Source organism: Streptomyces sp. L500 (assembly GCF_054551825.1).
In genome coordinates, this window is the sequence record NZ_JBTOLC010000007.1 from 1 (window position 1) to 113920 (window position 113920).

The following is a 113920-nucleotide window of genomic DNA, read 5'->3' on the forward strand; positions in this document are numbered from 1 at the left end:
CCTGCGGGGTGTTCCCCGCGGCGACATGGAAAACAATACCAAACATTCGAGGTGCTCGATCACCGCCTCCCGGGCCCCCCGTCCGGTGATCGTTGCGGCTGTATGTCGGCGGTATTGCGGCCTTGGGCCGGGGGAACGGGAGGGGGAGGATGGCCGTCGACCCAGAACCACGAGGAGGCAGCGTGAGCGAGTCGAAGCCGGCCGGGACCGGCAACGCCAGGAGCGGCGAGGAGGAGGTCGTCGACCTCTGCCGCGATCTGATCCGGATCGACACCAGCAACTACGGCGACCACTCGGGGCCCGGTGAGCGGCTCGCCGCCGAGTACGTGGCCGCGAAGCTGGCCGAGGTGGGGCTGGAGCCGCGGATCATCGAGTCGCACAAGGGCCGGGCCTCGACGGTGGCGCGGATCGAGGGCGAGGACCCGTCCCGGCCGGCGCTCCTCATCCACGGCCACACCGACGTCGTGCCCGCCAACGCGGCGGACTGGACTTACGACCCCTTCGCGGGCGAGATCGCGGACGGCTGCCTGTGGGGCCGCGGCGCGGTCGACATGAAGGACATGGACGCGATGACGCTGGCGGTCGTCCGCGACCGGCTGCGGTCGGGCCGCAAGCCGCCCCGCGACATCGTGCTGGCCTTCCTCGCCGACGAGGAGGCGGGCGGCACCTACGGCGCCCGGTACCTCGTCGACAAGCACCCCGAGCTCTTCGAGGGCGTGACCGAGGCGATCGGCGAGGTCGGCGGCTTCTCCTTCACGGTCAACGAGAACCTGCGGCTCTATCTGGTCGAGACCGCCCAGAAGGGCATGCACTGGATGCGGCTCACCGTGGACGGCACGGCCGGCCACGGCTCCATGACCAACAAGGACAACGCGATCACCGAGCTCTGCGAGGCGGTCGCCCGGCTGGGACGGCACGAGTTCCCGGTGCGGGTCACCAAGACCGTCCGGTCCTTCCTCGACGAGCTGTCGGACGCCCTCGGCACCCCGCTGGACCCGGAGGACATGGAGGCGACGCTCACCAAGCTCGGCGGCATCGCCAAGATGATCGGCACCACCCTGCGCAACACCGCCGCCCCGACGATGCTCGGCGCCGGCTACAAGGTCAACGTCATCCCCGGTCAGGCCGTCGCGCACGTGGACGGAAGGTTCCTGCCGGGTCACGAGCAGGAGTTCCTCGCGGACCTCGACCGGATCCTCGGGCCGCGGGTGAAGCGGGAGGACGTCCACGCGGACAAGGCGCTGGAGACCAGCTTCGACGGCCGGCTCGTCGACGCGATGCAGTCGGCGCTGAAGGCCGAGGACCCCATCGCGCGCGCCGTGCCCTACATGCTCTCCGGCGGCACCGACGCGAAGTCCTTCGACGACCTCGGCATCCGCTGCTTCGGCTTCGCGCCGCTCAAGCTGCCGCCGGAGCTGGACTTCGCCGGGATGTTCCACGGCGTGGACGAGCGGGTGCCCGTCGACGGCCTGAAATTCGGTGTGCGCGTGCTCGACCGCTTCCTGGACCAGTGCTGAGCCCGTCGGTTGCCGAATCCACGTCAAACCGCGCGTATTCGGCGCATCCGTCGCCGGAAAGAGTGAACGCAGGGACGGTTACGTAGCCCCATTCCCTCCTCGTCGTTACAGGTGTGCGGTCCGCGGCTGGGACCGCATTGCCAACTAGGAGGAATCAATGCTCAAGAAGGTCGTCGCCGCCGCGGCTGCCACTGGTGGTCTCGTCCTCGCGGGTGCCGGTATGGCCGCCGCCAGCGACGGAGCCCAGGGTGCGGCTGTGAACAGCCCCGGCGTCATCTCGGGCAACGTCGTCCAGGTGCCCGTCGAGGTGCCGGTCAACGTGTGCGGTAACACGATCAACGTCGTCGGGCTGCTCAACCCTGCCACGGGCAACGTCTGCGTCAACAAGTGACGTTCTGTCCGGTCCCGTAAGGGATTGAACCAGGGTGGCTCCGGGGTACGTGGCACGTACTCCGGAGCCGTTGGGCTTTCGACTGGGTCATTCCGGGCGCGGGAAGACGAATGTTCCGCGCATTCGGCATGGCAAAAGCAGAGGGGCAAGACGAAAAATGCGACAGGTCACCAAGAAGGGCCTGCTCTCCGTAGCGGCGGCGAGCGGAGTGCTCGCCGTGACCGGCGGCTACGCGATGGCGGACTCGGGTGCCAACGGCGCTTCGGCGCACTCCCCGGGCGTCGCGTCCGGGAACACCGTCCAGGTTCCGGTGCACGTGCCGGTGAACGCCTGCGGTAACACCGTGAACGTGATCGGGCTGCTCAACCCGGCCACGGGCAACCGGTGTTTCAACGGCGGCGGCGGGCACGCCCACAAGGGCAACGGGCACGGCGGCAGCGGTCACGGCACTGGTCACGGCAGCGGTCACGGCGGCGCGCTCGCGCAGGGCCTGAGCGAGGACTCGCCCGGTGTGGCGTCCGGCAACACCGTGCAGGCACCGGTCAGCATCCCGGTCAACGCCTGCGGCAACAGCGTCGACGTCGTGGGCATCGGCAACCCGGCCACGGGCAACACCTGTGTCAACGACGGCCACGGCGACTCCGGCCACGACTGGACGCCGCCGCGCGGCGACCACCCGGGCCACCCCGGGCACCCCGGCAAGCCGGGTCACCCCGGTGAGCACAACCCCGGTGGGCACCACAACCCGCCCACCGAGCACAAGCCGGGCCACCAGCCGCCGGCCGGTGAGCACCACAACGGCCCCGGCACCCACGCTCAGCCCCCGGCCGGGCACCACACCCAGCCGGCCATGGAGGTGAAGGACGCGCACCGCGCTCCCGCCGTCCTCGCCGAGCACCGTCCGGCCACGGTCGCCCAGAAGGCCGCCGAGCTCGCGCACACCGGCGCGGGCCAGCTCGGCGCGGCCGGCGCGGCCAGCGCCGGCCTGCTGGTCGGCGGCGCGATGCTCTACCGCCGCTCGCGCGGCGCCCAGGGCTGACCCCGTCACACCGACGGAAACGGAAGGGAGCGGGCCCCGCGATCGCGGGACCCGCTCCCTTCGCTTTCCCTCCCCGCCGTCACCACGTGGCGCGGAGCTGACGGATGATCCTGCGCCGCAACCGCACCTTGCGGCTGCCGTCCGGATAGAGGCGTAGTCGGTCCAACTCCCAGTGTCCGTACTCGGCATGGTCGGTCAGCAAGCGTGTGGCCGCCTTCCGGGAGACCCCCCGGGGCACATACACATCGCAGAATTCGTATTCCGGCATCGCATCTATTGTGCGGGAACGGGCCCGGTGCGGATAGCGTCTGCACTATGTCTGATGCTGCGCAGCCGACCGCTGCCGAGGTACGGGCCGCCGCCGACGCGGTCAAAGCCGCTCTGGACCGCCACCTCGAGGCCGTCGAACGCCGATCGGGGGAGGACGACCCGGCCGTCTACGCCGCGTTCAACGAGCTGGCCGCGACAGCCGAGGCCTATGACGAGCTCCTCTACGACGCCTACGACGAGGTCACTCCCTTCGAGATCCCCGGCGACGACGCGCTGCCCGCCTACGCCGGGCCGGAGGAGCCCAGCGCGCTGAGCGTGCTGATCCGCAGGGACTACGCGGTGGCCGAGCCCCAGCGGCTGCTCGCCCAGGCACAGCGCGTCGCCGACCTCGACCCGGACGTGGACGCGGACCTGCGCGCGGGAACGTCCGGCGGAGGCAAGGGATCCGCCGGAAGCAGCGTGCACACGGCGCTCGGGGTGATCTTCGAGGAGTACGAGGCCGACGAGATCGCCTCCCGGCACAAGGAGTTCGGCCTGGTTGAGGGCGACTCCACGCTGTGGGTGGCTGCGGCGGAGGAGCTCCCCGACCCGGGGGAGTGGCTGTCGGCCCCCTTCGACCAGCCGGACCCGCAGACGGTCGTCTGCCGCTTCGACGTGAGTGCCGTCTTCGACGAGGACGGCGATGACGGTGATGACGGCGATGACGGTGACGAGGACGGGGGCCTCGACGAGGACGACATCGACGACGACCTGGAGGTGGAGGGCGCGGACGCCGGGACGCCGGAGGACGGCGAGGGCGCGGGCGCCGGGCGGGCACCGGGACGCTGACGCGCCGCGGGCCCCGGGAGAACCGGGGCCCGCGGTCATCCATCCATCCGTCCGGTCAGTCGGTCGGTCAGCCCTCGGCCGGCCGTGTCTGCGCCTCCAGCAGCGGCCTGAGCCGGGTGCTCCGCTCCTTCGCCGGTACCTCGGCGACCGCGCGGGGCAGGGCCTGCTCCACGCCCTGCACGACCGACAGATGCCGCTCGCCGCGGCTGAACGCCGTGTAGACCCAGGACCGGGTGAGCGTCGGCGCGGCGTCGCCGGGCAGGACGACGACGGCCGCCGGCCAGCGCGTACCGGCCGCCTGATGGGCGGTCACGGCCCAGCCGTGGCGCACCTCGTCGCCGACGCGCTCGCGCGGTACGACGACGGGAGTGCCCCCGCAGTCCAGCCGCAGGCCCTCGGCGTCCGCCGACACCACCGTGCCAGGGACCATCCGGCCGGGCGCGGGCACGTAGGCGACGCGGTCGCCCGGGTCGAAGCCGCCGAAGCGGCCGGGGCCCGGGTTGAGCCGCTCCTTGAGGGCCGCGTTGAGCGCGCGGGTCCCGGCGGGGCCGCCGTGGCCCGGGGTGATCACCTGGGCGGCGCCGGGCTCGACGCCGAACGCGCGGGGCACGGAGTCGGCGACGAGCTGGACCGTGCGGTGCACGGCCTCGGCGGGCTCCCGCACCGGGACGATCACGACCTCCTTGCCGGGGGCGGCCACCTGGTTGAGCTCGCCGACGCCGATCCCGGAGACGAGCTCGCCGATCGGGCCCGGGTCCGGGGTGCGCGAGACGACCGCCGGGCAGGCGCGGGCGGCCAGCACGTCCGCGAAGACGCGGCCCGGCCCGGCGGACCACAGCACGCCCGGATCGCCGCTGAGCACCAGCCGGGTGCCGTCCGCGAGCGACTCGACCAGTAGCGCGGCGGTCTCCACGTCCAGTTGGGGGGCGTCCAGGACGGCCAGCACGTCGAGCGCCAGGGCGCCGTCCGCGTCCCGCCCCGGGCCCTCCTGGCCCGACAGCAGGCCGGCCACGGTGACGGCGTCGGCCACGCCGAGCTCCGTCAGCCGGCGCCTGCCGTCCTCGGTGTGGGCGGCGGCCCACGCCCGCAGGCCCATTCCGGCGGCGGCCGTGACCAGGGCGGCGGGCTCGGCGCGGGCGGCCTCGCCGCCGCTGTGCGTCACGAGGCCGGCGGCCGCGACCGCACGGATCAGCTCGGCGGCCGAGGGGGAGGGGGCGGCCTCCGCGGCGGCGGCCCAGTCGGGGGCGGGCTCGGGCGTGGCGTTGACGAGCCGTGCGAGGCCGTCGGCGAGGCTCTCCTCGGCCATGGCGTACCGGTCGAGCCCGAGCAGCAGCCGCACCGGCTCCCCGGCGTCCTCCTCGTCCTCCCGCTCGTCCTCCGGGCCTTCCCGGAACACCAGCACGGTGCCTTCGGCGAGGACGTCGCGCAGCGCGGCCTCCGCGTCGGGGACGGAGCGCCGGGAGAGTTCGGCGAGCACGGCCGAGGACTCGAGCACGGTGTGCCCGGCGAGGGCGGCGCGCTCCAGGAACCGGGCCACCAGGGCCCGTGCCCGGCGCTCGTCGCCCGGCCCGCACGCGTCGCCCAGCAGGGCCCGCGCGAACCCGTCGGCCTGCTCCGGCTGAACGGCCGGTACGGCCAGGAGCCGCCACGGATCCTCGCGGAGCTCCTCGGCGGCGTGCTCGCCGAGCGCCTCGGCGACCTGGCCGGCGAGCGCCTCGGGCGCCCCTCCGGCGGCGAGCACCTCGGTGAGCCCGGCGCTGGGCGCGACGGGCGCCGCCGCCCGCACGGGCCGCGCCACGGCGCCGGGCCCGGCCACGGCCGGCCCGGCAGCGGCCGGAGCCGGCGCGGGGCGCCGGGCGGCGGGCTTCGGCTTCGGCTCGTTGAAGAACGACGCCGCGTCCCGCTCCCCGCTCTCCACGGCCCGCACCGCCGCGGCCAACGCCTCGGCGACAGCGGACCGCGCCTTCCCGGCGGGAGCGCCATCCCCACCCGGGGCGCCGGCCGCCCCGGCCTCCGACGCGTCCCGCTCCGAGCCGCGCGGCTCGGAGCCGGCGGTCGTGGCGTCGCCGGCCACACCCGGCCCGGCCCGCTCCCCGCCGGGCTGCCCGGCGCCGTCGCGCGCGGACGCACCCGCCGCCGAACCCTCGGCGGGCTCCCCGCCTGCGGCCCCGGCACCCGCGCCCGCCGCTGCCTCCGCACCCTGCGGCTCGCCGTTTGCGGACCCGGCGGCGTCGACCGCGACGGCCGACGGAGCTTCCGCCGGGCCCGGCCCGGCGGAATCCGGTGTGCCCGCCGTAGGCGCTCCGTGCTCCCCCCGAAGGGGCTCCGGCTCGGCCTCGCCGGTGGGGCGATCGGTACTCACAGCGTGCTCCAGTCCTGGTCCGGGTAGCGGTGCACGGGCGCCGACACGTCATCGAGCGCACGGCAGATCTCGTCCGGAAGCGTAAGGGTCTCCACTGACAACGCCGCTCCGAGCTGCTGCGCCGTGCGCGCGCCGAGGAGCGGGGCGACGACGCCGGGGCGGTCGCGGACCCACGCCAGGGCCACGTGGAGGGGCGTCGTGGCGAGCCCGTCCGCCGCCGTGCGCACCGCGTCGACGATCCGCCGCGCCGCGTCGTCCAGGTACGGGGCGACGAAGGCGGCGAGGTACTCGGAGGCGCCGCGCGAGTCGGCGGGGGTGGCGTGGCGGTACTTGCCCGTCAGCACGCCCCGGCCGAGCGGGGAGGACGGCAGGATGCCGACGCCCAGGTCGAGCGCGGCGGGCAGCACCTCCCGTTCGATGCCGCGCTGCAGGAGCGAGTACTCCATCTGCGCGCACGCCAGCCGCGTCCGTGCCCCCGGCGCGGCGAGCTGCCAGGTCGCGGCCCGCGCGAGCTGCCAGCCGCTGAAGCCGACGACCCCCGCGTAGCGGGCCCGTCCGCTGCTGACCGCGAGGTCGACGGCCTGGAGCGTCTCCTCGATCGGGGTCGTCGTGTCGAAGGCGTGGATCTGCCAGATGTCGACGTAGTCCGTGCCGAGCCGGTCCAGCGAGGCGTCGAGCGCCGCGAGGAGGTGGCCGCGCGAGCAGTCGACGCGCCGCGCCGGGTCCAGGACGCTGCCCGCCTTGGTAGCGATGACCAGGTCGCGGCGCGGCACGAGATCGTCCATGAGCCGCCCGAGCAGATACTCCGCGCCCCCGTCCGCGTAGACGTCGGCGGTGTCGACGAGCGTGCCGCCCGCGCCCCAGAAGGTCTTGAGCTGCTCGGCCGCGTCGCGCTCCCCCGTGTCCCGGCCCCAGGTGAGGGTGCCCAGCCCGAGGCGGGACACCCGTAGGCCCGTACGGCCGAGATGCCTTTGTTCCATGGTCGCTGAGAGTACTGGCCGGGCACCGGGCCGACGTCATCCCGCCACGGGCTCCGCCCGGGCGACCGGTGACGCGGCCCGGGTCCGCGCGCTAGAGTCCCGGCAACGACGACGTTACTGATGAGTAAGGGGCGTGGACATGGGCCGGATGAAGCTCGGGATCAACCTCGGCTACTGGGGGGCCGGGATGGACGCCGACAACCTCGCGGTCGCCCGCGAGGCCGACCGGCTGGGCTACGCGGTCTGCTGGGCCGCCGAGGCCTACGGCTCGGACGCGCCCACCGTGCTGTCCTGGGTCGCGGCGCAGACCGAGCGCATCGACGTCGGCTCGGCGATCTTCCAGATCCCGGCCCGTACGCCCACGATGACGGCGATGACCGCCGCCACCCTCGACTCCCTCTCCGGCGGCCGCTTCCGCCTCGGCCTCGGCGTCTCCGGCCCGCAGGTCTCCGAGGGCTGGTACGGCGTGAAGTTCGACAAGCCGCTGGCCCGCACCCGCGAGTACGTCGAGATCATCCGCAAGGCCATGGCCCGTGAGCGCGTCTCCCACGAGGGCGAGCACTGGACGCTGCCGCTGCCCGGCGGCCCGGGCAAGCCCATCAAGCTCACCGTCCACCCCGTGCGCGAGCACATCCCGCTGTACATCGCCGCGATCGGCCCGAAGAACCTGGAGCAGACCGGCGAGATCGCCGACGGCGCCCTGGTGATCTTCTTCGCCCCCGAGCACGCCGAGGAGACCACCCTCGGCGCCCTGCGCGCGGGCCGCGAGAAGGCGGGCAAGACCCTCGAAGGCTTCGACCTCGTCCCGACCGTGCCCATGGCCGTCGGCGAGGACGTCGACGGCCTCGCCGACCTCTTCCGCCCCTACACCGCCCTCTACGTGGGCGGCATGGGCAGCGCCAAGCAGAACTTCTACAACAAGCTGGCGCGCCGCATGGGCTACGAGAAGGAGGCCGCCGAGATCCAGGAGAAGTACCTCTCCGGCGACAAGGCGGGCGCCGCCGCGGCCGTCCCCCGGCAGCTGATCGACTCCACCACCCTGCTGGGCCCCGTGGAGCGCATCGCCGACCGGATGCAGGCCTACGCGGACGCCGGGGTCACCACCCTGTCGCTCGCCCCGGCCGGCTTCACCCTCGACGAGCGGATCACCGCCCTGCGCACCGGCGTCGAGGCCCTGGAGCGGGCCGGGCTCGCCTGACGGCCGGAAGGAAGTCCGCGGCCGTGGTGGGGGCTCGGGGGTCGTCTTCCCCGCCACGGCCGACACCGAACACAACGCCCGGGCGCCCGCAGGGTTACGCGCCGGGGCGATTCGGAATCTTTAACCGCCGTCCTTCGTTCGGCCGAGCCGTCACGGTCCCCTGATTGCCGCCTCCCGGGCACCGCACTTGACTGGGGTGCCTACGGAGGTGAAGCCGATGCTCACGGCCCGGAGTCTGTTCCAGGAGATCCTCGACAACGACGAGGCGTACCGGCTCTTCTGCTCGATCGCCGCCGGCGGCGAGGCGCAGGGCGGCTGGGAGAACGGCCGTATCGCCGCCCTGGTGCCCGAGAGCCTGCGCCACCTCGCACCGAAGATCGCCCGGCACGGCGCGGACGAGGACAAGCACGGCCGGATCTTCAACGGCCTGCTGCGCCGCCGCGGCCTGGAACCCTGCACCGTGCCGGCCGACACCGACTACACGATGCTCCTCGAACGCCGAGGCATCGGGCTCCCGCACGCCAAGCTCCGCGCCGACGAGCCGCTGAGCGAGCGGGACATCATCGTCTACCTCGCCCACAGCCGGGTCACCGAGCAGCGCGCGGCCGACCAGATGGAGATGCTCACCCGGCACTTCGCCGACCACCCCGAGATCGGCGCCGCCGTCCGCGTCATCCGCGCCGACGAGACCAACCACCTCGCCTACTGCCACGAGGAACTGCTGCGCCTGGCCGCCGACGGCCACGGCCGCCTCATCCAGGACCTCCTCCGGCGCAGCGCCCTCGCCGAGATCGCCGTCCACCGCGACGTCGGCCTCGCCGTCATGACGCGCATGGGCCGCATCCTGCGCTGGCCGGCGGCCAAGTCGGCGGCGCTCACGGCGGGCATCCACGCCCTGTACGCGTACGAGCGCCTGGGCGGCCGGCGCCGGATGGTCACCCTGCGGATGCCGGAGCGCCGCGACGCCCTGGGCGGCCCGGCCACGGCGGCCCCGGAGCCGGTCTGAGCCACCCGTACACCGTCGGGGCGTGGGTCACAGCCACCCGCGCCGTTTGAACAGCCGGTACAGCCAGGCGACCAGCCCCGCCATCAGGGCCACCACCACCGGATAGCCCCACGGCTGCCGCAGCTCCGGCATATGGGTGAAGTTCATCCCGTAGACCCCGGCGATCATCGTCGGTACGGCCGCCATCGCCGCCCACGCCGAGATCTTGCGCATGTCGTCGTTCTGCTGGACCCCCATCTGCGCGAGATGCGCGGAAAGAATGTCCGAAAGCAGCCGGTCCAGGCCCTCCACCGACTCGTTCGCCCGCGCCAGATGGTCGCTCACGTCACGGAAGAACGGCCAGGACTTCTCGTCCACGAACGGCAGTTCCGTCCCCGACAGCCGCGCCATCGGCTCGACGAGCGGCAGCATCGCCCGGCGGAACTCCACGACCTGGCGCTTGAAGGAGTAGATCCGCGACGCCGTGTGCCGCACGTCCTCGCCCAGCGGCGCGAACACCTCGGCCTCCAGCTCGTCCAGATCCGCGTGGAGGAGGATCGCCACGTCCGTGTAGTGGTCCACGACCGCGTCGCACACCGCGTACAGCACCGCCGTCGGCCCGTGGCGCAGCATCCCCGGATCCCGCTCCAGCCGTCTGCGCACGTCCCCCAGCGGGCTGCCCTCGCCGTGCCGGACGGTCACCACGAAGCAGTTCCCGATGAAGACCATCACCTCGTCCGTGGTCACCGTGTCCCGCGCGTCGTCGTAGACCACGGGCTTGAGGACCAGGAACAGCGAGTCGTCGTAGACCTCCAGTTTCGGCCGCTGGTGGGCGTTGAGCGCGTCCTCCACGGCCAGCGGATGCAGCCCGAACTCGCTCGTGACCAGGCCGAACTCCTTCTCGGTGGGCTCGTACAGCCCGATCCAGACGAACGACTCGCCCTCCGCCCGGGCCGCCTCCAGGGCGTCCGCCAGCTCGGCCGGGCGCTCGGCGCGCTCCCCGTGCCGGTAGATGGCGCAATCCACGATCACGCAAGCCATTCTGCCGCTCATCCGTCCGCCGTACACCCGTCGCGGCCCGGACGGTGGTCGTAGGCTGACGGTCATGCCCACGCTGATCCTCGTCCGGCACGGCCGGTCGACCGCCAACACCGGGGGAGTGCTCGCCGGGCGGACCCCCGGAGTGGCCCTGGACGAACGCGGCACGGTCCAGGCCGCCGCCCTCCCGGCCCGGCTCGCGGACGTCCCGCTCGCCGCCGCCGTCACCAGCCCGCTGCTGCGCTGCCGCGAGACGCTCGCCCCCCTGCTCGCCACCCGCCCCGGGCTGCCGCTCCACACCGACGAGCGGATCACCGAGTGCCACTACGGCGACTGGTCCGGCCGCAAACTCACCGAGCTGACCGGCGAACCGCTGTGGGAGGTCGTCCAGCGCCACCCCTCCGCCGCCGCCTTCCCCGGCGGCGAGTCCCTGCGCGCCGTGCAGACCCGCGCCGTGGACGCCGTCCAGGGGTGGAACGAGCGCGTCGAGCGCGAGCACGGCGACGACGCCGCCTATCTGATGTGCACCCACGGCGATGTGATCAAGGCCATCGTCGCCGACGCCCTGGGCCTCCACCTCGACCAGTTCCAGCGGATCACCGCCGACCCCTGCTCCGTCACCGCCATCCGCTACACCCGGCTGCGCCCCTATCTGCTGCGCCTGGGCGACACCGGAGACCTCGCGGCACTCGCCCCACGGCCGGCCGCCCCGGGCGGCGAGGGCGCGGACGCGGCGGTCGGGGGTGGTGCGGGAGCACCGTGATCGTCGCGAGCAGTAGGGTGGGGACGCGGGAACCCCGGGGCCGCCGCCCCGTGCCCGCGACCGGAACGCAAACCCGCAAGTGACCTCCGAACCCCATGGAGCAGGACGTTGTCCCGTCAGGTGTTCCTCTATGACCCACCGGACCGCTTCGTCGCCGGTACGGTCGGGCTGCCGGGCCGCCGCACCTTCTTCCTCCAGGCCAGCGCGGCCGGCCGCGTCACCAGCGTGGCGCTGGAGAAGGCCCAGGTGGAAGCCCTCGCCGAGCGCATCGACGAGCTGCTGGACGAGGTCGTCCGGCGCACCGGCGGCAACGCCCCGGTGCCCGCGGTTGCCCCCGTCGAGCTCGCCGACACCGCCCCGCTGGAGACCCCCGTCGAGGAGGAGTTCCGCGTCGGCACCATGGCCCTGGCCTGGGACGGCGACGGCGAACGCATGGTGGTGGAGGCCCAGGCCCTCGTCGAGCTGGAGGCCGGCACCGACGAGGACCTCGCCGAGGCCGAGGAGCGGCTGCTGCAGGACGAGCTGAACGGCCCGCCCATGCTCCGCGTCCGGCTGACCGGCACCATGGCCCGCGCCTTCGCCAAGCGCGCGCTCGAAGTCGTCAACGCGGGCCGGCCGCCCTGCCCGCTGTGCAGCCTGCCGCTCGACCCGGAGGGACACGTATGCCCGCGCCAGAACGGATACCGCCGGGGAGCGTGACCCCGCACGAGCTCCTGGCCAAGGGCGAGCTGACGGTCCGGGGCCGGGTCCGCGAGGCGTCCAACGCGGTCCTGTACTGCACGGTCGAGTACGAGGGCGTCAGCGCCGCCTGCGTCTACAAGCCCGTCGCGGGGGAGCGGCCCCTGTGGGACTTCCCCGACGGCACCCTCGCCCAGCGCGAGGTCGCCGCGTACGAGCTCTCCGAGGCCATGGGCTGGGGCCTGGTCCCGCCCACCGTGCTGCGCGACGGCCCCTACGGCGAGGGCATGTGCCAGCTGTGGATAGAGGCGTCGGCCGACGAGGAGGCCCTCCTCGCCCTCGTGGAGGGCGAGGAACCCGGCCCCGGCTGGAAGGCCGTGGGCTTCGCGGAGGTGGGCGAGGACCGCACCGCGCTGCTCGTCCACGCCGACGACGAACGGCTGCGGCGGCTGGCCGTCCTCGACGCGGTGATCAACAACGGTGACCGCAAGGGCGGCCACCTGCTGCCCGCCCCCGGCGGCCGGCTCTACGCCATCGACCACGGCGTGACGTTCAACGCGGACGACAAACTCCGCACGCTGCTGTGGGGATGGGCGGGAGAACCCCTGCCGGAGGAGGCGCTGGAAGCGCTGCGCCGGCTGTCGGCCGACCTGGAGGAGGGCCGGCCGCTGGCCGGGCGGCTTGCGGAACTGATCACTCCGGCGGAGATCGAGGCGCTGCGGGGCCGGGTGGCGGACCTGCTGCGGACGCGGCGCCACCGCGAACCGAGCGGGCAGTGGCCGGCGATTCCCTGGCCGCCGGTGTGATCCTCGGTGTGATCTTTACGGGCCGGCGCATGGGAATACACATGTGGGAAGCGGCGCGCAAGAACGGGACTTCGGCCAACTGCGGGATCCGGGTTCGTATCCGGAACCCTCGTCCGGTTACGCTCAGGACATGCATGCCTGGCCCGCTTCTGAGGTTCCCGCCCTGCCCGGCAGTGGCCGCGACCTCCGGATCCACGACACCGCGACCGGTGAGCGGCTGACTCTCGCCCCCGGTCCCGTCGCCCGTATCTACGTGTGCGGCATCACGCCGTACGACGCCACCCACATGGGGCACGCGGCGACCTACAACGCGTTCGACCTCGTGCAGCGCGTGTGGCTCGACACCAAGCGGCAGGTGCACTACGTCCAGAACGTCACCGACGTGGACGACCCGCTGCTGGAGCGGGCCGTGCGCGACGGCGAGGACTGGACCGCGCTCGCCGAGCGCGAGACCGCCCTCTTCCGCGAGGACATGACCGCCCTGCGGATGCTCCCGCCGCGCCACTACGTGGGCGCCGTCGAGTCGATACCCAAGATCGTCCCGCTGGTGGAGCGGCTGCGCGACTCCGGTGCCGCCTACGAGCTCGAGGGCGACATCTACTTCTCCGTCGCCTCCGACCCCGCCTTCGGTGGCGTCTCCCACCTCGACGCCGAGGCGATGCGCCTGCTGTCCGCCGAGCGCGGCGGCGACCCGGACCGCCCGGGCAAGAAGAACCCGCTCGACCCGATGCTGTGGATGGCCGCCCGCCCGGGCGAGCCCAGCTGGGACGGCGCCTCGCTCGGCCCCGGACGGCCCGGCTGGCACATCGAGTGCGTCGCCATCGCCCTGGAGCACCTGGGCATGGGCTTCGACGTCCAGGGCGGCGGCTCCGACCTGATCTTCCCGCACCACGAGATGGGCGCCTCGCACGCCCAGGCCCTCACCGGCGAGAACCCCTTCGCCAAGGCGTACGTCCACGCCGGCATGGTGGCCCTCGACGGCGCGAAGATGTCGAAGTCCAAGGGCAACCTGGTCTTCGTCTCCGCGCTCCGCCGCGAAGGCGTCGACCCGGCCGCCATCCGCCTCACGCTGCTCGCCCACCACTACCGCGCCGACTGGGAGTGGACGGGCGACGTCCTGACCGAGGCCCTGGAGCGCCTGGACCGCTGGCGCGCCGCCGTCTCGCGCCCGGACGGCCCGTCCGCCGACGCGCTGGTGGACGAGATCCGCGAGGCCCTCGCGGACGACCTCGACTCCCCGGCCGCCCTGGCCGCCGTCGACCGCTGGGCCGCCGCCCAGGCCGCCGACGGGGGTACGGACGAGGGGGCGCCGGGCCTGGTGTCCCGCGCGGTCGACGCGCTGCTGGGCGTGGCGCTCTGACCGGCTGAGTCCGACCGTCCTTCAGGGGCGCTCCGCGGTGACGCGGGGCGCCCCTTCGTCGTCTCGTCGTCCATAAGTCCATGTGCGCGATGCGCGAGTCCATGGTGACGCCCGTGACGGGTGCGTTAAGCACGCGGGCATGAGGCATCGATTACGTCTGAACCGAACACGTCTGAACCGGACACGTCTGAGAACGGCGGTGGCGGGCGCGCTCCTGGGCCTGGCGGCGGCGATGGCAGGCCCGGTGGAGTCCGTACACGCCGCGTCCTCCGCGGTCGAACGGACCGTCGGGAACGTCACGGGCTTCTCGACCGCCGGCCCCGTCTTCCACTTCCGCGCGGGCGAGGCGGCGGCGCGGGTGAGCTTCGTGGCGGCCGACACCTTCCGCATCGAGCTGGCGCCCGACGGCGCCTTCACCGACCCGGCGGGCAAGGACATCGTCCAGCGGCAGGGCCCGCCCCCGGCGACCAGCTGGCGGGACCGGGGCGACCGCTACGAGCTGAGCACGTCGGCGGTCACCCTGCGCGCGTACAAAAAACCCCTGCGCTTCGCCCTCCACCGCGCCGACGGCAGCCGCCTGTGGTCCGAGGCCAAGGGCATCTCCTGGACGGCCGACACCACCACCCAGAGCCTCGCCCGCGGTGCCGACGAGCAGTTCTACGGCGCCGGAATGCAGAACGGGCGCGGCAGCACCTCGCACCGGGGAAAGACCGTCGAGGTGGGTGTCGACTACAACTGGAACGACGGGGGGCACCCGAACTCCGTCCCGTTCTACCTCTCCTCGGCGGGCTACGGCGTCTACCGCAACACCTACGCCCCCGGGACGTACTCCTTCACCGACCCGGTGACCACGAGCGAGAAGGAACGCCGCTTCGACGCGTACTACTTCGCGGGGAATTCACCGAAGGCCGTCATCGGCGGATACACCAGGCTCACCGGCCGCCCCTTCCTGCCGCCGCTGTACGGCCTGGAGATCGGCGACTCGGACTGCTACCTGCACAACAAGAACCGGGGCGAGCGGCGCACGCTGGACGCCCTGAAAGTCGCCGACGGATACGTCGACCACGACATGCCGCTCGGCTGGATGCTCGTCAACGACGGCTACGGCTGCGGCTACGAGAACCTGCCCGAGGTCGACAAGGGGCTCGGCGACCGCCGGATGAAAATGGGCCTGTGGACCGAGGACGGCCTCGGAAAACTCGCCGACCAGGTGAAGGCCGGCCAGCGCGTCGCCAAACTCGACGTCGCCTGGGTCGGCGACGGCTACAAATTCGCCCTCGACGGCTGCAAGGACGCCTACAAGGGCATCGAGGACAACAGCGACGCCCGCGGCTTCACCTGGGCCCCCGAGAGCTGGTCCGGCGCCCAGCGCTGCGGAGTGCAGTGGTCCGGCGACCAGAAGGGCTCCTGGGACTACATCCGCTGGCAGATCCCGACCTACGCGGGCGCCACGATGTCGGGACTCGCCTATACGACGGGCGACGTGGACGGCATCTTCGGCGGCAGCCCCAAGACGTACGTCCGCGACCTCCAGTGGAAGGCGTTCCTGCCCGCCGTGATGACGATGGACGGCTGGGCGCCGAGCGACAAACAGCCCTGGCGGTACGGCGATCCGTACACCTCCATCAACCGCAAATACCTGAAACTGAAGGAATCCCTGCTTCCGTACATGTACTCCTACGCGGCGGAGGCGACCCGCACGGGCGTCGGCCCGGTGCGCCCGCTGGCGCTGGAATACCCGGACGACCCGAAGGCGGCTTCGGACGCGGCGACATACGAATTCCTGACGGGGGAGTACTTCCTGGTGGCTCCCGTCTACGAGGACGCGGACGTCCGGAACGGCATCTACCTCCCCAAGGGAAAGTGGACCGACTACTGGACGGGCCGCGTCTACGAGGGCCCGACGACTGTCGACGGCTACCGCGCCCCACTGGACACCCTCCCCCTTTTCGTGAAGGCGGGCGCGAACATCCCGATGTGGCTCGGAATCCGTTCGCACGAGGACCGGACGGCGGATTCCCCTGTGAGCTGGGACGTCTACCCACAGGGCACGTCGTCCTTCACTTTGTACGAGGACGACGGCGTGACCCGAGCCCACCGCGCGGGCGCTTACGCGGAACAGAAACTGACGGTCCGCGAGGAGGGTGACATCACCTTGTCCCTGGACGCGTCGCGGGGTGATTTCCGCGGCAAACAGACGTCCCGCCCGTACGACTTCACGGTCCACACGGGCACGTCGCCGCGTGCCGCTTCGCTGGACGGCCGGGAACTCCCGCGCCTGGAGTCGAAGGCGGCCTTCGAGGCGGCGGAGGCGGGCTGGTGGTACGACGCCGGCGACCGGGGCGGCGTGGCGCGGGTGAAGACGGGGACGCGACCGACGGATCGTCCCTTGACGGTGACGCTGCGGGGGTGAGGCCCGCTGTTCAACCGCCCATCGGGTACTCGTCCGTCCGCGTCCAGCGGCTGGCCGGGCCGATGTCCACCTCGTGGGCGAGGGCGCGGCCCTCGGCGTCGTACACCAGGTGCCGCGCCTCGGCCACGGCGGCGGGGGTGCCGAGCCGGAGGAGCTCCCGATCCTCCCCAGGGGCGAGACGGGGCGTCCACCAGCCGCGGCCTGTACGGGCGTGCCGCCCGGCCGCAAGCTCCACGTACAGGGTGGTGCCCTCCCGGACGCGGCGGTGCCGCAGCAGGCCGGGCGCGTCGGCGGCGCGTCGGCGGTGAACCACGACCACGACGTGGCGATGGTTATGTCCTGGTCGTACGTCACCCGGTGGCGCCGCGCCACGGGGTCGCCCGCCGTGACCCCGAGCGCGGTCGCCACCTCCCCGGGGGCGGTCAGCACCTGGGCGCCGACGTTCTCGCCCTCGCGCGGATGACGGGAAGGGCCATCGGTGATTTCCGCTGTCGGACGGTCGTAGCGGAGGCTGGGCAGGTGGGGTGCGACGACGCGCCGGGTATGGCGCTATGCCTTGCGAACGAGCCGGTGGCGGGCGGCGTCGATCGCGGCGACGAGGCGTTCGGCGGAGGTGAGAACCGGCCGGTGGCCCTGTCCTGCCGTTTCCTGCGGCAGCACCCAGGCCCGGCCGCCCACACACCTGGTGGGCGGCGGCGCGAGGATGGCCCAGTCGGTGGGGTAGACGACGACGCCGTCCATTCCGGCGAACCGATAGCTCGTACCGAGCGGGAGCAGCCACCGCATGGCGCGTTCCGTGTCGCTCATGAGGTAGGGGCCGATGGGGTCGGCGTCTCCTTTGAGTTCGGACACTGCCGCCGTGCCCAGGGTGAAGTTCAGCCGGACCGCGTCCCACCGCCGCCCGGTGAGGAGCGGGGAGGTGCCGCCCATCGCCCACAGTCTGAGGGTGGTCTCGGGGTGGGTGGCGGCCTGGGCGAGCCAGGGAGCCATGACTGCTTCGAGCCGTTGCCCTGCGTCTGCGGCGCGGGTGTCTTCGGTGTGTGGTGGTGTGGAAGGCGAGTTCATGGCATCAGCACATCGCAGAGCTTGGGCATAGACGAGGTCGAACCTGCGGCCGCTTTGGCGGACATTTCGCAGGACATTCGGCGACCTTCGAGGTAACCGTCACGCTACGTTGAGCCGTACAGGGTGCGAGGGGAGGTCAGCCGTGTCGGGTCAACCAGGCAATCCACGGTTCGTGCAGGCGCGGATCGCGCACGGGATCTACACCCAGGAGGAGTTCGTCGAAGCATTCGAGAAGGCGGCCAGGGAGCTGGGGCTCAACTTGACGGTTTCGATCCGGCAAGTGCGTCGATGGGAGTCCAAGCAGCCGGGGTGGCCGCACCCCGCCACGCGAACAGTCCTCTGTGCGCTTCTCTGTCGGCCGGTCGAACAGCTGGGTTTCAGCCGGAGGACGCGACGGGAGCTGGACACGGCGGCAAGCGGCTCGGCCCAGGGTGGTCCTGTGAAGAGGCGTGATTTCGTGACGTACTCACTCGCCGCAGCCAGCTCCGTCGTCGTTCCGGAATTTCCGGAAGGGCTCCTTGCTCCACCTGCCGCCGACCCGCTGGACCGACTGAGGGACGTCCTTGCGGGAACTGTGGTTCGCGATGCGGAGCCAATCACTCTCGCAGCGCTTGATCGGGATACGGCCGTGGCGAAAGGGCACGTTCAAGGCTGCCGCTACGCGCAACTGGCGACGAGCTTGCCCAGGCTGATCCTTGAGGTGGAGCAGCGGCGGGCTTCAGCCGGTGAGCAGTATCGCGTTGATTGTGTCGCCACCAATGCCTATCACGTCGCGGCTTCTCTCTTCCTCAAGCACGGCGACGCCCCGTCGGCCTGGGTTGCCGCCGACCGCGCTATGGCAGCGGTGCGACGAACGGAGCAGCCAAAGGCCATTGCCTCTGCCTCGCGCATCCTGACGCATGCGGTGGCTGCTGTCGGGCATAGAGCACAGGGCATCGGAGTGGCGATCCGAGGAGCGGATCGGATTGCCGGTTCCGTCGCCCGATCACGGCCTGACACAGTAGCTGTGTTCGGGGCTCTCCTTCTGCGCGGGGCATGGGCCGCAGCCGCGGCAGGTGAGAGGCATGCAGCCGCGGCTCTGCTGGACGACGCCGAGCGTGCGGCCGGAATGCTGGGCGATTCCAATAGACAGTGGACTGCATTCGGCCCGAGCAACGTGCTTCTGCACAGGGTTTCCATCGCCCTCACCCTCGGTGATGCCGGTAAGGCGCTGACCCAGGCTCGGAAGGTGAGCGTCGAATCGCTGACGGTGGCGGAACGACGTGCTGTCTTCTGGACGGATGTCGCCAGAGCCCTTCACGCGTGCGGCAGGGGTGAGAAGGCTACTGCGGCATTGCTTGCGGCGGAGAGGGAGGCGCCACAAGAGGTGAGGTCTCGCACGGTGGTACGAGAGCTGATCGGAGACTTGCTGCTTCGTGACCGGGCCGGACGTGAGCCTCATCTGCGGTCCCTGGCGGCCAGGGCTCGGGTGGTCGTGTGAGCCGCCTGGTCCTGTACGTCGTCGTCTGTGCCGCAGGCCCCGCCCGGGACGCCGTTCGTCTGGTGACGGCCGCGACGGATCGCGGCTGGGACGTCTGCGTGATCGCGACGCGGGCCGCCGCGGACGGTGGCTTCATCGACCGCCCGGCCCTGGAGGCCGCGTCGGGCCGTCCGGTCCGTAGCGACTGGCGCCGCGCGGGCGAGGCGAAGCGCAACCCGCCGGCGGACGCGGTCGTCGTGGCGCCGATGACCATGAACACCGTCAACAAATGGGCGGCGGGTATAGCGGACACCTACGCCCTCGGCCTTGTCGCGGAAGCGGTCGGCCTGGGACTGCCCGTGATCGCTCTGCCCTTCTGGTCTTCCGCCCTCGATTCCCACCCGGCGACGCGCCGATCGATCGAGATTCTGCGTGGCTCAGGCGTGCGGGTCCTCTACGGCGACGGGGAGTGGACACCACACACACCCGGCACGGGGGAGACGCGGATCGCGTCGTACCCGTGGCACCGGGCCCTGGGCGAGGTGTCGAGGGCGCCAGCCCCGGGGGGCGGTCCTCGGCCGGAAGCCGGGTGACGGCGCAGACCCTCTTCGTCAATGGAGGGCGGGTCGGGACGGCCGGCTGAAGAATGTGCGAGCCACCTCTTGCTCGGCCGAGCAAGCACGCGCTACGTTTTGCTCATGGAAGCAAGAAGTGGTGCGGGCAAGCAGGGCGGCGGGGGTTCGGCCCGGACGTTCACCGAGGCGGCCCGGCGGGCTCAGATCGTGGGGGCCGCCATCGAGGTCATCGCCGAAGTGGGGTACGCCAAGGCGACGTTCACCCGGATCGCCAAGCAGGCGGGGCTGAGCAGCACGGGGATGATCTCGTACCACTTCGCCGGCAAGGACGACCTCATGCGGGAGGTCGTCGCCGAGGTGTTCCGGGTGGCGGACGGGTACATGATCCCGAGGATCGAGGCGCAGACGACGGCCTCCGGGCGGCTCCGCGCCTTCATCGAGTCGAACATCGAGCTCCTCGGCGAGTTCCCGAAGCATCTGCCCGCCGTGGTCGAGGTGCTGGGGAACATCCGCAGCGACGACTCCTCGATGCGGGAGTTCTGCGCCGCGATGGACTCGCTCGTGGACACGCACACGCACTTGATCCGCGAGGCCCAGAAGGCCGGCGAATTCGGGGAGTTCGACCCGCGCGTGATGGCCCTCGCGATCCGCGGGGCCATCGACGGTGTGGTGACGCGCGCCGCCAAGGTCCCGGACTTCGACCCCGTCGCCTGCGGACGGGAGCTGGCCGATCTGTTCGATCGCGCCACCAGGAAAGACGCCAGGAAAGACGCCAGGAAATACACCGGGAAAGACAACAGGTAAGGAAAAACGGGGGGAATGATGGGAACAGAAGCAGTAGCACAGACAGGCCAGGAGACGGCCCCGGCGCGGACACAGGCGCAGAAGACCGCCGCCCTCCGCAAGCTCCTCGTCCTCCAGCTCGTCTTCGAGCTCGCCCTGCCGCTCGGCGGCTACTACGGGCTGCGCGCCGCCGGCGTGAGCCAGTGGGCGGCGCTGACGATCGGCAGCCTCCTGGCCCTGCCGTGGCTCGTCCACGGGATGGTCAAGCGCCGCCGGGTGGAGGTCATGGCCGTCTTCACGCTGACCCTGATGATCCTCGGGGCGCTGATGTCGATGGTGACCGGCGATCCGCGCACGCTGCTCGTCCGGGACAGCTGGATCGCCGCCCTCGCCGGGTTCTGGGTGCTCGGCACGCTCCTGACCCGGCGCCCGTTCATGATGACGATGGCCCAGGCGATCGTCGTGGCGAAGATCGGCGAGACCGGCTGGCGCGAGTGGGAGGCCCGCTGGGAGACGGAGGCCCCGTTCCGCCGGGCCATCCGGGTGCTCACCGCCGTCTGGGGCACCGTGCTCACCCTGGACGCGGGGGTCCGTGTCGGGCTGGCGCTCACCGCGCCGGTCGACCTGGTGCCGACGCTGAGCACCGTCCAGTGGCTGGTCGTCCTGGCCGGGCTGCTCTTCTTCCACAACCGGTACATCACCCGGCACGGGCTGAAGGCCTAGGGGGAATCGTGGCAATCATGGACACGGACGTCATCGTCGTCGGCGCCGGGCCCACCGGCCTGACCGTCGCCAACGAACTGGGCCTCGCCGGCGTCCGCGCCGTCGTCCTGGAACGGCTGCCCGAGCGCACCGGCCAGTCCAAGGCGCTCAACCTCCAGCCCCGCACCGCCGAGATGCTGGACATGCGCGGCTGGCTCGACCCCGTCCTCGACAGGGCCGTCACCACCCTCCCCGGCGGCCACTTCGCCGGCATGCCCCTGGACTACACGGCGCTCGGCACCGCCTTCCCGTACCAGGTGGGCATTCCACAGGCCCGGGTCGAGGAGTTCCTGGAGGCGCGCCTCGCCACGTACGGCATCCCCGTACTGCGCGGCCACGAGCTCGCCGGGTTCACCCAGGACGCCGACGGCGTCACCGCGACCGTCACCGGACCGGACGGGACCGAGCGGCGGCTGCGCGCCGCGTATCTCGTCGGCGCGGACGGCGGCCGCAGCCGGGTCCGCAAGGAGCTCGGCGTGGGCTTCCCCGGCCGGGACGGCCGCTACTCCCTCGTCGTCGCCGACGTGCTGCTTGCCGAGGACAGCGCGCTGCCCACCGACTGGCGGCTGCCCGATCCCGACGAGCGCTTCGGCGACGACGTGTTCCTGATGCCGCTCGGCGACGGCGTCCACCGTTTCCTCTTCACGGGCCCCGAGCAGCAGAAGCACGACAAGGACGACCCCGTCACCGACAGCGAGGTCCGGGCGGCGCTGGCGACCGCCAAGCGCTTCCGGCCCCAACTCCTGGAAGTGCGCTGGGCGTCGCGGTTCACCGACGCCGCCCGGCAGGCCGAGCGGTACGTCACCGGCCGGGTCGCGCTCGCCGGCGACGCCGCGCACGTCCACCTCCCGGCGGGCGGCCAGGGCATGAACCTGGGCGTGCAGGACGCCTTCAACCTCGGCTGGAAGCTCGCCGCCGCCGTCCGCGGACGGGGCCGGACGCCCAAAGGGCTCCTGGACACCTACCACTCCGAACGGCACCCCGTCGGCGCGGACGTCCTGGCCAACACCCGCGCCCAGGGCGTCATGATGTGGCCGGACGACGACGTGCGCGCCCTGCGCGGCATCCTCGGCGGCGTCCTGGCGATGCCCGAGGCGAACCGGCGGATCGCCGGCATGATCTCCGGCATCGACATCCGCTACGACATGCCGGGCGCCCCCGGCCACCCGCTGCTGGGCGCCCGGCTGCCCGTCCGGCTGGCGGCGGGACGAGGCGCCCTGCTCGGCCCCGACGCCGGGGCGGCGCGGGCCTGGGCCGGGCGCGTCGACACGGGGCCCGCGCCCGAGGGCGTCGACGGCGCCGAGACGGTGCTCGTCCGGCCCGACGGGTACGTGTGCTGGGCCGGGCGGGCGGGCGACGACGCGTCGCTCCGCGCGGCGCTGGAGCGGTGGTTCGGGCCGGGGGACTGAGCCCCCCGCCCTGCCCGTGCCTACTTCAGGAACGCCACCTCCGGGTACGCCGCCGACGGCCGCTCCAGCAGCGGGCTCGGCACCCCGCGCAGGTGCCGGTCGAAGAACGCGCTCACGTACGCCCGCGTGAGGGCCGTCGCCCGGTCGGCCTTCAACGTGCCGAAGGCCACGGGCACGTCCTTCGGGTCGACGGTCGACGGCAGGCCGAACCGCTCCACCAGCCACGGGCCGTCGGTGAAGGTGAGGTGGCCGCCCTCGGCGACGTCGAGCCAGCGCTTCCAGCCGGTCAGGTGCCGCCAGGTCTTCTCCCAGTCGGGCCGGTTCTCCTTGTCGCCGGCCCGTTGGGCGCCCAGGAGCAGGACCGGGCGGTTCAGGTCCGTGGACGGCTCGGTGAAGAAGTTGCCGTCCATGTTCACCGCGGCCTTCACCCGCCGGTCGGTGCGCGCGGCCTCCACGGCGCTCGCCCCGCCGATCGAGTGCCCGGCCACGCCGATGCGGTCGCGGTCGACGCGCAGGCCGCTGCCCGGGGCCGTCAGGCGGTCGAGGACGAAGGAGATGTCCTTGGCACGGTTGGGGATGATGGAGCCCGGGTCGGGCTTCGCGCACAGCAGGCAGTTCTCCATCCGGCCGCCGGGGAACTCCACCGGGGCCTCGTAGGTGTGGTCGACCGCGGCGACCGCGTACCCGCGCGAGGCCAGATCCTCGCCCAGCGCGGTGAGCGTGAGGCGGCTCATGCCGAAACCGGGGGACAGCACGACGAGGGGACGCGCCTTCGGGGCGGCCGGCGCGTTGAGGGTCGCGTGGGTCCGTACGCCGGCGGCGGCCTCGCTCCCGAGGAACTTCTTCGCCAACTCCTTCGACATGTAGGGGGCCTTGGGCCCGGCCGAGGGAAGCGCCGGGTACCACAGCGTCACCATGAGCTCGCGGTGGCCCGCCTCCGGTTTCCACGGGTCGGGGCGCGAAGTGTCGACCAGGTGCAGCGACTTCGTGCCGATCGGCGCCCGCGTCGCCGGTGCGGGCACCTCAGCGGGGGAGGCGGTGGCGGGCCGGGGTGCCGCGACGGCGGCGGACGGTATCTGCGGGGCGGCGAAGGCGGTCAGCAGCGCGGCCGCCAGGAGCGACCTGCGTGTTGTGATCATCGACATGATCGTCACGCTAGGCCGCGCGGTCGCTCCCGGCGTCCTCCTCAGGTCCCAGATGGCTCCCCGTCAGGGGGAGCACCCGTTACTACCGCGCGTTGAAGTACTTCGCCTCCGGGTGGTGGATCACGATCGCGTCCGTCGACTGCTCCGGGTGCAGCTGGAACTCCTCCGACAGGTGCACCCCGATCCGCTCCGGCTCCAGCAGGGCCGCGATCTTCGCGCGGTCCTCCAGATTGGGGCACGCCCCGTAGCCCAGGGAGAAGCGGGCGCCCCGGTACTTCAGGGCGAACATGTCCTCCACGTCGTCCGGGTCCTCGCCCCCGAAGCCCAGCTCCGCCCGCACGCGCGCGTGCCAGTACTCAGCCAGGGCCTCCGCCAGCTGCACCGACAGGCCGTGGAGCTCCAGGTAGTCGCGGTAGGAGTCCGACGCGAAGAGCTTCGCCGTCGCCTCGCCGATCCGCGAGCCGACCGTGACGACCTGGAGGCCGACCACGTCCCGCTCGCCGCTCTCCTCCGGGCGGAAGAAGTCCGCCAGGCACAGCCGCCGGCCGCGGCGCTGGCGCGGGAAGGTGAAGCGGGTGCGCTCGGTGCCGTCCTCGTGGAGGAGGATGAGGTCGTCGCCCTTGCTCACGCACGGGAAGTAGCCGTGGACGACGGCCGCCTCCAGCAGGTTCTCCGTGTGGAGCTTGTCCAGCCAGCCGCGCAGCCGGGGGCGGCCCTCCGTCTCGACGAGCTCCTCGTACGTCGGGCCGCCCGTGCGGGCCTGCTTCAGGCCCCACTGGCCCTTGAAGAGCGCGCCCTCGTCCAGCCAGGACGCGTAGTCCTTCAGCGGGATGCCCTTGACGACGCGCGTGCCCCAGAACGGCGGCTCGGGGACGCGGTTGTCCACCGCCACGTCCGAGCGGACGGCGCCCTCGGGCTCGTCCACCTCCAGGACGGCGACGTCCCGCCTGGCCACGCGCCGCTGCTTGAGCTCCGGCAGCGTCGCGCCCGGCACTCCGCGCTTGACGGCGATGAGCGCGTCCATCAGCCGCAGGCCCTCGAAGGCGTCCCGGGCGTAGCGGACCTCGCCCTCGTAGATCTCGTGGAGGTCCTGTTCGACGTAGGCGCGCGTCAGGGCCGCGCCGCCGAGGATCACCGGGTAGGTGGCCGCCAGCTTGCGCTGGTTGAGCTCCTCCAGGTTCTCCTTCATGATCACGGTGGACTTCACCAGCAGGCCGGACATGCCGATGACGTCGGCGCGGTGCTCCTCGGCGGCCTCGACGATGGCCGAGACCGGCTGCTTGATGCCGAGGTTGACGACGTTGTAGCCGTTGTTGGACAGGATGATGTCGACGAGGTTCTTGCCGATGTCGTGGACGTCGCCGCGGACCGTGGCCAGGACGATCGTGCCCTTGCCCTCGGCGTCGGACTTCTCCATGTGCGGTTCGAGGTAGGCGACGGCGTTCTTCATCACCTCGGCCGACTGGAGCACGAACGGCAGCTGCATCTGGCCGGAGCCGAAGAGCTCGCCGACGACCTTCATGCCGGCCAGCAGCGTCTCGTTGACGATGTCGAGGGCGGGACGGGCTTCGAGGGCCTCGTCGAGGTCGGCCTCCAGGCCGTTCTTCTCGCCGTCGATGATGCGGCGCTGGAGCCGCTCCTCCAGCGGGAGGGCGGCCAGCTCCTCGGCCTTGCCGGCCTTGAGGGACTTGGCGGTGGCGCCCTCGAAGAGCGCCATCAGCTTCTGCAGCGGGTCGTAGCCCTCGGCGCGGCGGTCGTAGATCAGGTCGAGGGCGGTGGTGACCTGCTCCTCGTCGAAGCGGGCGATCGGCAGGATCTTGCTCGCGTGGACGATCGCCGAGTCCAGGCCCGCCTTCACGCACTCGTCCAGGAAGACGGAGTTGAGCAGGATGCGGGCGGCCGGGTTGAGGCCGAAGGAGATGTTCGACAGGCCCAGGGTGGTCTGGACGGCCGGGTGGCGGCGCTTGAGCTCGCGGATCGCCTCGATGGTGGCGATGCCGTCCTTGCGGGACTCCTCCTGGCCGGTGCAGATGGTGAAGGTCAGGCAGTCGATGAGGATGTCGTCCTCGAGGATGCCCCAGGTGCCGGTCAGGTCGGCGATGAGCCGCTCGGCGATCTCCACCTTCTTCTCCGGGGTGCGGGCCTGGCCCTCCTCGTCGATGGTGAGCGCGATGAGCGCTGCTCCGTGTTCCCGTGCGAGCCGGGTGACCTGGGCGAAGCGGGACTCGGGGCCGTCGCCGTCCTCGTAGTTGACGGAGTTGATCACCGCGCGGCCGCCGAGCTTCTCCAGGCCCGCCCGGATGACGGCGACCTCGGTGGAGTCCAGCACGACCGGCAGGGTGGAGGCGGTGGCGAAGCGGCCGGCCAGCTCCTCCATGTCGGCGACGCCGTCGCGGCCGACGTAGTCCACGCACAGGTCGAGCATGTGGGCGCCCTCGCGGATCTGCTCGCGGGCCATCTCCACGCAGTCGTCCCAGCGGCCGTCCAGCATGGCCTCGCGGAACTTCTTCGAGCCGTTGGCGTTGGTGCGCTCGCCGATGGCCAGGTACGAGGTGTCCTGGCGGAACGGGACCGTCTGGTAGAGGGACGCGGCGCCGGGCTCGGGGCGCGGGGCCCGCTCGGGCGGGGTGACGCCGCGGACCCGGTCGACGACCTGGCGCAGGTGCTCGGGGGTCGTCCCGCAGCAGCCGCCGACCAGGGACAGGCCGTAGTCGCGGACGAAGTTCTCCTGGGCGTCGGCCAGGCCCTCGGGGCCGAGCGGGAAGTGGGCGCCGTCCTTGGTGAGGACCGGCAGGCCCGCGTTCGGCATGCACAGCAGGGGAATGCGGGAGTGGCGGGTGAGGTAGCGGAGGTGCTCGCTCATCTCGGCGGGGCCGGTCGAGCAGTTCAGGCCGATCATGTCGATGCCGAGCGGCTCCAGGGCGGTCAGCGCGGCGCCGATCTCGGAGCCGAGCAGCATGGTGCCGGTCGTCTCGAAGGCCATCGAGACCAGCAGCGGCACCTCGACGCCGGTGGCCTCCATGGCCCGGCGGGCGCCCAGGACGGACGACTTGGTCTGCAGGAGGTCCTGGGTGGTCTCGACGATCAGCGCGTCGGCGCCCCCGGCGAGCAGGCCCTCCGCGTTGGCCTGGAAGCCGTCGCGGAGCGTGGTGTAGCCGATGTGGCCGAGGGTGGGCAGCTTGGTGCCGGGGCCGATGGAGCCGAGGACCCAGCGCTGCCGGCCGTCCGCGGCCGTGAACCCGTCCGCCACCTCGCGGGCGATGCGGGCGCCCGCCTCGGACAGCTCGTACACACGGTCCGCGACGTCGTACTCGGCCATGGCCGTGTGGTTGGCGCCGAACGTGTTCGTCTCGACGCAGTCGACGCCCACGGAGAAATACGCCTCGTGGACGGAGCGGACGATGTCCGGACGGGTGATGTTCAGGATCTCGTTGCAGCCTTCGAGCTGCTGGAAGTCCTCGAGGGTGGGGTCCTGCGCCTGGAGCATCGTGCCCATCGCCCCGTCGGCCACCACCACTCGGGCGGCGAGCGCCTCGCGCAGTTGCGCGATTCGGGCGGAACGGACGGTCGATGGCGTAAGCGAGGCCATGGATGTGCTCCCGGGTGTGCGACGGCTGTCGGCTTTGCGCCCCCGCTGAAGGGGGCGCACGCCGCAAGCGTAGCTGTCAGGAGGCCCGTAGGCCGAGGGGCGTCCACGGTCTGGACCATTCCCTGGATGGCCGGCCCGATCCGGGCCTGCGGCTGGATTCGGTCGTACGTACGCTCTCGGCGATCATGGTCTGGCCTGCTGTCGGGTATCCCCTGGTCGGCATCGGCCGATAGTGTTCAGCATTGCCGAACGGATACAAACGGATACAGCCGGGCGGCGCGGGTGTGTGAGGAGGGTGCTCGATGGCACGGACCATCCAGTCACTGGAACGGGCGGCGGCGATGCTGCGGCTGCTCGCGGGTGGTGAGCGGCGGCTCGGTCTGTCCGACGTCGCTTCCGCGCTGGGTCTGGCGAAGGGCACCGCCCACGGCATCCTGCGCACCCTCCAGCAGGAGGGCTTCGTCGAGCAGGACCCCGCCTCGGGGCGCTACCAGCTCGGCGCCGAGCTGCTGCGGCTGGGCAACAGTTACCTGGACGTCCACGAACTGCGGGCGCGCGCCCTGGTCTGGGCGGACGACCTGGCCCGCTCCAGCGGCGAGAGCGTCTATCTCGGCGTCCTCCACCAGCAGGGCGTCCTGATCATCCACCATGTCTTCCGGCCCGACGACAGCCGCCAGGTGCTGGAGGTCGGCGCGATGCAGCCGCTGCACAGCACGGCGCTGGGCAAGGTGCTGTGCGCCTACGACCCGGTGGCCCACGCCGAGGTCGCCGACGCCGAGCGCGAGGCGTTCACGCCGCGGACGGTGACGGCCATGCCCGACCTGGAGGGCGTGCTGGACCTGACCCGGGCCCGCGGCTGGGCGTCGGACGTCGAGGAGACCTGGGCGGGCGTGGCCTCGCTCGCGGCCCCCATCCACGACCGGCGCCGGATGCCGGTCGGCGCGGTGGGCGTCACGGGCGCCGTCGAGCGCGTCTGCGAGGGCGGCGAGCTCCAGGCCCGGCTGGTCGCGGCGGTCCGCGACTGCGCCCGCGCCGTCTCGCGCGACCTGGGCGCCGGCCGCTTCTGAAGATCGCTTTCCCCATAGGGGGCCGCACTCGTGTTCGCGGCCCTCGGGAAAACGGTCCGTCCGGTTCGCGAAAACGCTTCGGAAGGGCTTCTTCGAGGCCACCGAGACCGGGTCGTTACCGGTCGGTATCCGAACGTAAATTTACGGCCAGTTGGCCGAGAGTTTCCGGTCACAGAGGCCTTGACGTGCCCTTAACCGTGCAGAAAACTGCCGTGCATCGGTCGGCATTGTCGAACACCTACCGACAATATTCGCTATGGTGTGCAGTGCCACGGGACCGATCGCCGCCCTCACGGAGGGCTCGGACCGCCGGAAACCCGCGGTTCGTCTTCCCCTGGACGAAGGACAAAGGAGTCGCGGGTGTCCAGCTCCGACATCTTCACCGGTGAGTTCATCGGTACCGCAGTTCTGATTCTGCTCGGCGGCGGCGTGTGCGCCGCCGTCACCCTGAAGCGTTCCAAGGCCCGGAACGCCGGCTGGCTGGCCATCACGTTCGGCTGGGGCTTCGCCGTCCTGGCCGGCGCGTACATCGGCTCGAAGTCCGGCGCGCACCTCAACCCGGCCGTCACCCTCGGCCTCGCCTTCGACGGCGCGGTCTCGTGGAGCGACGTGCCGCTCTACATCGGCTCCCAGCTGCTGGGCGCGATGACCGGCGCGACGCTGGTGTGGCTGGCCTACTACGGTCAGTTCCAGGCCCACCTCACCGACCCGGAGATCGTCACCTCCCTCAACCCCAGTGAGGGCATGGTCGACCAGACCGCCGAGCCGGAGGCCGGCCCGGTCCTGGGCATCTTCTCCACCGGTCCCGAGGTCCGCAACGCGGTACAGAACCTGGTCACCGAGATCATCGCCACGACGGTGCTGGTGCTCTTCATCCTCACCATGGGCCTGACCAAGGGCCTGGCCGTCAGCGGCACGGGCACCCTGATGGTCGCCCTGCTCGTCGTCGGCATCGGTCTCTCGCTCGGCGGCCCGACCGGCTACGCCATCAACCCCGCCCGCGACCTCGGCCCGCGCATCGTGCACGCGCTGCTCCCGCTGCCCAACAAGGGCGGTTCGGACTGGGGCTACGCGTGGGTCCCGGTGGTCGGCCCGATCATCGGCGCCGCCCTCGCCGCAGGCATCCACAAGATCGCGTTCTGAGCAGCACCCGCCGAGACCCTTCCGACTTCAGGAGCACACCCCACATGACCGAGACCACCGGCACCCACGCCCAGGGCCCGTTCATCGCCGCGATCGACCAGGGCACCACCTCGTCCCGCTGTATCGTCTTCGACCGCGACGGACGCATCGTCTCCGTCGACCAGAAGGAGCACGAGCAGATCTTCCCCAAGCCGGGCTGGGTCGAGCACGACGCCAAGGAGATCTGGACCAACGTCCAGGAGGTCGTCGCCGGCGCCGTCGAGAAGGCGGGCATCACCGCCGCCGACGTCAAGGCCATCGGCATCACCAACCAGCGTGAGACCACGCTGATGTGGGACAAGAACACCGGCGAGCCGGTTTACAACGCCATCGTCTGGCAGGACACCCGCACCGACGCCCTCTGCAAGGAGCTCGGCCGCAACGTCGGCCAGGACCGCTTCCGCCGCGAGACGGGCCTCCCGCTGGCCTCCTACTTCTCCGGCCCCAAGGTCCGCTGGCTGCTGGACAACGTCGAGGGCCTGCGCGAGCGCGCCGAGGCCGGCGACATCCTCTTCGGCACCATGGACTCCTGGGTCATCTGGAACCTCACCGGCGGTGCCGAGGGCGGCGTCCACGTCACGGACGTCACCAACGCCTCCCGCACCATGCTGATGAACCTCCGCTCCCTGGAGTGGGACGAGCGCATCCTCTCCTCCATGGAGATCCCGGCCGCCGTGCTCCCGGAGATCCGCTCCTCCGCCGAGGTCTACGGCACCGCCAAGGGCGGCGCCCTCGCCGGCGTCCCCGTCGCCTCCGCCCTCGGCGACCAGCAGGCGGCCCTCTTCGGCCAGACCTGCTTCGACCAGGGCGAGGCCAAGTCCACCTACGGCACCGGCACCTTCATGCTGATGAACACCGGTGACGAGCCCGTCCAGTCCTACAACGGCCTGCTGACCACCGTCGGCTACCGCATCGGGAACGAGAAGCCCGTCTACGCCCTCGAGGGCTCCATCGCCGTCACCGGCTCCCTCGTGCAGTGGATGCGCGACCAGATGGGCCTCATCAAGAGCGCCGCCGAGATCGAGACGCTCGCCAGCTCCGTCGAGGACAACGGCGGCGCCTACTTCGTGCCGGCCTTCTCCGGCCTGTTCGCCCCCTACTGGCGCTCCGACGCGCGCGGTGTGATCGCGGGCCTGACCCGCTACGTCACCAAGGCGCACATCGCCCGCGCCGTGCTCGAGGCCACCGCCTGGCAGACCCGCGAGATCACCGACGCCATGACCAAGGACTCCGGCGTCGAGCTCACCGCGCTCAAGGTCGACGGCGGCATGACCTCCAACAACTTGCTGATGCAGACCCTCTCGGACTTCCTGGACGCCCCCGTGGTGCGCCCCATGGTCGCCGAGACCACCTGCCTCGGCGCGGCCTACGCCGCCGGCCTCGCCGTCGGCTTCTGGCCGGACACCGACGCACTGCGCGCCAACTGGCGCCGGGCCGCCGAGTGGACCCCCCGCATGGACGCGGACACGCGTGACCGCGAGTACAAGAGCTGGCTCAAGGCCGTCGAGCGGACCATGGGCTGGATCGAGGACGAGGAGTAATCATGACAACCCCGCAGAGCGTTCCGACCCTGGGAACGCACCCGGCTGCCGGTGCCAACCCGGGCCGCGCCGAGACCCGGGAGAGACTGTCCAAGGCGACGTACGACCTCCTGGTGATCGGTGGCGGCATCCTGGGCACCTCGGTGGCCTGGCACGCCGCGCAGTCCGGACTGCGGGTCGCGATGGTGGACGCCGGTGACTTCGCCGGCGCCACCTCCTCCGCGTCCTCCAAGCTCGTCCACGGCGGTCTGCGCTACCTCCAGACCGGCGCGGTCAAGCTCGTCGCGGAGAACCACCACGAGCGCCGGGTGCTGGCCAAGGACGTGGCCCCGCACCTGGTCAACCCGCTCACCTTCTACCTGCCCGTCTACAAGGGCGGCCCGGTGGGCGCGGCCAAGCTCGGCGCCGGTGTGTTCGCCTACTCGGCGCTGTCCGCCTTCGGCGACGGCGTCGGCAAGGTCATCACCCCGGCCAAGGCCAAGGCCGACAACCCCGGCCTGCGCACGGACAACCTCAAGGCCGTGGCGGTCTACTACGACCACCAGATGAACGACTCCCGCGTCGCCGTCATGACGGTCCGCGCGGCCGTCGAGTCCGGCGCGGTCGTCCTCAACCACGCCGAGGTCACCGGCCTGCGCTTCACCCACGGCAAGGTGACCGGCGCGGAGCTCAAGGACCGTGTCGACGGCACGGAGTTCGGCATCGACGCGCGCGTCGTCCTCAACGCCACCGGCCCGTGGGTGGACCACCTGCGCAAGCTGGAAGACAAGGGCGCCGCGCCGTCGATCCGCCTCTCCAAGGGCGCGCACATCGTGATGAAGCGCAAGTCGCCGTGGAAGGCCGCCATGGCCACCCCGATCGACAAGTACCGCATCACCTTCGCCCTCCCGTGGGAGGACCAGCTCCTCCTGGGCACCACCGACACCCAGTACGAGGGCGACCCGGCGGACGTCCGCGCCACCGAGGAGGACATCCAGCAGATCCTCGACGAGGCCGCGTTCTCCATCCAGGACGCCGACCTCGACCGCGACCTGATGACGTACGCCTTCGCCGGCCTGCGCGTGCTGCCCGGCGGCCCGGGCGACGTCGCCCAGGCCAAGCGCGAGACGGTCGTCTCCGAGGGCAAGGGCGGCATGCTCTCCGTCGCGGGCGGCAAGTGGACGACCTACCGCCACATCGGCCGTACGGTCATGAAGAAGCTCGCCCAGGTGCCCGGCAGCCCGCTGACCGAGGACATGGAGCCCATCTCCAGCCTGGTCCGCCGCACCCCGCTGCCCGGTGTCGCCAACCCCAACGCGGTCGCCCACCGCCTGCTCGTGGACCGCGAGCCCGGCAGCCGCATGGACCCGCTGACCGCCCGTCACCTCGCCACCCACTACGGCTCGCTGTCCTTCGACATCGCCCGCCTGGTCAACGAGAACCCCGAGCTCGGCGAGCGGATCCACGAGGACGGCCCGGAGATCTGGGCCCAGGTCGTCTACGCCCGCGACCACGAGTGGGCCGAGACGGTCGACGACGTGCTGCGCCGCCGCACCACCCTGACCATCCGCGGCCTCGACAACGAGGACGTCCGCGCCAAGGTCAAGGACATCCTGGGCGACAAGCGCTGACGCGAACGCCGGACGAACGGGGAGCGGTGCCCGGCACCGCTCCCCGTTCCCGTGTGCCCGCACATATGCGCGGAAACGGGCAACCACGGCCCGCCCCGGTACGTCCCCTGAAGGGAAGAGGGGGACGGACACCATGAACGCGACAGCACCGGAACGGGCCGCGCCGGCCACCGGGAAGACCACCGCGCGCCGCGGCCCACGCTGGCGCCGCGTCACCCTCCGGGTGGCGCTGGGGCTGGTCCTGCTCGTCCTCGTACCGGTCGTCACGGCCGGCAGCGCGCTGCGCGCCTCCTACGCCGGGGCGCCCGCCGACGACGCCGTCACCCGGGGCAAGGACGCCCTCTGGCTCGGCCACGCCTGGCTCGACGGCCGCAAGAACGACGCCGACCTCGCCCGGCTCCGCCGCAAGCTCGCCGGCACCGGCATCCACGACCTCTACGTCCACGCCGGACCGCTGGAGCACGACGGCACCCTGCCCGCCTCGGCGTACCGCGACGCCGGCTGGCTGCTCGCGGCCGTCCACCGGGAACTGCCCGGCGTCCGGGTCCAGGCGTGGCTGGGGGACAAGCTGGTCCGCCGGGGCGAGGGCGGCGGCCTGTGGCTGGGCTCGCCGGCCGCCCGCGACGCCGTCGTCGCCAGCGCCCGGCAGGTGATGAAGGCCGGATTCCAGGGCGTCCACCTGGACGTCGAACCCGTGCGCACCGGCGACCGCGACTTCCTCACCCTGCTGGACTCCCTGCGCCCGGCGGTGCGTTCGGAAGGCGGACCGCTGTCCGTCGCCGCCCAGCAGATCGACCCGCTGCCCTCCATGCACTCCGCGTCGGGCGCGCTGGGCAGCCCCAAGTGGTGGACACAGAGCTATTTCGGCGACGTCGCCCGCCGCGTCGACCAGATAGCCGTCATGTCCTACGACACCGCGCTGCCTTGGGAGAACCTCTACGGCGGCTACGTCGCCCAGCAGACCAGGCTCGCCCTCCAGGCCACCCCGGCCGGCACGGACCTGCTGATGGGCGTGCCCTTCTACCACACGGACAACCTGGGCCATCAGAGCCGGGCCGAGACCGCCGCGGCCGCCGTGCGCGGCACCCGGCTGGGGCTCGGCCGCGAGGACCGCCACCGGCGGAACTTCGGGCTGGCCCTGTACGTGGACTTCGCGGCCACCGACGCCGACTGGCACGCCTACCGGGCCGGATGGGGAGCACGTGGCTGAAAGTCCCTCCCCCTCGGGGGCTGCGAAGGGGGGCCGCCGAAGTCGTAGGCTTGGGGCACACGCAAGACGAACGCAACTGCACGGAACGGCAACCGGCGGTGGCACGGGCGGTGCCCGTGGACCCCGGTCGGAAGGAGGCGCTGGGTGATCGAGCTTGAGGGGGTTCCCGAGCTGATCGACCCGGTCATGATCTGTGCCTTCGAGGGCTGGAACGACGCCGGGGACGCCGCCTCCAGCGCCGTGGCGCACCTCGACCGGGAGTGGAAGGGCGAGGTCTTCGCCGCCCTCGACGCCGAGGACTACTACGACTTCCAGGTCAACCGGCCCACGATCTGGCTGGACGGAGGCATCCGTAAGATCACCTGGCCGACCACCCGGCTGTCCGTGGTGCGCGCCTCCGGTGGCGCCCCGCGCGACCTCGTGCTGGTGCGCGGCATCGAACCCAGCATGCGCTGGCGGTCCTTCTGCAACGAGATCCTGGGCTTCGCCCACGAGCTGGGCGTGGAGATGGTGGTGATCCTGGGCTCGCTGCTCGGCGACACCCCCCACACCCGGCCGGTGCCGGTCAGCGGCGTCACCTCCGACCCGGACCTGGCCCGCACCCTCGATCTGGAGGAGTCCCGCTACGAGGGCCCGACCGGGATCGTCGGCGTCCTCCAGGAGGCGTGCACCCACGCGGGCGTCCCGGCGGTCAGCCTCTGGGCGGCCGTGCCGCACTACGTCTCCCAGCCGCCCAACCCCAAGGCCACCCTGGCGCTCCTCAACCGCCTGGAGGACCTGATCGACCTGCGCGTCCCGCAGGGCGAGCTGCCGGAGGACGCCCGCGCCTGGCAGCTGGGCGTCGACCAGCTGGCGGCCGAGGACAGCGAGGTCGCCGAGTACGTCCAGTCCCTGGAGGAGGCGCGGGACACCGCCGACCTGCCGGAGGCCTCCGGAGAGGCCATCGCCCGGGAGTTCGAGCGCTATCTGCGCCGCCGCGACGGCCAGCCGGGGCCCGGCCAGCCGGGCGGGGTCGCGGCCGAGCCGGGCCTCACCGAGGGCGGCCGGGACGCCTCCTACCTCCGGGACACGGCCAGCGGCCGGACCCGGCCGCCGCGCCCGCCCGCCAAGGACGAGGAGGGCGATTCCGCCGGGGCCCCCGAGGAGGGCGCCGACGGTACGGAGGGCGACGGCTGAGACGCCCGTCCCCGGCGGGGCGCGCCACCGGCTCCCGGGCCCGTGGGGCCCGGCCGACGGAGGAATTCGCGGGTTATCGACGCGACGCGCCGCAATGATCCGCCGTACACTTGTCTGCCCGGTGAAGGCCGGTTCGCCACCCGAGGAAGGGTGGGGGGCCGGCCTTCTCGTCCCCCCAGGAGGTGTGCGGATGACCAGCAGTCTTCCCGCGGTCGACACGCGCTCGGCATCGGCCCTGCAGGCGGTCCTGCTCGACATGGACGGCACGCTGGTCGACACCGAGGGCTTCTGGTGGGAGGTGGAGACGGCGGTCTTCGCCGAGCTCGGCCACCAGCTGCTCGAGGAGTGGCGCGAGGTGGTCGTCGGCGGCCCGATGGCGCGCAGCGCCGCCTTCCTGATCAAGGCGACGGGCGCGCGGATCGCCCTCGCCGAGCTCAGCGCGCTGCTGAACACGCGCTTCGCCCAGATGATCGGCCAGGGCGTGCCGCTGATGCCGGGCGCCCGGCGGCTGCTCGCCGAGCTGGCCGCCCACGGGGTGCCGACGGCCCTGGTCTCGGCCTCCCACCGGGAGATCATCGACCGGGTGCTCCACAGCCTGGGCCCGCAGCACTTCACCCTGACCGTCGCCGGCGACGAGCTGGCGCGCACCAAGCCCCACCCGGACCCGTATCTGCTGGCCGCCGCGCGGCTGGGGGCGGACCCGGTGCGCTGCGCGGTCGTGGAGGACACCATGACGGGCGTGACCGCCGCCGAGGCGGCGGGCTGCCGGGTGGTGGCGGTGCCCTCGGTGGCGCCGATCCCGGCCGCCGCGGGCCGTACGGTCGTGGGCTCGCTGGAAGAAGTCGATCTCTCTTTTCTGCGCGGATTGATCAAGCTCTGAAACTCTGGGCGCTTGAACGATTGTTTTCCGTGACGAATGCGCTGGCTGAATTCCCCCGGCCGCCGAAGTCGTCACGGAAGTGACGTTGGTCACCGGATCGGGAGCCTCCGGGGGCTTCCCCGTGCCCTCGGAAGCGCTTTCGGACGGGCTGAAGCGCACCCTTGTGTCCGGATAGATCATCCTGTGCCGGAATCGTTCCGGCGTCCGGATATCGGACATCCGTCTTTCGTTATCGCGGTGTGATATCGCCTCGAGTTCACCCTGTTCCGGCGGCACCGGCCATGCGCACTAATCTCTTCGCGAGAACTTCACGGCTGCCCGTATGACCGCCCTTCCGGTATCGGTAGGGTCCGGGCAACCGAACGCACCACAGGGAGAACCCCAGACAATGAACCGCAAGACGTTGGTCCTGCCGACCGTGGCGGGCCTGCTGGCACCCGTGCTCGTCGCCTGTGGCGGAAGCGCGGGATCCGGCGGCGGCAAGGCCATCGTCATCGGCACCACCGACCGGTTCGAGCAGACCACCGACGCGCCCGCGCCCTTCGACCCGGCCGCCGCGTACGACGTCGGCGTCTGGAACGTCCTCCACAGCGGTTTCCAGACGCTGCTGCGCCTGCCGCGCTCGGGCACCGGGCCGGTCGCCGACGCGGCCGAGAGGTGCTCCTTCGGCGACCGCAACAGCGAGCAGTTCCGCTGCACGCTGCGCAAGGGCCTGAAGTTCACCAACGGGCACGCGCTCACCGCCGAGGACGTCAAGTTCTCCATCGACCGCGCCCGGCGGATCAACTTCGAGAACGGCCCGGTCTCCCTGCTGAGCAACATCGACAAGGTCGAGACCCCCAGCGAGCTCGAGGTCGTCTTCCACCTCAAGACGCCGGACGCCACCTTCCCGCAGAAGATCGCCACCCCGGCCGCCGCCATCGTCGACAGCGAGTCCTACGCCAAGGACAAGCTGGACGACGGCTTCAAGGTGGTCGGCTCCGGCCCGTACGCCATCGACACCGAGGTCAAGGACGACCGCGTCACCAAGGTCACCTTCACCCGGAACAACGACTACCAGGGCCCGCTGAAGCTGCAGAACGACAAGGTCGAGATGCGCTTCTTCGACGACTCCACGTCGATGGAGAAGGCCCTGAAGGCCGGCGACATCGACGTGATCAACCGTGCCCTGCTGCCCGAGCAGATCGACCGCCTGCGCACCGCCAGCGGCCAGGGCGTCCGGCTGCACGAGTCGCCCGGCGCCGAGACCAGCTTCCTGGCCTTCAACACCGAGGACTCCACGGTCAAGAACAAGGCCGTCCGCCAGGCCGTGGCCCAGCTCGTCGACCGTCAGGCGCTGACCCGCGACGACTACCACCGGACGAACGAGCCGCTGTACTCGATCGTGCCCACCGGCGTCGCCGGCCACCAGAACTCCTTCTCCAACAAGTACGGCGAGCCCAGCGTGGAGAAGGCCAAGGCCATCCTGCGCGGCGCCAACGTCACCTCGTCGGTGCCGCTCGTCCTCACCTACGCCACGGACCACTACGGCGAGGCCACCGAGAAGTCCTTCAAGTCGCTCCAGAAGCAGCTCAACGACAGTGGTCTGTTCGACGTCAAGCTCCAGGGCGTGAAGTGGGCGGACTTCCGCCCCGAGGCCGCCAAGGGCAAGTACGCCGTCTACGGCATCGGCTGGTTCCCCGACTTCCCGGACCCGGACAACTTCGTCGACCCGTTCGTCGGCAAGGACAACTTCCTCGGGTCGCCCTACAAGAACTCGAAGATCATCAACGAGCTGATCCCGCAGTCCCGGCTGTCCTCGCAGCGCGACGCCGCGGCCCGGTTCTTCCAGCAGGCCCAGGACATCGTCGCCGACGACGTCCCGGTGCTCCCGCTGTGGCAGGGCAAGCAGTACGTCGCGGCCCGGGACAAGATCACCGGCGCGGAGTGGGCCCTCAACGCGGCGGCCGAACTCCAGCCGTGGGAGCTCGGGCGCGGCGTGTAACGCCCCCCCACCGGCCGGTCACCCCGGATCACCGACAGCTCCATCGCACCACCTGTTTCACCAGTTCCACCTGCTTCATCTGCTCCACAGAACGCGTTACAGCTCAAGACATCCCGTCAGCGAACCAAGAACTGTGAGGAATGCGCACGTGAGGAAACGTGACCAGTGGCTCGCCGCCCCGCTTGGCGCGGGGCTTGCCGCCGCCCTGCTGAGCGGGTGCGGTTCGGACGACGGCACGGCGGCCGGCACCGGTGAGTCGGTGGTCATGGGGATGTCGGACGAGGTGCAAGCCACCGACCCGGCCTCCGGTTACGACCCCGGTTCCTGGCTGCTCTTCAACAACGTCTTCCAGTCGCTGATGAGCTTCCCCAAGGGCGGCACCACGCCCGTGCCGGACGCCGCCAAGAGCTGCAAGTTCAAGGACGAGAACAGCACCGTCTACCAGTGCGAGCTCCAGGACGGCCTGAAGTTCAGCAACGGTGACGACCTCACCTCCGAGGACGTCGCCTTCTCCTTCCGCCGCACCCTGAAGATCAACGACAAGGACGGTCCGGCGTCCACGATGCTCTCCACCATCGGGAGCATCAAGACGCCGGACAAGTCCACCGTCGTCTTCCAGCTCAAGCGCCCGGACGCCACCTTCCCGCTGAAGATAGCCTCCGGCGCCGGGTCGATCGTCGACCACAAGGAGTACCCGGCGGACAAGCTCCGCACCGACGGCAAGGCCATGGGCTCCGGCGTCTACAAGCTGGACTCCTACGACAAGTCCAAGGCCGTCTTCAAGGTCAACGGCTCCTACAAGGGCCCCGCCGTCGTCCAGAACAGCGGCATGACCCTCAAGCTCTTCCACGGCGACCAGGACGCCCTGAAGTCCGCCGTCCAGAAGGGCGACGTCGACCTCGCCTACCGTGGTCTCGCCATCAAGGACATCGCCGACCTCGAGGCCACGTCCAACGAGAAGGGCGCGGTCAAGGTCGTCGAGGGCAACAGCGCCGAGGTCCAGCACCTGGTCTTCAACACCAAGGACCCGGTGGTCGGCAAGGTCGGCGTGCGCAAGGCCATCGCCTACCTCATCGACCGCAGCACCCTCGTCCGCGACGTCTACAAGCGCACCGCCGAGCCGCTGTACTCGGTCGTGCCCAGCGGCATCACCGCCCACAAGACGCCGTTCTTCGACGTCTACGGCGACCGCCCGCAGCCCGAGAAGGCCAAGGCGGCCCTCGCCTCCGCGAACGTCAGCGGCAAGGTGAAGCTCACCCTGTGGGCCACCCCGGTCCGTTACGGCCCGGGCACCGTGGCCGAGTTCAAGGCGATCGCCGACCAGCTGAACGCCAGCGGCCTGTTCGAGGCCGACGTCCAGAGCGTGCCGATCGATCAGTACGAGAAGGACATCGCGGCCGGCAAGTACGGCGTCTACGTCAAGGGCTGGGTCCCCGACTACCCGGACCCCGACAACTTCACCGCGCCGTTCTTCGGCGACGACAACGTCCTCGCCAACAACTACCAGTCGAAGGACATCGCGGGCATCCTCCCCGCCACCGCCGCCCAGGGCAGCCGCGCGGCGACCGTCAGCGACTTCGCCAAGCTCCAGAACGCCGTGGCCCAGGACGTGCCCGTCATCCCGCTGTGGCAGGGCAAGCAGTACGCCGTCGCCAACGAGCGGATCTCGGGTCTCCAGTGGACCCTCGACGCCTCGACCGTCTTCCGTTTCTGGGAGATCAGCAAGGGCGGCAAGGGCTGACCCGTCCTCACGTCGAAGGGAAGCGCCCCGGCGCACGATCGGATCGTGCGCCGGGGCGCTCTTCGTTCTGGCGTGAGGCTTACTGGGCGCCGGGACGCACCAGACCGCTCTCGTACGCGTAGACCGCGGCCTGCACCCGGTCACGCAGGCCCAGCTTCGTCAGCACATGACCCACATGCGTCTTGACCGTCGTCTCGCTGACGAACAGATCCGCGGCGATCTCCGCGTTGGACAGCCCCCGGGCCACCAGCTTCAGCACCTCGACCTCACGGTCCGTCAGCGTGTGGAGGGTGTCCGGCAGCGGCTCCTCACCCGACGGCAGGTGCCCCGCGTACTTGTCCAGCAGCCGGCGCGTGATGCTCGGGGCCAGCATGGCCTCGCCACCCGCCACCACCCGGATCGCCTGGACCAGCTCATGGGCCGGCGCGTCCTTCAGCAGGAAGCCGCTCGCCCCCGCGCGCAGCGCCTCCACCACGTACTCGTCCAGATCGAACGTGGTCAGCACCAGCACCTTCGCCGGGCCGTTCCGCTCCGGGCCGGTGATCTGCCGGGTGGCCTCCACCCCGTCCATGCGGGGCATCCGGATGTCCATCAGCACCACATCGGGCTGCAGCGCCCGCACCTGCTCGAGCGCCTGCAGACCGTCCCCGGCCTCCCCGACGACCGCCAGGTCCTGCTCGGCCTCCAGGATCATGCGGAAGCCGGTGCGCAGCAGCGGCTGGTCGTCGACCAATAGGACGCGGATCGCCACAGGAACTCTCCTTCGTTAGACCTCGTCCATTCTGCCCTGCGAGCCCTCCCCGGAGGCAGCCGGACCGTCGCCCGCCGCGCGCGGGGCCGGGACGACCGGCAGCGGGTACGGCGGGGGAGTGCCACCGAACTCCGGGCACACCGCCTGGTGGTCGCACCAGCCGCACAGCTTGGTGGGCCGCGGCCGCCAGTCGCCCGTCTCCGTGGCCAGCGAGATCGCCTCCCACAGAGCGCGCAGCTTCCGCTCCACCGCCAGCAGCTCCGCCTCGACCGGGTCGTACGTCAGCACGTCCCCGCTGCCCAGGTAGACCAGCTGGAGCCGGCGCGGGATCCGCCCGCGCAGCCGCCAGATCACCAGCGCGTAGAACATCATCTGGAACAGCGGCGTCTCCCGGAACCGCGGCGCCGGGGCCTTGCCCGTCTTGTAGTCCACGATCCGCACATCACCGGCCGGCGTCACGTCCACCCGGTCCACGATGCCGCGCAGCGTCAGGCCCGACGGGCCCGCGTCCGTCAGCACCGTCTCCACGAACAGCTCGCGCTCGGCCGGCTCCAGCCGCGTCGGGTCCTCCAGCGTGAACCAGCACTCGACCAGCCGCTCCGCGTCCGCCAGCCACGTGCCCAGCCGTTCCTCGTCGTGCGAGCCGTCCTCCCGGACGAACAGCTCCGCCAGCTCCGGCTTCGCCGCCAGCAACCGCTCCCACTCGCCCGGCACCAGCCCCCGGGCCCGGGGAACCGTGCGCTCGGCCGCCGGGGCGTCGAAGAGCCGCTCCAGCACCGCGTGCACCACCGTGCCCCGCGTGGCCGCGGCGCTGGGCTTCTCCGGCAGCCGGTCGATCACCCGGAAGCGGTAGAGCAGCGGGCACTGCATGAAATCGGCCGCACGGGACGGCGACAGCGAGGCCGGCCGGGCGGCGCCGGCCCGCCCGGCGGAGTTCTCGGAGGCGGTATCCATGACACAGACCCTACGGCCCGTAACCGACAGTCGGCCGCATACCATCGACGGTAGGGCCCGTCACCCTGCATGATCGGGAGAACACACCGGCCCCGGACCAGGGCCGGACAGGACGAGGGGACACCGTGGACGACAGCGGGCAGGGCCGATCCGGCGCGGGGGGCGCCGGCCACCAGGCCGGGCCCGAGGACCGCGGGCCGCGCCGACCGCCGGAGACGGGCGGCGGGATCCTCATGGGCCGGCCCTTCGGGGTGCCCGTCTACGTCGCCCCCAGCTGGTTCCTCGTCGCCGGCCTGATCACCTGGGTCTTCGGCGGCCAGCTCGACCGGGTCCTCCCCGAGCTCGGCGGCGTCCGCTACCTCGTCGCCCTCTTCTTCGCCGTCGCCTTCTACGCCTCCGTGCTCGTCCACGAGCTGGCCCACACGGTCGCCGCCCTGCGCTTCAAGCTCCCCGTGCGCCGCATCCAGCTCCAGTTCTTCGGCGGCGTCTCCGAGATCGAGAAGGAGAGCGAGACCCCCGGCCGGGAATTCGTCCTCGCCTTCGTCGGCCCCCTGCTCTCCCTGATCCTCGCCGGCGTCTTCTACCTCGCCATGCTCGCCGTCGAACCCGGCACCGTCCCCGGCGTCCTGCTCGCCGGGCTGATGATCTCCAACCTCCTGGTCGCGGCCTTCAACCTCCTCCCCGGCCTGCCCCTCGACGGCGGCCGGATGCTCCGCGCCGTCGTCTGGAAGATCAGCGGCAAGCCCATGACGGGCACCGTCGCCGCCGCCTGGGTCGGCCGCGCCCTCGCCGTCGCCGTCCTCGTCGGCCTGCCCCTGCTCACCCACGGCGGCGACACCGAGGACCTCGGCGGCGTCGACACCCTCACCGACGCCCTGCTCGCCGCCATCCTCGCCGCGATCATCTGGACCGGCGCCGGCAACAGCCTGCGCATGGCCCGCCTGCGCGAACACCTCCCCGAGCTGCGCGCCCGCGCCCTCACCCGGCGCGCCGTGCCCGTCGAGGCCGCCACCCCGCTCTCCGAGGCCCTGCGCCGCGCCAACGAGGCGGGAGCCCGTGCCCTCGTCGTCGTCGACGGGCAGGGCACCCCCAGGGCGCTCGTCCGCGAGGCCGCCATCGGCGGCGTCCCCGAACACCGCCGCCCCTGGGTCGCCACCGGCTCGCTCGCCCAGGACCTCACCGACGGCATGCGGGTCTCCGCCGACCTCTCCGGCGAGGAGCTCCTGGAAGTGCTGCGCGCCACACCGGCGTCCGAGTACCTGGTGACCGAGGAGACCGGCGAGGTCTACGGCGTGCTCTCGGCCGCCGACGTCGAGCGCGCCTTCGTCGCGGCCATGGCCCGCCCGACGGGCTGACCGCCGCCGGGGCGGACCCCGGACCGTGGTGCCGGGCCCCTTCCGGGCCCGGTACGCTGGTCACATGTCCGAACCGACCGGTGCCGCCCGCCGTCGCGGGCCCTTCCAGGTCGGGGACCAGGTCCAGCTCACCGACCCCAAGGGTCGCCACTACACGTTCACGCTCGAAGCCGGGAAGAATTTCCACACCCACAAGGGTTCCTTCCCCCACGACGAGCTGATCGGCGCTCCCGAGGGCAGTGTTGTCCGCACCACGGGGAACGTCGCGTACCTCGCGCTGCGTCCCCTGCTCCCCGACTACGTCCTGTCCATGCCCCGCGGTGCCGCCGTGGTCTACCCCAAGGACGCGGGGCAGATCCTGGCCTTCGCCGACATCTTCGCCGGCGCGCGCGTCGTCGAGGCGGGAGTGGGCTCCGGCTCGCTCAGCGCCTTCCTGCTGCGCGCCATCGGCGACCAGGGCATGCTGCACTCCTACGAGCGCCGTGAGGACTTCGCGGAGATCGCGAAGGCGAACGTCGAGCGCTACTTCGGCGGCCCGCACCCCGCCTGGCAACTGACCGTCGGCGACCTCCAGGACAACCTGTCCGACACGGACGTCGACCGCGTGATCCTCGACATGCTCGCCCCCTGGGAGTGCCTGGAGGCCGTCTCCAAGGCGCTCGTCCCCGGCGGCATCCTCTGCTGCTACGTGGCGACCACCACCCAGCTGGCGCGGACCGTGGAGTCCATCCGCGAGATCGGCTGCTTCGCCGAGCCCCAGCCCTGGGAGTCGATGATCCGCAACTGGCACGTGGAGGGCCTCGCGGTCCGCCCCGACCACCGGATGATCGGCCACACCGGCTTCCTCGTCACCGCCCGCCGCCTCGCCGACGGCGTGGAGCCCCCGATGCGCCGCCGCCGCCCCGCCAAGGGCGCCTACGGCGAGGACTACGAGGGCCCCAACAAGGGCTGACCCGCCCGGAACAAGGGCTGACCCGCCCGTACGAACCACCAGTGCGCCGCCGCCGTGCTCCGCTCCCCGCGGAACTCGGCGGCGGCGCACGTGCGTTGGGTGACGCTCAGGGCCCCGCCCGCCGTTCACCGGCTTAACGGCCGTGTGGCACGATGCGGACGATCCCGGTCCCCGCAGTCCTCGCAGGAGTCAGCGCGTGCAGCCCCCGGCAGGTCCCGACCGTTCCGACGCCTCCGCCCCCCTCCCGCACACCCGGTCCCGCCCGGCGCACTGGCTGGCCACCGCCGCCGCGCTGGCCGCGGTGATCCTGGGCGCCGCCCTGACCGGCCCCGGTGACGCCACGGCCGGCGCCACCGCGCCCGCGAAGGCCCCGGCGGGCCCGCCGGCCGCCGCCCCGGACCCGGGCGCCGCGCGCTATCCCGTCGACTGCGGCCCCACCCGCCCCGAGGTGGTCCGGCGCGCCACCGCCGACCTGGACGGGGACGGGCGGCCCGAGACGGCCGTCGAGGTGCGCTGCGGCTCCGGCGGGGGCACCCGGCCCAGCGGCGTGTACGTCCTCGCGGCCCCGGCCGCCCCGGGCGCGGCGCCCCGGGTCGTGGCGACCCTGGTGGACCCCAAGGAGGGGATGAGCATCACCGGCCTGGACGCGACCGGCCGGACGGTTTCGGCCACTCTCCTCGGCTATTCCGGCAGCGGCGTGCCCCGCTGCTGCCCGGACCTGCGCAGGGCGGTCAAGTGGCACTGGAGGGACGGCCAGTTCGTCCTGACGGCACAGCCTGTTGCGGAGAGTGCCTGAACCGTCACATGAGGTGACGATGCGTTATTCGGCGTCCGGGCCGAAGACCTCGACCTTGTCGGAGACGCGGCGCACGTGGATGCAGTCGCCGGGGCACTCGTTCGCCGAGTCCCGGACGTCGTTCAGCAGCGTCAGCGGCACGGGGGTGGTGGCACCCTTGTCCTGGAGAAGCTCGTCGTCGGCGCTCTTCACATAGGCGAGACCGTCGATGTCGAGCTCGAAGACCTCGGGGGCGTACTGGGCGCAGATGCCGTCGCCGGTGCAGAGGTCCTGGTCGATCCAGACTTCGAGCTCTTCTTCCTGCGCGGTCATCTCGCCTGCCGTTTCCTGCGTTCGTGAATCAATTGGAGCCAGCCCTGACGGGTGTTGACCGAGTCGACGATACAACCGCCCGCTTTCCGATGTTGATGGGTGGGTATCCCCCTCACGTGAGGACGTGCGCAAGGGTGAAGATCGGACACACTCCGACCGGGTTTGTGATCTAGGGGTTTCAACCTGCACCGGCCCAGGTAGGGTCAGGAAGCGTCCAGCTCCCCTTGGAGGAGGTGAGGACCGTGGCAGCCCACGACGACGACATGAACCGCGGCATCCGGCCGGGACGAGGGTCTGACGACCCCGCGGGCCAGGTTGCCTATCTCGAGCAGGAGATCGCCGTCCTGCGACGCAAGCTCGCCGACTCTCCGCGTCACACGAGGATTCTCGAGGAGCGGATCGTCGAGCTCCAGACGAACCTGGCCGGCGTCTCCGCGCAGAACGAACGGCTCGCGAACACCCTCCGTGAGGCCCGCGACCAGATCGTGGCCCTCAAGGAGGAGGTCGACCGCCTGGCCCAGCCCCCCGCCGGCTTCGGCGTCTTCCTCGCGGCCAACGAGGACGGCACGGCCGACATCTTCACCGGAGGCCGCAAACTCCGGGTGAACGCGTCCCCGAGCGTCGACGTCGAGGACCTCCGGCCCGGCCAGGAGGTCATGCTCAACGAGGCGCTCAACATCGTCGAAGCCATGGCCTTCGAGCGCCACGGCGACATCGTCACCCTCAAGGAGATCCTCGAGGACGGCGAACGCGCCCTGGTCATCGGGCACACCGACGAGGAGCGGGTGGTGCGGCTCGCCGAGCCCCTGCTGGACACCACCATCCGCCCCGGCGACGCCCTCCTGCTGGAGACCCGCTCTGGCTACGTCTACGAGGTCATCCCCAAGAGCGAGGTCGAGGAACTCGTCCTCGAAGAGGTCCCGGACATCGACTACACGAAGATCGGCGGCCTGGGCAACCAGATCGAGCTGATCCGCGACGCCGTCGAGCTCCCCTACCTCTACCCCGACCTCTTCAAGGAGCACGAACTGCGCCCGCCCAAGGGCGTCCTGCTCTACGGCCCTCCCGGCTGCGGCAAGACCCTCATCGCCAAGGCCGTCGCCAACTCCCTTGCCAAGAAGGTCGCCGAGGTCACCGGAAAGCCCGCCGGGAAGAGCTTCTTCCTCAACATCAAGGGCCCCGAGCTGCTCAACAAGTACGTCGGCGAGACCGAGCGGCACATCCGGCTGATCTTCCAGCGCGCCCGGGAGAAGGCCGGCGAGGGCACCCCCGTGATCGTCTTCTTCGACGAGATGGACTCCCTCTTCCGCACCCGCGGCTCCGGCGTCAGCTCGGACGTCGAGAACACCATCGTCCCCCAGCTGCTCTCCGAGATCGACGGCGTCGAGGGCCTGGAGAACGTCATCGTCATCGGCGCCTCCAACCGCGAGGACATGATCGACCCCGCGATCCTGCGCCCCGGCCGCCTCGATGTGAAGATCAAGATCGAGCGCCCGGACGCGGAGGCCGCCAAGGACATCTTCTCGAAGTACCTGACCGAGACCCTCCCGCTGCACGCCGACGACCTCGCCGAGCACGGCGGGGACGCCAGGGTCACCGTCGAGGGCATGATCCAGTCGGTCGTCGAGCAGATGTACGCCGAATCCGAGGAGAACCGCTTCCTGGAGGTCACCTACGCCAACGGTGACAAGGAAGTCCTCTACTTCAAGGACTTCAACTCCGGAGCGATGATCCAGAACATCGTGGACCGGGCCAAGAAGATGGCCATCAAGGCCTTCCTGGACCACAACCAGAAGGGCCTGCGCGTCTCCCACCTGCTCGCCGCCTGCGTCGACGAGTTCAAGGAGAACGAGGACCTGCCCAACACCACCAACCCGGACGACTGGGCCCGGATCTCCGGAAAGAAGGGCGAGCGGATCGTCTTCATCCGCACCCTCGTCACCGGAAAGCAGGGCGCGGACACCGGCCGCTCCATCGACACCGTGGCCAATACCGGCCAGTATCTGTAACACCGCCGTCCGGCTGCGGATGTCCCTGTTGCTGTGCCTTCCCCGCCCCCTCGAGGGCGGGGAAGGAGCAGGGCGTCCGCAGCCGGACGCGTTTTGCACCATGCGTTGCACCACTCGTGGGACGCGGACATGCCGCCGTCCGCGCGGGGCACCAACCCCAGCAATGACTGTAATGATCTCCCCAGCGCCGCAAAGCCGTTCTAGGCTCTTCGGTGGTACCACCGCGAAGCGCAGTGGGGGATCGGGGACCGTACACGGACCGGAAGCGCAGCGGTACTTGAGCGCCGACCCCACCCGGGGGCGCCGCCGGGCAAGGAGGGCCGCATGACCGTACGGCGAGTAATGGGCATCGAGACGGAGTACGGGATCTCCGTCCCCGGTCACCCGAACGCCAATGCCATGCTCACCTCGTCCCAGATCGTCAACGCCTACGCGGCCGCGATGCACCGGGCACGCCGTGCCCGCTGGGACTTCGAGGAGGAGAACCCGCTGAGGGACGCCCGTGGCTTCGACCTCGCCCGCGAGGCCGCGGACGCCAGCCAGCTCACGGACGAGGACATCGGCCTGGCCAATGTCATCCTCACCAATGGCGCTCGGCTCTACGTCGACCACGCCCACCCGGAATACAGCTCACCGGAGATCACCAACCCCCGGGACGCCGTCCTGTGGGACAAGGCGGGCGAGCGCATCATGGCGGAGGCGGCCGAACGCGCCGCCCAGCTGCCCGGCGCCCAGCCCATCCACCTCTACAAGAACAACACCGACAACAAGGGCGCCTCCTACGGCACCCATGAGAACTACCTGATGAAGCGGGAGACCCCCTTCTCGGACATCGTCCGCCACCTGACCCCGTTCTTCGTCTCCCGCCAGGTCGTCACCGGCGCCGGCCGCGTCGGCATCGGCCAGGACGGCCACGAGCACGGCTTCCAGATCAGCCAGCGCGCGGACTATTTCGAGGTCGAGGTCGGCCTGGAGACCACCCTCAAACGGCCCATCATCAATACCCGCGACGAGCCCCACGCCGACGCCGAGAAGTACCGCCGGCTCCATGTGATCATCGGCGACGCCAATCTCTCCGAGATCTCCACCTACCTCAAGCTCGGCACCACCGCCCTGGTGCTCTCCATGATCGAGGACGGCTTCATCGCCGCCGACCTCGCCGTGGACCAGCCCGTCCGCACCCTCCACCGGATCAGCCACGACCCCTCGCTGCGCCGGCTCGTCACGCTCCGCAGCGGCCGCACCCTCACAGCGGTGCAGCTCCAGATGGAGTACTTCGAGCTGGCCCGCAAATACGTCGAGGACCGCTTCGGCGTGGACGCCGACGAGCAGACCAAGGACGTCCTCTCCCGCTGGGAGGACGTCCTCGGCCGGCTGGAGCGGGACCCGATGAGCCTGGCCGGGGAGCTGGACTGGGTGGCCAAGCTGGAGCTGCTGGAGGGCTACCGCCGCCGCGACGGCCTCGACTGGTCCGCGGCCCGGCTGCAGCTCGTGGACCTCCAGTACGCGGACGTCCGCGCCGACAAGGGCCTCTACAACCGTCTCGTGGCCCGCGGCAAGGTGCGCAGGCTCCTGGACGAGGCCGACGTCGCCCGCGCCCGTACCGCCCCGCCCGAGGACACCCGGGCCTACTTCCGGGGCCGCTGCCTGGAGCAGTACGCGGACGACGTCGCCGCCGCCTCCTGGGACTCCGTGATCTTCGACCTGCCGGGCCGCGACTCCCTCCAGCGCGTCCCCACCCTGGAGCCGCTGCGGGGCACCCGCAACCACGTCAAGGAGCTCCTGGACCGCTGTCGCACGGCCGAGGACCTGGTCCGGGTGCTGTCGGGCGGCTGAGCGGGGCCCCTGCGGGGTCTTAAGGGCCGGGTGAAACGGGAATCATCCCGGTGGCTCCGGGACGTTGTAGCAAGTGCAGGGCCGATCCCCGACCCTGCTTGTAGGGTCGGATCTTGAACGTCTCGTGTACGTGTACGTCGAAACCGAGCGGGGTGAGGGGTATGGCGACCAAGGACACCGGCGGCGGACAGCAGAAGGCCACGCGTGCGACGGAGGAGGTCGAGGAGCAGGCGCAGGACGCGCAGGTCTCCGAGGACCTCAAGGAGCGCCAGGAGAAGCTGTCGGACGACGTGGACTCCGTGCTGGACGAAATCGATGATGTGCTCGAAGAGAACGCCGAGGACTTCGTACGTTCGTTCGTGCAAAAGGGCGGGCAGTAGGGCCGGTGATCCGTCCCGTGCCCGCCGGGGCACGGGACGGAGGGCTGGAAGGCCCGGGGGTATGGTCCGTGCAGTATTTCAAGATCTCTTCGAAGGATTCGTGTGGAAGCCAACTTTTCTGGCACAGGGCGTCTGCCGGCTCCCTTCCTGACGCCGGGCTCGTCGTCCTTCATGGACTTCCTGGCGCAGCACCAGCCCGAGATGCTGCCGCGCAACCGGCAGCTGCCGACGCAGGGCGTCATCGAGGCGCCGCACGGCACGACGATCGTCGCCGCGTCGTTCCCCGGGGGAGTGGTGCTGGCCGGTGACCGGCGGGCCACGATGGGCAATGTCATCGCGCAGCGGGACATCGAGAAGGTCTTCCCGGCCGACGAGTACTCGGCCGTGGGCATCGCCGGCACGGCCGGGCTGGCGGTGGAGATGGTCAAGCTGTTCCAGCTGGAGCTGGAGCACTTCGAGAAGGTCGAAGGCGTCTCGCTCTCCCTGGAGGGCAAGGCGAACCGCCTGTCGACGATGATCCGCAGCAACCTCGGCATGGCCATGCAGGGCCTGGCCGTGGTGCCGCTCTTCGCCGGCTGGGACGTGGACCGGCAGAAGGGCCGCATCTTCTCCTACGACGTCACCGGCGGGCGCTCCGAGGAGCACGGCTACGCGGCCACGGGCTCCGGCTCGCTGTTCGCGCGCGGTGCGCTGAAGAAGCTGTTCCGTGACGACCTCACGGAGGGGCAGGCGGCCACGCTCGTCGTCCAGGCGCTCTACGACGCCGCCGACGACGACTCGGCGACCGGCGGTCCCGACCTCGCGCGCCGTATCTACCCGATCGTCATCGTCATCACCGACGAGGGCTTCCGGAGGCTCACCGAGGCGGAGAGCTCGGAGATCGTCCGGGCCATCCACGAGCGCCGGCTCGAGGAGCCGGACGGCCCGCGCGCCGCTCTGCTGTGACGCTCCGAGCGATCCTCTGAGCTCTTGATGTCCTCGTCACCCACAGAAAGGGACGGATAGCGGTGTCGACGCCGTTCTATGTCTCACCCCAGCAGGCCATGGCCGACCGCGCCGAGTACGCCCGCAAGGGCATCGCGCGCGGCCGCAGCGTCGTGGTCCTCCAGTACAACGATGGCGTTGTCTTCGTCGCCGAGAACCCGTCCCGCGCGCTGCACAAGGTCAGCGAGATCTACGACCGGATCGCGTTCGCGGCGGTCGGCAAGTACAACGAGTTCGAGAACCTGCGCATCGGCGGCGTCCGCTACGCCGACCTGCGTGGTTACACATACGACCGTGACGACGTCACCGCTCGCGGCCTGGCGAACGTCTACGCGCAGACACTGGGCACGATCTTCTCGAGCGCGGGCGAGAAGCCCTACGAGGTGGAGCTGATCGTCGCCGAGGTGGGGGCCGCCCCCGAGGACGACCAGATCTACCGGCTGCCGCACGACGGCTCGATCGTCGACGAGCACGGCTCGGTGGCGGTCGGCGGCAACGCGGACCAGATCAGCAGCTATCTCGACCAGCGGCACCGGGACGGGATGACGCTGTCCGAGGCGCTCAAGCTCGCCGTCGAGTCGCTCGCGCGCGACACGAACGGGAGCGAGCGGACGCTGACGGCCGAGCAGCTCGAGGTCGCGGTGCTGGACCGGAAGCGGCCGCAGCAGCGGAAGTTCAAGCGGTTGCTGGGGCGGCAGCTCCAGAGGCTGCTGGACGAGGGGTCGGGCTCGGCCGAGTCCTCGGAGGGCTCGGAGGGCTCGGAGGAGGAGTAGACCCCGGTTGTCCTCGAACGCCGGACGGGCTGCGTGGCAGCCCGTCCGGCGTTTGAGGACCGGGGGCAGGGGAGGAGCCCCGATTACGGGAAGGGGCGGGTCGGGGGAGGGGCCACGCCGGACGACGCGCGCGGCACCAGCTCCACCGGCAGCGCCGCCGACGCCGGTGCCCCGCCGTCCAGGACGGCCACGAGCGCCCGCATGCCCGCTTCCCCCACCGCCTCCGCCGGCAGCCGCACCGTCGTGAGCTCCGGCTCCAGGGCGCTCGCGAGCGGCAGGTCGTCGAAGCCGGTCACCGAGACGTCGTCCGGCACGCGGAGCCCCAGTCGTCGCGCCGCCTTGCAGGCGCCCGCCGCGAGGACGTCGCCGTCGCAGATCAGGGCGGTCGGCCGGGCGTCCGGCCCGCCCGGTGCGGTCAGGGCGCGTGCGGCGGCCAGGCGGCCGGAGGCCACGTCGAGGGCGGCGGGCTCGGTCCGCAGCACCGTCCCGGCCGTGCCCCGGAGGGCCTCGGCGAGGGCCCGGGCCCGGACGCGGAAGGTCCAGGAGTCGATGTCGGCCGCGATGTGCGCGAAGCGCCGGTGGCCGAGGGCCAGGAGATGCTCCGTCACCTGCCGCATGCCGTCGGCGATGTCGAGGTTGACGGTGGCCGGGGCGTCGGTCCGGTCGGGTTCGCTGTCGAGCATCACCAGCGGGAGGCCGCCCTCGCGGAGGTCGGCCAGGGCCTCGGCCGCGATCGAGGAGGCGATCACGCCGTCCAGCGTCGCGCGCGCGGAGGCGAAGGGGTCGCGGGCGGGCCCGGTGCCCTCCGGGGAGGGGTAGAGGACCACGCCCATGTCGTGCTCGGCGGCGGCGCGGGCCGCGCCGGTGTAGACGCGGGCGAAGAATTCGTTGGTGAGGGCCGGGACGACCAGCAGCGCCGTCCGCGCGCGGCCGAGCCGCAGACTGCGCGCGGTGAGGTTGGGCCGGTAGCCCAGCTCGCGGGCGGCGGCGCGCACCGCCCCGGCGGTCCGCTCGGAGACCCTTCCACGCCATTTCTCGCCCATGACCAGCGAGACCGTCGCCTGCGAGACCCCCGCCGCCCGGGCCACGTCCCGGCTGGTGGCCCGGGCGGCCGCCGCGTGCCGTCCCCGGACGGTCGGCCACCGTTCGCCCCCGCCGCCCCCGCGCTCCTCGCGTTCCCCGCTCTGGACCTCCGTCACCGCTGCCGCGCCCCTCTCCGCTGCCGCTGTCACCACGCGGGTTGGACCCGCGAGCTCCGATCATGGTACGTATGACTCTTCTAGTTATACGTAAAACCGGGATCGCTCGGTCAAAAACGATCGGTCAAGGACGAGAGGCGGACAATGGCGGCGGCGGGCGGCGGTTACGTCGACATGCTCAAGACACGGCACGCGGCGCGACTGCTGACCGGCACCCTGGTGGGCCGGCTGCCCAACGCCACGGCCGCGCTGGCGATCGTCCTCTTCGTCCGCGCCGAGGGCGGCAGCTACACCCTCGCCGGCGCGCTCTCCGCGGTCTACGGCGTGGCCAACGCGGTCGGTCAGCCGCTGCTCGGCCGGGCCGTCGACCTCTACGGCCAGCCCCGTGTCATCCTGCCCGCGGCCCTGATGACCGCGCTGGGCATGGCGGCCTTCACGGTCGTCGGCCTGGACCCGGTGCCCCTGTCCTACGCGGCCATGATCGTGGCCGGCTTCTTCGCGCCCCCGCTCGAGGGCGGGCTGAGGGCCCTGTGGCCGTCGGTCCTGAAGAACGAGGACGACCTCCACGCCGCGTACTCCCTGGACGCGATAGCGCAGGAGCTGATCTACGTGGTCGGCCCGCTGATCGTCACCCGGATCGTCGCCATCTGGTCCGAGGCCGCCGCGCTGAACGCCCTCCACCTGATGGGCGTCATCGGCGCCCTCGCGGTCGTGACCTCGCCGCCCTCCCGCACGTGGCGCAGCGAGCCCCGTGAGGCCCACTGGCTGGGGGCGCTCCGCTCCCGGGGGCTGCTGGTGCTGCTGGGCACCTTCTTCTGCATAGGTTCCGCGCTCGGCTCCATAGCCGTCGCCGCGGTCTCCTATGGAGACGCGCACGGTGGCGGCAACGTGGCCGGCTGGCTGCTGTCGGCCCTGGGCGTCGGCGCTCTGATCGGTGGTTCCATCCATGGCGCCCGGCAGTGGCCCGGCACTCCGGAGCAGCGCCTGCGGGTGCTCGTCGGCGGCCTGGCGCTGTTCTACGTGCCGCTGCTGCTGGTGCCGGGTGCGGTGGCGATGACGGTTCTCGCCGGGGTGGCGGGCCTGTTCCTCGCGCCCTGTCTGGCCACCGCCTTCGTGGTCGTGGACCGGCACGCGCCGCGGGGCACGGTGACCGAGGCGTTCTCCTGGCTGGTGACGTCCTTCGGCGTCGGCGCGGCGATCGGTACGGCCTTCGTGGGGCCGGCGGTCCAGTCCGGCGGCGCCGGTGCGGGTTTCCTCGTCGCGGTGGGCAGCGGGGTCGCGGCCCTGCTGGTGATCGTCGCCTTCCGGGCGTCCCTGCGGGCCCCCGAGAAGGCGTCCACCGTCGTGGCCCGGTCGGAAAATGATCGGAACGGTGCGGTCGAACCCGGTTTCAGCGCAGGGCATCAGGCGTAATGTTCAGGCATGGACCGCCGCATTTTCGGGCTGGAGAACGAGTACGGCGTCACGTGCACCTTCAGAGGACAGCGCCGGCTGTCCCCTGACGAAGTGGCGCGGTACCTCTTCCGCCGTGTCGTTTCCTGGGGCCGCAGCAGCAATGTCTTCCTGCGCAATGGCGCCCGTCTCTACCTGGATGTGGGATCGCACCCGGAGTACGCCACTCCGGAGTGCGACAGCGTGACCGAGCTGGTCACCCACGACAAGGCGGGCGAGCGCATCCTCGAGGGTCTGCTGGTCGACGCCGAGCGCCGCCTGCACGAGGAGGGGATCGCGGGCGACGTCTATCTCTTCAAGAACAACACCGACTCCGCCGGGAACTCCTACGGCTGCCACGAGAACTATCTCGTCGCGCGGCACGGGGAGTTCTCGCGTCTCGCGGACATCCTCATTCCCTTCCTCGTGACGCGGCAGCTGATCTGCGGCGCGGGAAAGGTGCTCCAGACCCCGCGTGGCGCGGTGTACTGCGTCAGCCAGCGGGCCGAGCACATCTGGGAGGGCGTCAGCTCCGCCACCACGCGCTCGCGCCCGATCATCAACACGCGGGACGAGCCGCACGCCGACGCCGAGCGCTACCGCAGGCTCCACGTCATCGTCGGCGACTCCAACATGTCCGAGACGACCATGCTGCTGAAGGTCGGTGCCACCGACCTCGTCCTGCGCATGATCGAGGCCGGTACGGTCATGCGCGACCTCACCCTGGAGAATCCCATCCGGGCCATCCGCGAGGTCAGCCACGACATCACCGGCAGACGCAAGGTGCGCCTGGCCAGCGGCCGGGAGGCCTCCGCCCTGGAGGTCCAGCAGGAGTACTACGAGAAGGCCGTGGACTTCTGCGAGCGCCGCGGCATCCGGACGGGCACGGTCGAGCGGGTCCTGGAGCTGTGGGGCCGTTCGCTTGAGGCCATCCGGGACGAGAATCTGGACCTGATCTCCACCGAGATCGACTGGGTGATGAAGTACCAGCTCATCGAGCGGTACCGGGCCAAGAACAACATCACCATGTCCCACCCGAGGATCGCGCAGATAGATCTGGCCTATCACGACATCCACCGCCGCCGGGGGCTGTACTACCTGTTGGAGAAGCGCGGTCAGGCGGCCCGGGTGTGCAATGACATCAAGATTTTCGAGGGGAAGTCGGTGCCCCCGCAGACGACCCGGGCCCGGCTGCGCGGTGATTTCATCCGTCGCGCCCAGGAACAGCGCCGGGATTTCACCGTCGACTGGGTCCATCTGAAGCTCAACGACCAGGCGCAGCGAACGGTGTTGTGCAAGGACCCCTTCAGGTCGGTGGACGACCGGGTGGAGAAGCTGATCGCGGGAATGTGAGCGCGATTCGGGGGTGTGAGGGGCACGGATGTGCGCCGGGTCCGCCGGGCCCGGCGCACATCCGTGTCGGACGGGGTTGATCGGCGGGAGACAGGCCGTAGAGTGGCGCACACTGCCCAGCGACCCCTACAGCCCGAGTTGGACTTCATGAACCACACGAAGAACGCGCGTCGCCTCGCCGCGGCGTTGGCCGTGCCCGTCCTGCTGCTGACCGCCGCGGCGTGCGGGTCCGAGGACGGCAAGTCTTCCGACGCCAAGGTGACGGTGAAGGGGAAGTTCGGGGAGAAGCCCGAGATCTCCGTGCCGAAGGACGCCAAGCCGGCGGACAAGCTGGTCGTCAAGACCCTGACCGAGGGCTCGGGTGACAAGGCGGAGAAGGGTTCGTTCGTCCGTCTGGACTTCGCCGGGCAGACGATGAAGGACAACAAGCCGCTCGGCGGCACCTGGACGCCGCAGGAGGGTGCCACGCCGGGCGCCCCGCGCCGGCAGCTGGTGCAGCAGCTGGGCCAGCCCAGCCAGGAGATGCCCGCGAAGGTCCTCGACGCGGTGATCGGTCAGAAGGCCGGTTCGCGGGTGGAGGTCGAGGGCACCGCCAAGGCGCTCATCGGCGACCAGCTGAACCCGCAGGCGGGCGTCAAGCCGGAGGACGGCCTGGTGTGGGTGATCGACGTGGTCGGTGCCCAGAAGGTCGACGCCAAGAGTGAGGCCAAGGGCGATCAGGCCAAGCCCGAGGAGGGCATGCCGGAGGTCAAGTACGTCTCCCAGAAGGCCGCCGAGATCACCATTCCCAAGGACACCAAGGCGCCCACCGATCTCAAGGAGCAGGTGCTGATCAAGGGCACCGGTCCGGAGATCAAGGCCGGGGACGGCCTGATCGCCCAGTACACGGGTGTGAAGTGGGAGGACGGCAAGAAGTTCGACTCCTCCTGGGACCACGCGGGTGCCACGGCCTTCCAGATCGGTACCGGCTCGGTCGTCCAGGGCTGGGACAAGGGCCTGGTCGGCAAGCACGTGGGGGACAGGGTCGAGCTGGTGATCCCGCCGAAGCTGGGCTACGAGGGCCAGGCGCAGAGCGGCCTGGACAAGAACACCCTGGTCTTCGTCGTCGACATCGTGGGCAAGGTCTGACCCCGGCCGGGGGTCTGCCAGAATTGCACGGTTGTCCACAGCATCTTTCGTAGGAGAACTTTCGTGAACATCGAGAAGCCCGAGATCGACTTCCCCGAGGGTCAGCCGCCGGCCGACCTGGAGATCGTCGACATCTGGGAGGGCGACGGCGCCGAGGCCAAGGCCGGCGACTTCGTGAAGGTCCACTACGTGGGCGTGGCCTTCTCCACGGGCGAGGAGTTCGACGCCAGCTGGAACCGCGGCAGCGCGCTGGAGTTCAAGCTCGGTGCCGGCCAGGTCATCCAGGGCTGGGACAAGGGCATCCAGGGCATGAAGGTCGGCGGCCGTCGCCGGCTGACCATCCCGGCGCACCTCGCCTACGGCGAGCGTGGCGCCGGTGGCGGTGTGATCGCCCCGGGCGAGACGCTGATCTTCGTTTGCGACCTGATGGGCGTCTGAGACTCAAGCGAACGAAGGCCGAGGGCCCGTGCCGCCTGGCACGGGCCCTCGGCTTTTGTCGTTCGACCCCTGAGCGGTACGGTCAACGGTTGAGAGCACAAGTAGAGAGGGCGTCGATGGCGATTGCCAAGGCCGAGCGGCTGATGAGTCTGGCGCTGTGCCTGCTGGGCACACGTCGGCCGCTGACCAAGGGGGAGTTGCGGGGTTCGATCGAGGCGTACATCGAGGCTTCGGCTTCGAGCGGTGCCTCCGATGGCGGCGAATCCCCGAAGGACGACGCCTTCAACCGGATGTTCGAGCGGGACAAGGAAGACCTCCGCGAGCTCGGCCTGATCATCGAGACCGTCGAGGGCGTCGACGGCGAGACCGGCTATCTCGCCCGCCGCGACAGCAACCGTCTCCCTCCGATCACCCTCGACGTCGAGGAGGCCGCTGCCCTGGGGCTGGCGGCCAAGGTCTGGCAGCAGGCCCGGCTCGCCGGTGCCGCCAGCGGCGCCCTGCAGAAGCTGCGCGCCGCCGGGATGCCGCTGGCGGAGGACCCGTACGAGGGGCAGAGCGCCCTGGAGACGCGGATCCCCGTGCACGAGGCGGCCTTCGAGCCGCTGATGCTCGCGGCCCGCGACCGCCGCGTCGTCGTCTTCGACTACCGCAAGGCCAACGCCGCCCACCCCGAGCAGCGCAAGGTCGAGCCCTGGGCGCTGGAGTGCTGGCGTGGCCACTGGTACCTGGCGGGCTGGGACCGCGAGCGGGACGCCGAGCGGGTCTTCCGGCTCTCCCGGATCACCGGGAAGGTCCGCTCCCGGGCGCTGGCGTTCACCGCGCCCGTGCCCGACCACGTCACGGTGCGTACGACGGTGGAGAGCTGGGCGGGCGAGACGGCCACCGGTACGGCCCGGATCAAGGTGCGCGCCGGCCACGGCTATCCGCTGCGCTCCCGGGCGGTGGCCTCCCGTGACCTGGGCGACGGCTGGGACGAGCTGGAGATCCCCTACGGTCACGGCCTGGACGCCTGGCTGGTGGAGTTCGGCGCCGACGTCCTGGTACTGGAACCCGCCGAGCTGCGGGCCGATGTGATCGAGCGGCTGCGTGCCGTGGCCAAGGGCTGAGAGGAACGGGACCGACTTCTGATGGCCGGAAACGCCATTGACCAGACCCGGCGGATGCTGTCGCTGGTCACCTACCTGCGGGAGCGCCCGGGCGCCCGGGTCGCCGATGTGGCCCGCGCCTTCGGTATCACCGAGGACGAGCTGATCGGCGACCTGGACGTGCTGCCCATGTGCGGCACCAGCTTCCGGGGCGGTGACCTGCTGGACATCGACACCGACGGCGACCGCATCTGGTGGCACAACCCCGACGCCTCGGGCACGTCCGCCGGCGAGCCGCTGCGGCTGGCCGCCGACGAGGCCACCGCCCTGCTGGTCGCCGCGCGCGCCGTGGCGACCCTGCCGGGGCTGCGCGAGAGCGACCGGCAGGCGCTGGTCCGCGCCACCGCGAAGATCGAGGGCGCCGCCGGCGAGGCCGCGGGCGCCAGCTCCCGGCTCTCCGTGACCTTCGAATCCGAGGGCGGGGTCTTCGCCGAGATCGACCGGGCCATCTCCGAGCGCCGCCGGGTCTGGCTGCGCTACTACTCGCCCGCGCGCGACGAGCTGACCGAGCGCGAGGTCGACCCCATCCGGCTGTTCGCCGTGGGCCACACCTATATGGAGGCGTGGTGCCGGCTCTCCGAGGCCCGGCGCACCTTCCGGCTCGACCGGGTGGCCGAGATCCGGCTGCTGGACGAGGCATCCGACCCGCCGCCGGTGGAGCTGCGGGACCTGTCCGAGGGGCTGGTCCAGCCCGCCGCCGAGGACCCCGAGGTCGTCGTCGAGGTGGGCCCGGGCGGCCGCTGGGTCGCCGAGTACTACCCCCACGACAGCGCCGAGGAGCTGCCCGAGGGCGGCCTGCGGATCACCCTGCGCACCCCCGACCCCGCCTCGCTGCGGAGGCTGGCCCTGCGGCTGGGCCGGGACGGGCGGATCGTCTCGCCCGAGGCGCTGGCCGACAGCGCCCGGGAGGCAGCCCGCGAGACGCTCGCGGCGTACGGAGAGTGAGGGAGGGGCCGACGGTGGCAGGAGAACCACGACCGGGAGTGGCCGGGGCGGTGACCGGGGCGGGGGTCGCGGTCGCCGCCGTCTTCAAGGCCGCGTGCCCCGACTGCCGGGCCAGCTTCGAGCTGGCCGCCGGGGCGCTGCGGCTGGCGATCGGCGCCAGCGACCGCACCACGTTCTACTCCTTCACCTGCCCCGACTGCGGCTCCGCGGTCCGCAAGCCGGCGGGGGAGCGGATCGTGGAGCTGCTCACCGGTGGCGGGGTCCGCACCCTGCGGCTCCACATCACCGCTTAGGGCGTCACCCGCGCAAGGCGTCATCGCCTGGGGCGTCAAGCAGTCCTTTTCGGCCATTTCCCGTTCTTTCGTACTTCCCTCGTTAGGCTTCGCCCCATGTTCTGGCCCATGCTCGCCATCGCCCTCGGATTCTGCGGTCTCTCCGTGCTCACGGTCCTCGCCGCGCGGGTGTTCGTGGAGACCAGGAGGCTGGCCCGGCAGGTGGCGGAGGCGTCGCGGCGCGTCACCCGGGCGGCCGAGGACCTGGAACGGGCCGCCGCGCCGCTCGCCGCGCAGAGCGCGCGGACGCTGCGGAACGACTGAGACGCGGCCCTCCTCCCGGTAACGGGGCGGGCGGTAGTCTGGTCCGGGCGGCCCTGCGGACGAGGCGGAGGGCCGCGAGGGACCGGACGTATGCCCGGGGATTGCCGAGCGTTTACCCGTGCGCGTTACGATCGCTGCCGTACGGCTGATGGACATATGTCCGATCGGTCGGCCGGTCCCACCAATATCCCGCTTCGGTGAGAAGGTAAACGCATATGTTCGGTCGGCTCGGAGCGCCTGAGCTCATTCTTCTGCTTGTCGTCATCGTCCTGCTGTTCGGTGCGAAGAAGCTTCCGGACATGGCCCGTTCCCTCGGCAAGTCCGCCCGCATCCTCAAGAGCGAGGCCAAGGCGATGAAGGCGGAGAGCACCGACACCGCCGCCGCCCCCGCCGACCCGCCCGCCGCCGAGCAGGCGCCCCGCACGATCAAGGCCGCCCCCGGCGATGTGACCTCCCGCCCGGTCGCCGAGCCGACCGACCGCAGCACCCAGCAGCGCTGACCCAGGACAGACTGAGACGGCCGCCGTCGGCGACCGTCTGCCACACGAGATAGGGACGTGGGTTGCTCAAGTCTGCCCGCAAGAAGGAGAAGGACCCCGAGGGGCGGATGCCGCTCGCGGAGCACCTGCGCGAGCTGCGCAACCGGCTGGCGAAGGCCGTGCTGGCCATCGTCGTGGTAGCGATCATCGCCGCGTTCTACAACAAGCAGATCATGGAGTTCCTCTCCACTCCCGTCCCCAAGTGCGAGGGACGCGATCTGGCCCAGAGCCACGGCGGCAACTGCGCGGTCCTGACGTTCAACACCCTGTCCTCGCCGTTCACGACGGTCGTCAAGGTGTGCCTCCTCGCGGGCGTCACCGTCTCCTCGCCGGTCTGGCTCTACCAGCTGTGGGCGTTCCTCGCCCCCGGCCTCCACCGGCACGAGAAGAAGTACACGGTCGCCTTCGTCGCGACGGCCGCCCCGCTCTTCCTCGCGGGTGCCTACCTGGCCTACCTGATCATGCCCACCAGCATGCGGGTCCTGCTCAGCGTCACCCCGGAGACCGCGGCCAACACCCTCGGTCTCAACGACATCCTCGACTTCACCGTCCGGATGATCCTCGTCTTCGGCCTCGCCTTCGAGCTGCCGCTGATCCTGGTGATGGCGAACCTGGTCGGCCTCGTCTCCGGCCGGACCATGGCCGGCTGGTGGCGCGGCGTCGTCATGGGCACCTTCGTGTTCGGCGCGGTGGCCACCCCGAGCACCGACCCGTTCGGCATGTGCGTCCTGGCCGTGCCGATCAGCATCCTGTACTTCGCCGCCGTCGGCTTCGCGATCCTCAACGACAAGCGCCGCGACCGCCGCAACCCCGACCGGCAGCTCGACGACGACGAGGCGTCCCCGCTCGACCTCGAACCGCAGCCCATCGGCGACTCCAGGCCCATGCCGAGCCTGCCCGAGCAGGACCGGCACCAGCGCGGCTACGACGACGTGACGTGATCCCGCACGGATGAACCCGGGAACGGGGCGGCCGCTCACCGAGCGGCCGCCCCGCCGCGTTCCCGCCCTCCGGCCCCCGGGCTCGATAAAGATCAGGTGACTGTCGTAGCTCCCCGGTAGGCTCGTAGACAAGATGACCGAGGACATGTCCCCTGCTGAGCGCTACGCCCTGGCACGGCAGCGCGCCGCCGAGCAGGCCACCGCGCTCGCCCCCTTCCGCGAGATGTACGAATTCGAGCTGGACCCCTTCCAGATAGCCGCCTGCAAGGCCCTGGAGGCCGGCAAGGGAGTGCTGGTCGCGGCGCCGACCGGCTCCGGCAAGACCATCGTGGGCGAATTCGCCGTCCACCTGGCCCTCACCCAGGGCCGCAAGTGCTTCTACACCACGCCCATCAAGGCGCTCTCCAACCAGAAGTACACCGACCTCGTCCGGCGCTACGGCGCCGACAAGGTGGGCCTGCTCACCGGCGACAACAGCGTCAACGCCGAGGCACCCGTGGTCGTGATGACCACCGAGGTCCTGCGCAACATGCTCTACGCCGGCTCGCAGGAACTGATCGGCCTCGGCTACGTGGTCATGGACGAGGTCCACTACCTCTCCGACCGCTTCCGCGGCGCCGTCTGGGAAGAGGTGATCATCCACCTCCCCGAATCGGTGACCCTGGTCTCCCTGTCGGCCACCGTCTCCAACGCCGAGGAGTTCGGCGACTGGCTCGACACCGTCCGCGGCGACACCCAGGTGATCGTCTCCGAGGAGCGCCCCGTCCCGCTCTGGCAGCACGTGCTCGCCGGCCGCCGGATGTACGACCTCTTCGAGGAGGAGACCGACCACGGCGGCCGCGGCGCCGCCCGCCGCGAGGTCAACCCCGACCTGCTGCGCATGGCCCGCATGGAGAACAGCCGCGTCTACAACCCGCGCGAGCGCCGCCGCGGCAAGATGATCCGCGAGGCCGACCGCGAGCGCGAGCGCCGCCAGCGCAGCCGCATCTGGACCCCCGGCCGCCCCGAGGTCATCGAGCGGCTCGACGCCGAGGGCCTGCTGCCCGCCATCACCTTCATCTTCAGCCGCGCCGGCTGCGAGGCCGCCGTCCAGCAGTGCCTCTACGCCGGCCTGCGGCTCAACGACGACGAGGCACGCGCCCGGGTCCGCGCCATCGTCGAGGAGCGCACCGCCGCCATCCCCGACGAGGACCTCCACGTCCTCGGCTACTTCGACTGGCTCGAAGGTCTCGAACGCGGCATCGCCGCCCACCACGCGGGCATGCTGCCGACCTTCAAGGAGGTCGTCGAGGAGCTCTTCGTCAAGGGCCTCGTCAAGGCCGTCTTCGCCACCGAGACCCTGGCCCTCGGCATCAACATGCCCGCCCGCTCGGTCGTGCTCGAGAAGCTCGTGAAGTGGAACGGCGAGCAGCACGCCGACATCACCCCCGGCGAGTACACCCAGCTCACCGGCCGCGCCGGCCGCCGCGGCATCGACGTCGAGGGCCACGCCGTCGTCCTGTGGCAGCGCGGCATGGATCCCGCCGCCCTCGCCGGTCTGGCCGGCACCCGCACCTACCCGCTGCGCTCCAGCTTCAAGCCGTCGTACAACATGGCGGTCAACCTGGTCTCGCAGTTCGGCCGGCACCGCTCCCGCGAGCTGCTGGAGACCTCCTTCGCCCAGTTCCAGGCGGACAAGTCCGTCGTCGGCATCTCCCGCCAGGTCCAGAAGAACGAGGAGGGCCTCGCCGGCTACCGCGAGGCCATCGACTGCCACCTCGGCGACTTCGAGGAGTACGCGCGGCTGCGCCGCGAGCTGAAGGACCGCGAGACCGAGCTGGCCAAGCAGGGCGCGAACCAGCGCCGGGCCGCCGCCGCGGCCGCCCTGGAGCGGCTCAAGCCCGGCGATGTCATCCACGTCCCCACCGGCAAGTTCGCCGGCCTGGCCCTGGTCCTCGACCCGGGCCTGCCGCCCGGCCGCTCCGACCGCCACCGCGGCTTCGACCACCAGGACGGCCCGCGCCCGCTCGTCCTCACCGCCGAGCGGCAGGTCAAGCGGCTCGCCGCGATCGACTTCCCCGTGCCGGTCGAGCCCATGGAGCGGATGCGCATCCCCCGCTCCTTCAACCCGCGCAGCCCCCAGTCCCGCCGCGACCTCGCCTCCGCGCTGCGCACCAAGGCCGGGCACATGGTCCCCGACCGCCACCGCAAGGACCGCGCCCCCGCCGCCGACGACCGCGAGATCGCCCGCCTGCGCGCCGCCATCCGCTCCCACCCCTGCCACGGCTGCGCCGACCGCGAGGACCACGCCCGCTGGGCCGAGCGCTACCACCGCCTGCTGCGCGACACCCGCCAGCTGGAACGCCGCATCGAGGGCCGGACGAACACCATCGCCCGCACCTTCGACCGCATCTGCGCCCTCCTGACCGACCTCGACTACCTCCACGGCGACGAGGTCACCGAGGACGGCCGCCGCCTCGCCCGCCTCTACGGCGAGCTCGACCTGCTCGCCTCCGAGTGCCTCCGCGAAGGCGTCTGGGACGGCCTCAAGCCCGCCGAGCTGGCCGCCTGCGCCTCCGCCCTGGTCTACGAGGCCCGCGTCGCGGACGACGCCGCCCCGCCGAAGCTGCCCGCCGGCCCCGCGAAGGACGCCCTCGGCGAGATGATCCGCATCTGGGGCCGCCTCGACGCCCTGGAGGAACAGCACAAGATCAACCAGGCGGAGGGCGTCGGCCAGCGCGAGCCCGACCTCGGCTTCGCCTGGCCCGCCTACCGCTGGGCCTCCGGCCACGGCCTGGACGAGGTGCTGCGCGAGATCGAGATGCCCGCGGGCGACTTCGTCCGCTGGACGAAGCAGCTCATCGACGTCCTCGGCCAGATCGCGGCGGCGGCCCCGGCCGGCAGCCCGGTCACCCGCAACGCCCGCAAGGCGGTCGAGGGGCTGCTGCGGGGAGTCGTGGCGTACTCGTCGGTGGGGTGAGACCACCCGCCGGGATCGGCTAGGGCTGATCCCGGCGGTGAAGCCGACACGAGGTGTCGCTCAGCGGCACAGGGCCGTGTCCACGAGCCCCTCCAAGCGCTTGGTGACCGCCGCGTCGGTCGGGATGGCGGTCACCGTGATGTCGGCGGCGCGGCCGTCGTCGGTGACTCCGCCCCGGGTCTCGTAGCCGTTGATGTCACCGCCGTGGCCCCAGTAGACGCCGCCGCACGACAGCGGCCTGCTCATGAGCCCCAGGCCGTAGCCGGCGCCCGTATCCCCGATGGGGACGGTGGTGCGCATCTCGGCGAGCTGGGCCGCCGGGAGGAGACGGCCGGCCAGGAGCGCGGTGAAGAAGCGGTTGAGGTCGGAGTTGGTGGAGATCATGGCGCCCGCAGCCCAGGCCACGGAAGGGTCGATCTCCGTGGAGTCGCGCAGCGGCGCGGTCGCCGAAGCCCGGTGGTAGCCCTTGGGGTGGGGCTCCCGGATGGTCCTGTCGCCGGGGGCGGGGAAGTAGGTGTGGCGCAGTCCGAGGCGCTGGACGACGCGCTGGTCGATCTCCGCGGCGAGGGTGCGGCCGGTGACCTTCTGGACGATCAGGCCGGCCACCACATAGTTCGTGCTGCTGTAGTTCCAGCCCTCCCCGGGGGCGAAGTCGGCCTTGTGACGGAAGGCGACGTCCAGGAGCTCGCGGGGCTCGAAGTACCGGTGCCGGATGGTGTCGTCGTCGACGTCCCCCTCGTATTCCGGGAGCCCGCTGGTGTGCTGGAGGAGCTGGCGGACGGTGATGTGGCGACCGTCGATGCCCTTTCCTCGGACGAGGCCCGGCAGATAGGTGTCGACCTTGGCGTCGAGGCCGATCCTCCCCTCGGCGACCAGTTGCAGCACGACCACCGCCGTGAACGTCTTGGTGTTGCTGCCGATCCGCACCTGACCGTCGGCCGGTACCTTCGCGCCGGTGGCCAGGTCGCCGACGCCTGCCGTATAGGTACGGGTGCGGCCGTCACGGCCCTTGACGCTCGCCAGCGCGGCGGGCGGGCCGTCGCCGCGCACCAGCGCGTTCAGGCCCTGCTGGATGGTGTCCGGCCGGGTGGCGGCGGATGCCGTGGGCGGTGCCACGACGATCGTCGTCATGACACCGGCCGCCACCGCGACCGCCGCTGCCACCACTCCGCGACGGCCGCTCCGCCGCCCGGAAGTACGGAAACCTCGCCATGCCTGCTCGCGCACGGGCCAACTCCTGGGAATCGTTGGGAAACCAGCGGTAAGTGCTGGGCCCAACCATTCCGGAACCGGCCGTCCCGGACGATCCCGCTACCCGCCCGGCTCCGGGTGGGGTTAACCCCCGATCCCCTGGCCCCTTAACGCGGCGTGTCCTCCGGCCCCGGCTCCCGCCCCTGCCCGCCCTCGTCGCGGCGGTTGTGCTTCCGCTTCCGGGTCAGGAGGTAGGTCGCGGTCGACGCCAGGACCGCGGCCAGGGTCGCCGTGCCGGCGATGACGGCGGCCAGTTCGCCGAGGGAGACGCCCTCGGTGCCCTCGTCGTCCTCGTCCGGCGCCGTCTCGCTCGTCCTGTCGACGATCTCGTCGTAGCCCCTCGGGCCGTCGCAGAACTCCCGGTTGCCCGGGTCCATTTCGGGGACGACGGTCAGTTCGACGGACTCCGCCGGTTCCTCCTCGCCGCCGTCCTTGAGGTCGACGGGGTAGGTGCCGGGGGCGATGTCACAAGGAACCATGCCCGCGACCCTGGTGTACAACTGACCGTTCTTACCCTCCCGGAAGCGTTTCTCCTTGAGGGTCAGCTTCTTGACGAAGGCGGGCGACTCGACGGTGAGGTGGCCGTCGTGGGCGTCCAGCGTCGTCCGGCCGGTCGTGACCGTGAAGACCACCTCACGGCCGCGCTGGGTGGGCCCGGCGGTGGATATGGACGACTCGGAATCCGAGGAGTTCGCGGAGTTCGAGGAATCCGGGTTGTCCAGGGGTCGCGCGGAACCCGGCGCGGCGGCCGTCAGGACGAGGGCCGCCGCGGCGAGGGGCGTCAGCGACGCCAGGGCTGTCCGGGCACGTTTCATGCGGGGAGGATATCCGTGACGTCCCGTCAGGGGAGGGCTCAGGCGGCGGCCCCGGTCGCCGGGCCGCCCTCCTGCTCGGCCTCGACCTGCTGGTTCCACTCGCGCTTCGACGCCTGCCAGCCGTCCTCGTCGTGGCCCCGGCGCCAGTAGCCGGAGATCGACAGCCGCTCGCGCGGCACCTCGCGCTCGACGCGCAGATGGCGGCGCAGCTCCTTGACGAAGCCCGCCTCGCCGTGGACGAAGACCTGGGCGTCCCCCGCCGGGAAGGCGAGCGAGCGCACGGCCTCGACCAGGGCCGCGCCGACCGGGGCGCCGTCGCGCGTCAGCCAGGTGACCTCGACGCCGTCCGGCAGCTCCAGCTTCTGCTTGTCGTCCTCGCCCGGGACCTCGACGAACGCGTGGACCACGGCCCCCTCCGGCATCCGCTCCAGGGAGGCGGCGATGGCGGGCAGCGCGCTCTCGTCGCCGACCAGCAGATGCCAGTCGGCGGCGGGGTCCGGGGCGTAGGCGCCGCCGGGGCCGAGCATCCGGATCTCCGCGCCCGGCTGCGCCGTCGCGGCCCAGGGGCCGGCCAGGCCCTCGTCCCCGTGCACCACGAAGTCGATCGCCAGCTCCCGGGCGGCCCGGTCGAAGGAGCGCACGGTGTACGTACGGGTCCGGGGCCACGCCTCGCGCGGCAGGTCGCGGCGGATGACCTCCATGTCGAAGGGCTCGGGGTAGGCCACGCCCTCGACGGGGAAGAGCAGCTTCACGTAATGGTCCGTGCACTCCCCGGCGCCGAACTCCGCGAGGTCCTCGCCGCCCAGGACCACGCGCACCATGTGCGGCGTCAGCCGCTCCGTGCGCAGCACGTGCGCGCGGGTGAGCCGGGGCGCTTTGCGTACGGGACGGTCTGCCATGGCTGTCTCCCCTGATCACCGGATCCTGTCACCGGATCCTGGCACTGGATCGTAAAGTTAGGTCTGCCTAACCTAACAGCTCATCGGGGCAGAGCGCTCAGCAGCCGCTGCAGCGAGCCGCCCAGCCCCCAGCGCTCCGCCAGCGCCTCCAGCACCTCGGGGTCCCGGGGCTCGCTGGGCAGCGCTGCCTCGAAGGGGGCCAGCGGCACGTCCGCGGCCACCCGGACCACCTTCGGCGCCACCGCCAGATACGCCCCCGCCTCGGCCAGCCGCTTCCGCTGCGCCGGGCTGATCTTCGCCGCGGGATCCTCCACCGCCGCCAGGATCCCGGCCAGGTCGCCGAAGGAGGCCAGCAGCTTCGCCGCCGTCTTCTCACCGATGCCCGGCACGCCCGGCAGCCCGTCGCTGGGGTCGCCGCGCAACAGCGCCAGATCCGCGTACCCCGGGCCGTCCACCCCGTACTTCTCGCGCAGCACGGCCTCGTCCACGGCCTGGAGCGAGCCCATGCCCTTGACCGGGTACAGCACGCGCACGCCGCGCGCGTCGTCGACGAGCTGGAAGAGGTCGCGGTCGCCGGTGACGATGTCCACCGGGCCGGCCGCGCGGCCCGTCAGCGTGCCGATCACGTCGTCGGCCTCGTAGCCGACGGCGCCGACGCGGGCGATGCCGATCGCGTCCAGCACGCTCTCGATCACGGGGACCTGCGGGGAGAGGGTGTCGGGCGTCTCCTCCTCGTCGGGCCCGCCCTCGACCTCCTCCGCCACCCGGTGCGCCTTGTAGCTCGGGATGAGATCGACGCGCCACTGCGGGCGCCAGTCGAAGTCCATGCAGGCGACCAGATCGTCGGGCTCGTGGTCCTGGACCAGGCGGGCGATGAAGTCCAGCAGGCCGCGCACCGCGTTCACGGGCGTGCCGTCCGGGGCCTTCACCGACTCCGGCACCCCGAAATAGGCGCGGAAGTAGAGGGAGGCGGTGTCGAGGAGCATCAGGCGTCGCGTCACGGCTCGATCATGCCGCACCCCACTGACAGCCACCCCCACCCACCCGGCTCGCGTGTGAACCGGATCACTGTTCCGTTTGCGCCGAATGACCCAGGGCAGGCGCGACGCCGGAGTGGCTCCGCCCGGAAGTAGGGGGACGGGTGGGGCCTGAGTACGACCCGAGAGGTTTATGTGTCCAGGCTGAAGGCCGAGCATCTGTACAAGGTGTTCGGCAGACGACCCGAAGCCGCCGTCCGACGACTCGAGGACGGCGCAGGCCGCGACGAGCTGCGCGCGGACGGCACCACCGCGGCGGTCATCGACGCGTCGTTCGAGGTCGAGGCCGGCCAGATCTTCGTGGTGATGGGCCTCTCGGGGTCCGGCAAGTCCACCTTGCTGCGCATGCTCAACGGGCTCCTGGAGCCGACGTCCGGGCGCGTCCTCTACGACGGACGGGATCTGACCGGGCTCTCCCCGGCCGAGCTGCGCGAGGTGCGCTCGCGGAACATCAGCATGGTCTTCCAGCACTTCGCGCTCTTCCCGCACCGCAGCGTGCTGGAGAACGCCGCCTACGGCCTGGAGGTGCGCGGCGTGCCGCGCGCCGAGCGGCTGGAGCACGCCGCCGAGGCGCTGGAGCTGGCCGGGCTCAAGGGCTGGGAGTCGTCCTGGCCCGACGAGCTGTCCGGCGGTATGCAGCAGCGCGTCGGCCTCGCCCGCGCGCTCGCCACCGACGCGGACCTGCTGCTGATGGACGAGTCCTTCAGCGCGCTGGACCCGCTGATCCGCCGCGACATGCAGGACCAGCTGCTGGACCTGCAGAAGCGGCTGAAGAAGACGATCGTCTTCATCACCCACGACCTCAACGAGGCCATGCGCCTGGGCGACCGCATCGCCGTCATGCGCGACGGCCGGATCGTGCAGAACGGCACCGCCGAGGACATCCTCGTCCGGCCCGCCAACGACTACGTGGCCTCCTTCATCCAGGACGTGGACCGCTCCCGGGTGCTCACCGCCGGCTCGATCATGGCCGCCCCGGCGGCGGACGCGGCGGCGGTGGCCGCCGTGCCGGACGGCGCCCCGACCGTGAGCGAGGAGACGCCCGTGGCCGAGCTGTTCTCGCCGTTCTCCCGCAGCGGTTCCCCCGTCGCCGTCACCGACGACAGCGGTGAGGTGACCGGTGTCGTCACCCGCGACAGCCTGCTGGCGGCCCTGGCCGACCAGCCGAACGAACGCCCCCGCGAGGAAGAACCGGAAGTCCCGACCCCCCTTGCGTCGGCGTCCGAGCCGGAGGTGATCACCCATGCCTGAGATCAACCTCGGTGGCTGGGCCGAATCCGCCGTCGGCTGGCTCCAGTCCCACCTCTCCTGGCTCTTCGACGCCGTCAGCACCGTCCTGACCGGCATGTACGACGGCGTCCACGCCGCCCTCGGCGCGCCCGCGGCGCTGCTGATGGCCGGCATCCTCGCGGTCGTCGCCTGGTGGCTGCGCGGTCTGGTCGCCGCGGTCCTCGCCTTCGCGGGGCTCGCGGTCGTCGACTCGTTCGGGCTGTGGGACAGGGCGATGGCGACGCTGTCGCTCGTCCTGGTCGCCAGCCTCATCACGCTGCTGTTCGCCGTGCCGCTGGGCATCTGGGCGGCCCGGGACCGCCGGGTCAGCGGGGTGCTGCGGCCGGTCCTCGACCTGATGCAGACGATGCCCGCCTTCGTCTACCTGATCCCCGGCGTGATGTTCTTCTCGATCGGGCCGATCCCCGGCCTGATCGCCACCATCGTCTTCTCGATGCCGCCCGGTGTGCGGATGACCGAGCTCGGCATCCGTCAGGTCGACGGCGAACTCGTCGAGGCAGCCCGGGCCTTCGGTACGACGCCGCGCGACACCCTCGTCCGGGTCCAGCTTCCGCTGGCGCTGCCCACCATCATGGCGGGCGTCAACCAGGTGATCATGCTGGCGCTGTCCATGGTCGTCATCGCCGGCATGGCGGGCGCGGGCGGTCTGGGCGAGTCGGTCTACGCGGCCGTCACGCAGGTCGACATCGGCGGCGGTGTGGAGAGCGGCCTCGCGGTCGTCGTCCTCGCCATGTACCTGGACCGGATGACCGGCGCGCTCGGCAAGCGGGTCTCCCCGCTGGGCCGCCGCGCGGCCGCCAAGGCCGACGCCGCGGCGGGTGCCGCCGTCGCGTCCAAGGTGCTGCGGTACCGGCCGGGCACGGCCGTCGCCGCCGTGGGCGTCGTCGTCCTCGCGCTCGTCGCGGGCGGCATGCGCCTGGCCGACGGCGACGGGCGGCAGACCGCCGCCGCGGGCGGGGGCGTCGGCCAGGGCCGCGCGGTGAAGCTCGGCTACTTCCCCTGGGACGAGGCCGTCGCCTCCACCTACCTCTGGCAGAACATCCTGGAGGAGCGCGGCTACAAGCCCGAGGTCAAGCAGCTCGACCCCGGCCCGCTGTACACGGCGCTGTCCCAGGGCCAGATGGACGTCCAGTTCGACTCCTGGCTGCCCACCACCCACCAGCAGTACATGGACCGCTACCGCGACAAGCTCACCGACCTCGGCTCCTGGTACGGGCCGACGTCCCTGGAGCTGACCGTGCCCTCCTACGTCAAGGGCGTCGACTCGCTCGCCGACCTCAAGGGCAAGTCCGCGATGTTCGGCGGGAAGATCGTCGGCATCGAGTCCAGCGCCGGCATGATGGGCAAGCTCAACGACAAGGTGCTCAAGGAGTACGGGCTGGACGGCGAGTACAAGGTCGTCTCGTCCTCCACCTCCACGATGCTCGCCGAGCTCGACCGGGCCCTGAAGAAGAAGGAGCCCATCGTCACCACGCTCTGGTCGCCGCACTGGGCGTACGGGAAGTACGACCTGAAGAAGCTCAAGGACCCCAAGGGCGCCTGGGGCCAGGGCGAGCAGATCCACGCCGTCGGCAAGAAGGACTTCGCCAAGGACTTCCCGAAGATCGCGGAGTGGGTGAAGAACTTCAAGATGTCCGAGAAGGACCTCTCCTCCCTGGAGGCGGAGATCCAGAACGGCGGCAAGGGCAAGGAGAAGGAGTCGGCGCGGCGCTGGCTCGACGCCCACCCGGGCCTCGTCGACAAGCTGGCGCCCGTCGGCGCCTGACGAACCGGCGTCTTCCGGCGCCTGACGAACCCGTGGACGGCGGGCGTACGGTGGGGCGGTGAGCAGCTCACCGATCGGCCGCCCCGCCGTGCGCCGGGTCGTCTCCCTGGTCCCCTCGCTCACCGAGGCCGTGGCCGGGACCGGGCCCGGCCTGCTGGTGGGCGCCACCGACTGGTGCGACCACCCGGCCGGGCTCGACGTCGTCCGGGTCGGCGGCACCAAGAACCCCGACGTGGCGCGGATCGCCGCCCTCGCGCCCGACCTCGTCCTCGCCAACGAGGAGGAGAACCGCGCCCCGGACCTGGGCGCGCTGCGCGCCGCCGGGCTGGACGTGCTCGTCACCGAAGTGCGCACGCTGGAGCAGGCGTTCAGCGAGCTGGAACGGGTCCTGGTGCGCGGCTGCCGGCTGCCCCGGCCCGGCTGGCTGGACGACGCCCGCGACGCCTGGCGGGACGTCCGGCCCACCGGGCCGCCGGTTCCGGCCGTCGTCCCCGTGTGGCGCAGACCCTGGATGGTGCTGGGCCGGGACACCTTCGCCGGGGACGTCCTCGCCCGGCTCGGCGTCGCGAACGTCCACGCCCGGCACCCCGAGCGCTATCCGCGCGTCCCCCTGGGCCGGCTCAACGCCTGCGGCGCCGAGCTGGTCGTCCTGCCCGACGAGCCGTACCGCTTCGGCGCCGACGACGGCCCGGAGTGCTTCCCCGGGCTGCCGTCGGCGCTCGTCAGCGGCCGTCACCTCACGTGGTACGGGCCATCTCTCGCATCGGCACCACGGGTGCTGGGCGCGGCGCTGCGAGCAGCCGGCCGCTGACCAGCCCGGCGGCGGTACGGGCCCCGGCGACCGCCCAGGCGGTCACCAGCAGCGCGTACAGTGCCACCGCCAGCCAGGTCAGGGCGGTCAGCCCGGTGCGGTGGGCCAGCGCGGCGGTGCCGGTGACGCAGGTGCCGATGGGGAAGGTGAAGGCCCACCACGTCATCGCGAATCCCATGCCCCGGCGGGCGGCGCGGATCACCATGGCGGTGGCGAGCACCAGCCAGAGCAGTGCGAAGCCGATGACGGGCATGCCGTAGAGGACGGCGAAGCCGGCCATGGCCCGTGCGTACGGCTCCGCGACGACGCCCGGCGCGGCGCCCGCGACGGCGTTGACGGCCGTCGTGGACTGGCCCAGCGGGCCGAGGACCAGGAACAGGGTCGGGGTGAGCGCGAGCGGCAGCGGTCCGTGGTGGACGAGCCGGGAGAAGACCACCGGCAGGATCAGCAGCGTGGCCAGCAGGCTCATCCCGAACAGTCCGTAGCAGCCCAGCAGCAGCGCCTGCCGCCACTGGCCGGCGGGCAGGTGCGGCACGAGCGCGGGGCCGAGCGCGGCGGAGACCATGGGCGCCACGATCGGCAGCAGCCACACGGGCGAGGCGTCGCCCGGCGCGATCCGGTGCCGGGTGACCATCAGGTAGGGGATGGCGGCCGCCGCGGCCAGCCCGACGACCGTGCCGGCCGTCCACAGGACGGCGTCGACCGCGACGGCCGCGCTCTCGCCGATGACGCCCGTGCCCACGGAGAGCGTGCTGCCGCCGACGGCGAGCAGGGCCATCGCCAGACAGCCGTAGAAGGGGGCGACGGCGGGGTCGCCCAGGTGTCGCCGGGCCTGGTCGGGGTGGCGGGCCCAGTGGAGGGCGCGGGCGGTGACGAGGGTGATCAGCATCAGCGCCGCCAGCGCCCACACCGCCTCGCAGGCTCCGCGCAGCCCCGGCACGGCCACCGGCAGGGCCGCTCCGGCGGAGGCGACGATCGCGGTGCCCATGACGGTGGCGTACCAGTTGGGGCCGAGGTGGCGGAGGGGATCACGGGTGTTCATGAGTCCACGGTCTCCTGGCCGCACCCCGCCCACCAGGGGCTTTATGACTATGGGGACATAAGCTGGGGTTATGAGCGGTGATTCCTCCGGGCCCCTCCCGACCCCCCTCGCCCACCGGGTCCCCGACCTGGGCGCCCTGGAGCTGCTGCTCGCCGTGGCCCGGCTGGGCAGTCTCGGCCGGGCGGCCCGCGAGCTGGGCATCACCCAGCCCGCCGCGAGCGGACGCGTCCGGGCCATGGAGCGCCTCCTCGGCGTCGCCCTCGTCGAGCGCTCCCCGCGCGGCTCGCGCCTCACGGACGCCGGGGTGCTCGTCACCGACTGGGCGCGCAAGGTCGTCGAGGCCGCCGAGGCCCTCGACGCGGGCGCGCAGGCCCTGCGCGGGCGGCGCGACTCGCGGCTGCGGGTCGCCGCCAGCATGACCATCGCGGAGTACCTGCTGCCGGGCTGGCTGATCGCGCTGCGCACGGAGCGGCCGGGCACGGCGGTGTCGCTGAGCACGGGGAACTCGGCGGCCGTGGCGGAACGCCTGTTCGCGGGGCAGGCGGACCTCGGCTTCGTCGAGGGCCTGGACGTACCGGCCGGCCTGGACGGCGCGGTCGTCGGCCGCGACCGCCTCGTCGTCGTCACCGCCCCCGGCCACCCCTGGGCCCGCCGCCGCGCCCCCCTGGACCCGGCCGAGCTGGCGGCCACCCCCCTGATCCTCCGCGAACGCGGCTCGGGTACCCGCCAGGTCCTGGACGCCGCCCTGGCCACGCACGGCGGCCTGGCCGAGCCGCTGCTCGAACTCGCCTCCACGACCGCCGCGAAGGCGGCCGCGGTCAGCGGCGCGGGCCCGTCCGTCCTGAGCGAGCTCGCGATCGGCGAGGAACTGGCGGCCCGGCGCCTGGTCGAGATCCCGGTCCGGGACCTCTCCCTGAGCCGCGCCCTCCGCGCCGTCTGGCCCACCGGCCACCGCCCGACGGGCCCGGCCCGGGAACTGCTGGGGCTGACACGGTCCGGGGGGTAGGCGCCGGGTTCCCGGGGCCCTGTCTCTCCGCCATCGTTTTCCCTCGCCCCGGCGGGCCGGAACGGGGAGATTCACGCTGTCCCGCCGTCATGGGGACAGGGGTTGCGGCGCTACAGCCTGACGGACCAGTTCCCACGGGCGAGATAGGTGGCTCCCGACGGCTTGACGAGCACGCGGGCCCCGCGCAGAGGCAGCTCACCCGTCGCGAGCCAGAGGTCGCGCACTTCGTCGAGGGCGTCCCAGAGTCGGCGCGGCCCGCCTTGGTGGACCGTGGGAGCGGCGGCGCCGAAAGCTGCTGCGCGGGCCCAGGAGCCGTCGGGGTGGATCATCAGGGCGGTGCGACGGCCCTCGATTTCCTCGAACTCATGTTCAATGCCAGGAGTGGTGACATCGAGCATGGACGCGAGGTCCCACGCCTCCATCACGTGGACGACGGGGTACCTGCCGGTCGTGACGGCCACGCCTTCGTGCTCGCGCGCGACAGCGAGCAGTGAAGCGAGGCGAGGCGGGTAGTCGGGTCCGCGCCGGGCGGACATGAACCCGGCCCGGTCCCATTCGACGCGCCCGGACGCGCTGCCGTCCTCGTTCTTGTCGGCGGTGACGAGCAGTGAGGTGCCGGAGATGGTCGTCACGAGCCGTCCGCCGGGTTTCAGCGCGGCGAGCCAGCTCGCCGGGATCGGCCGGACGGCGACCGTCGACACGATGCGGTCGAACGTGCCGGGAAGCTCGCCTGTCGCGTCCACGGCGAGAATCGTCGGGCGCAGGCCCAGCCCGCCGAGGCGCTCCCGTGCGGCATCGACGAGGTAGGGGTCGATGTCCATGCTGGTGACCTGCTTGTCGCCGAGGCGGTGACAGGCCAGGGCGTCGGCATACCCGGGCCCTGTACCGATGTGCCCGAGCGTGTCGTCGTCGCCGATCCGGGCGTGCTGGAACATCAGGATGTCGAGGCCGGGCAGAGTCGAGGACGACGTCGGCCGACCCGTGGGGCGGTCGTCATCGGCTGCGCGGTCGGCGTGCAGAGCGCCGACCCTGGTGACGAGCGTCTTGTCGCTGTACGCGGCCCCGAGCCAGCGATCCGGCTCGGCCGCCCCGTCCCGCACGGCCCACCCGTCGGCTGCACGCTCCCACCAGCGCGGTACGAGCACGTGCCGAGGCGTCCGGGCCACGGGAGCGCGCCATCGCGACGTACGGTGCGTGACGCGCTCGGCGAGCCCGGTGGCGTGAGGTTGCCAGTCCACTAGGTGTCTCCTATTCCTCTTCTTCGTCGTCGGGGAAGGAGGGCAGGCATGCTGGTGTGGACGCGGGGTCGCAGTCGTTGCTGTCGTCAGGTGTGCAGGCGGCTCGTGGGGCCGGAACGGTCGCGGTGATCTCTGCCCACCTGTCACTGGTGAGCACGGCAGCGAGCCCCTTCGCTTTCACGTTCCCGGCGAGCAAGTGGCGCGAGAGGATGCAGCCATACACGTCGCCGCTGGGTGAGATGGCGGCTCGCTGATGGAAGCAGCGCCCGCACAGTTCGGTTACATCGGGTTGGACGACACCGGGGTCGGCCGCGCGGCCTACCTTGCGCACATGGTCTGTCCTGATGTCCGTGACGCCGAGGGCACGTAGCTCGGCCGCAGCCTCGCACACTCGTTGACCCGGGAGAACCTTGACGATGCCCACCCGCAGTGGGATACCACGACGCAACGCCTCGGTGATGGCCGTGCGGGTACGGGCATGGCTTCCTTTGCCGTTGGTGATGCTGTCGTGTTCGGCTGGTTCGTCGCTGTAGTAGGACGTTGCCAGTCGGACGCCCTCGCGGGCGAACAGGCCCCACAAGGACGGCCGGATATGAGTGAGGTTCGAGTAGACCTCGACACCCAGGTCGCGGCCGAGGGAATACTCGATGAGGGCCGGGAGGTGGGGCGACCGTGTTGGCTCTCCACCGATGAATTGGACCATCGGGATACCGAGGTCGGCGATGTGGTCGATGACTTCCTGCCAGTCGGCGAGGTCCATGGTGCCGTGGGTCATCCTCGGGCCTGACAAGGTGCAGCAGTGACTGCACTCCAGGTCGCAGATTTCGGTGAGCTCGCACTCGACCGAATCGAGGATGGGGCGGATGAGGCTCTGTGATGCCTGCGTGACGGAGGGCATGGATGTACCTCCTATGGGTGGGGCTGGGCCGAGTCGGCCTCGGCGACTTGTGAGGATCCAGCTCCAGGGCTGTCGCATGTGCAGATGAGAGCGGGGGCGTAGTGGCGGCGAACCGCTGCCGGATGATCCGGTTGCGGCATGCTGGGCGGGCCGCTCGTGTGAGGAAGACTGAGCACGATCGGTGTGCGCCGAGGCGTGAGCGGCTCTGTGGTCACCCCCTCCTCATGCGGGTTCATGGTGGGGACACGAGAGGGACGCAGGATGCTGAGAAGGCGGCCCCATACGCCGGCCAGCCGCCTCATCGGGCTCATTGTCGTGCTGTCGGTCATGGGTGCATCTCCCGCAGGTGGCGGCTCAGCGCCGTGGTGAGCATGTGGACCTCGGCGGAGCGCCCCTCCTTGTGCGCCTTGCCGCGCTCGGCCTTGAGCCGGTCGATGACGGCGCATCGAGGCAGCACCACGACTTCGATGTTGTCGCGGTCGGTCTCCCACTCGCGTCCGCCGTCGAGCGGACGCAACTGGTAGCGCGGGCCGACCTTGTCCATCACCTTGCCGAGGCGACCACGGCCGTGATCGTGAACCACTTGGCCGATCAGGGAATCGGGCTGGTGTCCGGCGGTGGTGTCGTCGTTGTGCGTGGCGGGTGTTGTCATGGTGACTCCCCGGTGACGTCAGTTCGTGTTACACAGGCAACATCCGCGGCCCGTACGGCGGTACCTTCGGAAGGGGTGTCGAAAGGTGTCGCTTCCACGACCGCGCGTGGAGAAGGCAGGCAAGCATGGGTTCGCCGAACACCGAGTTGGCCGACTGGCTGGACCGCTCAGGTATGAGCCGTGGTGAACTCGCCCGGCGCGTGAGAGCGAAGGCGACCGCCTGGCGCCAGCCTCACATCGCACCCGATACGACAGGCGTGCGTCGATGGCTCGGTGGAGAGAAGCCGAGGCGTCCCATCCCCGAGATCCTGGCGGGAGTGTTCTCCGACCATTTCGGATATCGGGTCACGACATACGACCTCGGGCTCGGCGACAGCACGACGGCCGACGACGCACTCGTGTACAACTCGTCGTACACGGATACGGTTGAAGTCGTCGCAGACCTGGGGAGAGCGGACGTGGACCGACGTCGATTCCTGGCGGCCGCGCCGTTCGCGGCTGTCGCCGGACTGGGGCCGTCCCGGGACTGGCTGCTGAACACGCTTGATCAAGGGACTGGGCCAGGACCGAGGGTTCGGCTTGAGGATGTCAGCGCCGTCAAGAACATGTTTACGACGTTCCAGCGGATGGACATCTTCCAGGGCGGCGGATCCGGTCGTCTGGTCCTGGCCGAATACATGAACCAGCACGTCTACCCGCTGTTGCGTCGTGCGCGTGCTGAAGACGTGCGACGCGCCCTGTGCGAGGCGGCCGCCGAGCAGACGTACCTGCTCGGCTGGATGGCCTACGACAACGGCGAGCACGGCACCGCGCAGCGCTTTCTCATCCAGTCGCTCAGGCTCGCCGACGAATCGAAGAACATCGCGCTCGGGGCCCATGTCCTCGCTGGAATGGCAGATCAGGCGACGCTGCTCGGTGATCCGGCGGAAGGGCGCAGGCTGGCACAGGCCGGGCGCCACGGACTGGCGAAGGCGACATCGCCTGCCTGTCTGGCGGATCTGTGGTGTCTCGAAGGACGGGCTCTCGCGCTGCTGGGTGACAAAGCGGGGGCAGTGCGTGCGGTCGCCCAGTCGGAGAAGGTGGCCGAGCGCGTACGGCTCGAAAGCGAACCGGACTGGGCCGCCTTCATCGACCCTGCCTACCTCCATGGGGAGCACGCGAACACCCTCAGGGACCTTGGCGAGGCGGGGGCGTCGGAGGAACACGCCCATCGCTCCATCGATTTCGCCAAGAAACAGCAGAGGGCACGGCGCGGCGCGATGTCCCATGCCGCGCTCGCGGCCTCGCATCTGCAACGACGGGATCTCGAGTCGGCGTATGCCGCAGGGCTCCGTACGTTGACGCTGACGAGGCAGGTGAAGTCGTCGCGAGCCGTGGAAGCTGTAGTGGACCTGCAGAAGCGCATGCGGCCGTTCGGACGAAGCCGCCTCGTGGCGGACTTCAACGAACGGGCACGCGATCTTGTCGCTGCGGCGTAGTGACCAGCCCCGTCCACGCACCGCGCGCGGGCGGGGCTTCGTGCTGCTGAGGCAGCGCGTCACACAGCGCAGATCCCAAGGGAAGCTCCCTGTATCCCAAGGGGCGCGCTGTTTCGGCGGCCCGTCAGGGCCTGCCGCCCTCCGCCGCCGCTCGCACCAGGGCCTCCGTCACCCGCAAGTCGTCCCGGGCCTCCGGGTGCCACTGGACGCCCAGGGCGAACGAGGGGTGGTCCTGGTATTCCAGGGCCTCCACCGTGCCGTCCTCCGCGTGGGCGGAGGCGGTGAGGCCGGTGGCCAGGCGGGCGACCGACTGGTGGTGGTGGGTGGCCACGTCCAGTGGCCGGCCGGTCAGGAGGGTGGCCGTCAGGGTGCCGGGGACCGGCTTCACCGGGTGGTCGGCGAAGGTGCCCGGTGCCGGGTTGTGGGCGTCGTGGCCCACCTCGTCCGGGAGGTGCTGGCAGAGCGTGCCGCCCGCGTGGACGTTCATCAGCTGCATGCCCCGGCAGATGCCGAGGACCGGGGTGCCGCTCGTCAGCGCGGCGTCCAGGAGGGCCAGCTCCCACGCGTCGCGCTCCGGGACGGGGGCCCCGGAGCGGGGGTGGGGGCGGGCGGCGTAGAGGGCGGGGTCGAGGTCTTCGCCGCCCGCGAGGACCAGGGCGTCCAGGCGGGATACGACGGCGGGGGCGGTGGCGGGGGCGTCCGGGGGGAGCATGACCGCCAGGCCGCCCGCGCGTTGGACGTGCGCCGGGTACGCGGCGGGGAGGAGGGCGGCCGGGAGGTCCCAGGCCACCCCCCAGCGGGCCCGGGTGAGGTAGGTGGTGACGCCGATCAGTGGCATGCCGTTCGCTTTCTTTCCTCGTGCGGTCATTCCCGGCTCAGCTCCGCCTCCGCCGCCGCCAGCGCCGCGAACTCCTCCTCGGGCGCGTTCGCCACCAGCCGGTGGCGGCTGTAGAGGGCGAAGTAGCCGGCGGCGACCGCGTAGACGGCCAGGGCGATGAGGGCGGCCGTCACGTCGACCAGGAAGGTCGCCACCAGCGCCGCGCAGGCCAGGACGAAGGCCGTCGTCGAGGTGGCCACGCCGCCCGGGGTGCGGTAGGGGCGGGGCAGGGCCGGTTCGCGGCGGCGCAGGACGATGTGGGAGAGGGACATCAGCGCGTAGGAGATGGTGGCGCCGAAGACGGCCACGTTGAGCATCCGCGCCCCGTCGCCCGTGGCCGCGGCCAGGGTGAAGCCGATCGTGCCCGGGACGAGCAGCCCCAGCCACGGCGCCTTGCGGCGGCTGGTGAGCGAGAGGACGCGGGGGAGGTAGCCGGCGCGGGAGAGGGCGAAGAGCTGGCGGGAGCCCGCGTAGATGAGCGAGAAGAAGGAGGCGACCAGGCCCGCGAGGCCCGCGTAATTGACGACCCTGGCCAGGACGCGGCCCTCGCCGTCGGGGTCCAGGGCGGTGACCAGGGGGTTGCCGGCCTCCGTCAGGGCGTTCGCGCCGCCCGCGCCCGTGGCGGCCAGGAAGGTCAGCAGGGCCAGGAGCAGCAGGATGCCCATGGACGTGGCCATGGCCCTCGGCAGCGTACGGGCCGGGTCGCGGGTCTCCTCGGCGGCCAGCGGCACGCCCTCGACGCCGAGGAAGAACCACATCCCGAACGGGAACGCCGCCCAGATGCCCAGCAGGCCGAACGGCAGCCAGGAGGACGAGCCGAAGGCGTGCGGGTCGGCCGGGATGTCGTTCAGGCGGCCGGTGTGGAAGTCCGTGAAGGCGCCCACCGCGAAGACGAGCAGGGCCGCCACCGCCACGCCCGTCACCAGGAAGCTGAAGCGCAGGGCCTCGCCCACGCCCCACAGGTGGATTCCTATGAAGACGACGAAACAGGCCAGGTACACCGGCCAGCTCGACGTGAGGCCGAACAGGCGCAGGGATTCCACGTAGTCGCCGATGAAGATGGAGATGGCGGCGGGGGCCAGGACGTACTCGATGAGGATGGCCGTTCCCGTGAGGAACCCGCCCCAGGGGCCCAGGGCGCGACGGGCGAAGCCGTAGCCGCCGCCCGCCGTGGGCAGGATCGCGGCGAGTTCGGCGAGGGCGAAGACCATGCACGTGTACATCAGGCCCATCAGCGCGGCGGCGACGGCGAGTCCGCCGAAACCGCCGTGCGCGAGCCCGAAGTTCCAGCCGGAGTAGTCGCCGGAGACGACATAGGCCACGCCCAGGCCGGTGAGGAGCAGCGGGCCCGCGCTGCCCCGGCGCAGGGAGCGTTTCTCCAGATAGCCGGGGGATTCCGTGCGTTCGGCCATGAGCGCTCCTGGAGGGGATGCCGGCAAAGGTTTCGCGCCATACCTTTGTGGTGTCGGCCACCGCTACGCAACCCCCCTGCGTAAAACCGGGGTTACCAAAGCTCCCGTGCGGAGCTCCTCACGCCAGGAAGCCGCGCAGCAGCGCCGCCGTGCCGTGGCAGTGCTCCCGCATGACCTCGCGCGCCCCCTCCGCGTCCCCGTCCAGCACCGCCTCCACCAGCGCGGTGTGCTGCCGCTGCGAGTGCTCCAGGTTGCGCACCAGCAGCGGGATGCAGTCCAGCAGGTCGTTGACCGTGGCACGGACTGCGGCGTACTGGGCGGCGAGCGTGGGGGACCCGGACAGTTCGGCCAGCGTCAGGTGGAACAGGGTGTCCTGGCGGCGGTAGTCGGCCAGCGGTGCGTCATGCGTCGCGGCCAGTGCCGCGCGCAGCCGGACGGCCGCCTCGTCGGCCGTCCCGTGCGCGGCGCACAGCCCCGCCGCCCCCACCTCCAGCACCTCCCGGAAGCGCAGGACGTCCTCCAGGTCCACGTCCGCGACGCGGCGTCGCAGCTCGTCCTCGCCGGCCGTCGCCGGGCGGGGCAGCACGAACGTGCCGCCGTAGCGGCCGCGCCGGCTCTCCACCAGGCCCTGGTCCGTCAGGACCTTCAGCACCTCGCGCAGCGTCACGCGGCTGACCCGCAGCCGTTCGGCCAACTCGCGTTCGGCCGGAAGCCGTTCGCCCTCGGCCACCAGGCCCAGCCGGATGACCTGGAGTATCTGCTCCAGCGTCTCCTCGAAACCGCTGCCCGCCCGGACCGGGCGCAGCACCGGCGACAGCCGGTCCGTCAGGCCGCTGTCCGCGATTCCGTTCATGGTCCCCCTTCCCAATCAATGGTCTACGGCCCTACCTTAAGACGCCCGGACGCACCGACAGGAGGCACACCGTGGCTGACCGCACGCCCCCGCTCACGGTCGACGAGCTGCGCCGGCTCGTGGATTCCGGGGAGGTCGACACCGTCGTCCTCGCCTTCACGGACATGCAGGGACGGCTCCAGGGAAAGCGGTTCGCCGCCCGGTTCTTCCTCGACGAGGTCCTCGAGCACGGCACGGAGGGCTGCAACTACCTCCTCGCCGTGGACGTCGACCTCAACACCGTCGGCGGCTACGCCATGTCGTCCTGGGAGCGCGGCTACGGCGACTTCGCGATGCGCCCGGACCTCACCACCCTGCGCCGCACGCCCTGGAACCCGGGCACCGCCCTCGTCACCGCCGACCTCGCCTGGCACGACGGCTCACCCGTCCTCGCCTCCCCGCGCCAGATACTGCGCCGCCAGCTGGACCGGCTGGCCGAGCACGGCTGGAGCGCGCACGTGGGCACGGAGCTGGAGTTCATCGTCTTCAAGGACAGCTACGAGGGCGCCTGGAACCGCGGCTACCGCGACATGACCCCCGCCAACCAGTACAACGGCGACTACTCCGTCCTCGGCACCGGCCGCGTCGAGCCCCTGCTGCGGCGGATCCGCAACGAGATGGGCGCGGCCGGCATGACCGTCGAGTCCGCCAAGGGGGAGTGCAACCTCGGCCAGCACGAGATCGCCTTCCGCTACGACGAGGCCCTCACCACCTGCGACCAGCACGCCGTCTACAAGACCGGCGCCAAGGAGATCGCCGCCCAGGAGGGCATGGCGCTCACCTTCATGGCCAAGTACGACGAGCGCGAGGGAAACTCCTGCCACATCCACCTCTCGCTGCGCGACGAGGCCGGGCGCCCCGTCTTCGCGGGAGCCCAGGGTGACGACGGCCCGTACGGCATGTCGCGCGTCATGCGGCACTTCCTCGCCGGACAGCTCGCCGCCCTGCGGGAGTTCACCCTCCTCTACGCGCCGAACATCAACTCCTACAAGCGCTTCCGGCCCGGCTCCTTCGCCCCCACCGCAGTGGCCTGGGGCCCCGACAACCGCACCTGCGCCCTGCGCGTCGTCGGCCACGGCCACTCGCTGCGCTTCGAGAACCGGCTGCCCGGTGGCGACGTCAACCCCTATCTGGCCGTCGCCGGCATGGTCGCCGCCGGGCTCCACGGCATCGAGGAGGAGCTGGAGCCGCCGGAGGTCTGCACCGGCAACGCCTACCGGGGCGACGCCGCGCACGTGCCCGCGACCCTGCGGGAGGCCGCCGCCCTGTGGGAGGCGAGCCCCCTGGCCCGGGCCGCGTTCGGCGACGAGGTCGTGGCGCACTACCTGAACATGGCGCGTGTCGAACAGGACGCCTACGACACCGCCGTCACGGACTGGGAGCGGTACCGCTCCTTCGAGCGGATGTGACCCCACCAACCCCGGCCGCGAGCGGCGGGACGACCCGCAGGAGAGGACTTGCACGAGCTCCACGTACTCAATCCGGCGACCGAGGAACGCGTCGCCACCGTCCCCGCGGCCACGCCGCAGGATGTCGACGCCGCCGTACGACGCGCCGCCGACGCCCAGCGCCGCTGGGCCGGCCTCGCCCCCGGCGACCGGGCCCGGCAGCTGCGCCGCTTCGCCGACGCGGTCGACGGGCACTTGGAGGAGCTCGCGCTGCTGGAGGTCCGCGAGGCGGGCCACCCCGTCGCGAGCGCCCGCTGGGAGGCCGGGAACGTCCGCGACCTGCTGGAGTACGCCGCCGGGGGAGTGGAACGGCTCAACGGCGCCCAGATCCCCGTGCCCGGCGGGCTCGACGTCACCTTCCACGAACCGCTCGGCGTCGTCGCCGTCATCGCCCCGTGGAACTTCCCGATGCCCATCGCCGCCTGGGGCCTGGCCCCCGCCCTGGCCGCCGGGAACGCCGTCGTCCTCAAGCCCGCCGAGACCACGCCGCTCACCGCGCTCCGCCTCGCCGCCCTCGCCCTGGAAGCGGGGCTTCCGGAAGGGCTGTTCCAGGTGCTCCCGGGCGCGGGCCCGGTGGCCGGGGACGCGCTCGTCCGGCACCCCGGCGTCGCCAAGGTCGTCTTCACCGGCTCCACCACCGTCGGCCGGAGCGTCATGGCCACCTGCGCGGAGCAGGTGAAGCGGGTGACGCTCGAACTCGGCGGCAAGAGCCCCAACATCGTCTTCGCCGACGCCGACATCGAGCGCGCCGCGGCCGCCGCCCCGGACTCCTTCCTCGACAACACCGGCCAGGACTGCTGCGCCCGCAGCCGCATCCTCGTCCAGCGGTCCGTCCACGACCGCTTCCTGGAGCTGCTGGAACCGGCCGTGAAGTCCTTCACCGTCGGCGACCCCACCGACCCGGCGACGCGGATGGGCCCGCTCATCTCCGCCGCCCACCGCGAGCGCGTACGGTCCTACGTCCCCGAGAGCGCCCCGGCCCTCATCCGCGGCGAGGTGCCCTCCGGCAAGGGCTACTGGTACCCCGCGACCGTGCTGGCGGCGGCCCCGGACGACCGGGTGGCCGTGGAGGAGGCCTTCGGGCCCGTCGCCGTCGTCATCCCCTTCGAGGACGAGGCCGAGGCGGTGCGGCTCGCCAACGCCACCGAGTACGGGCTGTCCGGCTCGGTGTGGACCCGGGACGTCTCCCGCGCCCTGCGGGTCTCCCGGGCCGTCGCCGCCGGCAACCTCTCCGTCAACTCCCACAGCAGCGTTCGCTACTGGACGCCCTTCGGCGGCTTCAAGCGGTCCGGTCTCGGCCGGGAGCTGGGGCCCGGCGCGCTCGCCGCCTTCACCGAGACCAAGAACGTGTTCGTCGCCGTCGACCCCCTCACCGACCCTCTGGAGGAGAGCCAGTGACCGACCCGCAAGTTGTCTGCCGCCGCCTCGTCGGCCGCACCGCCGTCGTCACCGGAGCCGGCAGCGGCATCGGCCTGGCCAGCGCCCGGCGGCTCGCCTCCGAAGGCGCCCACGTCGTCTGCGCCGACGTCGACGAGAACGCCGGCAAGGCCGCCGCCGATGCGGTCGGCGGGCTCTTCGTCCGTACCGATGTGACTGATCCCGTCCAGGTCGAGGCGTTGTTCCAGGCGGCGTACGAGACCTATGGGTCCGTCGACATCGCCTTCAACAACGCCGGGATCTCCCCGCCCGAGGACGACTCCATCCTCACCACCGGCCTGGAGGCATGGAAGCGCGTCCAGGAGGTCAACCTCACCTCCGTCTACCTCTGCTGCAAGGCCGCGCTGCCGTACATGCGGCGGCAGGGGCGGGGCTCCGTCATCAACACCGCCTCCTTCGTCGCCGTGATGGGCGCCGCCACCTCGCAGATCAGCTACACCGCCTCCAAGGGCGGCGTGCTGGCGATGTCCCGCGAGCTCGGGGTGCAGTTCGCCCGCGAGGGCATCCGGGTCAACGCGCTGTGTCCGGGGCCGGTGAACACCCCGCTGCTCAAGGAGCTGTTCGCCAAGGACCCGGAGCGCGCGGCCCGTCGGCTGGTGCACGTGCCGGTGGGGCGGTTCGCCGAACCGGAGGAGATCGCGGCCGCCGTCGCCTTCCTGGCCAGCGACGACTCGTCCTTCGTGAACGCCGCCGAGTTCCTCGTGGACGGAGGCATCGCGGGGGCCTATGTGACGCCGCTGTAGGGTCCATGATCAGCAGCCGGAAACCGGCCGACCGGTCCAGGACCCGGACCTGGACCTGGACCGGTCGGCCGGTCCCCGCCTGTGTCCCCGTCCGTCACTCGCACCAAAGAGAGCACATGCGCACCACGTCCGCCATTGTCGTCGGTCTTGCCACCGTCGCCGCCCTCGCCGCCGCCCCGCTCCCCGCCGGCGCGGCCACCCCCCACGACCGCACGCCCCGCGCGAACTGTCCTCAGCTCGACACCAAGCTGCCCTGGTACGGCGACAACCGCGCCAAGCTCCAGAAGATGATCGACGAGCGCGGCATCTGCTCCGGCAAGCGCGGCCCGCGCCCGGTCGCCGCCTTCGACTGGGACAACACCGTCGTCAAGAACGACATCACGGACGCGACCCTCGCCTGGGCCCTGAAGCACGACAAGATCCTGCGGCCCGCGCACTGGACGGACACCAACGCCTTCCTGACGCCCGCCGCGGACAAGGCGCTCACCAATGCCTGCGGCACGGCCGTCCGCGTCGGCCGCCCGCTGCCCACCTCGAAGAACACCGCCTGCGCCGACGAGATCTTCGAGATCCGCGAGAAGTCGAAGACCATGGCGGGCGAGGACGCCTTCGCCGGCGACTGGAACCACCGCCGCACCGTCCCCGGCTACGCCTGGATACCGCAGCTCTTCGCCGGCCACACCCCGGCCGCGCTCACCTCCTTCGCCCGGCAGGCCCGCGCCGAGCAGCTCGCCGCGCCCGTCGGCGCCACGCAGAAGGTCGGCACCCACACCCTCGCCGGGTACGTGCGCTACTACGACCAGCAGAAGGACCTGATCCGCACGCTCAAGGCGGCCGGATTCGACGTCTACATCGTCTCCGCCTCCTCCGAGCCGATCGCCGAGGCGTGGTCGAGTGGGGTGGGCCTCGACGCGAAGCACACCATCGGCATTCGCAACGTCACCAAGCACGGTCGGCTGACCCCCGTCATCAAGGGTTGTGGTGGTGTCGAGACCGGGCGCGGCGACGCCCTGCCGTACATGGACGGCAAGCGCTGCATGATCAACCAGGAGATCTTCAAGATCAAGGGCGCCGCCGCCTGGAAGCAGCAGGACCCGGCCCACCGCATCGCGCTCGGCGCGGGCGACGCCGACACGGACGTGACGTTCGTGAACGACGCGACCGGCGCGCACGTGGCCATCAACCGCAACAAGTCCGAGCTGATGTGCCGCGCGTTCGACGACGCCGACGGCCGCTGGGTGGCCAACCCGATGTTCATCGACCCGATGCCGCGCAAGTCCGGTACGTACCCGTGCTCGACGACCGGTGCCACGGCCGCCGACGGGTCCAAGGTGCCGGTGCGGCGTGCGGACGGCAGCGTGATTCCGGACCAGGTGGACATGGCCCTCTGACCGGGTCTTCCGCCCGGCTCGAGTGGGCTCGGCTGGGCTCGGGTGGGCCCGGGTGGTTGAAGGAACGTTTCCTCGGGCAGGTTCTGTCGCCAGGCGAACCCTGTCGTGATCACGGAGGTGTCCGGACATGCCCGAGACGATGCTCGCCGGACGGCTCGACCTGCGGTCGGGCCGTTTCGCCGTCGAGGAGGTACCCGTCCCCGAGCCCGGCCCCGGGCAGGTCCGGGTCCGGGTGCGGGCCGCGGGCATCTGCCTGTCCGACGTTCATCTTGTGGACGGTGAGCTCAAGCCCGCCTTCGCCCGTGCCGGGAAGGTCACCCTGGGGCATGAGACCGCCGGGGTCGTCGATGCCCTCGGGCCGGACGTCCCGGCTCCCTGGGCCGCCGGGCAACGTGTCCTGCTCCAGGCGGGGGAGCGCTGTGGGGAGTGCGCCGGGTGCGTGCGCCACGAGCCGTGCCGGGCCGTCCGGACGCGCGGCGTCGACTACGACGGCGGGTGGGCCGAGTACGCCCTCGCCAACCACCACACGCTCGTTCCGGTCCCCGACGGGCTGCCCTTCGAGCAGGCGGCCATCATTCCCGACGCCGTCTCCACGCCCTGGGCCGCCATCACGACCACTGGGCGGGTGCGGCCCGCCCGTCCCGCCGGGGTCTGGGGGGTCGGCGGGCTCGGTGCGCACGCGGTGCAGTTGCTGCGGCTGGCCGGGGCGGCGCCCATCATCGCCGTCGACCCGCTGGAGGGCGCCCGGCGGCGGGCCCTGGAGTTCGGCGCCGATGTGGCTTTGGACGCCGGTGCGGTGGATGTCCGCGAGCGGGTCCTGGAGGCGACCGGAGGGGTGGGGCTCGACCTCGCCCTCGACACGGCGGGCGTGCCGGCCGTCCGGGACCAGGCCGTGCGCTGTCTGGGGCGGGGTGGGCGGCTGGTGCTCGTCGGGATCGCTCCTGGGGCGCTGACGTTGGCCGACGGTGCGGCGCTCATTTTTCGTGAGCAGCAGGTTCTGGGGCACTACGGGTCGGCGCCTGGGCATGTGGACGAGCTGGTGGCGCTCGCCCGTCTGGGGCGGCTGGACCTTGGGCGGTCGGTCAGCGGCACGCTGCCGCTGGCGGAGGCGGCGGTTGGTGTCGAACGGTTGCGGAAGAAGGTCGGGGATCCGGTGCGGCTGATTCTCGTGCCGTAAGGGTCGGTGGTGGGTCGGGGGCGGGGTGGGGTGGACGGGCCCTTACGGGGCTGAGCTCTTCGCGGTGCCTGGTATCACGGTGCTGGTTGCCCCGTACTTGGCCCCAGCGGCGAAGAGCTCCTTACGCCCCTACCAGGGCCCGTCCGCCCCACCCCGCCCCCTCACGTCACCCCATGCCCGTGGCTGAGCGATCCGTTCCGGGCAATCGGGCGGGTGGGGGGGGCGAAACCCGCGCCGCAGGCGCGGGCAACCCCCACCGGGGGCACCCGGAAAGTCCACCGAACCCCGCACGGGAGGAGCCCGTTACAGGAACGCGCGGCCCTCCCCCCGGTACGTCGGGACCGTCCCCACCACCCGGTCGCCCTCCACAAGGTGGAGCTCCGCGAACCGCTCGCACAGTTCGCCCGCCTTGGCGTGCCGGAACCACACCCGGTCGCCGATCAGCAGATCGTCGGCGGGGTGTCCCAGCAGCGGGGTCTGCACCTCGCCCGCACCCTCCCGCCCCGCGAGCCGCAGGCCCGCCGGGAGGTACGGGACCGGCAGGCGGTCCCGTCCGGCCGCGCCCGACGCGGGGTAGCCGCCGCCCAGGACCGTCACCACGCCCACCCCGGGCCGGCGCACCACGGGCAGCGCGAACAGCGCGGCGGGGCGGGCGGTGAAGGCCGAGTAGCCGTCGAACAGGCGCGGCGCGTACAGCCCCGAACCGGCGGCGATCTCCGTCACCGCGTCCTCGGCCGCCGTGTGCTGCACACTGCCCGTGCCGCCGCCGTTGACGAACTCCAGTTCCGTCACCTCCCGTACGGCCCGCACCGCCTCCGCGCGCACGGCCGCCACCCGGTCCCGGGCGACTGACTGCATCAGTCGGATCGCCCGGGAGCGGACGGGGTGGCCGGGGATTCTGTCGCCCACGCCCGCCACGTGCGCCTCGTAGGCCATCAGGCCCACCAGGCGGAACCCCGGGCGGCGGGCCACTGACCGGGCCAGCTCCGCCAGTTCGGCCGGATCGTTCAGCGGTGACCGCAACGCCCCGATCCGTACCCTGCCTCCCAGTAGTCGCAGTGAGACGTCCAACTCCAGGCAGATTCGGATCTCCTCACGCCCCGTTCGGGCCGATTCCACCATCGTCAGTTGCGTCGGGTCGTCCACCATCAGCGTCACCGCGGCGGCCAGCTTGGGGTCCGAGGTCAGTTCCGCCAGGCTCGTGCGGTCCGTCGACGGATAGGCGACCAGGACGTCCGGAATCCCCGAACGCGCCAGCCACAGCGCCTCGGCGAGGGTGTACGCCAGCACGCCCGCGAAGCCGTCGCGCGCCAGCACCCGCTCCAGCAGTGCCCGGCACCGCACGGACTTGCTCGCCACTCGTACCGGTTTGCCCCCCGCCCGCCGCACCAGATCGGCGGCATTGACGTCGAACGCCCCGGTATCGACCACCGCGAGGGGAGCGTCCAGATGGGCGGTGGCCCGGTCGTAACGCGCTCTGTCGGACGACATGGCGGGCAGCCTGCCAGAGCCGGAATCCGCTGACCAGGGGTCGGGCCCGGGCGAATGGCACCCGTCGTGTCGCGCACCGTAAAGTGGCGCGCACGCCACGGCCTTCGGGTCGGCGGCGGATGTGGCGGATATCCGACATACGGCGGTACGACCGGCCGGCTCGCAAGGGGGAGCGCAGGTTGAGCACCGAAGCGGAAGCCCTGCCGCCGCCCGCCGCCCCCCACTGGGCACCCCCGCCGCCCCCGCTCCCCGTCCCCGCTCCCGGCCCGCCCTCGCGGGGCTCCGGGCGCGCCGTCGCCGCCGCCGTCAGCCTCGTCCTCGGGCTCGGCCTCATAGCCGGGGCCGTGACCGGGAGTTGCCTGGCCGCCGGCCCGGGCGACGGCTCCGCCGCCGAGGCCGCCTACACGCGCGGCGCCACCCTCTGGCGCGGCCTCCCCGTCGACCGGATCTTCCCGGCCACCGTCCACCGGGACGCGGCCGGACCCGGCGGCGCCCCGCGCGACTGGACCCGGCTGGGCGTCGCCCCCGACAGCGGCTGCGCCGACGCCTTCGACCCCCTCCTCGCCACCGCCCTGGCCCCCGTCGGCTGCGCCCGGCTGCTGCGCGCCACCTACGCCGACGCCACGTCCTCGCACGTGACCACCGTCGGCCTGCTCGTCACCGACGCCGATGCCGCCGGCATGCGCGCCCTGCGCCGCCGGTTCGCCGACGAACACCTCGACGAGCGCGCCGACCTGATGCCCCGCCCCCTCGCGCTCCGGGACACCCCCGCCGCGCGCTTCGGCGACGCGCAGCGCGCCAGCTGGTACATCACCGTCATGACGGACGTCCCCGCCGTCGTCTACGCCGTCACCGGCTTCGCCGACGGCCGTACGGGCACCCCGCCGCTGCCCGCCGCCCGGGCGGTCGTCCCCGGCGCCACCGAGGCCCCGGCGCAGGCGGGCCTCGGCCATGACGCGACGGCCCTCGTGGAGGAGGTGGCGCGCGCCTACCGCGACGCCGCGCACCGGCCGGCGGGCCGGGAGGACGACCGATGACGCGCCCGCGCCGGGCCCTGGCCGCGCTCGCCACCGGGACCGCCCTCGCCGTGCTCGGCGCCGCCCCGGCCCGGGCGGACGCCATAAGGGCGCAGGAGTGGGCGCTCGACGCCCTCCACGTCCAGGACGTCTGGCGGACCACCAAGGGCGCCGGGATCACCGTCGCCGTGCTCGATACCGGTGTCGACGACGGCCACCCCGATCTGCGGGGACGGGTGCTCCCCGGCAAGGACCTGATCGGCTTCGGCGCCGGGCCCGGCGACCGCTCCTGGGCCCGGCACGGCACCGCCATGGCCGGGATCATCGCCGGGCGCGGGCACGGCGACGACGACGCCGACGGGATCACCGGCGTCGCCCCCGAGGCGAGGATCCTCCCGGTGCGGGTGATCCTCGAGGACAGCGACCCCGCCCGCGCCAAGGCCCGGGGAGCGCGCGGCAGCGCGCTGGCGGACGGCATCCGCTGGGCCGCCGACCACGGCGCCGACGTGATCAACCTGTCCCTGGGCGACGACAGCGACACCGCGCATCCCGAGCCGCGCGAGGACGCGGCCGTGCAGTACGCGCTCGCCAAGGGGGCCGTCGTCGTCGCCTCCGCAGGCAACGGCGGCGAGCACGGCGACCACGTCTCCTACCCGGCGGCCTACCCCGGCGTGATCGCCGTGACGGCCGTCGACCGCTACGGCGGCCGCGCCTCCTTCTCCACCCGCCGCTGGTACGCCACCGTGAGCGCGCCCGGCGTCGACGTCGTCATCGCCGACCCGGACCGGCGCTACTACGAGGGCTGGGGGACGAGCGCGGCCTCCGCCTTCGTCTCCGGGGCCGCGGCGCTCCTGCGCGCCGCCCGGCCGGGGCTGAGCCCGGCGCGGGTCCGCGAGCTGCTGACCGACACCGCGCGGGACCGGCCGACGGGCGGCCGCGACGACGAGGTCGGCGCGGGGATGGTGGACCCGGCGGCCGCCATCGAGAAGGCCGGCCGGGAGGGCGTGGAGGCGCGCCGCGCGCCCGCGGTGCCGCGGTACTTCGGCGGGGGGCCGGGGGCCGCGCCCGGGGACGCCTCCGGGAGCGGGCCGGGCGTCTCGGCGCTCGTCGCGGGCGGGGTGGGAGTGCTGCTGCTCGCCGTGTCGGCGGCGCTGCGGCGCCGGCGGTCGGCCGGCGTCCTCGACCGCCGGGCGGGCTGATCCCCGCCCGTCCGGCGATCGAGGACCGGGGTCCAGGGGCGGAGCCCCACCCGATACGCTCGGGCCGTGGCGCTCAAGAACATCCCGGACTCCCCGTTCTCCGACGACGACGGCTCCGCCGACCCCGCTCTCGCCGAGGCGCTCGCCGCCTGGGCGGCGGACCGGTCGGCCGCGGCCGAGAAGCGGGTGCTGGCCGCCCTGCCGGGCGTCCGGCTGCTCGTGCCCGTGGTCGCCGTGCTCGGCGAGGTGGAGACCGGGCCCGACGGGCTCAAGCGCGAGAAGACCAGCGACATGGCCGTACCGACGCTCCAGGCGCCGGACGGGCGCCGCGCGCTGCCCGCGTTCACCTCGATGGAGACGATGAAGCGGTGGCGCGCCGACGCGCGGCCCGTGGCCGTGCCGCTGCACCAGGCCCTGCAGGCCGCCGTGCACGAGAAGGCCGACACCATCGTGCTCGACCTGGCCGGTCCCGTGACCTACCCGCTGACCGGCCCCGCGCTGCTGGCCCTGGCCGAGGGCCGCGACAGCGCGGACCCGCTGGCCGACCCCGCCGTCACCGGCGCCCTGCGGGACGTCCTCGCGGCCGAGCCCGGGGTGCTGCGGGCCCACCTCACCCCGTCCGGCGAGGCCGACGGCACGCTGGCGCTGGTCCTGGCCGGGGACGCGACGCCCGGTGACGTGGTGCGCCGGGTCGCCGAGGGGCTGGCCGCCGCCGAGGTGCTGCGGGAGCGGCTGGTGCGGGGCCTGGACCTCGCGCTGCTGCCCCCGACGGCGCACGTCCCGGGAGAGGCGCTCTTCAGCCGCTAGCCGGGCCGCCGGCCGCGGCGGTCCCGACAGGCGCTCCCGGGGAGACCGTCCGACAATTTCACGAGGACGGTCCACGAGATCCTCAGGAGGTCGCCATGGACGCCCTGAAGAACGTGAAGCCGGCCCTGGCCAATCTGGACCCGGTGAAGACCAGGACCGCCGCTTCCGAGTTCCTCGGAACCCTGCTGCTGGTGCTGTTCGCCGTGGGCTCCGTCGTCCTCGCGGCCGACTACATCGGCGTGGTCGGCATCGCCCTGACGTTCGGCTTCACTCTTCTGGCCCTGGTGTACGCCCTGGGGCCGGTGTCGGGCTGCCACCTCAACCCGGCGGTGACGCTCGGCCTGCTGCTGGAGCGCCGCATCACGATCCACACGGCCATCGAGTACTGGATCGCACAGCTGGTGGGCGGCATCGTCGGCGCGGCGATCCTCTTCCTGATCGCCAAACAGGTGCCCGGCATCAAGACCGACGGGACGTTCGGCAGCAACGGCTACGCGGACCGCTCGGCCGTGCACATCAACACCGGCGGCGCGTTCCTCGCCGAGGTCGTCCTGACCTTCCTGCTGGTGTTCGTGGTGCTCGCGGTGACCCACCGGGTCGCCGTCGTGGGTTTCGGCGGGCTGGCCATCGGCCTGGCGCTGGCGGTGGACCACCTGGTCGGCGTGCCGCTGACCGGCACCTCGGTCAACCCGGCACGCAGCATCGGCCCGGCGCTCTTCGCGGGCGGCGCGGCCCTGTCCCAGCTGTGGCTGTTCATCATCGCCCCGCTGGTCGGCGGTGCCCTCGCCTCGTTCGCCCACCGGGTCACCCACCCGCCGCACGGGGTCGCCATGCTCGCGGACGAGCTCGCGGCGCCCGAGCCGCTGGCGGGTACGGGCGAGGGCCGGCCCGACCGGCCGCGCTACGGCGGCCCGGCCTGACCGGCCCTCGAGGGAGAACCCGCTACGCGTACACGGGTCCGGTGAACTTCTCACCGGGCCCCTGGCCCGGCTCGTCCGGGACGACGGACGCCTCGCGGAAGGCCAGCTGGAGCGACTTCAGGCCGTCGCGCAGCGGGGCCGCGTGGAAGTTGCTGACCTCGGTGGCGCTCGCGGTGACCAGCCCGGCGAGCGCGGTGATCAGCTTGCGGGCCTCGTCGAGGTCCTTGTGCCGCTCGCCGTCCTCGGCGAGGCCGAGGTTGACCGCCGCCGCGCTCATCAGGTGCACCGCGACCGTGGTGATCACCTCGACGGCGGGGACGTCCGCGATGTCGCGGGTCATGGTGTCGAAGTCGGGGGTGGGGTTCTCCCCGCTGGTGGGGGTCGCGTCGCTCATGGCGCACACGATACGTCCCGGTGCCGGATCGGTTCTCCACCGGCCGGTACGCCCGGTTAGCACGCCTGCTCCCCACCTGCTATCGTCGGTAAACGACCGGCTGAGCGCATCCGTGTGCCCGGCCCACAAGTGGAGCTCCGTTCTCCCACCTGGTCGACCATCGGTCGGCAGGTCTCCGGTCAGGCGGTAGCCATCGTTCCGTACGGACGATGGAGCTGCCCGATAGCGCCCCGCGGCTTGCCGTGGCGGTGTTCCGGTATGGAGCCCCGCCTGTGCCCGTCGGGGCATTTTTCATGTGCCGGCGCGGTTGGTCTTTACGAAAAGACGTTGCGCGGCCCCACGAGGGTGCCGCGTGGTGCTACCGAGGAGGCCCCATCAGCGCCGAGCCCCGCATCAACGACCGGATCCGCGTCCCCGAGGTGCGACTTGTCGGTCCCAGCGGCGAGCAGGTAGGCATTGTGCCGCTTGCCAAGGCCCTGGAGCTTGCGCAGGAGTACGACCTCGACCTGGTCGAGGTGGCGGCGAACGCACGCCCGCCGGTCTGCAAGCTCATGGACTACGGGAAGTTCAAGTACGAGTCGGCCATGAAGGCCCGTGAGGCGCGCAAGAACCAGGCGCACACGGTCATCAAGGAGATGAAGCTCCGGCCGAAGATCGACCCGCACGACTATGACACCAAGAAGGGTCACGTCGTCCGGTTCCTCAAGCAGGGCGACAAGGTCAAGATCACGATCATGTTCCGTGGTCGCGAGCAGTCCCGGCCGGAGCTCGGCTACCGACTGCTGCAGCGTCTCGCGGAGGACGTCCAGGACCTGGGTTTCGTCGAGTCGAACCCCAAGCAGGACGGCCGCAACATGATCATGGTTCTCGGTCCGCACAAGAAGAAGACCGAGGCGATGGCCGAAGCCCGCGAGGCCCAGGCCGCCCGCAAGGCGGAGCGCCAGGGTGGAACCACCGCGGACGTGGACGCCCCCGAGGAGCCCGCAGAGGCGTGATCCCGGGGCCTCGCGGCCCTGGTGCTCACTCCGGGGCGTCCCCCGCTCCGGACAGCAATCAACAGTTGACGCTTCACCGCGCCCCCCACAGGGCCGTGGAGTGCCACCGACGAGGAGAGAACGGCGCTATGCCGAAGAACAAGTCGCACAGCGGTGCCAAGAAGCGCTTCAAGGTCACCGGCTCCGGCAAGGTCCTGCGTGAGCGCGCTGGCAAGCGCCACCTGCTCGAGCACAAGTCGTCCCGCCTGACGCGTCGCCTCACCGGCAACGCCGAGATGGCCCCGGCCGACGCCAAGAAGATCAAGAAGCTTCTCGGCATGTGACATTCGGCCTCGCGCCGAATGTCCGCACCGGGACCCAATCGTTTTCGGGTCGTGTGAGAAACCACCACGGCCCCGCTACAAGGAGTTAACAAGTGGCACGCGTCAAGCGCGCAGTCAATGCGCACAAGAAGCGCCGGGCGATCCTCGAGCAGGCCAGCGGCTACCGCGGTCAGCGGTCGCGTCTGTACCGCAAGGCCAAGGAGCAGGTCACCCACTCCCTGGTCTACAACTACAACGACCGCAAGAAGCGCAAGGGCGACTTCCGTCAGCTGTGGATCCAGCGCATCAACGCCGCTGCCCGCCAGAACGGCATGACGTACAACCGCCTCATCCAGGGTCTGAAGGCCGCCAACATCGAGGTGGACCGCAAGATGCTGGCCGAGCTGGCCGTCAACGACATGAACGCGTTCGCCGCGCTCGTCGAGGCCGCGCAGAAGGCCCTGCCGGCCGACGTCAACGCGCCGAAGGCCGCCGCCTGATCCAGGCGCCGCAAGGCACCGCTCGGACCCGCAGGCCCCCGGCCTGCGGGTCCGCTCGCGTCCGGCCCCCGGCACCCACCGTGCCGGGACGCTCACCGGGCGCCCAGCAGCACCCGCACCTCCGCTACCGAAAGTGAGCCCATGGCGGCCCCCGAGCTGACCTCCCTGCGATCGCCCCGTGTCATCGCGGCCCGCCGTCTCGCCAAGCGGAGCTTCCGCAGCAAGGAACGCCGCTTCATCGCGGAGGGCCCGCAGTCCGTGCGCGAGGCCGTCGACCACCTCATCGAGGTGTACGTGACGCCGGACGCCGCCGAGCGCCACGCCGACATCGTCGCCGCCGCCCACACCGCCGGGGTGCCCGTGCTCACCGCGACGGACGAGGTCATCGCGGAGATGTCCGACACCGTCACCCCGCAGGGCATCGTCGGCCTGTGCCGCTTCCTGGACTCGCCCTTCGAGGAGATCCTCGCCGGCCGCCCCCGGCTGGTGGCCGTCCTCGCGCACGTCCGCGACCCCGGCAACGCCGGTACGGTCCTGCGCTGCGCGGACGCCGCGGGCGCCGACGCCGTCGTGCTGACCGACGCCTCCGTGGACCTCTACAACCCCAAGTCGGTACGGGCCTCCGTGGGCTCCCTCTTCCACCTGCCGGTGGCCGTGGGCGTCCCCGTCGAGCAGGCCGTCGCGGGCCTGAAGGCCGCCGGGGCGCGGATCCTGGCCGCCGACGGCGCCGGCGACAAGGACCTGGACGAGGAGCTGGACCAGGGCAGCATGGGCGGTCCCAGCGCCTGGATCTTCGGAAACGAGGCCTGGGGCCTGCCGGAGGAGACCCGGGCGCTCGCCGACGCCGTGGTGCGCGTCCCGATCCACGGAAAGGCCGAGAGCCTCAACCTCGCCACCGCCGCCGCGGTGTGCCTCTACGCCTCCGCCCGTGCGCAGCGCGCGTCCGGAGGGTGCCGCTCCGTGACCTCCAGCTAGTAGGGTTGGCGCTCCGGGGGTCGGGAGGGGGTGCGGGTCGATGAACGTCAGAACGTCCGGGAGCACGGTGGCCGGCACATGCCCGGCCGCCTCCACGGGCTCCCCGGGGCCGGCCGCCGGCCTCCACGCCGACGACCTGCCCGACGGGCTGGTCGTCGCCGACGCCACCGGCCGGATCACCTGCTTCAACGCCGCCGCGGCCCGGATCACCGCCGTGCGCCCGGCCGACGTGCTGGGCCGGCAGCTGGAGAGCGCCCTGCCGCTGGAGGATCTGGACGGCCGCCGCTGGTGGGCCGTGACCGACCCCTACGGCGGCCTCGCCACCCGCACCGGCCAGCCCGAGCGCAATCTGCTGCTGCCCGGCGGCCGCCAGGTGCTGGTCTCCGCCCGTTACGTCCGCGAGCGGCCCGGCGGGCCGGTGGTGCGCGTGGTGGTCCAGCTGCGCGGCACCGAGGCGCGCCGGCGCACCGAGCGCAGCCACGCCGAGCTGATCGCCACCGTCGCCCATGAGCTGCGCTCCCCGCTGACCTCCGTCAAGGGCTTCACGGCCACGCTGCTGGCCAAGTGGGAGCGGTTCACCGACGACCAGAAGCGGCTGATGCTGGAGACGGTCGACGCCGACGCCGACCGGGTCACCCGGCTGATCGCCGAGCTGCTGGACATCTCCCGGATCGACTCCGGCCGGCTGGAGGTGCGCCGGCAGCCGGTCGACATGGCCGCCGCCGTCCGCCGGCACGTGGCGAGCTACACCCGGGCCGGGATGCGGCCCGAGCGGTTCGAGATCAAGGTCGCCGATTCACTGCCCCCGCTCTGGGCGGATCCGGACAAGGTCGACCAGGTGCTGGGCAACCTCCTGGAAAACGCCGTGCGCCACGGCGAGGGAGTCGTCACCATAGAAGTGACACCAGCACTGACGAAGGCCCACGCGGAGGGGACGGCGGTCACCGTGAGCGATGAGGGCCCCGGTATCCCGGAGGAGTCGATGGCCCGCGTCTTCACCCGCTTCTGGCGCGGGAGCAAGCGCGGCGGCACCGGCCTGGGGCTGTACATCGTCAAGGGCATCGTCGACGCCCACGGCGGGACGATCACGGTGGGGCGGGCCGCCCACGGCGGCGCCCAGTTCCGATTTACCCTGCCCGTGGGTGCCCCGGCCTTCCTCACCCAGGCCTGAGCGCGGCCCACGGGCTCGTCCCACCACACGCGCCCCTTAGACTCGACCTTTGGCACCTTTGGCACCACCTTTGGCCAACGTCGTCGGGCGAAGTCGCGCAGCGAAGCGAAGCCACCCCAATCGGAAGCACGGGAAGAGATGTCGGCACCCAATAAGTCGTACGACCCTGTCGAGGTCGAGGCACTGAAACCGGAAGAGATCGAGCGGATGCGGGACGAGGCGCTCGCCGCCCTCGCCGCGGCCGCCGACCTCGAAGCCCTCCGCGAGGCGAAGGCCGCCCACATGGGCGACCGCTCCCCGCTGGCCCTGGCCAACCGCGAGATCGGCGCCCTGCCGCCGCAGGCCAAGGCCGAGGCGGGCAAGCGCGTGGGCATGGCCCGCGGCGCCGTGAACAAGGCCCTCGCCGCCCGTCAGGCGGAGCTGGAGGCCGAGCGCGACGCCCGCGTCCTGGTCGAGGAGGCGGTGGACGTCACCCTGCCGTACGACCGTGTGCCGGCCGGTGCCCGCCACCCGCTGACCACGATCGGCGAGCGCATCGAGGACGTCTTCGTGGCCATGGGCTACGAGGTCGCCGAGGGCCCCGAGGTCGAGGCCGAGTGGTTCAACTTCGACGCCCTCAACCTGGCGCCGGATCACCCGGCCCGCACCATGCAGGACACCTTCTTCGTGCGGGGCACCGCTCGTGCCGATAGCGGCTCCGCCGCGGGGGCCGCCGACTCCGGCGTCGTGCTGCGCACCCACACCTCCCCGGTGCAGATCCGCTCGATGCTCGACCGCGAGCCCCCGGTCTACGTGATCTGCCCGGGCCGCGTCTACCGCACCGACGAGCTGGACGCCACCCACACCCCCGTCTTCCACCAGGTCGAGCTCCTCGCCATCGACGAGGGCCTGACCATGGCGGACCTCAAGGGCACCCTCGACCACATGGTGCGGGTGCTCTTCGGCGAGGACATGCGGACCCGGCTGCGCCCGTCGTACTTCCCGTTCACCGAGCCGTCCGCCGAGATGGACATGGTGTGCTTCGCCTGCCGCGGCGAGTCGGTGGGCAACCCCGACAAGGCGTGCCGCACCTGCTCCAGCGAGGGCTGGATCGAGCTGGGCGGCTGCGGCATGGTCAACCCCCGGGTGCTGACCGCCGCGGGCATCGACCCGGAGAAGTACAGCGGCTTCGCCTTCGGGTTCGGCATCGAGCGGATGCTGATGTTCCGCCACAACGTCGAGGACATGCGAGACATGGTCGAGGGTGACGTGCGCTTCACCCGGCCGTTCGGGATGGAGATCTGATGCGCGCCCCGCTTTCCTGGCTGCGGGAATACGTCGACCTGCCGGCCGGCGAGACCGGCCGCGACGTGCAGGCCAAGCTGATCGACGCCGGCCTCGAGGTCGAGCGCGTCGAGCAGCTCGGTGCCGACCTGACCGGCCCCCTCGTCGTCGGCAAGGTCCTCACCATCGAGGAGCTCGAGGGCTTCCGCAAGCCGATCCGTTTCTGCACCGTCGACGTCGGCACGGCCAACGGCACCGGTGAGCCGCAGGAGATCGTCTGCGGCGCCCGCAACTTCACCGTCGGCGACAAGGTCGTCGTCGCGCTGCCCGGCGCCGTGCTCCCCGGCGACTTCGCCATCGCCGAGCGCAAGACGTACGGCAAGGTCTCGCGCGGCATGATCTGCTCCGGCGACGAGCTGGGCATGGGCGACGACGGCACCCACGGCATCATCGTGCTCTCCAACGAGCACGAGGTCGGCACCGACGCGATCGAGCTGCTCCAGCTCGTCGACGAGGTCCTCGACATCGCCGTCACGCCCGACCGCGGCTACTGCCTGTCGATGCGCGGCATCGCCCGTGAGGCGGCCACCGCCTACGGTCTGCCGCTGCGCGACCCGGCCCTGCTGGACGTGCCCGCGCCCAACGGCTACGGCTACCCGGTCGCCGTCGCCGACCCCAGCGGCTGCGACCGCTTCACCGCCCGCACGGTCACCGGCATCGACCCCGAGGCCCAGTCGCCGATCTGGCTGCGCCGCCGCCTCCAGAAGGCCGGCATGCGCCCGATCTCGCTGACCGTCGACGTCACCAACTACGTGATGCTCGAACTGGGCCAGCCGCTGCACGCCTACGACCGCGCCACCCTGAACGGCACGATCGGCGTGCGCCGCGCCCAGCCCGGGGAGAAGCTCACCACCCTCGACGGCACCAAGCGCGTCCTGGACGCCGAGGACCTCGTCATCGCCGACAACCGGGGCCCCATCGGCCTCGCCGGTGTGATGGGCGGCGCCGAGACGGAGATCGCCGACCACGCCGCGGGCCAGGGCTCGACCGACGTGGTCATCGAGGCCGCCCACTTCGACGCGGTCGCCATCGCCCGCGCCGCCCGCCGCCACCGGCTGACCACCGAGGCGTCCAAGCGCTTCGAGCGCGGTGTCGACCCGCAGGCCGCCTCCGCCGCCGCCCAGCGCACGGTCGACCTGCTGGTGCTGCTCGCCGGCGGCACCGCCGAGGCCGGCGTCACCGAGGTCGTCGCCCCCAGCGGGCCGCGCACCATCTCCATCCGCGCGGACCACCCGGACCGCGTCGCCGGTCTCGAGTACGGCCGCGAGACCGTCGTCCGCCGCCTCCAGGAGGTCGGCTGCGACGTCTACGGCCAGGACGAGCTGATCGTCACCGTCCCCAGCTGGCGGCCCGACCTCACCGACCCCAACGACCTCGCCGAGGAGGTCATCCGGCTGGAGGGCTACGCGAACGTGCCCTCGGCGCTGCCCGCGCCGCCCGCCGGGCGCGGCCTGACCCACCGCCAGCGGCTCCACCGCCGCGTCGGCCGGGCCCTGGCCGGGGCCGGCTACGTCGAGGTGCTCAACTACCCCTTCATCGGGGACTGGGCCCTGGACCACCTGGGCCTGCCGGCCGACGACCAGCGCCGCACCACCGTGCGCCTGGCCAACCCGCTCTCCGAGGCCGAGCCGGCGCTGCGCACCACCATGCTGCCGGGACTCTTCGCCGCCCTGCGCCGCAACGACAGCCGCGGCGAGCACGACCTGGCGCTCTTCGAGACCGGCCTGGTCTTCCAGCCGACCGGCGACGAGGGCGTCCCGGCCCGGCTGCCCGTCGACCGCCGTCCCACCGACGAGGAGATCGCCGGCCTGAACGCCGCGCTGCCCCGGCAGCCGCGCCGTGCCGCCGTCGTCCTCGCCGGTGCCCGCGAGCGGGCCGGCTGGTGGGGCCAGGGCCGTCCGGCCGGCTGGGCCGACGCCGTCGAGGCGGGCCGCGTCGTCGCCCGTGAGGCCGGCGCGGAGCTGATCATCCGTCAGGACCAGCAGGCGCCCTACCACCCGGGCCGCTGCGCGGCGCTGTCCGTCCTGATCGACGGGCAGGAGGTGGCCGTCGGCAACGCCGGTGAGCTCCACCCGCGCGTCGTCAAGGCGTTCGGCCTGCCGGAGCGGACCTCCGCCATGGAGATCGACCTCGATCTGCTGGAGCGGGCCGGCACGGGCGCCGTCCAGGGCCCGCGCGTCTCCACCTTCCCGGTCGCCACCCAGGACGTCGCGCTCGTCGTCGACTCCTCGGTCCCGGCGGCCGATGTCGAGGCCGCCCTGCGGGACGGCGCCGGCGAGCTGCTGGAGTCGCTGCGCCTGTTCGACGTCTTCACCGGCGCGCAGCTCGGCGAGGGCAAGAAGTCGCTGGCCTACGCGCTGCGTTTCCGGGCCGCCGACCGCACGCTGACGGCCGACGAGGCGTCGGCCGCGCGCGACACGGCGGTCCAGGCCGCCGTCGAGCGCACGGGCGCGGTGCTGCGCGGCGCGTAGCGCCTGGCTGCGGGCCTTCGTGATGACGGCCTGAGCGACGACGGGGTCCGGGTTCACCACCCGGGCCCCGTTGTGCGTTCGCCGCGCGCGAGCGGCGGGGTGGAACCGTTGTCTCGCGGCTGCGGGCGGTTCTGGGCTGGTCGCGCCCACGCGGCGCAGCCGCATATCGACACAGCCCCGCGCCCCTACGGGGCGCCCGGAAACGGGCCGTCGGAGGCCCCGGCATCCCTCGTTCGGGTGGAAAACAGGGGCCAACCCTCCGCATCGGCTTGCGCTGTCGCGAGAATCGGCGCGTCTTTGCTGCTAGGGGGCCGACGGAATGATCCGTACACAAGAGGCTCGCTTCCGGCGGGGAATCGTGTTCGTACTGCCCGGGCTGTGGGTCCTCGCGGTCGTCCTCTGGGAACTCCTCAGCCCCCTCGGCACCCAGTTCATCGAACTCCTCGCCGCGACACCCGCGATCGCCTGCGCCGGTACCGGGCGCCGCCAGTGCGTCCTGCTCGGCGGCGCCTGCGCGCTGCTCGCGCTCGTGCCGCCCGGGGCGTCCGGGCGCGCGGCCGTGAGCGGCAGGATCGGCACGTGCGGCGCCGTCCTCGCCGTCGTCGCGGCCAGCTATCTGATCTCCGGCCGTACCCGCCGGCTCACCGGCGAACTGGAGCGCGCCCGCGAGGTCGCGATCACCGCGCAGACCGTGCTGCTGCGCCCCCTGCCGCCCCGGCTCGACGGGATCGCCCTCGCCGGCCGCCATGTGTCCGCCGGAGAGGGCGCGCTCGTCGGCGGCGACCTCTACGACGCCCTCGGCACCCGGCACGGCGTGCGCGTCCTCATGGGCGACGTACGCGGCCACGGCCTCCCCGCGCTCGGCACCGCCGCCGCCCTCCTCGGCAGCTTCCGCGACGCCGCGCACGACGAGGCCCGGCTGCCGGACGTGCTGCGCCGCCTGGAGCGCTCCCTCCACCGCCACCTGCGCGAGCGGGACCAGCGGCAGCCGGCCGGCTTCGACGGGGACCGCTGGGACGCCGAGGAGTTCGCGACCGTCCTCCTGCTGGAGGTCCGCGCGGAGGGCGAGGTCGTGGCGCTCAACTGCGGCCACCCCTGGCCGCACCGGCTGTCCGGCGGCCCGGCCCACGGGCCCGGACCGGCCGTCCTCGCGCCCGGCGACCCGCTGCCCCCGCTCGGGGTGTTCCCCCTGCCCACCGAGCTGTCGCCGCTCCCGCTCACCCGGCTGCTCCCCGGCGACGTCCTGGTGCTCCACACCGACGGCGTCGAGGACGCCCGCGACGCGACGGGCGCGTTCTTCCCCCTCGCGGGCGCCCTCGCCGAGGCCGCCCGGGGCGCCCCGCCCGCCCTCGCGACCCTCGTCGCCCGGGTGCAGGCGGCGCTGCTGCGCCACACCGGCGGACCGGTCACGGACGACTTCGCGCTCCTCGCCCTGCGGAACGACCGCGGCCCCGGTTCACCGGCCGCCTCCCGGCCGCCCCGGGCGCTCGTCGCGGGCCCCTGACGTGCGCCCGCGCCCGTGGCCCGTTCACACCCCGTGCGAAGGGATCTCCACTACGCTGATCCCACCGAGCGCACCGGAGGGCAGGATGGAGCCCAACACACTGCTCGACGCCGTCCTCGACGAAGCGGGAATCTCCCATGCGAGTCTCGCCGCGCACATCAACGCGGCGGGCCGGGCCCGGGGACTGGCGTTGCGTTACGAACACACCGCCGTCGCCCGCTGGCTGAAGGGCCAGCGGCCCCGCGGCCAGGTGCCGGACCTGATCTGCGAGGTCCTCGGCGAGCGGCTGCGCCGCGCGCTGACCCTCGACGACATCGGCCTGGCCACCCCCGGCGCCCCCCGGGCCCCCGGCACCCCGCTGTCCGGCTTCGTCGACCGCGCCACCGCCCTGTGGCGCTCCGACGAGCAGCAGCGCGAGCACGTCGTCCGGGCCCCCGCCGTCACCGGCACCCCCGCCGTCATCCCCGTGTGGGAGTGGGAGAACCCGCCCGAGGACGCCGACGTCTCCCGGCGCGGGCTCACCCGCGTCTCGATGGCCGACATCGAGATGCTCCGCGCGGCCCGCGCCCACTACGAGCAGATGTACCGCAAGGCGGGCGGCGTGGCGACGCGCGCCCGGGTCGTCGGTTTCCTCAACGCCGAGGCCGCGCCCCTGCTGCGCGGCGGCTACTCCGACGCCATGGGCCGTCAGCTGCACCGGGCCACCGGGGGGCTGGTGGCCGTCGCGGGGATCTGCGCCTACGACTCGGACGCCCACGGCCTGGCCCAGCGCTACTTCCACCAGGCCCTGCGGCTCGCGAAGGCCAGCAACGACCGTGGCCTGGGCGCCTACGTGATCGCCCTCCTCGTCAACCAGTCGCTCTTCATGGGGGAGTACCGGCAGGCCGTCGCCTTCGCGGAGTCCGCGGTGCGGGCCGCCGGCCGGGACCTCACCCCGGCGCTCGCCGCCGACCTCTACGCCATGCAGGCCAAGGCCTACGCCCGGCTCGGGGACGGCCAGGGGGCGCTGGGCTGCATCCGGCGCGCCGAGGCGGCGGCCGAGCGCATCCACCGGGGCCTGGAGCCCGCCGAGACCGGCTATGTCCAGCCCGGACTGGTGAACGTACAGGTGGCGGAGGCCCTGCTGAGCCTCGGCGACCTCGGGCCCGCCCGTGAGCACGCGGACCGGGCCGTCGACACCCCCGCCCACGACCGGGGCCGTGTCCACCGGCTCGCCATGCTCACGCACATCGAGCTGCGTCAGGGAGACGCGGACAAGGCGGTGGCCACCGCGCGGGAGATGACCGAGCAGGCGAGAGGCATGGAATCGCAGCGCTTACGGGACCGGCTCCGTGCGGTGCGCGAGCACCTGATCGAAAGTGGGTGCGCGGCCACGGCCGAGGCCGCCGAGATGATCGACGGGGCGCTGCGCGTGCCGTTGTGAGAGAGGTCGCCAGGACGGCGCCCGGGAGGTGGCCACCTCGGCGGAAGGTGGCAGAACGTGCGTTGGAAGAATCTCAGGGAGCTGACCGTCTACGAGAACCGCTGGTTCCAGGTCAATCTCGCGGACGTCGAACTCCCCGACGGACGTCATCTCGACCATTTCCTCATCCGGTTGCGGCCCGTCGCCGTGGCCACCGTGGTCAACGCGGCCAATGAGGTTTTGCTGCTGTGGCGGCACCGTTTCATCACCGACAACTGGGGCTGGGAGCTGGCGGCCGGGGTCGTCGAGGACGGCGAGGACATCGCCGTCGCCGCGGCCCGGGAGATGGAGGAGGAGACCGGCTGGCGGCCGGGCCCGCTCAGGCATCTGATGACCGTCGAGCCGTCCAACGGGCTCACCGACGCCCGGCACCACATCTACTGGACGGACGAGGCCGAGTACATCGGCGACCCCGAGGACGGCTTCGAGTCGGACCGCCGTGAGTGGGTGCCGCTCAAGGTGGTGCCGGACCTGATCGCACGGGGCGAGGTCCCGGCCGCCAACATGGCCGCCGCGCTGCTCCTGCTGCACCACATGCGGCTGGGCTGACGGACGCCCCGTAGGGGCGCGAGGCTGTTCTCGATATGCGGCTCCGCCGCGTGAGCGCGACCAGCCCAGGACGGCCCGCGGTCGCGAGACCGCGGTTCCGCCCCGGCGCTGGCGCGTCACCGCCCGGCCAGGGCCTGCCACACCGCGAGAGCCAGCGCAGCGACCCCCGTGAGGGCGGCGAGCGAGGGCAGCGGCCAGCGGCCGTGCTCCAGGGCCCGCACCCGCTCGGCGACTTCGGCGAGATCCCGCTCCGCCTGTTCGCTGCGCTGGCAGAGCAGGGCGAGACGGCCGTCGATGCGGACGACGCCGACGTCGAGGCTCCGGCGGAGCTCCGCGAGCTCCGCCGGAGTGGTGGCGGTGCGCTCGGGATGGATGGTCACGGTCCGTACCCCATTTCGAGAAGACACTGTCGGTGCGACGATCCGAGTCAATCGCGCGGACAGGCGGGGCGGGAGCGTGTGCGGAGGGTGTTCGCGGGTCACCGGCGCACACCCCGTGTGAAGGCGGGGCGGGCGCCGGTGGTCACGGTCAGTAGGTGTAGAAGCCGGAGCCCGTCTTGCGGCCCAGCCGGCCCGCGTCGACCATCCGCTGGAGCAGCGGGGGAGCGGCGTACAGGGGCTCCTTGTACTCCGCGTACATGCTGTCGGCCACGGAGGCGACGGTGTCCAGGCCGATGAGGTCGGAGAGCCTGAGGGGGCCCATGGGGTGGGCGCAGCCCAGCTCCATGCCGTTGTCGATGTCCTCGCGGCTGGCCATGCCGGACTCGAACATCCGGATGGCGGAGAGGAGATAGGGGATGAGGAGGGCGTTGACCACGAACCCGGAGCGGTCCTGGGCGCGGATGGCGTGCTTGCCGAGCACCTTGCCGACCAGGGCCTCGGCGCGCCGGATGGTCTCGTCGCTCGTGGTGAGCGCGGGGATCAGCTCGACGAGCTGCTGCACCGGGGCCGGGTTGAAGAAGTGGATGCCGATGACCCGGTCGGGGCGGGAGGTGGCGACGGCCAGCTTCACCAGCGGGATGGAGGAGGTGTTGGAGGCCAGGATGGCGTCCGGGCGGGTCACGACCTGGTCGAGGACCTGGAAGATCTCCGTCTTGACCTGCTCCTTCTCCACGACGGCCTCGATCACCAGATCGCGGTCGGCGAATTCGCCGAGGTCGGTGGTGAAGCTCAGCCGGGCCAGGGTGGCGTCGCGCTCCGCTTCGGTGATCTTGCCGCGTTCGGCGGCCTTGCCGAGGGAGTTGGTCAGCCGGGTGCGGCCCAGCTCCAGCGCCTCGCCGGTGGTCTCCGCGACCTTGACGTCCAGTCCGGCCCTGGCGCACACCTCCGCGATGCCCGCGCCCATCTGGCCGCAGCCCACCACTCCGACGCGTTCGATGTCGGTCACCACATCGTGCCTTTCGCTGATCTTCGGTCGACCGGCGGAGGGCCGAAGGTCATCCGGCTGCCGCCCTGGGAAAGACGTTACTCCGCGCGGGGCGGTGGCGAGCGGGCCGGGGCGGGCATGCTCTGCGTGAAGGGTGTGACTCACGCGACAGCACCGGAAGAAGGAGCATCCGCATATGGGGCGTTTGACGCGAAGAGGGTTCACCGTGACCGCCGCGAGCGCCATGGCGGCGCTGCTGACCACGACGGGCGAGGCGGGAGCGGTGGACGCCGCGCGGGGCGGTGGCGAGCGGGCGGGCCGGACCCAGGGGCGGGAGCTGCGGGGGATGTGGGTCGCGACCGTCGTCAACATCGACTGGCCCTCGCGCCCCGGGCTGCCCCCGGAGCGGCAACGGGCCGAGCTGCTGGCCCTGTTCGACGCGGCGGTGGCCCGGCGGCTGAACACCGTGATCCTGCAGATCCGCCCGACGGCCGATGCCTTCTGGCCCTCGCGCTTCGAGCCGTGGTCGGAATATCTGACCGGTGTTCAGGGCCGGTCACCCGGCTGGGATCCGCTGGCCTTCGCCGTGCGCGAGGCCCACAAGCGCCGTCTGGAGCTGCACGGTTGGTTCAATCCGTACCGCGTCGCCAACCACACCGATCCCGGCCGGCTCGTGCCCACCCATCCCGCGCGGATCCACCCCGAGTGGGCGCTGCCCTACGGCGGGAAGCTCTACTACAACCCCGGGCTGCCCGAGGTCCGCCGGTTCGTCCAGGACGCCCTGCTCGACGCCGTCTGGCGCTACGACCTCGACGGCGTGCACTTCGACGACTATTTCTACCCCTACCCCGTGGCCGGCCAGGTCTTCGACGACACGGCCGCCTACGAGCGGTACGGCGCCGGCTTCCCCGACCGGGCCGCCTGGCGGCGCGACAACATCGACCGCCTGGTGCGGGAGACGGGCGAGCGGATCAAGCGCCGCAAACCCCATGTGCGCTTCGGGATCAGCCCGTTCGCCGTCTGGCGCAACCGGACCACCGACCCCCGGGGCTCGGACACCAAGGCCGGGGTGCAGACCTACGACGACCTCCACGCCGACACCCTCGGCTGGGTCCGCCGGCAGTGGATCGACTACATCGTGCCGCAGTGCTACTGGCACATCGGCTTCGCGGCCGCCGACTACGCCACGCTGGTGCCCTGGTGGGCGGAGGCCGTGCGCGGCACGAACGTCCAGCTCTACATCGGCGAGGCCCTCTACCGGGCGGGCGACCCCACGCAGCCCGCGCCCTGGCAGGACCCGGCCGAGCTCTCCCGGCACGTCGCGCTCGGCCGCCGCCACCCGGAGGTGCGCGGCAATGTCTACTTCTCGGCGCGGAACGTCGTCGCCGACCGCATCGGGGCGATGGCGCGCGTGGTGAAGGACCACTACCCCCACCGCGCGCGCCCGCCGCGCTAGTACTGCTCGCCGGTCTTGTGATGGGACACGACGGAGTCGGGGCCGGGGGACATGATCGTCTCGTGCCCCCTGTCGTCCCTCACCCGGTAGGGCGGGTTGCCCTTGGGGCCCAGGACCTCCACGATCTCCACGGTGTGGTCGTGCTGCCCGACGACCCTGCCGTGCACGACCAGCCGGTCGCCCTTCTTCGCTTCCATTGACGTGACCACCCTTCGCCGGGGACGGGACAGGTGCAGCACTCCGGGAATAGTCCCAGCCTAAGGTGACCGGCGGTATAGGGCGCGTTCAGGAATGGCCGGTGCCGCCCGCCGCGTCGGCCACGGCGTCCCGCAGCCACCGGTGGGCCGGATCGGTGTCCACGCGCACGTGCCAGGCCATGCCCAGGGCGACCGGCGGCAGGGGCAGCGGGATCTCCCGGACCACCAGCGGCACGGTCTCGGCGACATGGGCGGCGACCGCCGCGCCCACCAGCGCCAGCGCGTCGGAGCGCAGCGCCAGGAAGCACGCCGTGACGTGCGACGGCACCGTCGTGAGGATCCGGCGGGCCAGCCCGAGCTCGGCGAGCCGCTCGTCGACGACGCTGTGGAAGAGCCCCCGCCGGGTGACCGTGATGTGGGGGAGCGCCGCGAACCGCTCGGCGGTCAGCTCTTCGGCCGCGTGGGGGGCGTCGGCCCGGCAGACCGCGACGTGGTCCTGCGCCGGCAGCGGACGGCTGCGCACGTCGTGGGGGAGCTCGGGCAGCTGCCCGATGTCCAGGTCGACGCGGTCGCGCAGGTCGGCGGGGTCCTCGTCGCCCTCGGGGAGGATCCGCAGCTGGATGCCGGGCGCCTCCCGGGCCACGCGGGCGGTGAGCGGCGGGCCGAGGACGACGGCGGAGGCGTCGTTGGTGCGCAGGGTGAACCGCCGCTCCACGGTCGCGATGTCGATCTCCGGCGAGGGCCGCAGCGCGGCCAGCGCCCCGGCGAGGGCCGCCTCGACCGACGGCCGCAGCTCCCGCGCCCGGGGCGTGAGGGTCAGCCCGCGCCCGGCCGGGACCAGCAGCGGATCGCCCAGCACCCGCCGCAGCCGGCCCAGGGTGCGGCTCATCGCCGACGCCGAGACGTTCATCCGGGCGGCGGCGCCCGTCACGCTCCCTTCCCGCAGTAGCGCGTCCAGGGCGGGGAGGAGATTCATGTCGGGCAACCGCATGAGCGCCATCGTCGCAGGCGGACTTATGGAAGTCCGGTGCGGTACCGCGCCCCGAAGGGGCGCGGGGCAGTGTCGATATGCGGCTACCGCCGCGTGGGCGCGACCAGCGGAGCGCTCAGGGCGCTGCCGTGAAGACCAGCGACGCGTTGTGCCCGCCGAAGCCGAACGAGTTCGTGAGCGCGGCCGTCAGCGCGCCCCGGCGGGGGCCGCCCGCGACGACGTCGAGCCGCACCTCCGGGTCGAGGGTGTCGAGGTTCGCGGTGGCGGGGACGACGCCGTCGCGGACGGCGAGGATCGCGGCGAGCGCGCCGACCGCCCCGGCGGCGCCGAAGAGGTGCCCCGTCATCGACTTGGTCGCCGTGACGGACGGGTGGAGCCCGATGGCCTCGGTGACCGACCGCGCCTCGACCAGGTCGCCCAGGGGAGTGGACGTCGCGTGGGCGTGGACGTGCTCGACGTCCAGCGGGGACAGCCCCGCCGAGGCCAGTGCCAGCCGCATCGCGCGGACCTGGCCCTCGGGGTGGGCGGCCGTGATGTGGTGGGCGTCCGAGGTGACCCCGGCCCCGGCGAGCCGCGCGTGGGCGCGGGCCGCGCGGGCGGCGGCGAACTCCGCGCGCTCCAGGACGACCACGGCCGCGCCCTCGCCGATGACGAACCCGTCGCGGTCGGCGTCGAAGGGACGGGACGCCAGGGCGGGCGCCTCGTTGCGGGTCGAGTGGGCCCTGGCCTGGGCGAACCCGGCGATGGGCAGCGGGGCGATGCAGGCCTCCGTGCCACCGGCGACCACCACGTCGGCCCGGCCGAGCCGGATCAGGTCCAGGCCCATGGCGATGGCCTCGGCGCCGGACGCGCAGGCGCTGACCGGCGTGTGGGCCCCACCCTTGGCGCCCAGCTCGATGCTGACCCAGGCGGCGGGCCCGTTGGCCATCAGCATGGGGACGGTGTGCGGGGAGACCCGCCGGACACCGGAGGCCTCCAGCACGTCGTCCTGCCCGAGCAGCGTCAGCGCGCCGCCCGTGCCCGTACCGATCACCACGGCCAGCCGCTCCGGGTCGACCTCGGGCCGGCCCGCGTCCGCCCACGCCTCCCGGGCGGCGACGAGCGCGATCTGCTCGCAGCGGTCCATCCGCCGGGCCTGCACCCGGTCCAGGACCTCGGTCGGCTCCGACTTGAGCCGCCCGGCGATCCGCACGGGCAGCCCGGCCGCCCACTCCTCCTCGATCGCCCCGATCCCCGACTCCCCGGCCAGCATCGCGGCCCAGGTCGACGCGACATCCCCGCCGAGCGGCGTGGTCGCTCCCAGCCCGGTGACCACCACATCCCTGACATCGCTGCTCATGGACAACCCCCTTTGTAGTGGAGACACAACTCGCCGCTCCGGAAGCGAGCGACGAATGATCAACTCACTGGCTACTCTTCCAGGGGTTTCGCGGTCGTCCGGATGCCGTGAGCCACGGAGTCGGGTTCGGGGGATTTGTAGGTTCCGGTGATTTACTCCCTGCCCGCGAGCTTGCGGTGGACCTGCCACTCGGGGGCGAGGACCGCCCAGATCTGCTTGTCGTGGCGGGTGCCGTCGAAGGGCCAGGACTCGCGCCGCACGCCTTCGAGCGTCATCCCGAGCCGTACGGCCACCGCCGAGCTCCGGTCGTTGTCGGCCCGGCAGTGCCACTCGGCGCGGTGCATCCCCCGGGTGGTGAAGGCCCAGTCCAGCAGGGCTTGGCACGCCTCGGTGATCAGGCCCAGCCCCTCGGCGGCCGGCTCCAGCCAGCAGCCGACCTCGCAGGAGCCCAGGGCCGCGTCGAAGTCCGTGAACATCACGCCGCCGACCAGCGTGCCGTCGAGCCAGATGCCGTAGAGACGGGCGCCGTCGGCGGCCTGCCGCTCGGCGTAGCGGCGCAGCGTGCCCCGCGCCCCCTCCAGGTCGTCGGTGACGAACGCCGGCCCGACCCACGGCCGGATGTGCTCGCGGGCCCGGTCCATGTGGGCCGCGAACTCCTCGGCGTGCCATATCTCAAGCGGGCGGAGGGAGAGGAGGGCGTCGTTCCGCAGAGCAAGGGAGAACATGGTGACCCCATTCGCACAACAAGCGTTATGGATATGTACGGTGGCAGCATGCCACGTACCAAGGGAGATCACGAAGCCCGGCGCCGCGAGGTCTCGGAGGCGGTCTGGCGGGTGCTGGCCGCGCACGGCTTCGGTGGGCTGACCCTGCGCGCCGTCGCCGCCGAGCTCGGCGCCACCACCGGCCTGCTCACCCACTACTTCCCCGCCAAGCGCGACCTGGTCGCCTACGCCCTCGACCTGCTCGCCGAGCGCACCGCCGCCCGCCCCCGGCGTGCGGCGGGCGAGGGCCTGTCCGCCGTGCGGGCCGCCCTGCTCGACATCCTTCCGCTGACGGCCGAGGCCACCGCGAGCAACCGGATCTGGGTCTCGTCCTGGGACACCGCGCTCGCCGACCCCGCCCTGAGCGACGACTACGGCCGGAAGTACGCCCGCAGCCGCGAGAAGCTGAGCGACCTGGTCGCGACGGCCCAGCGCCTCGGCGAGCTGCCCCCCGGGGACCCGGAGCGCGTCGCGGCCGGCGCCCAGTCCTTCGTGCTCGGCCTGGTGGTGCAGGCCCTCTTCAGCCCCACGGCCTTCCCGCCCGAGCGGCAGGCCGAGCTCCTCGACGACTATCTGGCGGCGCTGGGCTGACCCCGTCCACGGGTGAGCCCCGCTTCCGCGCGACCCCATTGCATAGAACTGCAGCTATCCGTATAGTCATGCCATCACCAAGGAGGCGTCGATGGCGGCGATACACGCGGCAGTGGCCGGAGCGAGCGGATACGCGGGCGGCGAAGTGCTGCGCCTGCTGCTGGGCCACCCCGAGGTCCGTATCGGCGCGCTGACCGGGAACTCCAACGCCGGGGCGCGGCTCGGCGGCCTTCAGCCGCATCTGCCGCAGCTCGCGGACCGGGTGCTGCTGCCGACGGGGACCGAGGCCCTCGCCGGGCACGACGTCGTCTTCCTGGCCCTGCCGCACGGGCAGTCCGCCGCCGTCGCCGCCGAGCTCGGCGAGGACGTCCTCGTCGTCGACTGCGGCGCCGACTTCCGGCTGAAGGACGCGGCCGCGTGGGAGCGCTTCTACGGCTCGTCCCACGCGGGCACCTGGCCCTACGGGCTGCCGGAACTGCCCGGCGCGCGGGACGCGCTGCGCGGCGCCAAGCGGATCGCCGTGCCGGGCTGCTACCCCACCGCCGTCTCCCTCGCGCTCTTCCCCGCGTACGCCGCCGGGCTGGCCGGGCCCGAGGCCGTGATCGTCGCCGCGTCCGGCACCTCCGGCGCCGGCAAGGCCGCCAAGCCGCATCTGCTGGGCAGCGAGGTGATGGGCGCCATGAGCCCGTACGGCGTCGGCGGCGGCCACCGGCACACCCCGGAGATGGTCCAGAACCTCTCCGCCGCCGCCGGCGAGCCCGTCACGGTGTCCTTCACCCCGACCCTCGCCCCCATGCCGCGCGGCATCCTCGCCACGTGCAGCGCCAAGGCCCGGCCGGGCGTCACGGCGGACGCCGTGCGCGCCGCCTACGAGAAGGCCTTCGCCGGCGAGCCGTTCGCCCGGCTCCTGCCCGAGGGGCAGTGGCCCTCGACCGCGTCCGTCCTCGGCTCCAACACCGCCCTCGTGCAGGTGGCCCTCGACGAGGCGGCGGGCCGGATCGTCGCGATCAGCGCCATCGACAACCTCGCCAAGGGCACGGCCGGCGGCGCCGTGCAGAGCATGAACATCGCCCTCGGGCTGCCCGAGGAGCTGGGCCTGCCCGCCACGGGGGTGGCGCCATGACGCTCCGGCGCGCGGTAGCCACCGCGCTCGCCCGGCTCGCACCCTGCGAGCGCCCCCGGCCCGGCCACCGCCGGGCCTGCACCCAGGACCAGAAGACGACGACGGCAGCCATCACGGCCATCAAGGAGAAGCAGTGAGCGTCACAGCGGCGAAGGGATTCACGGCGGCGGGCATCGCCGCCGGGATCAAGGACAGCGGACAGCCCGACCTGGCCCTCGTGGTCAACCAGGGCCCCCGCCTGGCCGCAGCGGGCGTCTTCACCGCCAACCGCGTCAAGGCCGCCCCCGTCCTGTGGTCCCAGCAGGTCCTCAAGGGAGGTCAGGTCTCCGCCGTCGTCCTCAACTCCGGGGGCGCCAACGCCTGCACCGGGCCGGAGGGCTTCCAGGACACCCACGCCACCGCCGAGAAGGCCGCCCAGGCGCTCGGGCACAGCGCCGCCGAGATCGCCATCGCCTCCACCGGCCTGATCGGCGTCCGGCTCCCGATGGACGAGCTGCTGTCCGGCATCGACAAGGCCGCCGCCGAACTCTCCCCGCACGGCGGCGAGAAGGCCGCCATCGCCATCAAGACCACGGACACCGTCCACAAGACGGCCGTGGCCGAGGGCGACGGCTGGACCGTCGGCGGCATGGCCAAGGGCGCGGGCATGCTCGCCCCCGGCCTCGCCACCATGCTCGTCGTCCTCACCACCGACGCCGACGTCGACGCCGCCGGCCTCGACACCGCGTTGCGCTCCGCCACCCGGACCACCTTCGACCGCGTCGACTCCGACGGCTGCATGTCCACCAACGACACCGTGCTGCTGCTGGCCTCCGGCGCCTCGGGTGTCACGCCCGGGCAGGACGCCTTCGCCGAGGCCGTGCGGGCCGTCTGCGACGACCTCGCCCGGCAGCTCATCGGCGACGCCGAGGGCGCCAGCAAGGACATCCGCATCGAGGTGATCAACGCCGCCACGGAGGACGACGCCGTCGAGGTCGGCCGGTCCATCGCCCGCAACAACCTCCTCAAGTGCGCCCTCCACGGCGAGGACCCCAACTGGGGCCGGGTGCTCTCCGCCATCGGCACCACCTCCGCCGCCTTCGACCCCGACAAGCTCAACGTCGCCATCAACGACGTCTGGGTCTGCCGCGACGGCTCCGTCGGCGACGACCGCGACCTCGTCGACATGCGGTACCGGGAGGTCCGCATCACCGCCGACCTGTCCGCCGGCTCCGAGACCGCGATCATCTGGGCCAACGACCTCACCGCCGACTACGTCCACGAGAACAGCGCGTACTCCTCATGACCACGGACAGCGGCACCACGGCCGCCACCACGACCGTCACCATGGACGCCGGCGCGGGCGGCACCCGTCGGCACACCGCCCTGCCCAAGGCCCGCACCCTCGTCGAGGCCCTGCCCTGGCTGACGCGCCATCACGGCAAGACCGTCGTCGTGAAGTTCGGCGGCAACGCCATGGTCGACGACGAGCTCAAGGCCGCCTTCGCCCAGGACGTCGTCTTCCTGCGGCACGCCGGCCTCAAGCCCGTCGTCGTCCACGGCGGCGGACCGCAGATCAGCGCCCAGCTCGACCGGATGGGCATCACCTCGGAGTTCAAGGCCGGACTGAGGGTCACCACGCCCGAAGCCATGGACGTCGTCCGGATGGTCCTCGCCGGGCAGGTGCAGCGCGAACTCGTCGGCCTGCTCAACCAACACGGCCCGCTGGCCGTCGGCCTCACCGGCGAGGACGCCCACCTGATGACCGCCACCAAGCACTACGCCGACATCGACGGCGAGCGTGTGGACCTCGGGCGGGTCGGCGAGATCACCGCGATCGACCCGGGCGCCGTCCAGGCCCTGCTCGACGACGGCCGCGTCCCCGTCGTCTCCTC

The 113920-nt window shown here is 72.1% G+C and carries 105 protein-coding genes (1 of these 105 cut by a window edge); 74 read left to right on the plus strand and 31 right to left on the minus strand.

The window, feature by feature from the left end:
• Positions 1-182 precede the first annotated feature (182 nt).
• The 3 genes from ACX9I7_RS09620 (at position 183) to ACX9I7_RS09630 (ending at position 2947) form a co-directional block, all read left to right on the plus strand.
• Positions 183-1517 carry a M20/M25/M40 family metallo-hydrolase gene (locus ACX9I7_RS09620; RefSeq protein WP_459387077.1) on the plus strand — a complete coding sequence of 445 codons (1335 nt, stop codon included), beginning with the start codon at positions 183-185 and terminating at the stop codon, positions 1515-1517.
• 157 nt (positions 1518-1674) lie between these two features.
• Positions 1675-1908, plus strand: a complete 234-nt coding sequence (gene chpH / locus ACX9I7_RS09625) for a chaplin ChpH (RefSeq protein WP_358622175.1) — start codon at positions 1675-1677, stop codon at positions 1906-1908.
• A gap of 157 nt (positions 1909-2065) precedes the next feature.
• Positions 2066-2947, plus strand: coding sequence for a chaplin family protein (locus tag ACX9I7_RS09630; protein ID WP_387577110.1), 882 nt, complete (start codon positions 2066-2068; stop codon positions 2945-2947).
• 79 nt (positions 2948-3026) lie between these two features.
• On the opposite strand, the gene ACX9I7_RS09635 is transcribed toward ACX9I7_RS09630, so the two are convergent.
• Positions 3027-3215: a DUF5703 family protein gene (locus ACX9I7_RS09635; RefSeq protein WP_126913460.1), complete on the minus strand. Its 189-nt coding sequence runs from the start codon at positions 3213-3215 to the stop codon at positions 3027-3029.
• 47 nt (positions 3216-3262) lie between these two features.
• On the opposite strand from ACX9I7_RS09635, the gene ACX9I7_RS09640 reads away from it, so the two are divergent.
• The gene (locus ACX9I7_RS09640) at positions 3263-4045 is read left to right on the plus strand and encodes a hypothetical protein (protein WP_459387078.1); all 783 of its coding nucleotides are present in this window, start codon (positions 3263-3265) and stop codon (positions 4043-4045) included.
• Positions 4046-4112: 67 nt separating this feature from the next.
• On the opposite strand, the gene ACX9I7_RS09645 is transcribed toward ACX9I7_RS09640, so the two are convergent.
• Both ACX9I7_RS09645 and ACX9I7_RS09650 read right to left on the minus strand, forming a co-directional pair.
• A complete protein-coding gene (locus ACX9I7_RS09645) occupies positions 4113-6407 on the minus strand; it encodes a helix-hairpin-helix domain-containing protein (RefSeq protein WP_459387079.1) in 2295 nt (764 codons plus the stop codon).
• Positions 6404-7387, minus strand: coding sequence for an aldo/keto reductase (locus ACX9I7_RS09650; protein ID WP_189453713.1), 984 nt, complete (start codon positions 7385-7387; stop codon positions 6404-6406). Before ACX9I7_RS09650 ends, ACX9I7_RS09645 begins: the two co-directional genes overlap by 4 nt.
• Positions 7388-7535: 148 nt before the next feature.
• On the opposite strand from ACX9I7_RS09650, the gene ACX9I7_RS09655 reads away from it, so the two are divergent.
• Both ACX9I7_RS09655 and ACX9I7_RS09660 read left to right on the plus strand, forming a co-directional pair.
• Positions 7536-8585 carry an LLM class F420-dependent oxidoreductase gene (locus ACX9I7_RS09655; RefSeq protein WP_387577236.1) on the plus strand — a complete coding sequence of 350 codons (1050 nt, stop codon included), beginning with the start codon at positions 7536-7538 and terminating at the stop codon, positions 8583-8585.
• Between the two features lie 217 nt (positions 8586-8802).
• On the plus strand, positions 8803-9591 hold the full coding sequence (locus ACX9I7_RS09660; protein ID WP_387577117.1) for a ferritin-like domain-containing protein: 789 nt from the start codon (positions 8803-8805) through the stop codon (positions 9589-9591).
• A gap of 27 nt (positions 9592-9618) precedes the next feature.
• On the opposite strand, the gene corA is transcribed toward ACX9I7_RS09660, so the two are convergent.
• Positions 9619-10611: a magnesium/cobalt transporter CorA gene (gene corA / locus ACX9I7_RS09665; protein ID WP_459387080.1), complete on the minus strand. Its 993-nt coding sequence runs from the start codon at positions 10609-10611 to the stop codon at positions 9619-9621.
• Positions 10612-10675: 64 nt separating this feature from the next.
• Between corA and ACX9I7_RS09670 the strand changes: the two genes are divergently transcribed.
• The 5 genes from ACX9I7_RS09670 (at position 10676) to ACX9I7_RS09690 (ending at position 16628) form a co-directional block, all read left to right on the plus strand.
• Complete coding sequence (locus tag ACX9I7_RS09670) at positions 10676-11371, plus strand: histidine phosphatase family protein (RefSeq protein ID WP_387577119.1); 696 nt, start codon at positions 10676-10678, stop codon at positions 11369-11371.
• Between the two features lie 108 nt (positions 11372-11479).
• On the plus strand, positions 11480-12070 hold the full coding sequence (locus ACX9I7_RS09675; RefSeq protein WP_387577121.1) for a DUF3090 domain-containing protein: 591 nt from the start codon (positions 11480-11482) through the stop codon (positions 12068-12070).
• Positions 12034-12855: an SCO1664 family protein gene (locus tag ACX9I7_RS09680; RefSeq protein WP_358622190.1), complete on the plus strand. Its 822-nt coding sequence runs from the start codon at positions 12034-12036 to the stop codon at positions 12853-12855. The genes ACX9I7_RS09675 and ACX9I7_RS09680 overlap by 37 nt, the downstream gene beginning before the upstream one ends.
• A gap of 130 nt (positions 12856-12985) precedes the next feature.
• Complete coding sequence (gene mshC / locus ACX9I7_RS09685) at positions 12986-14215, plus strand: cysteine--1-D-myo-inosityl 2-amino-2-deoxy-alpha-D-glucopyranoside ligase (RefSeq protein WP_459387081.1); 1230 nt, start codon at positions 12986-12988, stop codon at positions 14213-14215.
• A 139-nt stretch (positions 14216-14354) separates the two neighbouring features.
• On the plus strand, positions 14355-16628 hold the full coding sequence (locus tag ACX9I7_RS09690; RefSeq protein WP_459387082.1) for a glycoside hydrolase family 31 protein: 2274 nt from the start codon (positions 14355-14357) through the stop codon (positions 16626-16628).
• Positions 16629-16638: 10 nt separating this feature from the next.
• On the opposite strand, the gene ACX9I7_RS09695 is transcribed toward ACX9I7_RS09690, so the two are convergent.
• The gene (locus tag ACX9I7_RS09695) at positions 16639-16947 is read right to left on the minus strand and encodes a hypothetical protein (RefSeq protein WP_459387083.1); all 309 of its coding nucleotides are present in this window, start codon (positions 16945-16947) and stop codon (positions 16639-16641) included.
• A 230-nt stretch (positions 16948-17177) separates the two neighbouring features.
• A complete protein-coding gene (locus ACX9I7_RS09700; RefSeq protein ID WP_387577127.1) occupies positions 17178-17618 on the minus strand; it encodes a hypothetical protein in 441 nt (146 codons plus the stop codon).
• A 247-nt stretch (positions 17619-17865) separates the two neighbouring features.
• Between ACX9I7_RS09700 and ACX9I7_RS09705 the strand changes: the two genes are divergently transcribed.
• The 5 genes from ACX9I7_RS09705 (at position 17866) to ACX9I7_RS09725 (ending at position 22681) form a co-directional block, all read left to right on the plus strand.
• The gene (locus tag ACX9I7_RS09705; RefSeq protein WP_459387084.1) at positions 17866-19173 is read left to right on the plus strand and encodes a hypothetical protein; all 1308 of its coding nucleotides are present in this window, start codon (positions 17866-17868) and stop codon (positions 19171-19173) included.
• Positions 19170-19745, plus strand: coding sequence for a flavoprotein (locus ACX9I7_RS09710; RefSeq protein WP_459387085.1), 576 nt, complete (start codon positions 19170-19172; stop codon positions 19743-19745). The genes ACX9I7_RS09705 and ACX9I7_RS09710 overlap by 4 nt, the downstream gene beginning before the upstream one ends.
• Before the next feature lie 105 nt (positions 19746-19850).
• Positions 19851-20531, plus strand: a complete 681-nt coding sequence (locus tag ACX9I7_RS09715; protein WP_459387086.1) for a TetR/AcrR family transcriptional regulator — start codon at positions 19851-19853, stop codon at positions 20529-20531.
• Positions 20532-20546: 15 nt separating this feature from the next.
• Positions 20547-21233 carry a VC0807 family protein gene (locus tag ACX9I7_RS09720; RefSeq protein ID WP_459387087.1) on the plus strand — a complete coding sequence of 229 codons (687 nt, stop codon included), beginning with the start codon at positions 20547-20549 and terminating at the stop codon, positions 21231-21233.
• Positions 21234-21250: 17 nt separating this feature from the next.
• The gene (locus ACX9I7_RS09725; RefSeq protein WP_459387088.1) at positions 21251-22681 is read left to right on the plus strand and encodes an FAD-dependent monooxygenase; all 1431 of its coding nucleotides are present in this window, start codon (positions 21251-21253) and stop codon (positions 22679-22681) included.
• Between the two features lie 20 nt (positions 22682-22701).
• Here ACX9I7_RS09725 and ACX9I7_RS09730 read toward each other — a convergent pair whose 3' ends face one another.
• Both ACX9I7_RS09730 and metH read right to left on the minus strand, forming a co-directional pair.
• On the minus strand, positions 22702-23820 hold the full coding sequence (locus ACX9I7_RS09730; RefSeq protein WP_459387089.1) for an alpha/beta hydrolase family protein: 1119 nt from the start codon (positions 23818-23820) through the stop codon (positions 22702-22704).
• A gap of 88 nt (positions 23821-23908) precedes the next feature.
• Complete coding sequence (gene metH, locus ACX9I7_RS09735) at positions 23909-27415, minus strand: methionine synthase (RefSeq protein ID WP_459387090.1); 3507 nt, start codon at positions 27413-27415, stop codon at positions 23909-23911.
• Positions 27416-27717: 302 nt separating this feature from the next.
• On the opposite strand from metH, the gene ACX9I7_RS09740 reads away from it, so the two are divergent.
• From ACX9I7_RS09740 to ACX9I7_RS09780, 9 genes are all read left to right on the plus strand, one after another.
• Positions 27718-28482: an IclR family transcriptional regulator gene (locus tag ACX9I7_RS09740; protein ID WP_459387091.1), complete on the plus strand. Its 765-nt coding sequence runs from the start codon at positions 27718-27720 to the stop codon at positions 28480-28482.
• Between the two features lie 360 nt (positions 28483-28842).
• Complete coding sequence (locus ACX9I7_RS09745) at positions 28843-29625, plus strand: MIP/aquaporin family protein (RefSeq protein WP_387577145.1); 783 nt, start codon at positions 28843-28845, stop codon at positions 29623-29625.
• A gap of 44 nt (positions 29626-29669) precedes the next feature.
• Entirely contained in the window at positions 29670-31205 is a 1536-nt protein-coding gene (gene glpK / locus ACX9I7_RS09750) for a glycerol kinase GlpK (RefSeq protein ID WP_387577147.1), read from the plus strand.
• 2 nt (positions 31206-31207) lie between these two features.
• Positions 31208-32815, plus strand: a complete 1608-nt coding sequence (locus tag ACX9I7_RS09755; protein ID WP_126913445.1) for a glycerol-3-phosphate dehydrogenase/oxidase — start codon at positions 31208-31210, stop codon at positions 32813-32815.
• Between the two features lie 133 nt (positions 32816-32948).
• Positions 32949-34025, plus strand: coding sequence for a glycosyl hydrolase family 18 protein (locus tag ACX9I7_RS09760; protein ID WP_387577149.1), 1077 nt, complete (start codon positions 32949-32951; stop codon positions 34023-34025).
• Positions 34026-34169: 144 nt separating this feature from the next.
• Positions 34170-35201, plus strand: a complete 1032-nt coding sequence (locus ACX9I7_RS09765; protein WP_387577151.1) for a PAC2 family protein — start codon at positions 34170-34172, stop codon at positions 35199-35201.
• A 190-nt stretch (positions 35202-35391) separates the two neighbouring features.
• On the plus strand, positions 35392-36081 hold the full coding sequence (locus tag ACX9I7_RS09770) for an HAD family hydrolase (RefSeq protein ID WP_387577153.1): 690 nt from the start codon (positions 35392-35394) through the stop codon (positions 36079-36081).
• Positions 36082-36469: 388 nt separating this feature from the next.
• A complete protein-coding gene (locus ACX9I7_RS09775) occupies positions 36470-38065 on the plus strand; it encodes an ABC transporter substrate-binding protein (protein ID WP_387577155.1) in 1596 nt (531 codons plus the stop codon).
• Between the two features lie 148 nt (positions 38066-38213).
• A complete protein-coding gene (locus tag ACX9I7_RS09780) occupies positions 38214-39806 on the plus strand; it encodes an ABC transporter substrate-binding protein (RefSeq protein WP_387577157.1) in 1593 nt (530 codons plus the stop codon).
• A 79-nt stretch (positions 39807-39885) separates the two neighbouring features.
• On the opposite strand, the gene ACX9I7_RS09785 is transcribed toward ACX9I7_RS09780, so the two are convergent.
• Both ACX9I7_RS09785 and ACX9I7_RS09790 read right to left on the minus strand, forming a co-directional pair.
• Complete coding sequence (locus ACX9I7_RS09785; RefSeq protein ID WP_126913439.1) at positions 39886-40557, minus strand: response regulator; 672 nt, start codon at positions 40555-40557, stop codon at positions 39886-39888.
• Between the two features lie 15 nt (positions 40558-40572).
• Complete coding sequence (locus ACX9I7_RS09790; RefSeq protein WP_459387092.1) at positions 40573-41511, minus strand: RecB family exonuclease; 939 nt, start codon at positions 41509-41511, stop codon at positions 40573-40575.
• Between the two features lie 125 nt (positions 41512-41636).
• Between ACX9I7_RS09790 and ACX9I7_RS09795 the strand changes: the two genes are divergently transcribed.
• From ACX9I7_RS09795 to ACX9I7_RS09805, 3 genes are all read left to right on the plus strand, one after another.
• Positions 41637-42866 carry a site-2 protease family protein gene (locus tag ACX9I7_RS09795; RefSeq protein ID WP_387577162.1) on the plus strand — a complete coding sequence of 410 codons (1230 nt, stop codon included), beginning with the start codon at positions 41637-41639 and terminating at the stop codon, positions 42864-42866.
• Between the two features lie 64 nt (positions 42867-42930).
• Positions 42931-43818 (plus strand): tRNA (adenine-N1)-methyltransferase, encoded by an 888-nt coding sequence (locus ACX9I7_RS09800; RefSeq protein ID WP_189453755.1) that lies wholly within the window; start codon positions 42931-42933, stop codon positions 43816-43818.
• Between the two features lie 196 nt (positions 43819-44014).
• Entirely contained in the window at positions 44015-44614 is a 600-nt protein-coding gene (locus ACX9I7_RS09805; RefSeq protein WP_387577164.1) for a hypothetical protein, read from the plus strand.
• Between the two features lie 24 nt (positions 44615-44638).
• On the opposite strand, the gene ACX9I7_RS09810 is transcribed toward ACX9I7_RS09805, so the two are convergent.
• Positions 44639-44926, minus strand: a complete 288-nt coding sequence (locus ACX9I7_RS09810; protein WP_387577166.1) for a ferredoxin — start codon at positions 44924-44926, stop codon at positions 44639-44641.
• A gap of 242 nt (positions 44927-45168) precedes the next feature.
• On the opposite strand from ACX9I7_RS09810, the gene arc reads away from it, so the two are divergent.
• The 5 genes from arc to prcA all read left to right on the plus strand — a co-directional run bounded on the left by arc (position 45169) and on the right by prcA (position 50908).
• Positions 45169-46935 (plus strand): proteasome ATPase, encoded by a 1767-nt coding sequence (gene arc / locus ACX9I7_RS09815; protein ID WP_189453761.1) that lies wholly within the window; start codon positions 45169-45171, stop codon positions 46933-46935.
• Between the two features lie 324 nt (positions 46936-47259).
• Positions 47260-48771: a depupylase/deamidase Dop gene (gene dop / locus ACX9I7_RS09820; RefSeq protein WP_387577169.1), complete on the plus strand. Its 1512-nt coding sequence runs from the start codon at positions 47260-47262 to the stop codon at positions 48769-48771.
• 161 nt (positions 48772-48932) lie between these two features.
• Positions 48933-49151, plus strand: coding sequence for a ubiquitin-like protein Pup (locus ACX9I7_RS09825; RefSeq protein ID WP_126913432.1), 219 nt, complete (start codon positions 48933-48935; stop codon positions 49149-49151).
• Positions 49152-49253: 102 nt separating this feature from the next.
• Entirely contained in the window at positions 49254-50096 is an 843-nt protein-coding gene (gene prcB / locus ACX9I7_RS09830; RefSeq protein ID WP_126913431.1) for a proteasome subunit beta, read from the plus strand.
• A gap of 62 nt (positions 50097-50158) precedes the next feature.
• Complete coding sequence (gene prcA / locus ACX9I7_RS09835) at positions 50159-50908, plus strand: proteasome subunit alpha (RefSeq protein ID WP_459387093.1); 750 nt, start codon at positions 50159-50161, stop codon at positions 50906-50908.
• Between the two features lie 83 nt (positions 50909-50991).
• On the opposite strand, the gene ACX9I7_RS09840 is transcribed toward prcA, so the two are convergent.
• Complete coding sequence (locus tag ACX9I7_RS09840; protein ID WP_387577240.1) at positions 50992-51996, minus strand: LacI family DNA-binding transcriptional regulator; 1005 nt, start codon at positions 51994-51996, stop codon at positions 50992-50994.
• Positions 51997-52251: 255 nt separating this feature from the next.
• Between ACX9I7_RS09840 and ACX9I7_RS09845 the strand changes: the two genes are divergently transcribed.
• The 11 genes from ACX9I7_RS09845 to ACX9I7_RS09895 all read left to right on the plus strand — a co-directional run bounded on the left by ACX9I7_RS09845 (position 52252) and on the right by ACX9I7_RS09895 (position 63582).
• Positions 52252-53520: an MFS transporter gene (locus ACX9I7_RS09845; RefSeq protein ID WP_358622237.1), complete on the plus strand. Its 1269-nt coding sequence runs from the start codon at positions 52252-52254 to the stop codon at positions 53518-53520.
• A gap of 9 nt (positions 53521-53529) precedes the next feature.
• The gene (gene pafA, locus ACX9I7_RS09850) at positions 53530-54891 is read left to right on the plus strand and encodes a Pup--protein ligase (protein WP_126913428.1); all 1362 of its coding nucleotides are present in this window, start codon (positions 53530-53532) and stop codon (positions 54889-54891) included.
• Positions 54892-55038: 147 nt separating this feature from the next.
• On the plus strand, positions 55039-56019 hold the full coding sequence (locus ACX9I7_RS09855; protein WP_387577174.1) for an FKBP-type peptidyl-prolyl cis-trans isomerase: 981 nt from the start codon (positions 55039-55041) through the stop codon (positions 56017-56019).
• A gap of 63 nt (positions 56020-56082) precedes the next feature.
• On the plus strand, positions 56083-56457 hold the full coding sequence (locus tag ACX9I7_RS09860; RefSeq protein WP_387577176.1) for an FKBP-type peptidyl-prolyl cis-trans isomerase: 375 nt from the start codon (positions 56083-56085) through the stop codon (positions 56455-56457).
• A gap of 116 nt (positions 56458-56573) precedes the next feature.
• Positions 56574-57563 (plus strand): helix-turn-helix transcriptional regulator, encoded by a 990-nt coding sequence (locus ACX9I7_RS09865; protein ID WP_358622245.1) that lies wholly within the window; start codon positions 56574-56576, stop codon positions 57561-57563.
• A gap of 21 nt (positions 57564-57584) precedes the next feature.
• Complete coding sequence (locus ACX9I7_RS09870; RefSeq protein ID WP_189453774.1) at positions 57585-58547, plus strand: helix-turn-helix transcriptional regulator; 963 nt, start codon at positions 57585-57587, stop codon at positions 58545-58547.
• 38 nt (positions 58548-58585) lie between these two features.
• Positions 58586-58840, plus strand: a complete 255-nt coding sequence (locus tag ACX9I7_RS09875; protein WP_229820460.1) for a hypothetical protein — start codon at positions 58586-58588, stop codon at positions 58838-58840.
• Between the two features lie 96 nt (positions 58841-58936).
• Positions 58937-59143: a hypothetical protein gene (locus tag ACX9I7_RS09880; RefSeq protein WP_387577179.1), complete on the plus strand. Its 207-nt coding sequence runs from the start codon at positions 58937-58939 to the stop codon at positions 59141-59143.
• Between the two features lie 215 nt (positions 59144-59358).
• Positions 59359-59643: a Sec-independent protein translocase subunit TatA gene (tatA, locus tag ACX9I7_RS09885; protein ID WP_189453779.1), complete on the plus strand. Its 285-nt coding sequence runs from the start codon at positions 59359-59361 to the stop codon at positions 59641-59643.
• A gap of 107 nt (positions 59644-59750) precedes the next feature.
• Positions 59751-60623, plus strand: coding sequence for a twin-arginine translocase subunit TatC (gene tatC / locus ACX9I7_RS09890; RefSeq protein ID WP_358622823.1), 873 nt, complete (start codon positions 59751-59753; stop codon positions 60621-60623).
• 133 nt (positions 60624-60756) lie between these two features.
• A complete protein-coding gene (locus ACX9I7_RS09895) occupies positions 60757-63582 on the plus strand; it encodes a DEAD/DEAH box helicase (protein ID WP_387577181.1) in 2826 nt (941 codons plus the stop codon).
• 60 nt (positions 63583-63642) lie between these two features.
• On the opposite strand, the gene ACX9I7_RS09900 is transcribed toward ACX9I7_RS09895, so the two are convergent.
• The 4 genes from ACX9I7_RS09900 to ACX9I7_RS09915 all read right to left on the minus strand — a co-directional run bounded on the left by ACX9I7_RS09900 (position 63643) and on the right by ACX9I7_RS09915 (position 67533).
• Positions 63643-64809: a serine hydrolase domain-containing protein gene (locus ACX9I7_RS09900; RefSeq protein WP_459387094.1), complete on the minus strand. Its 1167-nt coding sequence runs from the start codon at positions 64807-64809 to the stop codon at positions 63643-63645.
• Between the two features lie 131 nt (positions 64810-64940).
• Entirely contained in the window at positions 64941-65648 is a 708-nt protein-coding gene (locus tag ACX9I7_RS09905) for a hypothetical protein (RefSeq protein WP_459387095.1), read from the minus strand.
• Positions 65649-65686: 38 nt separating this feature from the next.
• Positions 65687-66547, minus strand: coding sequence for a siderophore-interacting protein (locus tag ACX9I7_RS09910; protein WP_387577187.1), 861 nt, complete (start codon positions 66545-66547; stop codon positions 65687-65689).
• 80 nt (positions 66548-66627) lie between these two features.
• Entirely contained in the window at positions 66628-67533 is a 906-nt protein-coding gene (locus ACX9I7_RS09915) for a 5'-3' exonuclease (RefSeq protein WP_387577242.1), read from the minus strand.
• Positions 67534-67719: 186 nt separating this feature from the next.
• On the opposite strand from ACX9I7_RS09915, the gene ACX9I7_RS09920 reads away from it, so the two are divergent.
• The 3 genes from ACX9I7_RS09920 to ACX9I7_RS09930 are packed head-to-tail and all read left to right on the plus strand — an operon-like array spanning position 67720 to position 71450.
• On the plus strand, positions 67720-68835 hold the full coding sequence (locus tag ACX9I7_RS09920; protein ID WP_387577189.1) for a quaternary amine ABC transporter ATP-binding protein: 1116 nt from the start codon (positions 67720-67722) through the stop codon (positions 68833-68835).
• The gene (locus ACX9I7_RS09925) at positions 68828-70639 is read left to right on the plus strand and encodes an ABC transporter permease/substrate binding protein (RefSeq protein WP_387577191.1); all 1812 of its coding nucleotides are present in this window, start codon (positions 68828-68830) and stop codon (positions 70637-70639) included. The genes ACX9I7_RS09920 and ACX9I7_RS09925 overlap by 8 nt, the downstream gene beginning before the upstream one ends.
• Before the next feature lie 58 nt (positions 70640-70697).
• Positions 70698-71450 carry a helical backbone metal receptor gene (locus ACX9I7_RS09930; protein WP_358622271.1) on the plus strand — a complete coding sequence of 251 codons (753 nt, stop codon included), beginning with the start codon at positions 70698-70700 and terminating at the stop codon, positions 71448-71450.
• Here the strand turns inward: ACX9I7_RS09930 and ACX9I7_RS09935 are convergent.
• Positions 71377-72492, minus strand: coding sequence for a TDT family transporter (locus tag ACX9I7_RS09935; protein ID WP_387577193.1), 1116 nt, complete (start codon positions 72490-72492; stop codon positions 71377-71379). The genes ACX9I7_RS09930 and ACX9I7_RS09935 overlap by 74 nt on opposite strands.
• A gap of 70 nt (positions 72493-72562) precedes the next feature.
• Between ACX9I7_RS09935 and ACX9I7_RS09940 the strand changes: the two genes are divergently transcribed.
• Positions 72563-73498 carry a LysR family transcriptional regulator gene (locus ACX9I7_RS09940; RefSeq protein ID WP_459387096.1) on the plus strand — a complete coding sequence of 312 codons (936 nt, stop codon included), beginning with the start codon at positions 72563-72565 and terminating at the stop codon, positions 73496-73498.
• A 110-nt stretch (positions 73499-73608) separates the two neighbouring features.
• Here the strand turns inward: ACX9I7_RS09940 and ACX9I7_RS09945 are convergent, their stop codons facing one another.
• The 3 genes from ACX9I7_RS09945 to ACX9I7_RS09955 all read right to left on the minus strand — a co-directional run bounded on the left by ACX9I7_RS09945 (position 73609) and on the right by ACX9I7_RS09955 (position 76286).
• The gene (locus ACX9I7_RS09945) at positions 73609-74736 is read right to left on the minus strand and encodes a methyltransferase domain-containing protein (protein WP_387577197.1); all 1128 of its coding nucleotides are present in this window, start codon (positions 74734-74736) and stop codon (positions 73609-73611) included.
• Positions 74737-74746: 10 nt separating this feature from the next.
• A complete protein-coding gene (locus tag ACX9I7_RS09950; protein ID WP_459387097.1) occupies positions 74747-75634 on the minus strand; it encodes a radical SAM protein in 888 nt (295 codons plus the stop codon).
• Between the two features lie 325 nt (positions 75635-75959).
• Positions 75960-76286, minus strand: coding sequence for a hypothetical protein (locus ACX9I7_RS09955; RefSeq protein WP_459387098.1), 327 nt, complete (start codon positions 76284-76286; stop codon positions 75960-75962).
• A 125-nt stretch (positions 76287-76411) separates the two neighbouring features.
• Between ACX9I7_RS09955 and ACX9I7_RS09960 the strand changes: the two genes are divergently transcribed.
• Entirely contained in the window at positions 76412-77764 is a 1353-nt protein-coding gene (locus ACX9I7_RS09960) for a transcriptional regulator (RefSeq protein ID WP_459387099.1), read from the plus strand.
• A gap of 124 nt (positions 77765-77888) precedes the next feature.
• Here the strand turns inward: ACX9I7_RS09960 and ACX9I7_RS09965 are convergent, their stop codons facing one another.
• The 3 genes from ACX9I7_RS09965 to ACX9I7_RS09975 form a co-directional block, all read right to left on the minus strand.
• Positions 77889-78602 (minus strand): gamma-glutamyl-gamma-aminobutyrate hydrolase family protein, encoded by a 714-nt coding sequence (locus ACX9I7_RS09965; RefSeq protein WP_459387100.1) that lies wholly within the window; start codon positions 78600-78602, stop codon positions 77889-77891.
• Positions 78603-78628: 26 nt separating this feature from the next.
• Positions 78629-80053, minus strand: coding sequence for an ethanolamine permease (gene eat / locus ACX9I7_RS09970; RefSeq protein WP_459387101.1), 1425 nt, complete (start codon positions 80051-80053; stop codon positions 78629-78631).
• 118 nt (positions 80054-80171) lie between these two features.
• Complete coding sequence (locus ACX9I7_RS09975) at positions 80172-80906, minus strand: FadR/GntR family transcriptional regulator (protein WP_459387102.1); 735 nt, start codon at positions 80904-80906, stop codon at positions 80172-80174.
• A 71-nt stretch (positions 80907-80977) separates the two neighbouring features.
• Between ACX9I7_RS09975 and ACX9I7_RS09980 the strand changes: the two genes are divergently transcribed.
• The 5 genes from ACX9I7_RS09980 (at position 80978) to ACX9I7_RS10000 (ending at position 87141) form a co-directional block, all read left to right on the plus strand.
• Positions 80978-82354, plus strand: a complete 1377-nt coding sequence (locus ACX9I7_RS09980; RefSeq protein WP_459387103.1) for a glutamine synthetase family protein — start codon at positions 80978-80980, stop codon at positions 82352-82354.
• Positions 82355-82402: 48 nt separating this feature from the next.
• Positions 82403-83791, plus strand: coding sequence for an aldehyde dehydrogenase family protein (locus ACX9I7_RS09985; RefSeq protein WP_459387104.1), 1389 nt, complete (start codon positions 82403-82405; stop codon positions 83789-83791).
• Entirely contained in the window at positions 83788-84573 is a 786-nt protein-coding gene (locus tag ACX9I7_RS09990) for a 3-oxoacyl-ACP reductase (RefSeq protein WP_459387105.1), read from the plus strand. Before ACX9I7_RS09985 ends, ACX9I7_RS09990 begins: the two co-directional genes overlap by 4 nt.
• 116 nt (positions 84574-84689) lie before the next feature.
• Positions 84690-85964 carry an HAD family hydrolase gene (locus ACX9I7_RS09995; protein WP_459387106.1) on the plus strand — a complete coding sequence of 425 codons (1275 nt, stop codon included), beginning with the start codon at positions 84690-84692 and terminating at the stop codon, positions 85962-85964.
• Positions 85965-86091: 127 nt separating this feature from the next.
• Positions 86092-87141, plus strand: a complete 1050-nt coding sequence (locus ACX9I7_RS10000; protein ID WP_459387107.1) for a zinc-binding dehydrogenase — start codon at positions 86092-86094, stop codon at positions 87139-87141.
• A gap of 303 nt (positions 87142-87444) precedes the next feature.
• Here ACX9I7_RS10000 and ACX9I7_RS10005 read toward each other — a convergent pair whose 3' ends face one another.
• Complete coding sequence (locus ACX9I7_RS10005) at positions 87445-88632, minus strand: amino acid deaminase/aldolase (RefSeq protein ID WP_459387108.1); 1188 nt, start codon at positions 88630-88632, stop codon at positions 87445-87447.
• 179 nt (positions 88633-88811) lie between these two features.
• On the opposite strand from ACX9I7_RS10005, the gene ACX9I7_RS10010 reads away from it, so the two are divergent.
• The 4 genes from ACX9I7_RS10010 to ACX9I7_RS10025 all read left to right on the plus strand — a co-directional run bounded on the left by ACX9I7_RS10010 (position 88812) and on the right by ACX9I7_RS10025 (position 92574).
• A complete protein-coding gene (locus tag ACX9I7_RS10010) occupies positions 88812-89669 on the plus strand; it encodes a hypothetical protein (protein WP_387576491.1) in 858 nt (285 codons plus the stop codon).
• Positions 89666-90847, plus strand: a complete 1182-nt coding sequence (mycP, locus tag ACX9I7_RS10015) for a type VII secretion-associated serine protease mycosin (protein ID WP_459387109.1) — start codon at positions 89666-89668, stop codon at positions 90845-90847. The genes ACX9I7_RS10010 and mycP overlap by 4 nt, the downstream gene beginning before the upstream one ends.
• Positions 90848-90913: 66 nt before the next feature.
• A complete protein-coding gene (locus ACX9I7_RS10020; protein WP_387576487.1) occupies positions 90914-91654 on the plus strand; it encodes an SseB family protein in 741 nt (246 codons plus the stop codon).
• A gap of 95 nt (positions 91655-91749) precedes the next feature.
• Positions 91750-92574, plus strand: coding sequence for an MIP family channel protein (locus tag ACX9I7_RS10025; RefSeq protein WP_387576485.1), 825 nt, complete (start codon positions 91750-91752; stop codon positions 92572-92574).
• 22 nt (positions 92575-92596) lie between these two features.
• Here ACX9I7_RS10025 and ACX9I7_RS10030 read toward each other — a convergent pair whose 3' ends face one another.
• Positions 92597-92968 (minus strand): DUF1844 domain-containing protein, encoded by a 372-nt coding sequence (locus tag ACX9I7_RS10030; protein ID WP_126913404.1) that lies wholly within the window; start codon positions 92966-92968, stop codon positions 92597-92599.
• A gap of 293 nt (positions 92969-93261) precedes the next feature.
• Between ACX9I7_RS10030 and infC the strand changes: the two genes are divergently transcribed.
• The 10 genes from infC to ACX9I7_RS10080 all read left to right on the plus strand — a co-directional run bounded on the left by infC (position 93262) and on the right by ACX9I7_RS10080 (position 104220).
• Positions 93262-93963 carry a translation initiation factor IF-3 gene (gene infC / locus ACX9I7_RS10035; protein ID WP_126913402.1) on the plus strand — a complete coding sequence of 234 codons (702 nt, stop codon included), beginning with the start codon at positions 93262-93264 and terminating at the stop codon, positions 93961-93963.
• A 128-nt stretch (positions 93964-94091) separates the two neighbouring features.
• Entirely contained in the window at positions 94092-94286 is a 195-nt protein-coding gene (gene rpmI, locus ACX9I7_RS10040) for a 50S ribosomal protein L35 (RefSeq protein WP_126913401.1), read from the plus strand.
• Between the two features lie 92 nt (positions 94287-94378).
• Positions 94379-94765 (plus strand): 50S ribosomal protein L20, encoded by a 387-nt coding sequence (gene rplT / locus ACX9I7_RS10045; RefSeq protein ID WP_126913400.1) that lies wholly within the window; start codon positions 94379-94381, stop codon positions 94763-94765.
• Between the two features lie 141 nt (positions 94766-94906).
• On the plus strand, positions 94907-95740 hold the full coding sequence (locus ACX9I7_RS10050) for a TrmH family RNA methyltransferase (protein ID WP_387576482.1): 834 nt from the start codon (positions 94907-94909) through the stop codon (positions 95738-95740).
• A gap of 40 nt (positions 95741-95780) precedes the next feature.
• Positions 95781-96911 (plus strand): sensor histidine kinase, encoded by a 1131-nt coding sequence (locus ACX9I7_RS10055; RefSeq protein WP_459387110.1) that lies wholly within the window; start codon positions 95781-95783, stop codon positions 96909-96911.
• A 138-nt stretch (positions 96912-97049) separates the two neighbouring features.
• The gene (pheS, locus tag ACX9I7_RS10060; RefSeq protein WP_189453819.1) at positions 97050-98195 is read left to right on the plus strand and encodes a phenylalanine--tRNA ligase subunit alpha; all 1146 of its coding nucleotides are present in this window, start codon (positions 97050-97052) and stop codon (positions 98193-98195) included.
• Positions 98195-100705 (plus strand): phenylalanine--tRNA ligase subunit beta, encoded by a 2511-nt coding sequence (gene pheT / locus ACX9I7_RS10065; protein ID WP_459387111.1) that lies wholly within the window; start codon positions 98195-98197, stop codon positions 100703-100705. The genes pheS and pheT overlap by 1 nt, the downstream gene beginning before the upstream one ends.
• 358 nt (positions 100706-101063) lie before the next feature.
• A complete protein-coding gene (locus ACX9I7_RS10070) occupies positions 101064-102209 on the plus strand; it encodes a PP2C family protein-serine/threonine phosphatase (RefSeq protein ID WP_459387112.1) in 1146 nt (381 codons plus the stop codon).
• A gap of 85 nt (positions 102210-102294) precedes the next feature.
• Complete coding sequence (locus ACX9I7_RS10075) at positions 102295-103632, plus strand: tetratricopeptide repeat protein (protein WP_126913394.1); 1338 nt, start codon at positions 102295-102297, stop codon at positions 103630-103632.
• 57 nt (positions 103633-103689) lie between these two features.
• On the plus strand, positions 103690-104220 hold the full coding sequence (locus ACX9I7_RS10080) for an NUDIX hydrolase (RefSeq protein WP_387576475.1): 531 nt from the start codon (positions 103690-103692) through the stop codon (positions 104218-104220).
• A gap of 116 nt (positions 104221-104336) precedes the next feature.
• Here the strand turns inward: ACX9I7_RS10080 and ACX9I7_RS10085 are convergent, their stop codons facing one another.
• Positions 104337-104600, minus strand: a complete 264-nt coding sequence (locus ACX9I7_RS10085; RefSeq protein WP_358622328.1) for an ADP-ribosylation factor GTPase-activating family protein — start codon at positions 104598-104600, stop codon at positions 104337-104339.
• A 148-nt stretch (positions 104601-104748) separates the two neighbouring features.
• Positions 104749-105606: a 3-hydroxybutyryl-CoA dehydrogenase gene (locus tag ACX9I7_RS10090; RefSeq protein WP_387576473.1), complete on the minus strand. Its 858-nt coding sequence runs from the start codon at positions 105604-105606 to the stop codon at positions 104749-104751.
• 175 nt (positions 105607-105781) lie between these two features.
• Between ACX9I7_RS10090 and ACX9I7_RS10095 the strand changes: the two genes are divergently transcribed.
• Entirely contained in the window at positions 105782-107041 is a 1260-nt protein-coding gene (locus ACX9I7_RS10095; protein WP_387576471.1) for a glycoside hydrolase family 10 protein, read from the plus strand.
• Here the strand turns inward: ACX9I7_RS10095 and ACX9I7_RS10100 are convergent.
• From ACX9I7_RS10100 to ACX9I7_RS10115, 4 genes are all read right to left on the minus strand, one after another.
• On the minus strand, positions 107038-107238 hold the full coding sequence (locus ACX9I7_RS10100) for a DUF1918 domain-containing protein (protein ID WP_387576469.1): 201 nt from the start codon (positions 107236-107238) through the stop codon (positions 107038-107040). The genes ACX9I7_RS10095 and ACX9I7_RS10100 overlap by 4 nt on opposite strands.
• An 88-nt stretch (positions 107239-107326) precedes the next feature.
• Positions 107327-108229 (minus strand): LysR family transcriptional regulator, encoded by a 903-nt coding sequence (locus ACX9I7_RS10105; RefSeq protein ID WP_387576467.1) that lies wholly within the window; start codon positions 108227-108229, stop codon positions 107327-107329.
• Between the two features lie 115 nt (positions 108230-108344).
• Positions 108345-109568 (minus strand): beta-ketoacyl-[acyl-carrier-protein] synthase family protein, encoded by a 1224-nt coding sequence (locus tag ACX9I7_RS10110; RefSeq protein WP_459387113.1) that lies wholly within the window; start codon positions 109566-109568, stop codon positions 108345-108347.
• Positions 109569-109720: 152 nt separating this feature from the next.
• Complete coding sequence (locus tag ACX9I7_RS10115; RefSeq protein ID WP_459387114.1) at positions 109721-110293, minus strand: GNAT family N-acetyltransferase; 573 nt, start codon at positions 110291-110293, stop codon at positions 109721-109723.
• 48 nt (positions 110294-110341) lie between these two features.
• Between ACX9I7_RS10115 and ACX9I7_RS10120 the strand changes: the two genes are divergently transcribed.
• The 5 genes from ACX9I7_RS10120 to argB all read left to right on the plus strand — a co-directional run.
• On the plus strand, positions 110342-110923 hold the full coding sequence (locus ACX9I7_RS10120; RefSeq protein ID WP_387576461.1) for a TetR/AcrR family transcriptional regulator: 582 nt from the start codon (positions 110342-110344) through the stop codon (positions 110921-110923).
• A gap of 91 nt (positions 110924-111014) precedes the next feature.
• Complete coding sequence (gene argC, locus ACX9I7_RS10125; RefSeq protein WP_459387115.1) at positions 111015-112046, plus strand: N-acetyl-gamma-glutamyl-phosphate reductase; 1032 nt, start codon at positions 111015-111017, stop codon at positions 112044-112046.
• A complete protein-coding gene (locus ACX9I7_RS10130) occupies positions 112043-112183 on the plus strand; it encodes a hypothetical protein (RefSeq protein ID WP_459387116.1) in 141 nt (46 codons plus the stop codon). Before argC ends, ACX9I7_RS10130 begins: the two co-directional genes overlap by 4 nt.
• On the plus strand, positions 112180-113331 hold the full coding sequence (gene argJ, locus ACX9I7_RS10135) for a bifunctional glutamate N-acetyltransferase/amino-acid acetyltransferase ArgJ (RefSeq protein ID WP_387576456.1): 1152 nt from the start codon (positions 112180-112182) through the stop codon (positions 113329-113331). The genes ACX9I7_RS10130 and argJ overlap by 4 nt, the downstream gene beginning before the upstream one ends.
• 41 nt (positions 113332-113372) lie before the next feature.
• Positions 113373-113920, plus strand: partial view of an acetylglutamate kinase gene (argB, locus tag ACX9I7_RS10140; protein WP_387576509.1) — the 5' portion only. The gene runs 367 nt beyond the window's last position; only the first 548 of its 915 coding nucleotides appear in the window; its start codon is at positions 113373-113375; the stop codon falls past the right edge of the window.

What these genes read in the sequence shown, in the direction of transcription:
- ACX9I7_RS09940 (WP_459387096.1), top strand. Translation starts at nt 72,563, where the DNA reads ATGAGCGGTGATTCCTCCGGGCCCCTCCCGACCCCCCTCGCCCACCGG.
- ACX9I7_RS10025 (WP_387576485.1), top strand. Translation starts at nt 91,750, where the DNA reads ATGGACGCCCTGAAGAACGTGAAGCCGGCCCTGGCCAATCTGGACCCG.
- ACX9I7_RS09905 (WP_459387095.1), bottom strand. Translation starts at nt 65,648, where the DNA reads ATGAAACGTGCCCGGACAGCCCTGGCGTCGCTGACGCCCCTCGCCGCG.
- ACX9I7_RS09700 (WP_387577127.1), bottom strand. Translation starts at nt 17,618, where the DNA reads ATGGCTCCCTGGCTCGCCCAGGCCGCCACCCACCCCGAGACCACCCTC.
- mshC (WP_459387081.1), top strand. Translation starts at nt 12,986, where the DNA reads ATGCATGCCTGGCCCGCTTCTGAGGTTCCCGCCCTGCCCGGCAGTGGC.
- ACX9I7_RS09950 (WP_459387097.1), bottom strand. Translation starts at nt 75,634, where the DNA reads ATGCCCTCCGTCACGCAGGCATCACAGAGCCTCATCCGCCCCATCCTC.
- rpmI (WP_126913401.1), top strand. Translation starts at nt 94,092, where the DNA reads ATGCCGAAGAACAAGTCGCACAGCGGTGCCAAGAAGCGCTTCAAGGTC.
- ACX9I7_RS10095 (WP_387576471.1), top strand. Translation starts at nt 105,782, where the DNA reads ATGGGGCGTTTGACGCGAAGAGGGTTCACCGTGACCGCCGCGAGCGCC.
- ACX9I7_RS09635 (WP_126913460.1), bottom strand. Translation starts at nt 3,215, where the DNA reads ATGCCGGAATACGAATTCTGCGATGTGTATGTGCCCCGGGGGGTCTCC.
- corA (WP_459387080.1), bottom strand. Translation starts at nt 10,611, where the DNA reads ATGGCTTGCGTGATCGTGGATTGCGCCATCTACCGGCACGGGGAGCGC.
- ACX9I7_RS10120 (WP_387576461.1), top strand. Translation starts at nt 110,342, where the DNA reads ATGCCACGTACCAAGGGAGATCACGAAGCCCGGCGCCGCGAGGTCTCG.
- ACX9I7_RS09660 (WP_387577117.1), top strand. Translation starts at nt 8,803, where the DNA reads ATGCTCACGGCCCGGAGTCTGTTCCAGGAGATCCTCGACAACGACGAG.
- ACX9I7_RS09865 (WP_358622245.1), top strand. Translation starts at nt 56,574, where the DNA reads ATGGCGATTGCCAAGGCCGAGCGGCTGATGAGTCTGGCGCTGTGCCTG.
- ACX9I7_RS09790 (WP_459387092.1), bottom strand. Translation starts at nt 41,511, where the DNA reads ATGGATACCGCCTCCGAGAACTCCGCCGGGCGGGCCGGCGCCGCCCGG.
- ACX9I7_RS09880 (WP_387577179.1), top strand. Translation starts at nt 58,937, where the DNA reads ATGTTCTGGCCCATGCTCGCCATCGCCCTCGGATTCTGCGGTCTCTCC.
- ACX9I7_RS09725 (WP_459387088.1), top strand. Translation starts at nt 21,251, where the DNA reads ATGGACACGGACGTCATCGTCGTCGGCGCCGGGCCCACCGGCCTGACC.
- ACX9I7_RS10115 (WP_459387114.1), bottom strand. Translation starts at nt 110,293, where the DNA reads ATGTTCTCCCTTGCTCTGCGGAACGACGCCCTCCTCTCCCTCCGCCCG.
- ACX9I7_RS10110 (WP_459387113.1), bottom strand. Translation starts at nt 109,568, where the DNA reads ATGAGCAGCGATGTCAGGGATGTGGTGGTCACCGGGCTGGGAGCGACC.
- ACX9I7_RS09965 (WP_459387100.1), bottom strand. Translation starts at nt 78,602, where the DNA reads ATGCCACTGATCGGCGTCACCACCTACCTCACCCGGGCCCGCTGGGGG.
- metH (WP_459387090.1), bottom strand. Translation starts at nt 27,415, where the DNA reads ATGGCCTCGCTTACGCCATCGACCGTCCGTTCCGCCCGAATCGCGCAA.
- ACX9I7_RS09935 (WP_387577193.1), bottom strand. Translation starts at nt 72,492, where the DNA reads ATGAACACCCGTGATCCCCTCCGCCACCTCGGCCCCAACTGGTACGCC.
- ACX9I7_RS10105 (WP_387576467.1), bottom strand. Translation starts at nt 108,229, where the DNA reads ATGCGGTTGCCCGACATGAATCTCCTCCCCGCCCTGGACGCGCTACTG.
- ACX9I7_RS09640 (WP_459387078.1), top strand. Translation starts at nt 3,263, where the DNA reads ATGTCTGATGCTGCGCAGCCGACCGCTGCCGAGGTACGGGCCGCCGCC.
- ACX9I7_RS09825 (WP_126913432.1), top strand. Translation starts at nt 48,933, where the DNA reads ATGGCGACCAAGGACACCGGCGGCGGACAGCAGAAGGCCACGCGTGCG.
- ACX9I7_RS09845 (WP_358622237.1), top strand. Translation starts at nt 52,252, where the DNA reads ATGGCGGCGGCGGGCGGCGGTTACGTCGACATGCTCAAGACACGGCAC.
- ACX9I7_RS09670 (WP_387577119.1), top strand. Translation starts at nt 10,676, where the DNA reads ATGCCCACGCTGATCCTCGTCCGGCACGGCCGGTCGACCGCCAACACC.
- ACX9I7_RS10055 (WP_459387110.1), top strand. Translation starts at nt 95,781, where the DNA reads ATGAACGTCAGAACGTCCGGGAGCACGGTGGCCGGCACATGCCCGGCC.
- glpK (WP_387577147.1), top strand. Translation starts at nt 29,670, where the DNA reads ATGACCGAGACCACCGGCACCCACGCCCAGGGCCCGTTCATCGCCGCG.
- ACX9I7_RS09925 (WP_387577191.1), top strand. Translation starts at nt 68,828, where the DNA reads ATGCCTGAGATCAACCTCGGTGGCTGGGCCGAATCCGCCGTCGGCTGG.
- argC (WP_459387115.1), top strand. Translation starts at nt 111,015, where the DNA reads ATGGCGGCGATACACGCGGCAGTGGCCGGAGCGAGCGGATACGCGGGC.
- ACX9I7_RS09895 (WP_387577181.1), top strand. Translation starts at nt 60,757, where the DNA reads ATGACCGAGGACATGTCCCCTGCTGAGCGCTACGCCCTGGCACGGCAG.
- ACX9I7_RS09800 (WP_189453755.1), top strand. Translation starts at nt 42,931, where the DNA reads ATGTCCGAACCGACCGGTGCCGCCCGCCGTCGCGGGCCCTTCCAGGTC.
- ACX9I7_RS10050 (WP_387576482.1), top strand. Translation starts at nt 94,907, where the DNA reads ATGGCGGCCCCCGAGCTGACCTCCCTGCGATCGCCCCGTGTCATCGCG.
- ACX9I7_RS09775 (WP_387577155.1), top strand. Translation starts at nt 36,470, where the DNA reads ATGAACCGCAAGACGTTGGTCCTGCCGACCGTGGCGGGCCTGCTGGCA.
- eat (WP_459387101.1), bottom strand. Translation starts at nt 80,053, where the DNA reads ATGGCCGAACGCACGGAATCCCCCGGCTATCTGGAGAAACGCTCCCTG.
- ACX9I7_RS10130 (WP_459387116.1), top strand. Translation starts at nt 112,043, where the DNA reads ATGACGCTCCGGCGCGCGGTAGCCACCGCGCTCGCCCGGCTCGCACCC.
- ACX9I7_RS09715 (WP_459387086.1), top strand. Translation starts at nt 19,851, where the DNA reads ATGGAAGCAAGAAGTGGTGCGGGCAAGCAGGGCGGCGGGGGTTCGGCC.
- ACX9I7_RS10000 (WP_459387107.1), top strand. Translation starts at nt 86,092, where the DNA reads ATGCCCGAGACGATGCTCGCCGGACGGCTCGACCTGCGGTCGGGCCGT.
- ACX9I7_RS09855 (WP_387577174.1), top strand. Translation starts at nt 55,039, where the DNA reads ATGAACCACACGAAGAACGCGCGTCGCCTCGCCGCGGCGTTGGCCGTG.
- infC (WP_126913402.1), top strand. Translation starts at nt 93,262, where the DNA reads ATGTGCCGGCGCGGTTGGTCTTTACGAAAAGACGTTGCGCGGCCCCAC.
- ACX9I7_RS09760 (WP_387577149.1), top strand. Translation starts at nt 32,949, where the DNA reads ATGAACGCGACAGCACCGGAACGGGCCGCGCCGGCCACCGGGAAGACC.
- pheS (WP_189453819.1), top strand. Translation starts at nt 97,050, where the DNA reads ATGTCGGCACCCAATAAGTCGTACGACCCTGTCGAGGTCGAGGCACTG.
- ACX9I7_RS09740 (WP_459387091.1), top strand. Translation starts at nt 27,718, where the DNA reads ATGGCACGGACCATCCAGTCACTGGAACGGGCGGCGGCGATGCTGCGG.
- ACX9I7_RS09960 (WP_459387099.1), top strand. Translation starts at nt 76,412, where the DNA reads ATGGGTTCGCCGAACACCGAGTTGGCCGACTGGCTGGACCGCTCAGGT.
- ACX9I7_RS09690 (WP_459387082.1), top strand. Translation starts at nt 14,355, where the DNA reads ATGAGGCATCGATTACGTCTGAACCGAACACGTCTGAACCGGACACGT.
- ACX9I7_RS10005 (WP_459387108.1), bottom strand. Translation starts at nt 88,632, where the DNA reads ATGTCGTCCGACAGAGCGCGTTACGACCGGGCCACCGCCCATCTGGAC.
- dop (WP_387577169.1), top strand. Translation starts at nt 47,260, where the DNA reads ATGACCGTACGGCGAGTAATGGGCATCGAGACGGAGTACGGGATCTCC.
- ACX9I7_RS09770 (WP_387577153.1), top strand. Translation starts at nt 35,392, where the DNA reads ATGACCAGCAGTCTTCCCGCGGTCGACACGCGCTCGGCATCGGCCCTG.
- ACX9I7_RS09915 (WP_387577242.1), bottom strand. Translation starts at nt 67,533, where the DNA reads ATGCTCCTCGACACCGCCTCCCTCTACTTCCGCGCCTATTTCGGGGTG.
- ACX9I7_RS09810 (WP_387577166.1), bottom strand. Translation starts at nt 44,926, where the DNA reads ATGACCGCGCAGGAAGAAGAGCTCGAAGTCTGGATCGACCAGGACCTC.
- ACX9I7_RS09630 (WP_387577110.1), top strand. Translation starts at nt 2,066, where the DNA reads ATGCGACAGGTCACCAAGAAGGGCCTGCTCTCCGTAGCGGCGGCGAGC.
- ACX9I7_RS09650 (WP_189453713.1), bottom strand. Translation starts at nt 7,387, where the DNA reads ATGGAACAAAGGCATCTCGGCCGTACGGGCCTACGGGTGTCCCGCCTC.
- ACX9I7_RS09870 (WP_189453774.1), top strand. Translation starts at nt 57,585, where the DNA reads ATGGCCGGAAACGCCATTGACCAGACCCGGCGGATGCTGTCGCTGGTC.
- ACX9I7_RS09755 (WP_126913445.1), top strand. Translation starts at nt 31,208, where the DNA reads ATGACAACCCCGCAGAGCGTTCCGACCCTGGGAACGCACCCGGCTGCC.
- ACX9I7_RS09955 (WP_459387098.1), bottom strand. Translation starts at nt 76,286, where the DNA reads ATGACAACACCCGCCACGCACAACGACGACACCACCGCCGGACACCAG.
- chpH (WP_358622175.1), top strand. Translation starts at nt 1,675, where the DNA reads ATGCTCAAGAAGGTCGTCGCCGCCGCGGCTGCCACTGGTGGTCTCGTC.
- ACX9I7_RS09910 (WP_387577187.1), bottom strand. Translation starts at nt 66,547, where the DNA reads ATGGCAGACCGTCCCGTACGCAAAGCGCCCCGGCTCACCCGCGCGCAC.
- mycP (WP_459387109.1), top strand. Translation starts at nt 89,666, where the DNA reads ATGACGCGCCCGCGCCGGGCCCTGGCCGCGCTCGCCACCGGGACCGCC.
- ACX9I7_RS09995 (WP_459387106.1), top strand. Translation starts at nt 84,690, where the DNA reads ATGCGCACCACGTCCGCCATTGTCGTCGGTCTTGCCACCGTCGCCGCC.
- ACX9I7_RS09720 (WP_459387087.1), top strand. Translation starts at nt 20,547, where the DNA reads ATGATGGGAACAGAAGCAGTAGCACAGACAGGCCAGGAGACGGCCCCG.
- ACX9I7_RS09655 (WP_387577236.1), top strand. Translation starts at nt 7,536, where the DNA reads ATGAAGCTCGGGATCAACCTCGGCTACTGGGGGGCCGGGATGGACGCC.
- pafA (WP_126913428.1), top strand. Translation starts at nt 53,530, where the DNA reads ATGGACCGCCGCATTTTCGGGCTGGAGAACGAGTACGGCGTCACGTGC.
- tatA (WP_189453779.1), top strand. Translation starts at nt 59,359, where the DNA reads ATGTTCGGTCGGCTCGGAGCGCCTGAGCTCATTCTTCTGCTTGTCGTC.
- ACX9I7_RS10030 (WP_126913404.1), bottom strand. Translation starts at nt 92,968, where the DNA reads ATGAGCGACGCGACCCCCACCAGCGGGGAGAACCCCACCCCCGACTTC.
- ACX9I7_RS09730 (WP_459387089.1), bottom strand. Translation starts at nt 23,820, where the DNA reads ATGATCACAACACGCAGGTCGCTCCTGGCGGCCGCGCTGCTGACCGCC.
- ACX9I7_RS09680 (WP_358622190.1), top strand. Translation starts at nt 12,034, where the DNA reads ATGCCCGCGCCAGAACGGATACCGCCGGGGAGCGTGACCCCGCACGAG.
- ACX9I7_RS10075 (WP_126913394.1), top strand. Translation starts at nt 102,295, where the DNA reads ATGGAGCCCAACACACTGCTCGACGCCGTCCTCGACGAAGCGGGAATC.
- tatC (WP_358622823.1), top strand. Translation starts at nt 59,751, where the DNA reads ATGCCGCTCGCGGAGCACCTGCGCGAGCTGCGCAACCGGCTGGCGAAG.
- ACX9I7_RS09975 (WP_459387102.1), bottom strand. Translation starts at nt 80,906, where the DNA reads ATGAACGGAATCGCGGACAGCGGCCTGACGGACCGGCTGTCGCCGGTG.
- pheT (WP_459387111.1), top strand. Translation starts at nt 98,195, where the DNA reads ATGCGCGCCCCGCTTTCCTGGCTGCGGGAATACGTCGACCTGCCGGCC.
- ACX9I7_RS10100 (WP_387576469.1), bottom strand. Translation starts at nt 107,238, where the DNA reads ATGGAAGCGAAGAAGGGCGACCGGCTGGTCGTGCACGGCAGGGTCGTC.